Genomic DNA, 115,343 nt, shown 5'->3' with positions numbered 1-115,343 from the left:
GATCAGGAACTCATCACAGTATTCTGACAGGTGATGCAGCAGTTCCTCTGTCACTTCTTCGTCCGTGAACTTCTGCCAGCGGTCCGTCACGATATAGTATTTTCCGTCCCGCTTCCGGCAGCTTAAATCCAGTGTCAGCCGCTGCTTTCCTACCGTCGTCACCAGCTTGTCCAGATTTTCATAGAACACATGGCCGTCGCGGAACACATACGAAGTCACAATCACATGGCTTGCCCCCGCTGTCAGAAACTCGCACGCATTCTCCGCATCAATGCCGCCTCCCACCTGCAGGCCGCCCGGGTACGTCGAGAGTGCCAGCAATGCCTGGCGCTTCGTCTCCTCGTAAAACTCGGTACCTTTCTTGTTCAGCAGAATCACATGGCCGCCCGTAATGCCCTGCTCTTCGTACAGCTGCGCATAGTACGACGCATCCTGCTCCGAGACAAAATTCTCGCTCGCCTGATTTCCCTGATCTTTCAGCGATCCCCCGACAATCTGTTTTACTTTTCCGTTATGAATATCAATACATGGTCGAAATCTCATTTTCCCCGTTTCCTTTCTTTTCTCTCCCCTTAAGTTTTCCACATTATATCAAAATCCGACCATTCTGTGTATAAATTCACCAAATTTTCATGGTTCTTTCATAGAAAAGAAAGAAGAACCTGCTTTTTCCACAGATTCTTCTTTCTTTTCCGGCTTGCCGCCGTTCTTTATTTATCGATGTCCTCAAAGGCCTCTTTCACTTTATCCATAAAGCCTTTTTTCTTCTTCGGCTGCTCTGCAGTTTCGCCGTTGGCTGCTTTTTCTTCTGCTGCCGGGCGGTTTCCGCAGGCTTCGTCGAAGGCGCGGAGGGCTTCTTTTGCTTTCTCATTCAGTTTCGTCGGAGTCTGGACTACGAGTGTTACGTAGTGATCACCGCGCACATTGCTGTTGCGAAGGGACGGAACACCTTTTCCCTTCAGACGGATCTTCGTATCGGTCTGGGTTCCCGGTTTTACAGTGTAGAGAACGTCTCCGTCAACGGTGCTGATCTTCACATCGCCGCCGAGTGCTGCCTGGGCAAACGTAATCGGTGCAGTGGAGAAAATGTTCATATCCTGTCTCTGGAAGATCGGATGACGGGTTACCTGAACCTCGACAATCAGATCTCCTCTCGGTCCGCCGTTTACACCCGGCTCACCTTTTTCACGGATCCGGATGCTCTGTCCATCGTCGATTCCGGCCGGAATGTTGACCTGAATGCGTTTTCTGCTGGATGTATAGCCCGTGCCGTGGCATGCGGTACATTTATCGCGAATGATCTTTCCGGTTCCGTTACAATCCGGACACGTTGTCACGTTTCTCACAGAGCCGAACATGGTCTGCTGTGTGTACGTAATCTGACCGGTTCCGTTACATTTGGAGCATGTCTCTGGTGAAGTTCCTGGTTTTGCGCCGGTTCCGTGGCACGTTGTACAGGTATCCTTCAGGTTGATCTCGAGCTCTTTCTGGCATCCGAAAACAGCTTCCTCAAACGTAATGTGGACAACAGCGCGGAGGTTTGCTCCCTTCATCGGTCCATTGTTTGCTCTTCTTCTGCTTCCGCCGCCACCAAACAGGTCGCCGAAAATATCGCCGAAGATATCACCCATATCTCCGCCGCCAAAGTCGAAGCCGCCGAATCCGCCGGCTCCTGCGCCGCCACCGCCGTTTTCAAATGCAGCGTGGCCAAACTGATCGTACTGACGCCGTTTGTCCGGATCACTCAGCACGCCATAGGCTTCTGTCGCCTCTTTAAATTTTGCCTCGGCCTCTTTGTCGCCCGGGTTCATATCCGGATGGTATTTCTTGGCCAGTTTACGGTATGCTTTTTTTAATGTTGCATCGTCCGCTCCGCGGTCTACGCCGAGGACCTCGTAATAATCTCTTTTTTCTGCCATTTATGTTCACCTTTTCATTTCTGTTCCACAAATTTCATCTTTGCAGAAATGTTTTTCCGCACGCTCCAGTATAGCACTTTTCCGAAAGCAATACCAGCATAAATACAGGGGGCGGAATGTATTTTCCGTCCCCTGCAAACATTCGCCTCACAGGGCTTTTTGCGTTTATTTACTTATTGTTTCAACTCACAGTCGGTATTTTCACGGAGTGTGACATGCTGAAAATTAAACCTCTTTGTAGTCAGCGTCTACGACATCGTCGTCATGGCCGCCTGCTGCTCCTGCATTTCCCATATCCGGGCCTGCACCAGCTGTTCCGGCACCAGCGCCTGCTGCGCCGCCCTGCTGCTCATACAGCTTTGCGAACAGTTTCTGAGCGCTTGTCATCAGTTTTTCCTGAGCTGCTTTCAGGTCAGCTACCTGTGCATCTGTCATCTCTTCCGGATTGCATTTTGCAATGAGGTCTTTCAGTGCGTTCAGGTCAGCTTCTACTGCTGTCTTATCGTTTGCATCCAGCTTGTCGCCGACTTCCTCGATTGCTTTCTCGGTCTGGAATACCATAGAGTCTGCATCGTTTCTTGCGTCGATTGCTTCTTTGCGTTTCTTATCCTGAGCTTCGAACTCAGCAGCTTCTTTGACTGCTTTGTCGATCTCGCTGTCGGACATATTAGAGCCTGCGGTGATGGTGATGTGCTGCTCTTTTCCTGTTCCCAGGTCTTTTGCAGATACATTTACGATACCGTTGGCATCGATATCAAAGGTAACCTCGATCTGCGGAACGCCTCTTCTTGCTGGCGGAATTCCATCCAGACGGAACTGGCCGAGGGATTTGTTGTCTTTCGCGAACTGACGCTCACCCTGTACTACGTTGATATCTACTGCTGTCTGGTTATCAGCTGCGGTGGAGAAGATCTGGCTTTTCTTGGTCGGGATTGTGGTGTTACGCTCGATCAGACGAGTTGCAATACCTCCCATCGTCTCGATGGACAGAGACAGCGGAGTTACATCCAGAAGAAGGATGTCGCCTGCGCCGGCATCTCCTGCAAGTTTACCGCCCTGTACGGAAGCACCAAGTGCTACGCACTCATCCGGGTTCAGGCTCTTGCTCGGCTCGTGTCCGGTCAGCTGTCTTACTTTATCCTGTACAGCCGGGATACGGGTAGATCCGCCTACCAGAAGGACTTTGGAAAGCTCGGATGCCTGAAGGCCTGCATCAGAAAGTGCTCTCTGTACCGGCTCTGCGGTTTTCTCTACCAGGTCGTGGGTCAGCTCATCGAATTTAGCCTTTGTCAGGTTCATATCGAGATGTTTCGGGCCATCTGCGGTTGCAGTGATGAACGGCAGGTTGATGTTGGTTGTAGTTGCGCTGGAAAGCTCTTTCTTTGCTTTCTCTGCTGCTTCTCTGATTCTCTGCAGAGCCATTTTATCATTGGAAAGATCTACGCCTTCCTGTTTCTTGAACTCAGCAAGGATATAATCTGTTACTTTCTGGTCGAAGTCATCGCCGCCAAGACGGTTGTTTCCTGCTGTGGAAAGAACTTCGATAACACCGTCACCGATTTCGATGATGGAAACATCGAAGGTACCGCCTCCAAGGTCGTATACCATGATCTTCTGCTCTTTCTCGTTATCCAGTCCGTATGCCAGAGCTGCTGCGGTAGGCTCGTTGATGATACGTTTTACATCAAGACCTGCGATTTTACCGGCATCTTTGGTTGCCTGACGCTGTGCGTCATTAAAGTAAGCCGGAACTGTGATAACTGCTTCTGTTACTTTCTCACCAAGGTAGTTCTCTGCATCACCTTTCAGTTTCTGAAGGATCATAGCGGAGATCTCCTGCGGAGAGTATTTCTTTCCTTCGATGTCTACTTTATAATCAGTACCCATCTCACGTTTGATGGAACGGATGGTTCTGTCTGCGTTTGTTACAGCCTGACGTTTTGCCGGCTCGCCGACCAGACGGTCACCTGTTTTTGTGAATGCTACGATAGATGGAGTTGTTCTTTCACCCTCTGCGTTTGCGATAACGGTTGGTTTTCCACCTTCCATAACGGCTACACAGCTGTTTGTTGTTCCTAAGTCAATACCAATAATTTTGCCCATTGTTGTTTCCTCCTCAATGAATTATGCTAAAAAATGGTTTAATTTCTATTTATTTATCTTCAAGCTTAGTTAGCCACCTTGACCATACTGTGACGGACTACGGAACCTTTGTACATGTAGCCCTTCAGGAACTCTTCTACGACGATGTTCTCGCCGGCTTCCTCATCCTCCACATGCATCACTGCGTTGTGCAGGTTCGGATCGAATTCCTTTCCAACGGCCTCGATCACGGTTACACCGAGTTCATCGAGTGCTGTGGTAAACTGTTTGTATACTTTATTCATGCCGTCTGCGAACGGATCTTCCTCCGGGTTTTCCACCGTTGCAAGTCCGCGCTCGAAGCTGTCAACAACCGGAAGAATCTTCTCGATGATGTCTTTTGCTCCAATGGCATACATATTTGTTTTTTCTTTTTCGGTGCGTTTGCGGAAGTTATCGAACTCTGCCATCTGACGGGTCAGGCGGTCAGTCAGCTCTTCGATTTTCTCATCTTTTTTATCTTTTTTCTTTTTGAAGAACTTTCGTTCTTTGCCATCCTCAGCAGTTTCTTCTGCAGCTTCCGCTTCTTTTGCCTCTGCTGCTTTCTTTGCTTCTTCCTGCTCCGCAGCCGGTTCGGTTTCCGGCAGATCGGTCTCTGCTCCGGTTTCTTTTTCCATCTCGCGTGTAGGTTCTTCCATGGTTTCCTCTTTCTTTCTATTTTCTTCGCTCACTGATCATTCCACCTTTCTACTCACCTGTGTCCGGCTTTTTGAAGACGGCGTCCAGTTGAACTTTTAATGTTTTCAGGTTATCTACCACATTTTCGTAATCCATCCGCTTTGGTCCCACGATACCGATTGTTCCGCGCATACCGTTTCCCATATCGTATGTGGTGGTGACCACGCTGCAGTCCCGTAAGGGTTCCATCGAAGATTCATTTCCGATGTATACCTGAATACCGGTATTTTCCTCTCCGTCCTGCTCCTCGGCAGCTCCTTTGATCATATCGACCAGTTTCTGCCGTTCCTCGAATGTGGAGATCAGCTGGCTGGCTTTGCTGCTGTCGGAAAGCTCAGGGTACTTGAAAATGTTGGTTGCGCCGCTGGTGTACACCGGCACATCTTCTTCGCTGACTGCGATGGCTTCCGCTACGGTATCGACCACTTTGCTGATGATGCCGGAGTGGATGCCTGCCTGCTCTTTCATCTTCTTGATCATGCCAAGATTGATTTCTTCAATGGTCAGGCCATTGAGTTGTGTGTTCAGAAGCAGGTTCAGCTTTAATATCTGTTCATCGTTGATGGTCTCGTCGAGGTCGATCATCTGGTTTTTCACCAGGTTGCCTTCTACGACGATGACGGCCAGGAGCTGCTCTTCATTGACTTTTGAGAGCTGGATGAATTTCACTTTATTTCTGTGATATTCCGGTCCTGTAATCAACGTTGCATAGTTGGTAGATGAAGCGAGGACTTTGACAACCTGCTGCAGAACTTTTTCCATTCGGTCTGTTTTTTCAATGACCATGTTTTTGATGTCTGCAACTTCCTGTTCTTTTTCCCGCATCAGCTCATCTACATAGAGGCGGTAGCCTTTATCGGAAGGAATGCGTCCTGCGGAAGTGTGGGGCTGTAAGATGTAACCCATCTCTTCCAGATCGGACATTTCATTCCGGATTGTGGCGGAGCTTAAATTCAAATCCGTGTATTTGGAAATCGTTCTTGAGCCGACCGGCTCGCCCGTTTCCAGATACGTCTGGATGATCGCTTTTAATATTTTTCTTTTTCTTTCATCCAATTCTGTATCCACTAAGATAAGCTCCTTCCTGTTGTATAGTCCTGTTAGCACTCGTTTTAGTGGAGTGCTAACATCTATGCTCTTAAGATAGCACTCTGCCTTTTGTTTGTCAACACCTTTTCCCGGTTTTTCTATGAAGAAATTGTGAAAAAAGTATAAACCGTTTTCTTTCTGAAAAGGAATCTGACTTTTCTTTTTTATTGCATTCTACTGTTTCAAAGGCGCTATAGCCGTATGGTAGGATTCTGCCATTTTGATACGACCATTTAGTAGCATTTTTTTCAGAGGTGATGAATCATGAAATATCAGAGACTGGAGGATCTGCGCACGGACCACGATCTGACGATCCGCCAGGTTGCCGACTATCTCGGCTGCAACCGCGATGTGTATACCCGATATGAAAAAGGCGTCCGGCAGCTGCCGATCTCCATTGCCATCCGTCTGGCGGAGCTGTATCAGGTCAGTCTGGATTATCTGGTCGGCATCAGCGATGAGAAGCGGCCGTATGGATCCTGACTTTCCGGTGTCTCCGCCGCAGCAAAAGCAGGAGGACAGTTTTTCTTTTCCCTGTCCTCCCTGTTTTGCTTTTTCGTTTACAGATTCTGCAGATATTCCATCATCCGCGTTTCGCTGAGTTTCCATCCGTCCGGCTCCCCGCAGAGATACAGCGTAAAATGCCCGCACGGGACTCCGTTTTCCAGGTGGATGCCGGTATACAGTTCTACAATGAGGAGTTCTTCTGCTTTTTCTTCATATATATTAGTGATCTGATAGATGCGCTCTCCCTTTTCGTCCACCGGCCATTCTTTCTTCAGCACATCCCTCAGACGGCTCTCCTGCCCCTGCGCTTCGCATTCTTCCTCCCGGCTGATCATTTTTTCAAACGCTTCCGGCGTCTCCATCCGTTCCACTATATTCTGGACAAAATCTTCTATTTCTATTCTTTCTGCTTTTCCCATTCGTTCCCCCATTTCTGCCGTACATATTTTTCTGTTTTCTGCACAGGCTGTCTTCACCCGCCGTTTCTCTCTCCCGCCCCATTCTTCAATTTGCGACCATATGATCTGATTTAACTTTGTCCATCCAACCGTTTGGTAGTATGGGTTTGAATCTGAAAGGATGGTACAACGTATGAAATACCAGAGAATTGAAGATATGCGGATCGATCAGGATCTCACCATCAAAGAGATTTCTGCCCTGCTCGAATGCAACCGCGACGTCTATTCCCGCTACGAAAAAGGAATCCGCGACATCCCGATCGACTATGTGATCCGGCTTGCACGGTTCTATGACTGCTCGGTCGACTATCTGCTGAGTGTCTCCAGTAAAAAGAGAAAATTCGGCGATTAATTTTTTTATTGTTGTCTTTTTTATTTTTGTGTTTTGCGTTTTGATACGACCGTTTGGTCGTATTTTATATTATAATGGTATTCTTATTTTGCGTCAATTCTGAACAAGAAGGAAGCAAAATCGGACGCAAAAAAAGCGTGCCGGAAAGTTTTCTGTCGCTTTTCCGGCACGCTTTTTTTCATGCTCTTTTCTTCTTTTTTATTTCTGATTTTTTATTCTTCCATGTCATCCAGGCTCTTCTTCAGTGTGATCATTTTGTCACGCAGCTCGGCGGCCATTTCGAAGTTGAGTTCGGCGGCAGCGGCTTTCATCTGTTTCTGTACCTGGCCGATCAGTTTTTCCAGTTCTTCGCGGCTCATGGACTCCGGGTCTTTTTCCATCTTTTCTTCTGTCTTTGCCACTTCTTTCGAAATGCTGATGAGATCGCGGACGGCTTTTTTGATGGTGGTCGGAGTGATGCCGTGTTCTTTGTTGTAGGCTTCCTGCAGGGCACGGCGGCGCTTCGTCTCGTCGATCGCGAGGCGCATGGAATCGGTCATCACATCGGCGTACATGATAACATGGCCCTCGCTGTTTCGCGCGGCACGGCCGATGGTCTGGATCAGGGAGGTTTCGGAACGCAGAAAACCTTCTTTATCGGCATCCAGGATCGCCACGAGTGTGATTTCCGGGATGTCGAGACCCTCACGCAGAAGGTTGATGCCGACGAGCACATCGAAGACATCGAGACGCATATCACGGATGATCTCGGTCCGTTCCAGGGTGTCGATATCGGAGTGCAGGTAACGCACGCGGATGCCGGCCTCTTTCATATAGTCGGTCAGATCCTCTGCCATACGCTTCGTCAGCGTCGTCACGAGAACTTTGTTGTGTTTTTCAGTTTCTTTCTTTACTTCCGAAATCAGATCGTCGATCTGTCCCTCCACCGGGCGTACCTCGACATCCGGGTCGAGAAGGCCGGTCGGGCGGATGATCTGTTCGGCGCGCAGCAGCTCGTGGTCTGCCTCGTAGTCGCCCGGCGTGGCAGATACGAAAAGGATCTGATCGATCCGGTCCTCGAACTCGCCGAAGTTCAACGGGCGGTTGTCTTTTGCGGACGGCAGACGGAATCCATAGTCCACCAGCGTCGATTTCCGCGACTGGTCGCCGGCATACATGCTGCGGATCTGCGGAACAGTCTTATGCGACTCATCCACAATGATGAGGAAATCATCTCCGAAATAGTCCATCAGTGTGTAGGGCGGCTCGCCTGGCTTTAATCCGGAGAGGTAACGCGAATAGTTTTCGATGCCGGAACAGATGCCGGTTTCTTTGAGCATCTCAATATCGAAATTGGTCCGCTCCTCGATGCGCTGGGCCTCGATCAGTTTTCCCTCGTGCTTGAAGAACTTCACCTGCTCTTCCATATCCTTTTCAATCTCGCCTGTTGCTTTCAGGATCGTGTCCATCGGCACAACGTAGTGGGAGGCAGGAAAGATTGCGATGTGGTTCAGTTCACATAAGATTTCACCCGTCAGCGTATCGATCTGCACCAGACGGTCAATCTCATCCCCGAAGAACTCGACGCGCACCGCCTTGTCCGTCTCCTCCGCCGGAAAAATCTCCAATACATCACCGCGCACGCGGAACGTCCCGCGGTGGAAATCCATATCATTCCGGTCATACTGAATATCAATCAACTGTCGGATCACATCGTCCCGGTCCTTTTCCATTCCCGGGCGGAGCGAAATAATCATCTCCATGTAATCCTTCGGGCTTCCGATTCCATAGATACACGAAACACTGGAAACCACAATGACATCGTTCCGCTCACTCAGTGCAGAAGTCGCGGAAAGCCGCAGCTTATCAATCTCATCGTTCCGCGCAGAGTCCTTCGCAATATACGTATCCGAAGACGGCACGTAAGCCTCCGGCTGGTAGTAGTCGTAGTAGGAGACAAAATATTCCACTGCGTTTTCCGGAAAAAATTCTTTAAATTCTCCATACAGCTGCGCCGCCAACGTCTTATTATGCGCAATGATCAACGTTGGTTTATTCAGCTTCTGGATCACATTCGCCATCGTAAATGTTTTACCGGAACCCGTAACACCGAGCAGTGTCTCACACTGATTTCCTTCCTGAAATCCTTTCACCAGCTCCTCAATCGCCTGCGGCTGGTCACCGGTCGGCTGATATTCGGAATGTAATACAAAATGATCCATATATATCTCCTTCTGTATGCTCTGTCTGCAGATCCAATCTGTTCGTCTGTCCGCTTTCTGCGGTCTCTCTTATAGCTTCTCTGATTATACCAGACTTTATAACAAAAGTATAGCTATTTCGAATATTTGTTCTATTCATTTTTCATCTCCTGGACGCAAAAGTCCCCTGCATCAGACACATTTCTGACACAGGGGACTCTCCCAATTGGTTTTATTTCGTTTTCTTCTTCAAAAATCCAATCGACGTCTTGCAGATCAGTTTATCGAAGATCATAAACATCGCCGGCAGGATCAGGATAACAACGACCATACTGATGATCGCGCCTCGTGCAAGCAGGGTACAGATGGAACCGATCATCTCAACCTGAGAGTAGCAGGCTACACCGAAGGTTGCGGCAAAGAAACTCAGGCCACTGCTGATGATGGACGGCATACTGGTCTTATGCGCAATACTGATAGCTTCTTTTTTGTCTTTTCCATTCTGGCGCTCTTTCTGATAACGGGTTGTCATCAGGATCGCGTAGTCCACGGTTGCACCGAGCTGAATCGCTCCGATTACGATGCTGGCCACGAATGGAAGGCTGGTTCCCTGATAATACGGGATTGCCATATTCAGCATAATTGCAAACTCGATGACTGCTACCAGAATAATCGGCAGAGAAATCGATTTGAAGATCAGCAGAATGATGATAAAGATTGCACCAATGGAAAGCACGTTTACGTTGACAAGGTCAGCATCGGTAACATCCTGCAGGTCTTTCATCAACGGTGCTTCACCGATGACCATTCCATCTTTATCGTAGGATTTTACGATTTTGTCAATCGCTTTGACCTGTTCGTTTACTTCATCTGTTGCGGACTCATATTCAGAGCTCACAAATGCAAGCTCATACTCATCGCTCTGCAGCATGCTTCGGAGATTTTCCGGGATCATGGATTCCGGAATCGTCGGTCCAAGCAGGGAACTCATGCTGATGGTCGATTTGACACCTTTTACGTTGCCGATCTCCTCCATCATTTTCTTTTTCTGTTTGGAATCCATATCGCGATCCATCATCACAATATGCATGTTGCTTACGTCAAACTGCGCTTTTACCTCATCATTTGCCACGTTGCAGTCCAGGGTAGCCGGAAGAGAACGCGCAATGTTGTAGTAAATCTGGGTATGATTGTTTCCGTAGATCGACGGGAACAGCAGGATCAGGAAGATCACAACCCACGCCTTATAATGTTTGGTGATAAAAGCGGATGGTTTATCCAGACTCTTTACCAGCGGTCTATGTCTCGTTTTCTCAATTGCCTTGTCAAATACCAGAACCATGGCCGGCAGGACGGTGACACAGCAGACAACGCCGATCAAAACACCTTTTGCCATAACGATACCAAGGTCGCGGCCAAGGGCAAAGGTCATAACACACAGTGCCAGGAAACCGGCTACGGTGGTAACGGAGCTTCCGGCTACGGATTTGAACGTGTTGGCGATTGCATGGCCCATCGCACGCTCTTTGTCATCCGGGAAACGCTTTTTATTCTCCTCGAAGCTGTTCAGCAGGAAGATGGAGTAGTCCATCGTAACACCAAGCTGCAGCACGGCGGTCAGCGCTTTTGTGATGTAGGAAGTCTCACCAAGGAACACGTTGCTTCCCAGGTTGTAAAGGATTGCAAGTCCGATACTTAACAGGAACAGGATCGGAACAACGAAGGAAGTCGATGTCAGCTCGATGACAACGAGGCTCAAAACTGCGGCGATGACAACGTAAACCGGCAGCTCTTTTAATGCTACGTTTTTGATATCGGTAACAACACCGGTCATACCGCCGATGAAGCACTGCTCGTTCGCAATTTTACGAAGATCCTCGATTGCCTCCATGGAGTCATCGGAAGAAGTCGTATTGTCGAACAGAACGAGCATCATGGTTGCATCCCCATTGTAGAATGCTTTCCGGAGTTTTTCCGGGATCATCTCAACCGGCACGCTGATGTCTGCCACATCGTCATACCATAAAACTTCTTTTACGTGGTTTACCTGCTCGAATTTTTCTTCGAGTTTCTGTACGTCCTTCATTTCCATGTTTTCCACGACAACCATGGAGAACGCACCCATGCCGTATTCATCTACCAGAATGTCCTGTCCTTTTACAGTTTCCAGATGCTCCGGCAGATAGCTGAGCAGATCATAGTTTACTTTCGTTGCTGCCATTCCGATGACTGACGGAATAATCAGCAGAAATCCAATGATCAGCATCAGAATCCTGTGCTTGGCAATCCATTTGCCAACTTTAACCATTTTCATTCATCTCCTCTGATTCATTTTTAACTTGTTTTTCTAGTACCACATCTTACAACTTAAATGACTATTAGTCAATATTTGAAATGGCAAAAAATGAATTTTGGTCATTTTTTGTTTACTTTTACAAAAAATAACGGAAATCGGAAATGGGAATCGTTGATTTTTCTGCGCATCAAAAAAGAGTGCCTGGCTCCTTCGTCCTGACACTCTTTTTTATGCATTTTTTTATTTCACTTCAACCAGCTCAATCTCAAAATTCAGCTCTTTTCCAGCCATCTCATGGTTGGCATCAAACGTGATATTGGTCTCGTCTTTTGCGGTAACTTTTACCGGGAACGGCTGGCCGTACTGGTTCTGCAGATAAACCTGCTGTCCGACCTCTACTTCCTCTGCTCCCGGAAGCTGTGCGATCGCAACGGTAAAAATTGCGTTCGGATCCGGCATTCCGTAAGCCTCCTCCGGCATCAGATGGATGTTGACTTTTTCGCCGACTTCCATCTCTGCAACGGCTGCATCGAAGCCGCGGATCATCTGGCCCACACCGCAGATGAACTCGAGCGGTTCGCCGCGGTCGTAGGAAGAATCAAACTGGGTTCCATCGTTGAAGGTTCCTCTGTAGTGGGTACGGCAGGTTTTTCCGACATTCTTACCTTCCATAACCGGAGTCGGTGCACCGCATCCGCCGCCGCAGGTTCCGCAGGAACCGCCGCAGGAGCTCTCCTCTTCCTCATGGCTTCCGCAGTGGCCGCCGCAGGAATGGCCTTCCTCGTGATCGTGGTGATCGCAGGTTGCACCCGCAGATGTGAGCGTTCCGTTTAAGTAAGCTTCCACCGCTGCATCCACATCTCCCTCTGCTCCGGAGCAGAGCTCTACGCCTGCCTCAGCAAGAGCAGCCTGTGCACCGCCGCCGATGCCGCCGCAGATCAGAACATCCACGCCCTGCTCGGAAAGAAGGCCTGCCAGTGCGCCGTGGCCGGTTCCGTTGGATCCGATCACTTCGCTGGAAACCACCTGATTGTCTTCTACTTCGTAAACCTTGAAATTCTCTGTTTTTCCAAAATGCTGGAAAATATTCCCGTTATCGTATGTAACTGCAATTTTCATCTAACTAAATCCTCCGTAGTTTTTTTCTTACGCCTCTTTTTCCTGCATAAAGGCTTCAATCTGGTCTGGATCACGCATCAGATTCTCGGAAAGAACCTCGCATCCGTCCTCTGTAATCAGGATATCATCCTCGATCCGGATTCCGATCTCCCACTCGTCAATATAAAGACCCGGCTCATCGGTGATGATGGCGCCTGGACGCAGCTTGTCGTTCCATGCCGCGGTCACATCGTGTACATCGATGCCGAGGTGATGGGAAACGCCGTGCATGTAATAGGTTCCGACATCCTCTTTCTTCTCGATCAGGCCAAGTTTCACACAGCCCTCGCCGAGAACATCCTTTGCAATATCGTCGAGCTCTTTTAATGTCATACCCGGTTTTGCTGCTTTTGCAACGGCGCGGTTTGCTGCCAGAACAACGTCGTAAACCTGTCTCTGACGGTCCGTATATTTTCCGTTGACTGGATACGTTCTGGTGATATCTGCGCAGTAGCCCTGGAATTTTGCTCCGAGGTCCATCAGAAGCAGGGTCTCATCCTCGCACACGTCACGGTTGGTGTCGTAGTGCAGCATCGTTCCGTTTGCACCGCTTCCTGCGATCGTCGGGAATGCGGTTCCGTCTGCTCCCTCGTGGAAAATCTTGTACTCGAAATCAGCCTGTGCCTGATACTCGGTGCAGCCCGGTTTCAGATTCTTCATCACGAATTTCAGCGCGTCGTCGGTGATCTTGATTGCCTGGCGGACGAGAGCGATCTCATCCTCATCTTTCTGCATCCGCAGTGCTGCGATGACAGGAGCAATGTTTTTAATCGGTCTGCCTGGAAATTTCTTTGCGAACTCTTCTGCCTTTACCATGTTGTAATCCGGCAGATCCTCGACCTGATAGCGGTAGCAGTCGAAATACAGGGTTCCGATGTCCTCGCGTGCCATCAGACGGTTTACCATGCCCTCAAAGGAATCCAGAAAACGAACGTCATCGATTCCGGTGATCTCCTGTGCCTCGGATACGGTTACTTTTCTTCCAAACCATCTCTCCTGGTTCAGATCCGCCTCCTCGATAAACAGAATGGATTTCTCCTCTTTTGCGGTCTTTTTCATCATCAGGATCATGTGATCTCTGCGAAGGCCGGTCAGATAGAAAAAGTTGCGGTTTGCTTCAAACGGCAGATATTCGTCTGCGCTGACATGCAGCTCGATTCCGGAAAACAAAAGCAGTGCGGAATCCTGGTCCATTTTATCAAAAACCTGTTTTCTTCTTTCTGTAAAGTTCATCTGTCTTTCCTCACTTTCTTTTAGAGCCTGCCAAGATCTGTTTTCGGCTCCTCTACTAAGATAACACGTTCGTGCTTTTTTTCCTACCTTTTTCCTGCTTTTCTGTGAAAATTCTTATTTTATTCCGCACTTTCCAGTCCTTTGACAACTTCCAACGCTTTTTCGAGCTGCACATCGCTCGTCGCGTCATCCGGCAGCTCCACCTCGACATCCGGCGTAATGCCGACCTTGTGGATGTCGTTTCCGAGCGGCGTGTAATAATGGGCAATCGTCAGTTTCACCACGCTGCCGTCCGAGAGCTGGAATGTATTCTGGACAATGCCTTTTCCGAATGTCGTCGTTCCGACAATCGTTCCGATGCCGTAATCTTTGACTGCTCCCGTGAAGATTTCTGCCGCACTTGCCGTATTTTCATTGACCAGCACAACGAGTGGAATCGAGATCGGGGTATCGCCGTCGCAGGTATACTCTTCCCGTTTTCCATTTTTATCCTCGGTATACACGATGAGTCCCTCCGGCAGGATCTGGCGCAGGGTGTCACAGACTGCCGTCACGAGGCCGCCCGGATTGCCGCGCAGATCGATGATCAGGCGTTCCATGCCCTGATCCTGCAGTGACTGGTATACTTTCTGGAACTGCTCGGGGGTAAGCCCTGTAAACTCGCTGATGGCCAGATAGCCGATCTTGTCGTCCAGCATTTTACCGTCTGCCACAATCGCCGCAAGCTTCTCTTTTGTGACTTCCGTTTCAATCAGATCCGCCTCGCCTTCCCGCTCGATGGAAAGCGTCACGGTGTCGTTCTCGCTGTTTTTCAGAAGACCGACCGCATCGTTGAGGCTTAAGCCTTCGAGTGTCTGCCCGTCAATCTTCACAATGCGGTCATCCGCCTGAATACCGGCCTCGCCGCCGGGGTATCGTCCTGTACGCCGGTGACCTGCAGCTTATCGCCGTCCAGCGTCACCGTAATACCGATGCCCTGATAGTAACCCTCCTGCGCTGTCTTGATCGCTTCGTATTCCTCTTTCGTGTAATACGTAGAATACTTGTCGCCGAGGCCGCTGATCATCCCTTTATACATCGCATCCGACAGCTCTGTGTCATCCACATCGCCAGCGTAAAGCTGGCTGATCATCGCTTTGATCGCCGCCGTCTTCCGCCACGACCAGAAGCCGCCGGGGTGGTCCGCACTGCTTCCCGGCCAAAGAAACGTTGTTCCGACAAGCACGATCATTACAATCGCCAGCATGGAAATCATGCCCGCAAAGTAGCTCTTCCGCATCTCATTTTTTCGGTTTTTCTTTCTGTTTCTGCGCTTTTTCGGTTTTTCCTGCTCTGCCGCTTTTACGCCCTCTTTTTCTTCCTTCATCAGTTCTTCCAAAATATGCCTCCCAATCGAAAGATCCCGGAATCTTTTGACGGATTCCGGGACTTATTTTTACTTTATTATATTGTCTAATCCTATCAGACTTTCAAGTGTTTTCGAATCGTAAAGATACTGCCGACAAGTCCGATTCCCATACCGAGAATGAGTCCGACCGGAAGCAGAATCCGGAATACGGCCGATACCGGCATGAATGCCATAAAGTTCGACAGTACGCTGAACTCCGTCATAACGTAGCTGATGACTCTGTTGTATACAACGTACAGCAGCCCCAGCGGAATCGCTGCTCCGACAAGACCGATCAGGATACCCTCGATCAGGAACGGAGCCCTTACAAACAAGTTCGTCGCACCGATCAGCTTCATAATACCGATCTCCTCTTTCCGGACCGAAATACCGATCGTGACGGTATTGCTGATCAGGAAAACAGATACGGCAAGAAGAATCAGGATGATCGCGATGGAAACGTAGCCAATGACACGGTTCATCGTCGTCAACGTTGTTGTTGCACCCTCGGCCTGTTTAACCTCACGGACACCGTCCAGCGAGCGGATATACTCAGCCAGTGCATCCTGCGTCTCTACCTGGTATACGTAAACCTCGTAGTGAGCAGAAGTTGCGAGCGGGTTGTCGTTTGGCTTAAAGCCGTCCTTGTATTCCTCTTTTCCTTCGAAATACTGTTTTGCAAAGTTTTCCCACGTCTCATCCGCGGAAACATACTTACATTCCTTGACCACATCGGTCTTGGCCTTGATCTCCGTTCCGATCTCATCGATCGTCGCCTGATCCACATCTTCGTTGAAGAAGACGGTCATGGATACGTCTGTCTCGGCATTTTTTACGATGTAGTTAAAGTTGATGACAACCGCAAAGAAGATACCGAACAGAAAGATACAGGCTCCCATGGTTGCGATGGATGCCAGCGAGAACATCTTGTTTCTCCAGATGTTTTTGACACCCTGTTTGATGCTGTAGCCCAGTGTACTAAACCTCATGGTACTCGCCCTCCTTCTCATCGCTGACTACCACGCCTTTTCGCATGGTAATAACGCGTTTTTTCATGGAGTTGACGATCTCACGGTTGTGGGTTACCACAAGAACGGTCGTTCCTCTGTTGTTGATTTCCTCCAGGAGCTTCATAATCTCCATGGAGTTTCCCGGGTCCAGGTTTCCGGTCGGCTCGTCCGCCAGAAGAATGTCAGGCCGGTTGACAATGGCTCTTGCCACGGCAACTCGCTGCTGCTCTCCTCCGGAAAGCTCCTTCGGGAAGGATTTGTACTTCTCTGCCAGTCCGACCAGCGTCAGAACTTCCGGCACGCGCTTTTTGATGACGCGGTTCGGTTTCTCGATGACACGCTGTGCGAATGCTACGTTTTCATAAACATTCCGGTCTTTTAAAAGGCGGAAATCCTGGAATACGACGCCGACACCGCGGCGGTATTTCGGCACTCTCCAGCGTTTCATTTTATTTAAGATCTGTCCGTTTACCTTAATGGTACCGGATGTGGGCTCGAGTTCTTTCAAAAGGAGCTTGATCAGCGTCGATTTTCCAGAACCGCTGTTTCCCACGATAAAGACGAATTCCCCCTTCTCGATGTGTAAGGATACGTTGTTGACGGCCGGCTGGCCTTTCGCGTAACTCTTACTTACACTATCCAATGTTATCATGCAATTCCTCCTTCAAGGGTTCTCGCTTAATAATCGAGCGTTTCCATGTATTTCATGTACTGCACAACCATAAGCGCAATCTTGAATGTGATCGCATCTTCAAAAACTCTAAGATCGAGTCCCGTGCTCTTCTGCAGCTTATCCAGCCGATAGACAAGGGTATTTCGGTGTATATAAAGCTGTCTCGAGGTTTCCGAGACATTCAGAGAATTTTCAAAGAATTTATTGATCGTTGTCAGTGTCTCTTCATCAAAGTCATCCGGCGATTTGTTGCCGAAAATCTCTTTGATGAACATTTTGCACAGTGGGATCGGAAGCTGGTAAATCAGACGGCCGATACCCAGTGAGCTGTATGCATAGATATCATTCTCAGCGGAGAAGATTTTTCCGACGTCCATCGCCATTCTGGCTTCTTTGTAGGAACGCGATACTTCTTTGATCTCCTTGACAATGGTACCGTAAGCAACGTGGGTTTTCCCCTCCTCATCTCTTCCTGCTGCTTCCAGAATGGTGGCTGCCACTTTGTTCATCTGGGCATAATCCTCACCTGGAGCAAGTTCCTTGACGATGATAATGTTTTTCTCATCGACGGCAGTTATAAAGTCACCGGATTTGGTACCGAGCAGACTCTTGACGCTTTCCAGCGCCCCGCTGTTTTTATCCGGATTTGTCTCAAGAATAAATACAAGGCGGCGTGCTTCCACTTCAATATGTAACTTCTTCGCCCTGTTGTAGATGTCGACCAGCAGCAGGTTGTCGAGCAGCAGATTCTTGATAAAGTTGTCTTTATCGAAGCGCTCCTTGTAGGCGGTAAGGAGGCCCTGAATCTGGAAGGTAACCATTTTCCCGATCAGGTGAATGTCATCGTTTCCGCCTTTTACAACCAGAACGTACTCCAGCTGGTGTTCATCGTATACTTTAAAAAACTGATAATTTTTCATGGTCTGGGAATCTGCCTGAGACTGCGCAAACGTTACAATATCATTCTGGCTGATCTCAACCTCCGGAAACGTCGTTACCAGAACTTTTCCTTCTACATCAGTCACGCAGAGTTCGACACGCGAAATATTTTTGATTCCCTCAATGGTACTCTGTAAAATCTGATTTGAAATCATATTTTCTTCCCTCTTTCATCCTATAGTTTGTCTCCGGCTGCACCCGCTTTCATTGCCAGGCATATCCACACCCCTATGGTTCTGCGCCTGATGCAAAGTACCTCACAGATATAATTATTTTAATACAAAATAGACAAAAAAGGAAGAGAAAACACAACATTTATACCACAAAATACGTAAAAAGGTCAGGAGAAATCCGTCTGGAAGCCCTCTCCTAAGACCTCTCTTGCATCCGACACAACGACAAACGCGTCCGGATCGATCGTTCCTACGATCTGTTTGAGCTGCGGGATCTGTTTTTTGCCCACAACACAGAATACCATCATACGCTCTTCGCCCGTGTACATTCCCTTTATGTGGATGCCGGACGCGCCGCGGTCGAGTTCTTTCATGAGCTCATCGGCTACCTGCTCCGGATGCGCGGTAATGATAAACGCGGATTTCGCATAATTCATACCTTCCATCAGGGCATCCGTCATTTTCGTCGTCACGTAGATTGCCACGATCGCATAGAGCGAAGCGTGGATACCGAAGACAAAAATACCGGCGATGACGATGATTCCATCAAGCACCTGCATAACCTGTGCAACGGAATAGTGGCGCAGCTTTCTCTGGATCAGAGCCGCCATCATATCCGTTCCGCCCGTCGTTCCGTTTCCGATAAAGACAAGGCCGATGCCGGCTCCCATCAGAACGCCGCCAAAAAGTGCGGAGAGCATCCTGTCATCCGGCACCAGCTGCAGAACCGGGAGAACGGCAAACCAGAACGTGTTCATCAGGGTTCCAAAAATGGTTTTCACAAGAAAATCACGGCTCATGCGGATTCCAAAAAGAAAGAGCGGAATGTTCAGCACAAGGTTCGTCACCCAGAGCGGAACTCCTTTTCCGAACAGCATCTGGCTCAGTTGTTTGATGACGATTGCAAGACCGGAAAATCCTCCGGTAACAAGCCCCGCCGGGTCGTAAATCGAGCTGGTCGCAACCGCCATGACCGCGGTTCCCAGCGTAATCAGCAGATAATCTCTCCACTGCTGTTTGTTCCGTATCCAGTTCATGAACTTCAACCGTCCTTTTCGCTGTTATATTTTGTTACCATCCACTTGAACGTATTCTTCTTTAGCAGAGTTCCCCACCAGCTCGTTTTTATACCGGCCTCGTTCTGCAGTGTTGAGTGTTCGCCAAGGCTCAGCCAGATTTTCGCGCTGATTTTGCTGCTGTTTTCCAGAACGAAACGATCCTGCCGCGTTCCCGCAAGGCCGCTCACAATCACGTCCGTCGTCTGGCTGTTGATCTCGTTGACCAGGCTGTCAAACGCGGATTCCTCCAGCGTCTCGACGACAGCACCGCCTCCGATCTCAATGCCGGGATACGTTTCTGTCAGATATTTCTGCAGTGTCTGCAGTTCTTCCCCAGTGTCGCCCAGTACGAAAATCCGGCTTTTTTTCTGAATCAGTCCCCAGAAAAAGCGTGCGATGAACTCGTTCGTCTCCACTTCCTCATAGGACGGCGTCTCCGGGTCGATTCCTGCTGCCTCCAGCACTTCGGTTTCCCCGATGACCGTCAGATCCAGATCTTCGATATACTGTTTCCACGTCGGTTCCTTGCTCGCCTGCATCAGCATCTGCATCGTAACAATCCCGATGGTATTCAGCTTATCGTTCGAGAGGTATTCCTCTGCAATCTCCATTGCCGCATCGACGCGGTAATGTTTCAGCTTCACACCTAAAATTTCCAGTTCTGCATTCATTGTTCTGTATACTTCTGTTTTCCTTCGAAATCCAGAAGCGTTTCCTCCATGTTTTCCTGCCGTTTCTTCCGGCAGCGCTGTCCGCCCTTTTCTTCTGGCAACAGCTAATCCCCATTATACTAAAAAAAGAGGCTGTTGTCAAAAACAGCCTCTTTTTCTGCCCTGTTTTCACAGAATTTTTACAATTTAGCGGATCGTCTGCGGATTGTTTCAACTCACAGTCGGTATTTTCACGGAGTCTGACATGTCGAAAATAGTTCGACTGTGACTTGCCTCATGTCAGTGGAGGATACCGATTTCTCTCCGCCCGCCACTGCCGTTGTGTTTCTTTTAACAATTCATCCCACCGCTTTAGAAGTGGGAGACTTCTTGTCTACTAGGGTTAAACCTCAAACATCAGATCGCCGTAGGACGGCATCGGCCACATCTCTTTGTCTACGATCATTTCCAGTTTGTCAACCGGTGCACGGAGTGCCTCCATAGCCGGAGCAACTTTCTCGTAGTAGTATTTTGCTTTTGCTTCGCCATCTTCCATCTCGCATCCTGCATTCTCGATTGCGATCAGCTCGTCGAGTGCTTTCTGGGTCTCCTCAAGCAGTGCACTTGTCTCGTTCAGCAGATTCTTCTGTACACCAACTGCCGTAACACCTGCTGCGGTGATGGTGTTGATGGATCCAGCCAGGGAAGTCGCATATTTGATGACGGCCGGGATGATCTGTTTGCTTGCCATGTCGATCATGGTCTTTGCTTCGATGTTGATGGTCTTTGCATAGTTCTCGAATTTAACTTCTGCACGGGATACCAGCTCTGCCTCGGTGAATACTTTGAAATCGCCGAACAGTTTGATTGCGGTATCAGTGGTCAGTGCCGGGATTGCGTACACCATGGATTTGATGTTCGGAAGTCCTCTTCTCTCTGCCTCAGCTAACCACTCATCTGCATATCCGTCGCCATTGAAGATGATTCTCTGATGCTCACTTAAGTTCTTCTTGATCAGATCATGGACAGCGTCCTCGAAGTTTTCAGCGCCTTCCAGTACATCGCATGCATCGCGGAATGCTTCTGCAACGATGGTGTTCAGTACGATGTTCGGAGCTGCAACGGAGTCACGGGAACCAACCATACGGAACTCGAATTTGTTTCCGGTGAAGGCGAACGGTGAGGTTCTGTTACGGTCGGTAGCGTCTTTCTTGAGATCCGGAAGTGTCTTAACACCAGTCTCCAGAACGCCCTCTTTTTTACTCTTTGTTGCATTTCCGGTGCTGATCAGCTGCTCAACAACGTCCTCCAGCTGCTCGCCAAGGAATACGGAAATGATGGCCGGCGGTGCCTCGTTGGCTCCCAGTCTGTGATCGTTTCCTGGATCGGCTGCGGACTCACGGAGCAGATCTGCGTGAACATCAACAGCTTTCAGGACGCAGCTTAACACAAGCAGGAACTGAATGTTCTCGTGCGGTGTTTTGCCCGGCTCAAGAAGGTTGATGCCGTCATCTGTGGTGATGGACCAGTTGTTATGTTTTCCGGAACCGTTGACACCTGCGAACGGTTTCTCATGCAGCAGGCATTTCAGTCCGTGCTGGCATGCAACTCTCTTTAAGGTCTGCATTACGAGCTGGTTGTTGTCGACTGCTACGTTTGCCTCGGAATAGATGGAAGCCAGCTCATGCTGTGCCGGTGCAACCTCATTGTGCTGTGTCTTTGCGGTAACGCCCATCTTCCACAGCTCAATGTTGACCTCCTTCATAAAGGAAGCAATTCTCTGACGGATGGTTCCGAAATAGTGATCGTCCATCTCCTGTCCTTTTGGAGGCATTGCGCCGAACAGGGTACGGCCGGTGTAGATCAGGTCTTTTCTCTGCAGGAATTTCTCTGCATCTACCAGGAAGTATTCCTGCTCCGGTCCTACGGAAGGAGTTACTTTCTTGGAAGTGGTGTTTCCGAACAGTTTTAACAGACGCAGGGACTGTACATTCAGAGCTTCCATGGAACGAAGAAGCGGTGTTTTCTGGTCAAGCGCCTCTCCTGTGTAGGAGCAGAATGCAGTCGGAATGCAGAGGGTTGCGCCTGCTGCGTCCTGACGAACGAAAGCCGGTGAGGTGCAGTCCCATGCTGTATATCCTCTTGCCTCAAAGGTAGCACGCAGTCCACCGGACGGGAAAGAAGATGCATCCGGCTCGCCTTTGATCAGCTCTTTACCGGAGAAGCTCATCAGTACTTTGCCGTTCGGCATCGGTGCTGTAATAAAAGAATCGTGCTTTTCTGCAGTTGTACCAGTCAGCGGCTGGAACCAGTGTGTATAGTGTGTTGCTCCTTTTTCAATTGCCCATTCTTTCATCTCATGTGCAATCGTATCTGCAGTAGCAAGATCCAGCTCACCGCCTTCTTCGATGATCTTTTTCAGCTTCTTGTAAACATTTTTTGGAAGACGTTCCTGCATTACAGTGTCATTGAATACATTTTCGCCAAAGATTTTGGCCGGATTTACATATTCTCCCATTTTCTTTCTTCCTTTCCATTTGTGAATTTTGCGATGCGACCTTCCCGCCGGACTCTAAAAAGGTCCTGATACAAGAAAAAGGGGTTCTCAAAAAGCAGCTAAGGAAAGCTAAGTTTTTGTAGAACGCCCTTGTTTTACATTCGCATATGGATTTGATTTCCAACTGATACTAAAATAACTCAAAAACTTAAAAAACGCAAGTGCTTTTTTGAACTCAGTCCTTTTTTCGTATTATTTTACAAAACTTTCCTAATTCAGGCGAAAAAATTAGCGGATTCGATGAAAGCTTTCGCGGCAGTCGTCAAGGTCTCGTGCAAGCACGGACTTCGACTCGTTGCTCGCGAAAAAAAATACTGTGCGGACCCTGAGGAGGAAGTTCCCCAGGAATCCTGCACAGCATTTTCGTGCTTAAACTCAGGCTTTGTTTGCAGAACCGAACAGTTCGATTTTTTCTCTTACAGTAGCTTTGATAGCTTCTGCGCCAGGAGCAAGGAGTTTACGAGGATCGAATCCTTTACCCTGCTGATCTTTGCCCTCTTCGATGTATTTACGTGTAGCTGCTGCGAATGCAAGCTGGCACTCTGTATTTACATTGATTTTGGAAACGCCAAGGTCAATGGCTTTCTTGATCATGTCATCCGGGATACCTGTACCACCGTGAAGAACGAGCGGCATAGTTCCTGTCAGCTCCTGTACAGCTGCCAGAGTCTCAAAGCTCAGTCCCTGCCAGTTAGCCGGGTATACACCGTGGATATTGCCGATACCTGCTGCAAGCATATCTACACCGAGGTCTGCAATCATCTTGCACTCGTTCGGATCAGCGCATTCGCCCATACCTACAACACCATCTTCTTCTCCACCGATAGAACCAACTTCTGCTTCCAGAGACATTCCTTTCTCTTTGCAGACAGCTACCAGTTCTTTTGTTTTTGCAACGTTCTCTTCGATCGGATAATGAGATCCGTCAAACATGATGGATGAGAAACCTGCTTCGATGCATTTGTAGCATCCTTCGTAGGTTCCATGGTCCAGATGCAGAGCAACCGGAACAGTGATGTTCAGTTCTTCGATCATAGCCTTTACCATAGCAGCTACAGTTTTAAAACCTGTCATGTATTTTCCTGCACCCTCAGATACGCCAAGGATAACCGGAGAATTCATCTCCTGTGCGGTAAGAAGGATGGATTTTGTCCACTCCAGGTTGTTGATGTTAAACTGACCAACTGCATAGTGGCCAGCTTTTGCTTTGTCCAACATTTCTTTTGCTGATACTAACATAGCTCAAATGACCTCCTGTGTCTGTAATTGTGCCGCGTGCCCTTTTAGAACAGACCGCCGCATACTTGTTACTTTCATAACTAGTTTTATTATACAACATCTTTCTGCAAATGCCAAATGGTTTTCGTAGCGAAATCCATTTTTTTGCACTTTTTTGTGAAAAACTTATCAAAAAGCCGTGCCTACTTATTGTTCAGAACCAGTTCCATGGCATGTTTGCGCGCTTCGATGCAGACATAGCCGTGATCTCCGCCGTATTCGCCGTCCAGAGTCCAGGAAATCTCCTGGTTGGACTCGATGATGATGCGGTCGGTCTTGAACGAATCGATGAGGTCTGTGTGATCCTCCTGCATCAGCAGGGACGCAATGATCTCATTCAGTTCCAGCGGGTTTTTCGGGCGTTTGATCAGGGTTACCTCGAAGAGTCCGTCATCCAGGCGTACATCCTGTCCCGGCAGGTTTTTGAAGCCGCCGACGGACTTGGCATTCGTCACCATACCGTAGATATACTCTCCCTCAAAGGTTTCCCCGTTTGCCTCGACTTTAATCCAGTACGTCGGCACATTCCAGATCCGTTTGGATCCCTCCAGCAGGTATGCCAGATGGCCGAGAATGTTTTTCATGTGCTGGTCTGTCTCATAGGAAACATCCGTGAAAAGGCCGAATGCAGCGATGTAGACAAAGCTGTCGTTGTTGAACGCTCCCACATCACAGGAATACAGGTTTCCCTCGATGATATCCTTTGCCGCCTGTACCATATCTTTCGAAATAGAAAGACTGTTTGCAAAGTCATTGGTGCTTCCGGCCGGAATATAACCGATCGGAACGCGCTGATCCACTTCCATCAGCCGCTGACAACTTCATCCAGTGTTCCGTCGCCCCCGCTGCAGACAACGAGATCCACCTGCGGCGCAAGCTCCTTTGTCTTTTCGAAACCATCTCCGACTGCCTGCGTCGGGTGGACAATGACTTCATATCCGCCTTTTACAAAAACATCGATAATTTCAAACAGTTTACTTTTAATCTGTGCTTTTCCGGAAAACGGATTAAAAATAAACAACATTTTTTTCTTGCTCTCCATGCAAATGCTCTCCTTTGTATCCCATTTTAGCTGTTCTGTATTCTGTATTGTACCTTATTCGCAAAGCAGATGCAACCCCGTACATTGCCACAATTTCGCAATTGTGTCATATAAAATATGATATACAACAAAACAGGAGCCACCTACTAAGAGGCAGCCCCTGCGGATTTCAAAACTATTTACAGATTAAACCAGCTCGATTACAACTTCCATAGCTGCATCACCTTTACGCGGTCCGATCTTGATGATACGGGTATATCCGCCGTTACGGTCTGCATATTTCGGAGCGATCTCATCGAACATTTTCTGTGGCATATCGATGGACTTGGTGTTTTTCTTGCGTCCTGCTGCTTCGGTCGGAACCTCTGTTACAGGATAGAAGAAGCTTGCCATCTGACGTCTAGCGTGAAGTCTGGACGGAAGATCTTTTTTGATCTCTTTCTGAACTTCATCGTATACGGTAACTTTTTTGCCGTCTTTTACTTCTTTCACACGTTTGCCATCAGCATCTTTGCGAGCTACTTTAGCAGTAACGGTAACGGTCTCAAAGTTATCTTTCTCTTTTACAGCCAGTGCGATCATGCTTTCAGCGATCTTACGGATCTCTTTTGCTTTGGTCTCAGTGGTAACGATTTTTCCGTGATACAGAAGGTTGGTTACCTGGTTTCTTAATAATGCTTTTCTCTGGTCAGATGTTCTGCCAAGTTTTCTATATTTTGCCATTTTAAATTTTCCTCCATTTGTGGAACCCACAAGTCATGCTGCCTCGGACTTACTGACAGGGGGTTTTCGTCTACAAATCAAACGGAAAGATAAATCGCTGTGATTTATTCTCCGTCCCCAGGACTCAGTGACAGTCCCAGTTCTTTCAGCTTTGCAAGTACCTCTTCCAGAGACTTGCGGCCCAGGTTACGAACCTTCATCATGTCTTCGGAAGTTTTGTTGCACAGCTCTTCTACGGTATTGATACCGGCACGTTTCAAGCAGTTATAGGAACGCACGGAAAGCTCAAGCTCGTCGATGTTCATCTCCAGAACTTTCTCTTTCTCATTGTCCTCTTTCTCAATCATAACTTCTGCTGTCTTCGCATTCTCAGACAGATCGATGAAGAGTTTCAGATGCTCGCTTAAAACCTTAGCTGCCAGGCTGACTGCCTCGTCCGGATCCAGTGTTCCTCTGGTGTAAACATCCAGTGTCAGTTTATCGTAATCGGTAATCTGACCTACACGGGTGTTCTCCACTTTGAGGTTTACACGCTCAACCGGTGTATAGATAGCATCCACAGCGAGAACGCCGATCGGCATGTCATCGCTCTTGCCTTTGTCAGCACTGATATAACCGCGGCCTTTTGTGATCGTCAGCTCCATGTACAGCTTGCTGTCCGGGCCGCCGTTCAGGGTTGCGATTACCTGATCCGGATTCATGATCTCAATATCCTGATCTACCTGAATATCGGATGCTCTTACAACTCCCTCGCCCTCGAACTCAATATAAGCAACTTTTGCTTCGTTGGTTTCGCTGTTATTGCGGATTGCAAGGCTCTTCAGGTTCATGATGATTTCTGTAACGTCTTCTTTTACTCCAGGGATGGAGCTGAATTCATGAAGAACGCCCTCGATTTTAACCTGGCTTACTGCTGCTCCAGGGAGGGAAGAAAGCATAATTCTGCGAAGAGAATTACCTAATGTGATACCGTAGCCTCTTTCCAGAGGTTCAACCACAAATCTGCCGTACTTCTTGTCATCAGAAATCTCAGTAATTTCAATTTTCGGTTTGTTAAAATCAAACACTCGAAAGCCCCTCCTTTTAAATTGGTTGGCTCATTACTCATGGGAATAAAGCCTTCCGCGTATGGCGATTCTTTATTTAGAATACAGCTCGACGATCTGCACTTCGTCAACCGGAACATCGATCATCTCGCGGGTAGGACGCTCTTTTACAACACCTTTGAGTGCCTCAAGATCAGCCTCGATCCATTCCGGAGTCAGACGGCCGCCTGTAACCTCTACGATGTCTTTATATCTCTGAGAGGATTTTTTACCCTCTTTGATTTCGATGGTATCACCAGCGCTTACAAGGTAAGACGGGATATTTACCTGTTTGCCGTTAACCAGAACGTGTTTGTGGTCAACGATCTGACGTGCTTCTTTTCTGGTTCTAGCCATTCCCATACGGAACAGAACGTTGTCCAGACGGAGCTCAAGAAGGATCATCAGGTTCTCACCAGTCTGTCCTTCCATTCTGTCAGCCTTTTTGTAATAGTTAACAAAAGGTTTCTCCAGAACGCCGTAGATGAATTTTGCTTTCTGTTTTTCTCTTAACTGAAGACCATACTCAGACATTTTTCTGTTTGCTCTTTTCAGCTGTCTTGTGGACTTCTTATCAATTCCAAGATATACAGGATCCATTCCGAGGGATCTGCATCTTTTCAGGACTGGTACTCTATTTACTGCCATGTTCTTAACCTCCTAATCAGACTCTTCTACGTTTTGGTGGGCGGCATCCGTTGTGCGGAACCGGTGTTACGTCGCGGATGCTTGTAACTTCAAGACCGCATGCCTGAAGGGCACGGATTGCAGCTTCACGACCTGATCCTGGTCCTTTTACCATAACGTCAACAGTCTTTAAGCCATGAACCAGCGCTGCTTTGGTAGCAGTTTCTGCAGCCATCTGAGCTGCGTATGGAGTAGATTTTCTTGAACCTCTAAATCCCAGACCGCCGGCACTTGCCCAAGAAAGAGCATTTCCTTCTGCATCAGTCAGTGTTACGATTGTATTATTGAAGGAAGACTGGATATGTGCCTGTCCGTGTTCAACGTTTTTTCTGACACGACGTTTTGTCGTTTTCTTTGTCACTTTTGCCATTTTAAAACTAACCTACACTTTCTTAATCTTATATTGGACTACTGGTTAAATTATTTCTTCTTATTTGCAACAGTTCTCTTAGGACCTTTGCGGGTTCTTGCGTTGGTCTTTGTTTTCTGACCACGAACCGGAAGGCCTTTACGATGACGGATACCTCTGTAGCATCCGATCTCCTGCAGACGTTTGATGTTCATAGCGATTTCTCTACGAAGATCTCCTTCTACAACCTGACTCTCATCGATAACTGCGCTGAGTCTCTTTACTTCATCGTCTGTCAAATCTCTGCAGCGTGTGTCCGGATTTACTCCAGCTTCTTTTAAGATACGATCTGCACTTGTTCTACCGATTCCGTAGATATAGGTCAGACCAATCTCAACACGTTTGTCTCTTGGTAAGTCTACACCAGCTATACGAGCCATGTACTTTGTCCTCCATTTTTCTAAAACATTAATATTTTCCTAATTGGGATACAGGTATGCGTGTATCCAGCCGTGTTCGCACGACCTTTCTCCTTCTGCCACCTGACAGATCGGAGTATTAAGCAATATTATAAGGGATGTCTGCGCTCCGCGCGTCCACCCGCCGGAGGTGTCCTGGCTGCAACTTGCCAGGTGTCTCACTTTATAATATTAACAGCAGAACAACGCATTCACGCGCGTCCTCGCTGCAGCCGCACTTAAAATCTGCACAATTACGATCAAGCCTAATGACGGATTAGCCCTGGCGCTGTTTGTGCTTTGGATTCTCACAAATGATTCTGATGCTACCTTTTCTTTTGATAACTTTGCATTTCTCGCAGATCGGTTTTACAGAAGATCTAACCTTCATGATGAATCCTCCTTTCTTTGCTCCTAGCGCCCCGTGTAGGGGAATTTTCTGTTGTAAACTTTTGGAATGCGTTTTCTTTTTGTGGGTTAGAAAAAAGTCCACGCGCAAAAGTTCGTTTTATAGTATAGCATTTTGTTCCCGGAAATGCAAGAAATTTTTTACATATTTTTTCATTTTTTTTTGCTCTTTTTCTGTGCATTTTTTCATCTCTCCCACTGGTAAGAAAAAAACAGGCGGGACAGATTTCTCTTCTCTATCCCGCCTGTTTTTTACAGGTAACATTTTTTTTTGCATCATGATCCTGAGTTCAGCGGTTTGTATTTGCTTGCGCATACGGATTCTGATTTTACTACATTTCCGCTTGCATCTTTATAATCACGATACGTTACATTACTCATCTCATCGATCTGCTCTACCCTTGGCTCAATGGTATAGTCGTTTTCTTTTGTTCCGAGAATTTTTACGGTCAGTGTATCACTGCTGTCCATATTCATCACAATTTTCACCGGATACTTATGATTATTTTCAAATTTGAAATCCGGTGAATCCCAGAATACGGTTGCATCCATTCCTGACGGCACATAATGTACCGGCATCGAATGGTTGGCTCTTTCCAACACATCAAGGTCTGTATACAAAATAGCGGAAAACAGTGTGGAAGACACCTGGCATTCGCCTCCTCCAAGTACCTGGACGACTTTGCCATCCTGATAGCCTGCTGCCTCCTGGTATCCTTTTTCCGCCGTTGTATCACCTACGACACCATTAAAAGAGAAGGTTTCTCCCGGCAGAACGATCTGCCCGTTGCAGATAGATGCCGTAAGTCCGACGTTGTGAATTCTTCCGCTCGTTCCACCTGCTGCGCTGGAGCTGTAACTTCCAAGCGTGTCTTTAAACAGATTTGCGTTCATCTTCTCGGTTGTAATCTCCGGCTCGGTAAAGGTAAACGGAATCGTGATATCCGTATTTTCTTCTGCACTCTCATACTCGGCTTTCGCACTGTCCGCATCCATTGAGGTTCCGTTTTTCGATGCCACAACGGAATATCCGTTGTCCGGATCCAGCGTCGCATTGACGGGATCGGTATAAATCTGGCTTGCAATTCCGGCAAAATCCGGCTCCGTCAGCTGATTTTCTGCCGTCGGGCAGGAAATTACATCCTGGAAATTCATTGCTGTCACATTCGTCTGGATCTGCTGTTTTAAAGCATCCACATCCGGTCTGGTTCCGGAAATGCCTTTATGCACGATCAGGCCGGTATCTGTTACTTCATATGTAGTATCCTGCATGGAGTTGTAATCCTGAATGCCGGATGCCTGTACAATTCCTTCCACCTCATCTGGATGGGCCACAGTCGGCTGCACATCATAGGAAAGTTTCTCTGCCTTTCCCCGTTTCATCTCGACCCACTCCAGACCGCGAACCAGAAGATTTCCATGGCCTTTTTCATATGCTTTTTCAATTTCTGCGGAAGCATCCATCCCCAGCATTGGAAATACGTTCATCGTATACTGCTGACCATCCAGCTCAACGGTAACAGCTGTATCTTTATAATCTTCTTCAAACTTCTGTTCCACTGTCTGTGCAGCTTTTTTTTTGCTCATTCCCTGAATGTTTACTCCGTTAATAGAAGCATCTGCCAGATTTTGTCATCCTCGATGATCAGACAGAAGATTCCATATGCAGCGGCAAGTAAAACAATCACTGCAATTACGCAGAGTGCTGCAACAAGGCCTTTTTTCTTTTTCTTTCCCATTTTTGTCATTGCACATTTTCCTTTCCTGTTATCTGTAAGGAGCAGCGATGCCATTGCTGCAGATCCGAATTATTTTTCAGACTGCAGCCTGCTGTTTCATAAAATGTTTCCTTGATTTCTGCCGGTGCATGGATTTTACCACACCGCCCAGGAGACCCTTCCCGGTAAAATTTCCCCGTAAAGTTTCTCTATTGCATTGTATCACATTATTTTGAGAATTCAACCAAATATTTCAACTTCACACAGAATTCACGAACATATATTCTTCTGTCGCTTTCGAGCCCTCATCTGTCATTTTCACGGTTTTCCGGCCGCTCTTTTCTCCTGTCTTTTCACTTTTTCTTTTTTTTCTGACGGTTTAAAAATTTTGTTTCAAAAGTGCACAAATTCTCCTGGTTTTTACAAAAAGTTTTCATAAAATTTTATACTTTTTTCATTGCTTTTTCTATTAAAATATTGCATAATACATCTGGAAGGTTTCAAAAGGGACTGAAAAGAAATTCAGATGCCCGCCGCCGCGGATGCTGCAGGGTTTGCAGACTGGTGCTTGCTTTGTGGCTGTCAGAAATCTGAAGGCCGGTGATCGAAATCTTTGTTCTGTAGAACGGTTACTGTTATTGGGGATGAATACAGAGAAACACATACAGAGAAAAAGCCATCCGGCATGCCGGATGGCTTTTTTTATCGTATTTCTTATTTATCTCTCCAGATAATACGTCCCTTGTCCAGATCGTATGGGGACAGCTCGATAGTTACTTTGTCTCCCGGAAGAATACGGATAAAGTTCATACGCAGCTTTCCGCTGATATGAGCCAGTACAACGTGTTTATTTTCCAGTTCTACTTTAAACATTGCGTTTGGTAATTTCTCGAGGACAGTTCCCTCTACCTCAATTACATCTGCCTTAGACATTGATTAATCCTCCTTCAACTCTTTGCAACTTTTTTCTTTTAATGCCTTACGGATATCTTCATCACGAACCGCATCCGTCATTTCGTAATCCGGCTGTACGTGAATCAGCTTCTTCTTTTTCGGCCGGTTGGCGGTACGGATTTTTCCGTCCACCAGGAATACGTATGGCTCCTGTACATCCGAAATCACATACAGCCTTCCTTTATCGTGGCCGGCCAGGCTTCTGGCAAACATTCCTTTCACAATCGGTTTCATAAATCCTCCTCCGTATGCGAAAGTGTCAGAATTTCCGGTTCTCCCTCCGTAATCAGAATCGTGTTCTCATAATGTGCGGCAAGAGAGCCGTCTTCTGTCACAACGGTCCAGTCATCATCCAGCCATCTGACTGCATAGCCTCCGGCTGTGATCATCGGCTCGATGGCGAGCGTCATGCCAGGCTGCAGACGGACGCCGCGGCTTGGCTGTGCGAAGTTCGGCACTGCCGGATCTTCGTGCAGGTGCGTTCCGATGCCGTGGCCTACCAGGTCGCGGACAACGCCGTAGCCGAAGCTCTCTGCGTATGCACCGATCGCCGCCGAAATCTCATGAAGATGATGGCCTGCTTTTGCGTATTTGATTCCTTCAAAAAAGGCCTGGCGTGTTACTTCCACCAGTTTTCTTGCCTCCGGCGAGATCTCACCGACCGCGTGTGTGCGGGCTGCGTCGGAATGGTATCCTTCATAGATAAGTCCCGCATCCAGGCTGACAATGTCGCCCTCTTTCAGAATCCGTTTTTTACTTGGGATTCCGTGAACCACTTCTTCGTTCACAGAAACGCAGATCGAAGCCGGATACCCATTATAGTTTAAAAAGTTGGGAGTGCATCCGAAGCTGCGGATCATCTCTTCTCCGAGCTTGTTGATTTCCCAGGTTGACATTCCCGGATGGATGGCGCGGCCTAATTCATCGTGTACCTTCTCCAGCAGTTCACCGGCACGGCGCATTTTTTCAATTTCCCGGGCAGTTTTAATTGATATGGACATCCTTTACGCTCCTAAAATCTTTACTATATCCTGAAATACCACGTTGATATCCTGGGTTCCGTCAACTTCCACCAGAACATTGGCTTTCTTATAGTAGTCAATCAGAGGCTGTGTCTGAGCATGGTATACAGACAGTCTCTTCTGTACGGTCTCAGGTTTATCGTCATCACGAAGAACCAGCTCGCCGCCGCAGGTATCGCATACATCTTCTACCTTTGGTGCGTTAAATTCTACATGATACGTTGCTCCGCATCCGATGCAGGCACGGCGTCCGCCCATACGGTGAACGATATTTTCATCCGGTACTTCTACATTGATTGCGTAGTCAATTTTCTCTCCGCGTGCTTCCAGGGCTTTGGTCAGTGCCTCTGCCTGCGGAATCGTTCTTGGGAAGCCATCCAGCACGTAGCCCTTTGCTGCGTCCGGTTTGGAAATACGGTCTACAACAAGATCGCAGGTCAGCTCGTCCGGAACGAGTTCTCCCTTGTCCATGAATGCTTTCGCTTTCTTTCCAAGCTCGGTTCCCTCTTTGATATTTGCGCGGAAGATATCGCCGGTTGAAATATGAGGAATCTCATATTTTGCAGCGATCTGTTTTGCCTGTGTACCTTTTCCGGCACCAGGTGCCCCCAACATAATAATTTTCATGCGCTTTTCCTCCCATGTTTGAATTTGCAGCAATCCGCTGCGTGTAATTTACCCTATTATACCATAAAGTAAACCACAATAGCAAAAATTTTCTCTGTTAAAGCCTCTTTAAAAGCGCTTTAAACAAAAGAAAGGGCCTGTCTTATCCAGACAGTCCCTCTTATGCCTTAATCGTTTAAGAATCCTTTGTAATTGCGTACCAGCATCATGGATTCAATCTGTTTTAAGGTTTCCAGAATTACGCTGGCAATAATGATCAGAGAAGTACCTCCAAAGGATACATTCGCTTTGAAAAATCCATTAAAGAAAAATGGAATCACTGCAACAATGGTAAGACCTGCTGCACCGATAAAAATAATATAGCTGAGCAGATTGTTCAGATAATCTACCGTGGATTTACCCGGGCGGATGCCTGGGATAAAGCCGCCCTGTTTTTTCATGTTATCTGCAACTTCCATCGGGTTGAAGGTGATGGAGGTATAGAAATAAGCGAAGAAAATAACAAGGACAATGTAGAGAATCAGGCCCAGCGAAGCAACTGGATTGGTTTTATCAAACCAGTTGTTGGAATTCAGCATCTTGATCAGCGTTCCGCCGATGCCTTTGATATCCGACTTTCCGACAAACGACAGGATAATCGATGGGAAAGACATGATGGATGATGCAAAGATGATCGGGATAACGCCCGCTGTATTTACCTTCAGCGGAATATTGGATGACTGTCCGCCAACCATTTTTCTTCCGGCCATTTTCTTGGAATACTGTACCGGAATTCTTCTCTCAGCGCCATTCAGGATCAGTACCAGCACAACAACAGCGATGATCACAACAGCGATGATAATCCACATCAGCAGACCACGCGCGATGGTTTTGCCTTTTACGAAGGTTTCGTAAAGGGTTACCATATCCTGCGGGATTCTGGAAAGGATGTTGATTAACAGGACCATAGAAATACCATTTCCAACGCCCTTGTCGTTGATCTGTTCTCCCACCCACATAAGGAAGGCAGAACCGGCTGTCAGAGCTGCCACTACAACAATCACATTAACTGCGTTAAAAGTGGTGAGGAGTCCCTGGCGTCCAAAGCCTACTGCCATGGCAACAGACTCAAACAATGCAAGACCTACTGTCACATAACGAGTAATCGCAGTCATTTTCTTTCTTCCCTCTTCGCCGTCACGCTGCATTTCCTCAAGTCGTGGAATTGCAATGGTGAGCAGCTGAATAATGATGGAAGAAGTAATGTACGGTGTAATACTCAGAGCAAAGATGGAGAAACGGTCGAAACCGCCGCCCGTGAATGCATTCAGGAAACTGAATGCCTCATTCGTATTATTTGCAAAATAATTCGCAAAAAAGCTTGTATTGACACCCGGTACAGGCATCTGAGAGCCTAACCGGATGACAACAAGCATCATAAGCACATAAAATATTTTGCGACGAACATCTTTGACCTTAAATGCATTGATAAAGGTCTTAAACATTAGATCACCTCGACTGTTCCACCTGCCGCTTCAATTTTTGCCTTTGCGCTCTCGCTGAAAGCATTTGCTTTTACAGTGAGTTTTTTGGTGACTTCACCGTTTCCAAGGATTTTTACGCCATCTCTCGGATTGGAAACAAGACCAGTCTCAATCATAGTTTCTACGGTTACAACAGCTCCATCCTCATAACGATTCAGAGCATCTACATTGATTCCAACGATTTCCTTGGAGTTTCTGTTTTTGAAACCTCTCTTCGGAAGACGTCTGTATAAAGGCATCTGACCACCTTCAAAGCCCGGTCTCGGTGCTCCGGAACGTGCTTTCTGTCCTTTGTGGCCTTTACCTGCTGTTTTACCATTTCCTGAACCATGTCCACGGCCTCTGCGGAAGTTATCGTTCTGTCTGGAACCTTCAGCCGGCTGTAAATTAGATAAGTCCATTACGGTACCTCCTTATGCTTCTTCTACTTTAACCAGGTAAGAAACCTGATTAACCATGCCGCGAACTGCTGCGTTATCCGGCAGTTCTACCGTCTTGTTAACTTTTTTCAGACCCAGTGCTTCCACGGTTCTTCTGTGTTTCGGAACACATCCGATCGGGGATTTCACCAGTGTTACTTTTAATTTATCTGCCATTTTTCACATCCTCCTTAAGCAAAGATCTCGTTTGTAGATTTGCCGCGAAGTCTTGCTACTTCTTCTGGAGTCTTCAGCTCAGACAGACCAGCGATGGTAGCCAGAACTACGTTCTGCTTATTTCTGGATCCAAGGGATTTTGTACGGATGTTCTTAATACCAGCTAACTCGATTACGGCACGGGCTGGGCCACCAGCGATGACACCAGTACCTTCAGGAGCTTTCTTCAACAGAACCTCTGCGCTTCCGAATTTACCTACGTAGTCATGAGTGATACTTCCGTTCTCATTGATTGCTACGCTTACCAGTTTCTTCATAGCGTCTTCTTTACCTTTGCGGATAGCTTCCGGAATCTCGGCTGCTTTTCCAAGGCCTGCGCCTACGTGTCCATTGCCGTCGCCGACAACTACTAAAGCTGTGAAACGGAAGTTACGACCACCTTTAACAACTTTTGTAACACGCTTAATTGATACGACTTTTTCTTCCAGTTCGAACTGGCTTGCATCAATAATTGTATGCTTCATGTGTTCTTTTCCTTCCTTTCTTAGAATACCAGCCCAGCTTCTCTAGCTGCGTCTGCGAATGCCTGGATTTTTCCCTGGTAGATGAATCCGCCACGGTCAAATACAACTTCAGTAATACCTGCTTCTACAGCTTTCTTTCCAAGAACGGTTCCAAGATATGCTGCTGCATCTACATTGTTGGTTTTCTCAAGCTCTGCTTTAACATCTTTCTGAAGAGTAGAAGCAGAAACTAAAGTATTTCCAATCGTATCGTCGATAATCTGAGCATACATATGGTTATTGCTGCGGAATACACACAGACGCGGACGCTGTGCAGTACCTACGATATGATTACGTAATCTTCTATGCTTTTTCTGGCGCATCTGCGCTCTTGATACTTTACTAATCATGTTCACACTCTCCTTAATTATTTCTTACCAGTCTTACCAACTTTACGTCTGATCACTTCATCAGCATACTTGATTCCCTTGCCCTTGTATGGCTCAGGTCTTCTCTTGTCTCTGATTTCAGCGGCATACTGGCCAACTTTCTCTTTGCTGATACCGGAAACAATGATCTTGTTGCCGTCTACAGCGGAGGAGAGTCCTTCCGGATCGATCATCTCTACCGGATGAGAATATCCAAGAGACAGAACTAATTTGTTGCCCTGTTTTGCAGCTCTGTAACCTACACCGTTTACTTCCAGTGTTTTGGTATAGCCTTCGCTAACACCAATTACCATGTTGTGGATCAGAGTTCTGGTCAGACCATGAAGAGCTTTCATTTTCTTCAGATCGTTCGGTCTTGTAACTACTACGTGTCCGTCTTCCAGTTTGATGGTCATTTCAGACGGGAGAGTTCTCTCTAATGTTCCTTTTGGTCCTTTTACTACAACGTGGTTGTTTTCCTGGATGTCTACTGTTACACCTGCAGGAATTGCCACTGGCAGTCTTCCAATACGTGACATACCAATTTCCTCCTATTAACTTAGATTTTCGGAGAGAGCCTTACGCTCTCTCTGTTTTCAGTTGCTTTGTTTCGTTTCAGATTACCAAACGAATGCCAGAACCTCGCCGCCGACCTGCAGCTTACGAGCTTCTTTATCGGTGATAACACCCTGGTTTGTGGAAAGAATAGCGATTCCAAGTCCGCCAAGTACTCTCGGCAGCTCATCTTTGCCAACATAGATTCTCAGACCCGGTTTGGAGATTCTCTTCAGACCGGTGATGATCTTCTCGTTTTTGTCAGCGCCGTATTTCAGGGTGATGTGCATATTCTGGAATGCACCCTCATCGCTGAGTTCATATTTTGCAATGTATCCCTCGTTTACCAGGATATCAGCGATTGCGATTTTCATTTTGGATGCCGGAACATCTACTGTATCATGTTTTGCAGTGTTAGCGTTACGGATTCTTGTAAGCATATCTGCAATCGGATCACTCATACTCATTTGAATTTGCCTCCTTCTAAAATTTTACCAACTAGCTTTCTTAACGCCAGGAATCTGGCCTTTGTATGCTAATTCACGGAAGCAGATTCTGCAGATTCCGTATTTTCTTAAATATGCGTGTGGACGGCCACAAATTCTGCAACGATTGTATTCTCTTGTAGAGAATTTAGCTTTGCGCTGCTGTTTGATTTTCATTGCTGTTTTAGCCATGAATCAATTCCTCCTATTACTTTGCGAATGGCATGTTGAATAATGTCAGTAATTCACGAGCTTCTTCATCTGTGTTAGCAGTGGTAACGAAGATAATGTCCATACCTCTGACTTTATCAACTTTATCATACTCGATCTCTGGGAAAATCAGCTGCTCTTTGATACCAAGAGCATAGTTTCCTCTGCCATCGAAAGCGTTCGGATTTACGCCGCGGAAGTCACGTACACGAGGCAGTGCCAGGTTGATCAGGCGGTCTGCGAACTCGTACATTTTCTCGCCACGAAGGGTAACTTTGCATCCGATCGGCATACCCTCACGGATTTTAAAGTTTGCTACGGAATTTTTCGCTTTGGTGGTAACTGCTTTCTGTCCGGTGATAGCTTCCATATCACTGATTGCAGCGTCCAGAAGTTTAGCGTTCTCCTTAGCTTCACCAACACCCATGTTGATTACGATTTTGGAGAGCTTCGGCACTTCCATCACGTTTTTGTATCCAAATTTTTTGGTCATTGCATCAACGATCTGCTCGTTGTAAAGATCTTTCAGTCTACTCACGGTTTTGCCTCCTCTCTTCCTTAATCAATTACTGCGCCGTTCAGCTCTTTTGCTTTTGCAACGCGGGTTCTAACAGCTTTTGTTTTGCCGTTTTTCTCAACCATCTCAACTTTGATTCCAACGCGGGTCGGAACTCCTTTTACAACCAGCATTACGTTGGATGCATCGATAGGAGCTTCTTTGTTAACGATTCCGCCCTGCTGATTGCTCATAGACGGTTTCTCATGCTTTGTAATCATGTTTACGCCTTCAACAACAACACGGTTGTTCTTTACGTCAACGCTGACCACTTTGCCGGTTTTGTCTTTATCTTTGCCGGCGATTACCTTTACGGTATCGCCTTTTTTAATCTTCATTGACATAGCTGTCCTCCTATAATACTTCCGGAGCTAAGGAAACAATCTTCATGAACTGTTTCTCACGAAGCTCTCTGGCTACTGGTCCAAAAATACGGGTTCCTTTTGGAGTTTTGTCATCTTTGATAATAACTGCTGCGTTCTCATCAAATTTGATGTAAGAACCGTCTTTACGGCGAGCGCCTTTTACGCTTCTTACAACAACAGCTTTTACTACGTCACCTTTTTTAACAACGCCGCCTGGTGTTGCATCTTTAACCGAAGCAACGATTACATCACCAATGTTGGCATATCTTCTTGTAGAACCGCCCATAACACGAATGCATAAGATTTCTTTTGCACCGGTGTTGTCAGCGACTTTCAGTCTAGTTTCCTGCTGAATCATGCTGGTATTCCTCCTTTAGCATTCTGATCTCTTATTTATTTCGCTTTTTCAACGATCTCCACAAGTCTCCATCTCTTATCTTTGGATAAAGGTCTTGTTTCCATAACACGTACGGTATCACCTACATGGCACTCGTTGTTTGCATCGTGAGCTTTCAGCTTGTATGTGCTTTTTACAATTTTCTTGTACAGAGGATGTTTTACATGGTCTTCGATGGCAACCACGATAGTCTTATCCATCTTATCGCTGACAACTTTGCCCACGCGAGTTTTTCTAAGATTTCTTTCTTCCACGATATTTTCCTCCTAATTACTCAGCTGCGTTTGCCTTCTGGGCAATAACAGTCTGGATTCTTGCAATATTTTTGCGAACCTCTTTGATTCGGCTTGTATTGTCAAGCTGGTTGGTTGCATTCTGGAATCTTAAATTGAAGAGTTCCTTTTTAGCAGCTACTAATTCGTCATTCAGCTCAGCTGCGCTCTTTGTATTTAAATCTTTTACAAATTCGTTAGTTTTCACTGTTATCACCGCCTTCTAAGTCTGCACGAGAAACAACTTTGCATTTACATGGTAACTTATGCATGGCAAGACGTAATGCCTCGCGGGCTGTTTCTTCCGGAACACCTGCGATTTCGAACATTACACGGCCTGGTTTTACTACTGCTACCCAGTACTCCAGAGAACCTTTTCCGGAACCCATTCGGGTTTCAGCCGGCTGTGCGGTTACTGGTTTGTCCGGGAAAATTTTGATCCAAACTTTACCACCACGTTTGATGTAACGTGTCATGGCGATACGGGCTGCCTCGATCTGGTTGGATTTGATCCAGCATGGCTCAAGGGCTACGAGACCAAATTCACCGTAGTTAATTTTGTTTCCTCTGAGGGCTTTACCCTTCATGGAACCACGGAACTGTTTACGACGTTTTACTCTCTTCGGCATTAACATAATTAATTCTCGCTCCCTTCCTTTTTAGTTCTGGTTGGAAGTACTTCGCCATTGTAGATCCATGCTTTTACGCCAACTTTACCGTAAGTGGTATCTGCTTCAGCGAATCCATAATCGATATCGGCACGCAGGGTCTGCAGCGGAATAGTTCCCTCGCTGTAGAACTCGGTACGAGCCATATCAGCTCCACCAAGACGTCCGGATACAGATGTTTTGATTCCCTTAGCGCCAGCTCTCATCGTACGCTGCATGGTAGACTTCATAGCACGACGGAAGGAAATACGGTTTTCCAGCTGTAATGCAATGTTCTCAGCAACGAGCTGTGCATCGCGGTCCGGTCTTTTTACTTCTTTGATATCTACGATAAGCTTTTTGTCAGTCAGTTTCTGAACTTCAGCTTTTACTTTCTCGATCTCTGCTCCGCCTTTACCGATAACAACGCCCGGTTTTGCGGTGTAGATGATAACTTTTACTCTGTCAGATGCTCTTTCGATTTCGATCTTGGAAACACCTGCGCTGTACAGTTTCTTCTTCAGGTATGTGCGGATGTTGTAGTCCTCAACGAGGTTATCTGCGAAATCACCCTCGGCATACCATTTGGAATCCCAGTCTTTAATAACACCGACTCTCAGGCCGTGTGGATTAACTTTCTGTCCCATGACATGTCCTCCTTATTTCTCGTCTAACACAATCGTGATGTGGCTGTTTCTTTTCAGGATTCTGTAAGCTCTGCCCTGTGCTCTCGGATGAATTCTCTTCATGGTCGGAGCCTTGTTAGCGAAGCACTCAGCTACATACAGGTTCTCTCTGGAAAGACCGTTGTTGTTCTCAGCGTTTGCGATTGCGGACTCCAGCAGTTTTTTCACTACGCTGGAGGCATATCTCGGGTTATAAGTTACAATACCAAGTGCGGTTGTTACGTCTTTACCGCGGATTGCATCTAAAACAAATCCAGCTTTCTGCGCAGACATTCTAGCGTAGGATAACTTTGCAGACGGTCTGGTATCTTTGTTAGCATTTCTTGCTCTTTTAATCTGACTTCTATGTCCTTTAGCCATTGCTAAAAAACCTCCTCTCTCAAATCATTCTACTTAGCGGACGCCGGATTTCTTCTCGTCCTTGCCGTGACCTCTGTAGGTTCTGGTTGCTACGAACTCACCGAGTTTGTGTCCAACCATATCCTCTGTAACGTATACCGGCACATGTTTTCTTCCGTCATGAACAGCGATTGTGTGTCCAACGAATGACGGGAAGATTGTAGAACGACGTGACCAGGTTTTAATGACTGTTTTATCTCCTGAAGCGTTTGCAGCGTCAACTTTCTTTAACAGGCTTTCATCTGCAAATGGTCCTTTTTTTAATGAACGAGACATCGTTTACCTCCTTATTTCGATAAAGCTTTTCCATCGCGTCTTCTTACGATGTACTTGTTAGACTGCTTGTTCTTTGCTCTGGTCTTCAGGCCAAGAGCCGGTTTTCCCCAAGGAGTAGACGGGCCCGGACGTCCGATACCGGTCTTTCCTTCTCCACCACCATGTGGATGGTCATTCGGGTTCATGACAGAACCACGTACAGTCGGGCGGATACCCATGTTACGTTTCCGTCCTGCTTTACCAATGTTGATCAGGCTGTGCTCGCCATTTCCAACAACACCGATGGATGCACGGCAGTTGATCGGAACCATTCTCATCTCTCCAGACGGAAGACGAAGGGTTGCGTATTTGCCTTCTTTAGCCATCAGCTGAGCGCCATTACCAGCTGCACGAACAAGCTGTCCGCCTTTGCCTGCATGAAGCTCTACGTTGTGAACCATGGTACCAACCGGAATCTCGGACAGCGGCAGGCAGTTTCCAGGTCTTACCTCGGCAGCAGCGCCGCTCATAACCTTCATGCCAACTTTCAGTCCTTCCGGAGCCAGGATGTATGCTTTCTCGCCGTCTGCATAGCAGATCAGAGCGATGTTTGCTGTTCTGTTCGGATCGTACTCGATCGATTTAACGATTGCCGGAACATCATCTTTTCTTCTCTTGAAGTCGATGATTCTGTATTTTCTTCTGCTTCCGCCTCCGCGGTGTCTTACAGTGATTTTACCCTGGTTGTTACGACCAGCGTTTTTCTTCAGGGACACTACCAGAGATTTCTCCGGTGTGCTCTTCGTGATTTCGTTGAAATCAGAGGAGGTCATGTGTCTTCTGGAAGGTGTATATGGGTTAAAGCTTTTGATTCCCATTACTTTGTTCTCCTTTCATTTCGTATCGCACTTATGTGTGCATATTTCGAACAGCTACTAATTAAAGTCCTTCGAAGATTTCGATGTCTTTGCTGTCCTCGGTCAGAGCAACGATTGCTTTCTTGCTCTTTGCAGTTTTTCCAACTACCATTCCACGACGTTTGTTCTTTCCGTCCATGTTCATGGTGTTTACGCTTTTTACTTTTGTTCCTTCGAACATTTTCTCAACTGCTTCTTTAATCTGAGATTTGTTTGCTTCCGGGTGAACCATAAATGTGTATTTCTTCTCGCCCATAGCGTTCATGCTCTTCTCAGTTACGATTGGTTTCAGGATTACGTCGTAATATCTGATATCTGCCATTATGCGTACACCTCCTCGATAGATGCAACACTGCTCTTGGTTGCGATGATGGTGTTGTATTTCAGCATGTCGAATACGTTGATGGTATTAACAGATGCAGTCTGAACGCCAGCAATGTTTCTTGCGGACAGTGCTACGTTTTCGCTGTCATCTCCGATGATTACCAGTGCGTTGTTTACTTTGAGGTTGTCAAGCACTTTCTTCATCTCTTTTGTTTTAACTTCTGCAAGTTTCAGCTCATCAAGAACGATGAATTTGTTCTCCTGAACTTTGCTTGTCAGAACAGATTTTAATGCAGCTCTTTTCTCTTTCTTGTTCATTTTGAAAGAGTAATCTCTTGGTACTGGAGCGAATACAACTCCGCCGCCTGTCCACTGAGGAGCTCTTGTTGAACCCTGTCTTGCGTGACCTGTTCCTTTCTGTCTCCACGGTTTTCTTCCGCCACCGCTTACTTCGGAACGGGTTTTAGCTTTCTGAGTTCCCTGACGATTATTTGCAAGCTGAAGCACTACAGCCTGATGTACCAGATGCTCGTTGATTTCTACACCGAACACTGCATCATTAAGCTCCATGCTGCCAACTTCTTTGCCTTCCATATTTAATACAGATACGTTAGCCATTACGTGTGTTCCTCCTTTCAACGAACTTATTTACCGCATTTTACTGTCTCTTTGATGGTAACCATGGATTTCTTCGGTCCTGGTACAGCACCTTTGACTAACAGTAAATTGTTCTCTACGTCAACTTTTACGATTTCCAGGTTCTGTACGGTGATTTTCTTTCCACCCATCTGTCCTGGCATTCTTTTTCCTTTGAATACCTTACTCGGATCGGAGCAAGCACCATTGGAACCTGCGTGACGATGATATTTGGAACCATGAGCCATAGGTCCTCTGGACTGACCATGTCTCTTGATGGCACCCTGGAATCCTTTACCTTTGCTTGTTGCAGTAGCGTCGATTTTGTCGCCTGCGCCAAAGATATCGGCCTTGATTTCCTGTCCTAATGTATAGGTTTCAGCATCTTCAAATCTGAACTCTTTCAGATATCTCTTGCAGGAAACACCTGCTTTTGCGAACTGGCCTTTCATCGGTTTGTTCACACGGTTTTCTTTCTTCTCGCCGAAGCCTACCTGAATTGCACTGTACCCGTCGTTGTCTGCGGTTTTCACCTGTGTTACAACACACGGACCTGCCTGCAATACAGTTACCGGTACTAAAACACCGTTTTCGTCGAAGATCTGAGTCATTCCGACTTTTGTAGCTAAGATTGCTTTCTTCATTCCTTTTACCTCCTGTTTTATCTACAGCGGAACTTCCTATTATAAAGAAGTTCATTCTAGCGAACAGTTGATATAAGTGGAACACTATGACCCTTAGGGATGTTGATTCCTTCGAATGAGTGTTGCTTCTATATCATCTATTGCTTGCTTGATTGATGGCCGGGGGCTGATCCCGGACTTTTTTGCAGCTGATCTTATTTGTTTTTCATCTTGATGTCGATGTAAACACCAGCCGGCATTTCCAGTCTTGATAATGCATCCACTGTTTTCTGGGTAGGTGCGATGATATCAATCAGTCTCTTGTGGGTTCTCTGCTCGAACTGCTCACGGGAATCTTTGTACTTGTGAACCGCACGAAGGATTGTTACTACCTCTTTCTTCGTTGGAAGCGGTACTGGTCCGCTCACCGTTGCTCCGTTCTTCTTTACAGTTTCGATAATTTTCTGTGCAGATGCATCTACTAACTGATGATCATACGCTTTCAGTGTAATTCTCATTACTTGACTTGCCATAAAAAAAGTCGCCTCCTTTTCGCACTTTTACGAGTACGACAAGCGGTGACTGTACACTTACCCGTGTGTGTCCTGATGTTTGCACACGGTCGTTTCCACTCTTACAGGTGGACTTAATTGTGGGTACAGTGACTTGTCGCCAGTTTCTTTAACTTGACATTCGCTCCACGGAAAACCCGCTGTTTCTCAGCGGCAACCTCGCGCTTCAACGCTATCAATGTCACAACAGTTGTTAGTATACAAGAAAGCACGCGAAAAATCAAGGTTTTTTTTTATTTTTTTCGATTTATCCGTTTTTATGCAAAAAGAGAAATACAGGGGTGCCGTGTTGTGCACTTTTCCTATATTTCTCTCTTTTTTGACGTTTTCCAACTATTCAGAGCCCCATCTCGATTCCGCTGCGATGTATCTCGATGTGGCTTCTTGCCATATGAATAAAAAGAAAAGAACGTTCATTCATGCAAGCATGATTCGCGTTCTTTTCTTTTCGTTCGCATGGCTCTGAATAGTTACAGAATGTCGGAATAATCTAAGATTGTGATGCCGGTTGCAGGATCTTCAATGACTTTCGGGTCATCTCCGGCTGCGTGGGCCTTCTGGAGGAGTTCTTCCGCCGTGTAAACCGGCATGGCAAGTTCGATCGGCTCGGACGGTTCCGGCTCTTCTTCCGGCTCTTCGATGGTTTCTTCAAACTCTTCGATTTCTTCCACCGTTTCCGGCTCTGCAGATTCCGTTTCTTCGGTTTCTTCTGTCACTTCTTCCGCTGTTTCTTCTGCGGCAGCTTCTTCGACGATTTCCGTTTCTTCCACGGCTTCCGGAATTTCTTCGGTTTCTTCTCCTCTTACAAGGTTCTGCAGATCGGCGGTATGAAAGGACACCTGCTCCGTTCCTTCTTCTTCCAGATCCGGAATTTCAAATTCGTCCTGTTTCTCTTCTTCTGCCGTTTTCTGGTCGGCTGCTCTCAACTGTTCGGTCATTTCCTGTTCTTCCCGTTTCTTTTTTTCTACCAGGGCAGCTTTCTTTCTGCTGTGAAGCTCTTCGGACGCTTTCTCATCGTCCTCGTCTTCTTCCTCCTCATCCTCTTCTTCCTCATTCTCTTCTTCATCACGTTTCCATACCTCGGAAAGGATGAACAGAATGACCAGAAACAGAATGGCAAGTCCGATGATCATGATTCCCTCTCTGCTCTGCGCCGCCATCGACAGAAAGCCGATCACCGGAATCGTGACGATCACTTTGCTCACGGTTGCTCTCACGGTAATTTCCGTTGCGTCTCCACTAATCACATTTTTTACGGATGCGGTTCCGGCAGCGGTGTCGAGGGACTGTATCGTATAGATATACTTTCCGGAATTGTCATCAACCAGGATTTTGTCTCCCGTCGCAACCGATGACGTATCTGTCTTCTTTGCGTACGTGACAGCGCCGCGGGAAATGTTGGTATTTCCCATCCCGTCTGAGACAAGTGTCGTGATGCCGGCAAACGGCGGAATCACCAGTGCGCCTGCTGACAGGATTGCAAGCAGAAGCAGCGTATTCACAATTACCTTCAGTAATTTTGACATATTCAATTCTCCTTGTATTCTCAGTCTTTGCCCCCTATTATAACCCCTTTTCTTCGATTATGCAAGAAAACGTTACGCATCGTGTCCCGGCCGCCCGGTTCCGCGTGTCGAATTTTTCGATTTTTTCTTGAAGATCTGTCCTGTTTCTTCTATACTATATACATAACCAAAGGGGGAATACTTTCATATGAATACACTGATCAAAACCATCGAAGATCTTTCCCTGAACGCATGGCCGTCTCACCAGATCGAGCTGTACGACGGATGGATTCTTCGTTTTTCTTATTTTTATACACACCGGACCAACAGCGTCGAGCAGATCGGGCCGTCCACGATTCCGGTGGAGGAAAAAGTGCAGTACTGTGAGGAGATCTACCGTCGCTGGGGTACACCGGCAATTTTCAAGATCAGTCCGCTTGTCAATCCCGGCTTTGATGCAATGCTCGCCGACCGCGGCTATGTAGTCCAGCACACGACGCACGTCATGACAATGGATCTGGCGAACTTTGCCAAAAAGGATCCTGCCGTTGCCGTGACCGTCAGCAGCTTTATCCCGCCGAAATGGATTGACAGCCTCTTTGCTTTAAAGAGCACGACGAACGTGATGCACCGCATGGTCGTTCCTTCGATGTACCGCGCCATTCCAAAAGAAACCATCTGTACCTCCATCCAGGATGAAACCGGAACGATCGTTGCCACCGGCCTTGGCATCCGCGACCGCGATTACGTCGGTGTCTATGCCATCCATGTGCATCCTGCGTACCGCCACCGCCACTACGCTTCCTCGATCTGCCGCACAATCCTCTCCGAGGGAATCCGGCTCGGTGCAACGAAAGCGTATCTTCAGGTTGTCGAGGGAAACACGCCTGCGATCACACTGTATGAATCGCTCGGTTTTTCCTATCTCTATACCTACTGGTTCCGCGCAAAGAACGTGGTCTGATTTTCGTCTGATTTCACATAAAAAAGCATAGCAAAACGGCATGTCAAAATTTTCTGACATGCGTTTTGCTCTATGTTTATGCTATAAGTGCAGTAAGATTATTCAGCAAAAGGACTGCTTAAATATTTTTCAACGCCGTCCATGGCTTCGCTCTCGTCTTTTCCGTTTGCGGTCACGGTAACTTCCTCGCCATTGTCCAGACCAAGTGTCATCATACCCATAATGCTCTTCGCATTTACTTTTTTTCTGCCGCTCTCGACGTAGATTTCACTTTCGTACTGGCTCGCTACCTGTACCAGCATGGCAACTGGTCTCGCCTCCAGGCCGCTTGAAAGACGAATTGTGATTGGTTTCTTAATCATAATACTTCTCCTCCTTGTTTCCTTCGCAAATCTTCTGCAATCTCTTTTAGTTTCCTTAATCTATGATTAACTCCGGATTTACCAACAACCGGCGTTAACATCTTGCCCAGTTCCAGAAGCGATGCTTCCGGGTATTGTAAGCGGAGCCTTGCCATCTGCTCCAGCGGTTCCGGCAGAGAAGAAAAGCCTGTGGTTTCTTCGATATACCGGATATCTTCGATCTGGCGGATCGCCGCGCTGACCGTTTTGTTGATGTTGGCAGTTTCACAGTTCACCTTTCGGTTGACACTGCCGCGCATTTCTTTTAAGATCCGCACGTTTTCCAGATTCATAAGTGCGATGTTGGCTTCCATGATGCCAAGCATCTCCACAATCTGTGCGCCTTCTTTCATATAAACCACATGGTGGTTTTTCCGGAGAACGATCCGTGCATCAATTCCAAAGTTTTTCAGAAGTTCCTGCACCTGTTCTGCTCTCGGCGCATCGGGGCAGACAATTTCGAGATGGTAAAACCGGTTGGGATCGCTGATGGAACCGGACGCTAAAAATGCGCCCCGCAGAAATGCCCGTTTGCAGCACTGACGCTGTACCACAACAGCCGGAATCGGCATTGTTAACTGCCGGTCTGTCTCGTGTAACTTCACTGCCTGCAGAATCTGACGGGTTTCTTCCCTGTCATTTACGCGGATCAGATACGTATTTTCCTTCTGATTCAGCTTAACTGCAAGCTCTGCCTCTATATTAAATGTTTTTTTCAATAAAGTAAAGTACTTTCTTGCCACATACGCATTCTCTGTCTGAATCCGTATCGTCCCGTCCTTCTCGGAAATCTGTCCGCAGAGTGACAGGATCGCCGCTGTTTCCGCAATCTGGCAGTGGCGTGCCGTCGGAAGATGTCTCGATAATTCCTCTTTTACCTCGCTTGAGAATGACATCCTTCCACCTCTAAATTCCTTTTCGGATGGCGTCTTTTTCCAGATCCCGGTGCTCAATCCGGATTCCATAGTCCTTCGCGTTGGAAAGACGCCGGTACAGCTCGTTGGCAAGGGTTACGGAACGGTGTTTTCCACCGGTGCAGCCGATGCTGATAATGAGCTGATGCTTGCCCTCGGAAATATAATTCGGAATCAGAAAACGGATCATATCCTCTAATTTTTCCGCAAACACCTGCGCTGTCTCAAATCCCATCACATAATCCCGTACCGGAGCATCGTTGCCGGAGAGCGGGCGCATGCCTTCTACGTAGTAGGGATTCGGCAGGAACCGCACATCGAAAACAAGGTCCGAATCCGCCGGGATTCCGTATTTGAATCCAAATGAGAGCACGGTAATCATCAGATTTTTGAATTTCTGATCCTGCACGAAAATCTTATCGAGCTCCGCTTTCAGCTCTCTTGTGAGAAGCTGGCTCGTATCGAGAATGTAGTCCGCATCTTTTTTCAGGAACTCAAGTGCTTTGCGCTCTTTTCTAATTCCCTCATCCACCCGTCCAAGGCCTGCCAGCGGGTGCGTTCTTCTCGTCTCTTTGTATCGTTTGACCAGCACGTCATCGGACGCGTCCAGAAACAGGATCTCATAGCAGATTCCGTTGATGCTCATCCACTCCAGAACATTCTGCAGGTCCGGGAGCGCCTGGCCGCTTCGGATATCGATTCCGACTGCCACTTTCTGGATTTCTCCGGAAGTACCGTCGGCGGTAAGCTGTGCAAATTTTTCAACCAGCGGGATCGGAAGGTTATCGACGCAGAAATATTCCGCGTCCTCCAGCATTTTCAACGCTGTACTTTTTCCCGCACCGGACATGCCGGTCACAATTACAAAACGCATGTTTTTTCTCCTTTGGTGGATAACGAAAATCAGAATTCCCCGAGGAACTGGATTTCCGGCTCAAGCTGTACGCCAAACTGTTCTTTTACTTTTGCCTGGATCTGACGGATCAGTTCCATCACATCCGATGCGGTTGCACCGCCTGCATTGATCAGGAAGCCGCAGTGTTTTTCCGATACTTTTGCACCGCCGACTGCGTAGCCGGAAAGCCCGGCATCCATCACAAGCTTGCCTGCAAAATAGCCTTCCGGCCGCTTGAATGCGCTGCCGGCGCTCGGATACTCGAGCGGCTGTTTCTCTACCCGCTTGTTTTTCAATTCCTGCATGCGGGCAAGAATTTCTTCTTTATCTCCCGGAACAAGCATAAGTTCTGCTCCAAGTACGACGTAGCCTCTGTCTTTAATGACGCTGGCACGGTAGCCGAAGCCGAGCTCTTCTTTTTCCAGTTCCCGGATCTCACCTTCTCTTGTGAGTACAGTGACATTCTGTACAATATCCTTCATCTCTCCGCCGTAGGCTCCCGCGTTCATACGGACGCCGCCGCCCAAAGTTCCAGGGATTCCGGAGGCAAACTCCATACCGGAAAGACCGGCTTCTCTTGCCGCCTGGCTGATGGATACGAGCATGCTTCCGGCTTTCGCCCGGATTCTGTTTCCTTCCACTTCGATTCCCTGAAAGTTTTTGTAAACCGAAAGAATCACACCGTGGTAGCCCTTGTCACTTACAACGAGATTGCTGCCGTTTCCGGTGACGAACCACGGAATCTCTTTTTCTTCGCAGAGAGCCACGATTTTTCTGATTTCTTCTTCTGTATGAGGAGCGACGAAATAATCTGCCGGACCGCCCACGCGGAAGGTCGTATGATTTTTCATCGGTTCTGCGGTCTGTACCGCATCTTCCCCTGCAATTGCATAAAGTTCTCTGACAATCTCTTCTTTGATCACGATTTTTACCCTTTGCCGCATCTGCGGCCGAACATTTCATTACGAATTACTACGAATTACAGATTATACTTTTTTAGACGCGAAAGCAGCCGACATCCCTCACTTCTTCGTTCGTTCTGCCAGCCGCTGTTTTTCTTCTTCGTCTGCCCGCCTTTTTGCAGGCTCACGGGGTATTCTACCACGAACCCTCAAAAAGTGCAACGAACTTTTTCGTTCCGGCTCTTTTTTTCTATCAGATCTTCCGGATTGGTATCATTTCCTACATCAGACAGTCTTTTCCATGGATTCTCGCCGGGGTGACAAGCACCATCTGATTCATGAGATTTTCTTCTGAAAGAACGGCAACGCGCAGATATTCTCTCGTGTGTCCCGTCCAGTAACGGACGCCGTCGATCTCGACTTCTTCTTCCATGAGCACTTCCAGCTCTTTTCCGAGGAAGCCTTCCATATATTCCTGTCTCCGTCTCTTGTCCAGTTCCAGCAGAACGTGGCTGCGCTTCGTCTTCTCCTGCTCCGGAATCTGGCCTGCCATCGCTGCGGCGCGGGTGCCTTCTCTTCTCGAATACTTGAAGATGTGAGTCTCGAAGAAATGAATGTCCTCGACAAAGGCGCGCGACTCTTCAAACTCCTCCTCACTCTCCTGCGGGAAACCGACAATCACATCGGTCGTCAGCGCCGGATTTCCATATACCTTACGCAGCAGATCGCATTTGTGTTTGTATTCTTCTGCGGTATATTTCCGGTTCATCCGCTTCAGTGTTCCATTGCTTCCGCTCTGCAGCGAAAGATGGAAATGCGGGCACACCTTCGGCATTGCGACGATCGCCTCTGCAAACTCTTCGGTGATGATGCCCGGCTCCAGGGATCCGAGACGGATTCTTCTGATGCCGTCCACTGCATCAACAGCGCGGATCAGGTCGAGCAGCGTCTCTTTTTCACCCTCCGGGAAATCGAGTCCGTAGGAGGAAAGGTGGATACCGGTCAGCACGACTTCCTGGTATCCGGCCTCCACCAGACGTTTTACTTCTTCTACCACATCACTCTGGCGGCGGCTTCTGACTCTGCCGCGCGCGTACGGGATAATACAATAAGTACAGAACTGATTGCATCCATCCTGTACTTTCAGGAATGCGCGGGTGTGCTCCGCCGTTTTGCTGATCGAGAGTGTCTCGTACTCACGGTTGTGTGTCATATCTACGAGGAAGCTCTTACACTCCGCGTCGGATGGTTTTCCACCGTCCTCACGTTCTGCCAGAAAGTTTTCCAGAATATCCACAAGATCTTTCTTCTTATTATTTCCGATGATCAGATCAATCGCCGTATCCTCTTCGAGTTTTTCCCCAGCCGCCTGCACATAACAGCCGCAGGCCACGACAACCGCATCGGGATTCATCTTTTTCGCTTTGTGCAGCATCTGCCGCGATTTCCGGTCCGCAATGTTCGTCACGGTACACGTATTGATAATGTAAACATCCGCTCCCGGTGCAAAAGGCACGATCTCGTACCCTCTGTTTTCGAGGAGCTGCTGGATGGCTTCCAGCTCATATGCGTTCACTTTACATCCAAGATTATGCAAAGCTACCGTTTTTTTCATGCCATACTCCTTTCTTCTTCATCTTTATTATTAAAAATCACGAAGATTCCACTTTATCTTTGTATGTTTTCGCATTGACTTTTTCCCCTCCAGACGGTAAGATAAAGCTGTTAAATGAGGGTAATAAATAATGTTAACCAAATAACAGGGAGGATTACAAACATGAAAACAGTACAGATTTCTCTTAATTCTATCGACAAAGTAAAATCTTTCGTCAACGACATTTCCAAATTCGATTTTGATTTTGATCTGGTATCCGGAAGATACGTAATCGACGCAAAATCCATCATGGGAATCTTCAGCCTCGACCTTTCCAAACCGATCGACCTGAACGTCCATGCTGATGGAGATGCTCTTCAGACCGTACTTGATGTTCTTGCTCCGTACATTGTATAATTACGATAGAACATAAGGGCCGCGCACTCGCCGCGGCTCTTTTTTTGTCTTTGTTTATCATCAGGACCGGATCTTGTTTTTCAGAACCCCAAAAACAAGATCCGGCCTTTTTTGTTCTTTAAAGCAAGTTTTCCTTAGCAGACCTCGATCGTCTCTGCGGTAGAAACTGCGCGTTCCATCATCTCATCGATCACGTCGTCCAGATGGCGCTCGGAGCATTTGATGACATTCAGGTTCGGTTTTGTCACCGGATGCTTTGCAACGAAGATCGTGCAGCAGTCCTCATACGGCAGAACGGATGTCTCGTACGTACCGATTTTTTCGGAAATATCGACGATCTCCTGTTTGTCGAAACCGATCAGCGGACGGAAGACCGGCATGGTGCAGACTTCGTTGGTAACGGCGAGGGAATGCATCGTCTGGCTTGCCACCTGTCCGATACTCTCTCCGGTGATCAGGCCAAGGCATTTGTCCTGACGTGCAAACGCTTCTGCGATCTTCATCATATAACGGCGCATGATGATGGTCAGCTCGTCGTGCGGGCATTTTTCGTAGATTGCCAGCTGGATCTCGGTGAAGTTGACCACATGCAGACGGATCGGACCGCTGTAGCGTGCAACGAGTTTTGCAAGATCCACAACCTTCTGTTTGGCTCTCTCGCTGGTGTACGGCGGAGCGTGGAAGTAAACGGCATCAATCTTAACACCGCGTTTTGCGATCATGTATCCGGCAACCGGGCTGTCGATACCGCCGGAAAGCAGCAGCATGGCCTGTCCGTTTGTGCCGACCGGCATACCGCCAGGGCCTGCGATGCTCTCGCAGTACAGATAAATCTTCTGACGCAGCTCGACGTTCAGATAGATATCCGGCTCGTGAACGTCTACTTTGAGGTTCGGGCAGACATCGAGGATGCGGCCGCCCAGCTCGCAGTTGACTTCCATTGTGTGCATCGGATAGTTTTTGTTCGCACGGCGTGCGCATACCTTAAAGGTTTTCTCCTCGGTCGGATACAGCTCTTTCACGTAGGAAACCACTGCCTCTGCCAGATCTTCAAAGCCGGTGTCCTCTAAAATGACAACCGGGCAGATCTCGGCGATACCGAAAACTCTTGTCAGCGCATCGACAGCGCCCTCGTAATCAAAGTCTCCTTCGGTGTTGACATAGATTCGTCCCATCTCACGGGTGACCTGGAAATTTCCGTCTACCGGGGCAAGCGCGTGCTCCATCTGTACGCAGAGCGCTTTCTCGAACAGATGACGGTTCTTTCCTTTAATGCCGATCTCGGCATATTTTACCAGAAATGCTTTGTACATCATCGTTTTTTATTCTCCTTTTTTCTCAGCCAGATCGCGGAAGAACAGAGGATATTTCTCAGAAAATTTCTTCAGGATCAGGTCAGATACCTGACGCATCTGCGGATGTGCGGCGTTGGCGCTTCGAAGCCGGATAAAGTGGCGCCACTCTCTTAAGTTCATGGTCATGACGATCTCGGTTTTCAGGGAGTTCGGAAGAATGCTTCTTGCCTCCTCCGGCTTTGCTCCGAGTTCGAGCATCTGGAAGTAATACTGCTCCGCAGCTTCCATTGCTTTCTGCCATACCTCGTATTTTTTACGGTCGTTCTCGTCGTCCAGATCATAGGAAAATCCGGTTGCCAGGTCGATACAGGTGATCTGGTTTCCAAATTTATCTTTCGAATAGTTGCAGTAGCGGGTGCTCTCCTGGCTGTAGCTTGCGATACGGTGGCGGACGATCTCATGGGTCACGCCGCGGTCGCACGTTACTTTTACAGTGATGGAGCCGTGCTCAATGACGGATTCATGGCCGCGTTTGATGATGCCTGCGATGAATTTCTCTGCAGTGCCTTCTCCAATGCGCTCCTCGCTCTTGTAGCAGACTCTTCCGATTTTCTCGATCCGGCGCAGCATATCCTCGTAGGATTCGGTGCTCAGGATTTCAATTTCCGGCTGTATTGTAATCATAATTTTCCTCTTTCTATTATTTCCTGGTAAATCTGCGCAGCATCGGCAGTACCTCGCGCAGCGTATCCAGGGTGTAATCAATCTGTTCCAGTGTCGTAAATTCGCTGAAGCTGAACCGCACGGCAGACTCCATCTCGGCTTTCGATGCGCCGATGGCAGTCAGCGTCGGGCTTCCGGCTCTCTTGTGTGATGAGCAGGCGCTTCCGGCGGAAACGTAAATCTGGCGGTCCTCCAGCGTGTGCAGCAGCACTTCACTGCGCACATTTAAGAACGATGCATTGACAATCTGCGGCGCACCATCTTCTTCCGGCATGCCATGGATGACCACATCGTCCAGCTCCCGTAATCCTTCGATCAGACGATGTTTGCAGGCACACATCTGCGCGGTCTGCTCGTCAAAATGCTTGTAAACGATCTCAGCGGATTTCGCAAGGCCTGCGATGCCCGGCACATTGTCGGTTCCGGAACGCATGCCGTTCTGCTGGCCGCCGCCTAAGATCAGCGGACGGATTTTTACTTTCTCATCAATATATAAAAAGCCGCTTCCCTTCGGTCCGTGGATCTTGTGGCCGCTCACGGAGAGCATGTCGATGCCCATCCGTTTCGGATAAATCCGGTATTTGCCGAACGCCTGGATCGCATCGACATGAAAATACGTTTTCGGATTTTTCGCCTTGATTCTGCGTCCGATCTCCCCGATTGGCTCAACAGCACCGATCTCATTGTTGACATACATAATCGAAACGAGAATCGTCTCCGGCGTGATCGCTTCTTCGAGTTCGTTCACATCCACAAGGCCTTCTTTATTTACCGGCAGGCGCGTAATACGGAATCCCTGCTCCTCCAGAAATGCCAGCGGTGCCGACACGGCCGGGTGCTCGATCGCGCTTGTGATGATGTGGTTTCCCGTTCTCTTATTTGCCATTGCTGTTCCGACGAGCGCCCAGTTGTCGGACTCTGTGCCACCGGAGGTAAAGAAAATTTCTTTTTCTTTGACTTTCAGAATCTTTGCCAGCGTTTCCTGGGCGGTTCTGATATATTGTTCTGCTTCTACCCCTTTTTGATGCATCGCAGACGGATTTCCATAATGATTTACCATCAGATCACAGACGAGATCTGCGGTTTCCTGATAAACACAGGTGGTTGCGGAATTGTCCAGATATGCTTCCATTATCTTGTTCGTTCCCTTCCTTCTAAAAGATACACCAGAATGGAAAGCACGGTCATTCCGGCTGTTTCCGTGCGCAGAATGCGCTTTCCGAGCGTAATCGGCTCTACCTTTGCCTTCATGGCCATTTCCACTTCCGCTTTGTCGATGCCGCCCTCCGGTCCGATCAGGATCGCAATAGATTCACCCGGTTCAATGGATTCCAGAATTTTTCTCGTTCCTTCCATCCCCTCTGCGTTCTCATACGGCATCAGGCGAACGTCTGATTCTGCTATCATTGCAAGCGCCTGCTGAAATGTAACAGGCATGTGTACCGTCGGAATCTGCATCCGTTTGGACTGCTTTGCCGCACCAAGCGCGATCGTCTGCCAACGCTCTGCTTTCTTTTCCGCCTTTTTCCGGTCCAGCTTCACAACGCAGCGTTTCATCTCCACCGGAACAATTTCCGTCGCACCAAGTTCCACTGCTTTTTGGATGATCAGTTCCATTTTGTCACCTTTTGGCAGACCCTGAAACAGCACAATTCCGGACGGGAGTTCTCTGTCTGCTGCTGTGACTTCTTCTACTGCGGCAAGAACCTCCCCTTCCGGGAAATCCGAAACAGCACAATGATATTCCTTTTCGCCTCCGGTACTGACCAGTATTTTTTCGCCCGGCCGCATGCGGAGCACATTTTTGATGTGATTAACGTCACTGCCCGTGATGTGGACAGTGCCGTCATAAATCTGACTTTCTTCTACAAAAAAACGGTACATGAATCTGTTCTCTTTCTCTTCTGGTGTTTCGCTTTTCTTAATTTACATCGGTTTTCTTGCTGTAACAGAAACCCATTCGCCCTGATGTGTAACTTCAACTACTTCAAGTCCCGCTGCAACGACTGCCTCTTTGACAACTTCCTCTTTCACATCGAGAATGCCGGATGTGATATAAACAGCGCCCGGCTTCATCTGGTGTACGATTACCGGCGTCAGCGGAACAAGAACATCTGCAAGAATATTTGCGGTAACGATATCGTATTTCTCGTATCCGACTCTGTCCTGTACTTCTTTGTCATCAATGATATTTCCGATCATCATATCAAACGCTTCTACCGGAATTCCATTGACTTCTTTGTTTTCCTCAACTGCAGGAACCGCACACGGATCGAGGTCTGTTCCGACCGCATGACGCGCACCAAGCTTCAGTGCAATAATCGAAAGAATACCGCTTCCGGTTCCGACATCAAGCAGCTCGGTATCCTTTGTCACATATTTCTTTAACTGACGGATGCAAAGCTGTGTTGTCTCATGCATACCCGTTCCAAAGGCTGTGCCCGGATCGATATGGATGATCATTTTATCCCGGTCTTCCGGCTTTACTTCCTCCCAGGACGGGATGATCAGAATGTCGTCTACATAGAACTGTTTGAAATACTGTTTCCAGTTGTTGATCCAGTCCTTGTCCTCTGTCTCAGACTCTGTGATGGTGCACTCTCCAAGGTCCAGGAACTCCTGCATTTCTGCAAGTGCCGCGCGGACATCTGCAAGAACCTTCTCCTTGTCCTCATCCACATCGAGGTAAAAATTCAGGTAGGCAATGCCATCGTCATCCGGAATATCCGGCATGATATCCACGAACATCTGCTGTTTGTCGCTCTCGGTCAAAGGCTGTTTGTCCTGAATTTCCACGCCTTCGATTCCCACATCGGCCAGAGTGGAGATCACAATGTCTTCCACTTCCGATCTTGTTTTTAATGTAAATTTATTCCATTTCATTGTTTAAACTCCTTTTTGCGCTTCTCTTTTCCATACGTGCAAAGAAAGCCACATTTATCATACACGATATCGTTCCTGTTGTAAATGTTATTTTCGGCTTTTACGGCCCGTCTCAATCCGAAATCTTTGTCAGAAAGCCATCTTTTTTCGCCTTCTGATAACGCCATATCAGCCCGAGTGTGGATAAAATGCGAACCCCAAGATCTATCAGGTTGAACCGGTACAGTGCCGTAAGGTCTGCCCCGAGTGCCGTATACAGACGGACACCAAGCAACGGCAGAACACTGTTGGTCAGCGTCGTCATCATCGTAAAGAGGCCGATCAAAAGCGAACGGTTCTTTTCCGGTGCGGCATTTAAAAGAATCTGTACCGTGCAGAGTGCAACGGCACACTGTGGGGCGTTCAGAACCGTCATCAGAACAATAAAAGTAACCCCGCGGTACGCCAACGGTAAATGTGGAACCAAAATCATAATAACCGGGCAGAAGCAAAGACCGATCCCGGCGAAAATCAGTGCAAAATCCGGCGATTTTTTCCGGACAACCTTCGCGATCATTCCAACTGCCGCAAGCTGACCGATATTGAAAACACCGTTGCAGATGGAAAGTGTCATCTCCGACATTTTGCAATATTTGACCTGTCCTAAATACCACATGCTCCAGTCAAGCTGCCAGGTGATATAGAAAAAGACCACCGGCACGAAAAACCAGCGCAATGCTTTATTTTTCCCCACGCTTGTGATCGCCTCCAGCAGATCAGAAACAGAAAAACGTGAGGATGCCTTCCCCGCTTCTGCCGGAGCTTTGCCCTCCTCCTGCTGTTCCACCGGAATTTTTTTGATTGCAGCGGCCTGCAGCAAAACACAGACAGCACACAGATAAAAGAAGCTTCGGAGTACCAGAAGCTTTCCATCGGCCGTGTGGCATCTTCCCATCAGAATCCCGCAGATCACCGGTGCAAGAATGCCAATCACAAACATGAACTGATTCCGAAAGGCATAGACATCGTTTCGCTGCCGCAGTGAAACCGCAGCACCGAACATTGCCTGCCACTGCGCATTGTAAATAGCAAGCGCCCCCGCAGTAAATGCCAGTGATACAAAAAACAGCTCCATACATCTCTCGCCGAGTGCCGGTACACTTCCAAGAAATGCATAGCCGGCACACATCACAAGAAGCGTAAGCATCGGTATCGTCTTTGTCGACTTCAGACGATCCGCCAGAATTCCAAGCGGCAGCAGTGCTGCACACGCTACAATGTTCGGCACCATCTGGATAATACCGATCTGACTGTCGGTTGCACCCATGTTTGTCGCATACAGATTCAGGCCGAAACCGTTGATCGATGTGATATATTGCAGAAATACACCTTCGACGGCAAACAGCAGCATGATCTGCGCAGATGGCGGCATCTTTTTTGCCCGGTAAAACAGACTCTTTTTCATTGCTTCATCCCCCATGCCTTCTTTTGTCATCTTCACGTTCCTGCCCCCTGCCGGATACGTAAAGATTCTGCTTTCATAATGGCAATTTCATGTTCAAATGTCAACAGAAATACCCGGATCCAATGTGAGAATTTTAACGGCATTTTCTGTCAATATTCACAAAAGAAAAAAGGGCATTCTCCCTGTTGAATGCATGGGTTTGGCATAAGAAAAAGGAGCCCCCGTTTTACCTGGGGCTCCGCCTATTGGAAATGTTTATAGCAATCTCAGAAACTATAGCAAGACCAGAAAATAATGCAAAAAAGGCAGTGCTGCAGAGCGCGAATTACTGCGTCACTGATTTGAAGGCGTACCGGGGTACGACGAAAATCCGTGACGCAGTAATTCACGCTCTGCAGTGCTGAATTTTTTGCGTTATTTTCTGGTCTTGCTATAAATTCATCTCCCACCGCCGAACGTGTTTTCTTGCCGGAAGAGGATAAAAAAATTCAGAACTGCTTTTTTGCGTTATTTTCGGGGTTTGCTATCAGAATTCGATCTCGCGCAGATATCTGTGCAGCGCATCCTGCCAGGTCGGCAGTTTTTCGAATCCGTTCTCGGTCAGTTTCTCTTTGCTCATGCGGCTGTTGGACGGACGTTTTGCTTTTGCCGGGTACTGGTCAGAGCTTACCGGTGATACACTTACTTTTCCGTAAGCCGGATCGATCTCAGCGGCCTGTTTGAAAATCTCGCAGGCGAACTCATACCAGGAGCAGAGTCCCTCGTTTGTTGCATGGTAGCGGCCGTAGTTCTCTTTCTCCGCCATGTCGACAAGCAGGCGGGACAAGTCGTAGGTGTAGGTCGGGCTTCCTACCTGATCATCTACAACAGTCAGATGATCGTGTGTCTTTCCAAGGTTCAGCATGGTCTTGATGAAGTTCTTTCCGTTCACGCCGAATACCCATGCGATGCGGACGATGTAGAATTTTTTCACCCATTTTTCTACCGCGAGCTCTCCCTCGTATTTCGTCTGGCCGTATACGTTCAGCGGATGACGCTCATCATCCGGCTCCCACGGGCGGGTGCCCTGGCCGTCGAATACGTAGTCGGTGGAAATGTAGATCATTTTGCAGTCAAGGTCATGGCAGACTTTTGCGATGTTCTCGGTTCCGACTGCATTGACCTGATGTACTTTTTCTTTTTTGTCATCATCCTCAGCAAGGTCTACAGCGTCCATGCTGCACAGTGGATTACGACATCCGGGTTTGCTTCGGTAATGACTTTTCTTACGCTTTCTGCATCGGTGATATCCATTTCTTCAATATCAACGCCGATTCCTTCATGACCGCGTTTTGCAAGTTCATTCATGACGTCATGGCCGAGCTGGCCTTTTACACCTGTTACAAATACTCTCATAATGGTTCTCCTTTTTCTGATTTTGTTATCGTTATGTTTTGTCTGTCTCTTGTTTTTCAGTCTGATTTTCTGTTTGTACCATGAGTATAAAGGATGACGTTATGTCATGGTCAAGCACTTTTTTCAAAAACTGCCCCGGATTTTTCTTCCGGGGCAGTTTTCTTCAGCGCTGTTCGCTTTTATTTGTCGATATATTTTCCGTTCATCACATCCATCAGATACTGACCGTACTGATTTTTCTTCAGCGGCTCGATGTCGGTCAGAAGCTGGTCTTTGCCGATCCAGCCGTTCAGGTAACCGATCTCCTCGAGGCACGCAATCTTGCGGTGCTGATGGGTCTCGATGGTTTTTACGAAGTTGGTTGCCTCTACCAGGCTCTCATGTGTACCGGTATCCAGCCAGGTGAAGCCCTGTCCGAGAAGCTCAACGTTCAGGCTGCCGTCTTCCAGATAGATCCGGTTCAGGTCGGTGATCTCAAGCTCTCCGCGCGGTGACGGTTTCAGGTTCTTTGCATACTCTACGACTTTGTTGTCATAGAAGTACAGACCTGTAACACAATAGTTTGATTTCGGTTTCTCCGGTTTCTCTTCGATGGAGATGGCTTTTCCCTCGGAGTCAAATTCTACGATTCCGAAACGCTCCGGATCATCTACATAATAGCCGAATACGGTTGCGCCTTTTCCGGTCTCAGCGTTTTCTACTGCTGCTTTCAGGCGTTTGTTCAGACCGTGTCCGAAGAAGATGTTGTCGCCGAGCACCATGGCAACGGAATCATCCCCGATGAACTCCTCGCCGATGATGAAGGCCTGTGCCAGTCCGTCCGGGCTTGGCTGCACTTTGTAGGTAAGCTGTACACCGAACTGATGGCCGTCTCCGAGCAGTGCCTCAAAACGAGGGGTGTCCTGCGGTGTGGAGATGATCAGGATGTCGCGGATGCCTGCATTCATAAGAACAGACAGCGGATAATAGATCATCGGCTTGTCATAGATCGGGAGAAGCTGTTTCGATGTTACCATAGTTAACGGATAAAGACGTGTGCCGGAACCTCCGGCAAGTACGATACCTTTCATAATTCGTTACTCCTTTTTCGTATATGATACCTCTAGTATAACCTCATTCCCGGAAACGCGTCAACCCGTATCGTAACGTAACCGTTACTGTTCACTCAGCAGTGAAACACTTGCTGTTTCGCTGCGTAAGAACATGTTTCAGGTGTGAGCAACCCTCCTTTTGCGAAGCAAAACTTTAAATGAGGGTTGCGAATGTTACAGTTCGCTGGGCACCAGTGAACTGTAACACGTAACGGTGTGTGATAACTTTGTGACGTTTCTGTTATCAGCAGCTGTATTTCGTCAGTTTCTGGCGGGAATAGATCGAGCTGTTGCGGTTGAATACGTAGGCCGCGGTGCAGACAATAAAGAAATATGGCAGATAATCGTAGCCAAAAATCTCGCCGCCGATGAAAATAGCCGCCAGTAAGGTATTGGTTCCGCCACCGAAAACCGCCGCATAGCCAAGCGCCGCGGAAAGCTCCACCGGAATACCGAACAGATTGCCAAGGACTGCTCCCAGGGTTGCTCCGATGGTAAACAGCGGTGTTACCTCGCCGCCCTGAAACCCGGCGGACAGCGTCAGAATTGTCAGGATAAATTTCAGCGCCCAGTCATATGCATATACCTTTTCCCCATGAAATATCGCTTCCACCAGATTCGTTCCAAAGCCGCAATACCGTCCGCGGTACAGAACCAGGAACAGAATGCTAAGGATAACACCGATGGAGAAAACACGTACCAGCGGATTTTTGATTTTTTCGCCGAGATATTTTTTCGTGTGCTTTAAGCACCAGGCGAAGAGGCCGCCTGTGATTCCAAAAATAATACCAAGTGTAATCAGACGCACCAGCAGGAACGGTGTCAGGCTTTCGCTGATGTGGACAGCCAGATTTTCTTTGCGGATTCCAAGCAGGGAAGCTACAGCGCTCGCAGAGAAAGATGCGGTAAACGCCGGAAGCAGTGCCTCGTACCGCATTTCACCCGCAGCGAGCACCTCTACCGCAAAGATCACAGCTGCAATCGGCGTTCCGAACATGCCCGCAAAGCCGGCGGCCATACCGGTTACCAGAAAGATACCTGGCGCGTTTTTAAACGGTAATTTTTTGCCGGCAAAATAGGAAAACACAGCACCGATCTGAACGGCAACGCCCTCGCGGCCGGCACTTCCACCGAACAGATGCGTCAACGCCGTTGAGAGCATTGCCAGCGGAATCATGCGAAGCGGAAGCTCTGTCTCCTCCTCATACGCTACATCAAAAATCAGACTCATGCCTCCTTTTCCCCTGCCACCGAATTTCTGATTGACTGCCACGATCACAAGACCTGCCATAGCGAGAAACGGCAGACACCAGAAAAGATGTGCCACGCGAATAGCCGTGACTTTCAAAAGCAGACGGCAGAACAGCGCCTCAATCAGACCGACTGCCGCACCGAGCGGAACGCCGGTCACACCGAGCAGCAGCAGGGCGCCGTAGGTGCGAAGGGATTTCTTCAGTTCTTCTTTCATTCTCTTTCTCTCCTTTTCGAATTCTGCTGTTATCATATCACGAAGCGGACAGATTGTGAACTATGGATACCTTTTCCACATACAAAATGGCGGCAGATTGTCCTCTTTCGCCCAGACTTTTCCGAATAAAATATCATCGTTGAACGCTGCAAACTCCGGCGCAAATCCACCGAGGTAATCTCTTCCTGCTGTTACTTTTTCACTCATTTTCCTTCTCCTCCATACTCTTTGCCAGTGCGTCGGCAAATTTTTCCTGCATCCGGATTACTTCTGTCATCTCCTGCTCCGTAAACTGCGCCGCAGCTTCCTCCTCGGACTGAAACAGCGGAAGAATCAGCTCTCTCGCATACTGTTTTCCCGTTTCAGTCAGACTGATGATTTTTTCCCGCCGGTTTGCCGGATTGACTTCCATTTCGATATATCCTGTTTTCGTTTTTAGTCCGTTTTCGTACTTTTTGTTTTAGTGTTTTTTTCTTCCTTTGTCAAGATTTCCAAAAGCCTCTTTTTTCCGTATATTTTCCGGCATTTTTCAAATACTAGCAACTGTCCAGACACTGTTAGGGAAAGGAGATTTTGAAGATGAGAAAAATCAGAAGAGTGTGTATGACGCTGGCATTGGCGGTATTACTGGCCGGGATGACGGCCTGTGGAAACAACACCACGAATGACACCGGAAATGGCAATACCAACACGGAGAGCGACATGGGACAGACGGATAACAGAAACGACGTCAATACGACAGAGATGCCGTCAAACGACAATGTAAATGATGTGACGGAGGGCACCGATGGGAATGCCAACGGCACAAATACCGGGGATAGAAATACCCTTGGGGATGATGTCGGCGACGCCGCTGAAGATGTGACCCGTGGTGTCGGTGAGGGCGTTGAGGATGTCGGCCGCGCGGTGGACGATGTGGTAAGCGGCGGCGACAATGAGACGCAGAATCCGCAGGAAAACGGAGCAACTACACAGAATGGAGCGGGGATGGCACAGTAAATATGCACTTCTGCTGCTCCCGTATCTAAAAAACTTCCCTTGGCGAACGATACATGCAGGTTCGCCGGGAAGTTTTTTTACTGCCAGGCACATCAGCACCTGGTTTGATCCGTCAATTTTGATTTTTTCTTTTACAGACCGCATCTGAATTTTCTGCCCTTCGCGCCAAGAATGCTGGCTATCCGATCGCCCCACGCTGCACGCTCTGCATAAATATCAACCCGTTCCAGATCTCCGCTCCGGTCCACAAAGGCAGGAAACAGGAATCCACAGATAGGATTTCCCGGCTCGTATTCTCCAACCAGATGGCAGACAGCGCAGATCAGATAGGGGAACATCTCCTCGGATTCCCCCAGGCGCTCTTTATCGGAAGCCTTTGCCGGAATATCATACCGGTCATAAAACATGTAAATGGCATAAGCCCCGTGAATCTGCAATCCTTCGATCAGGATATCATAGAACGTTTCCAACAGCGCATCGTTCTTCAGTCCGCATTCCCGCAGCGCCATCAGCATCTGCCAGATACTGCCCGGCCCCTGGGATGTTTCCGGAAAACGGTATTCCCGCAGCTTCTCATTCGATTCCGCAAACGGAATTTTCTTGGCAATCGCCAGATTCCTGGCCTTTTCCGAACCGGACAGTTTCAGAAAATGAATGTTGAAACTGCCGTCATACTCCCCATCCGAATCCGTATAGCAACCCGCCATCCGCACAAACGAAGTCCGCGCCGGCGTCATCCTCCTCGTCAGCTCCAGCATGTCTTCCCGATTAATCATACATTCCCTCCGACAGTAAAGATATTCGAAACTCTCTGCCTTTGATCTTATCACAACATGCTTTTTCTGTCAGCAGGTTTTTCGGAATCAGATGGGATACTTATTGACCAGCTTCTTAAATTCCGCCACAGACACTGCCATACAGTCGGCGGCATCCTGAATGCTGATCGTTCCTTTTTTTAATAAATTTGATAACACCTCAAGTTTGCCTTTTTCAATGCCTTCCGTTTTGCTGTCTTCCATCATTTCATCAATTGCCTGGCTTATATTTTTATAAATTGCGTTCCTTCTCACCATTTGATAAAATCAAGACAGTATCTCGCATTTTATGATTTTGACATAGAAAGGAAAACACATGAAATTAGCAGTAATCAGTGATCTTCATGGGAATTATTATGCACTCTCGGAGGTGATGGAGTTTCTTCGCAGGCAGCAAATTGACGGTATCATCGGGCTGGGAGATTTTGTGACGGATGGGCCGTTTCCGCAGAGGATGATGGGGGTGCTCCGCGAAATGCAGGAGGAGTTTCCGTGCTATCTGGTGCGCGGCAACCGGGAGGAATATCTGCTTGAGAATCTCTGGCAGCCGCAGAACTGGAAGGCGGGTTCTTCGACGAGCGGGCTTCTGGATTACACGTTTCGGAATCTTACCGATCAGGATCTAAAATTTTTTGAGCAGCTGCCGACAGACGGTGTTCTGATTGGAAAAATGGATGGAGCCGGGAAACTGGTTCCCGTTTTTGTACCGCAGGAAGAAGTTACACCGGACACCTGCCGTGAATCCCTTTTCCCGGCACTTCGGCTCTGCCACGGCGCACCTGGTGAAATCCGAGGGAATTTCGGGCTGCATCCGGAGCTCCTGCTTTCTCATCTGGAAAATCTCGATGCCTCCATCCTGCTTGGCGGCCACAGCCACAAGCAGGAACAGAAAGAATACGCAGGAAAAACGTATCTGAATCCAGGATCCCTTGGGCTTGCGCTTGATGATGTCGGCGGCCATGCGCACTTCGCAATTCTGACGTTGGAAAACAGCACATGGCAGATCGAATGTTTTCAGATCCCCTATGATCTCGAGGGCTATCTCGCCGAGTTCGACCGTGCCGAACTGGAAACCCACGGCAGTGTCCTTGCCCGCTCCTTAAAGCGGACGCTGACCTGCGGTATCAATTACTTTTATCTCACGGTAAAACGGGTGCGGGAACTTGCGGATGCACTGGCGCTGACTGATCTTGACGAAGAGATCTGGGAAAAAGCGGAACGGGAACTGAAATAGATTTTTTGACAGAGGAACGTATTCCTATTACGCTGCATAAGTGAAAAAACTCATTGGCTAAAACAGAAAAGCAGCTCAAAAGAAGGCAGGCTGTGCAACTGCACACAGCCTGCCTTCTTTTTTATCTTTTCTATTTCCTGCTTCTGCCTTACTTCGCAGCAATCACATCCTGCATATCATACATACCGGCTGGCTTTCCAGCCAGGAATTTTGCGGCCTCTACAGCACCTTTTCCAAAAACCCCCTTGGAATATGCTCTGTGGGACAGGGTAACAACCTCGTCCGGGCCTGCGAAGATGACGTCGTGGTCGCCGACGATGGTGCCGCCGCGTACAGCAGAGATTCCGATTTCTTTCGGGTCACGCTGCTCGTGGCGCTGGCTTCTGTCGTATACGTAGTGGTACTGGTTGTCCATTGCCGCGTTCAGGCTGTCTGCCAGGGCGATGGCGGTTCCGCTTGGAGCGTCGCATTTCAGTTTGTGGTGTTTCTCCACGATCTCCATATCAAAGCCTGCTTCGGCAAGCACTTTTGCAGCTGCCTGTACCAGTTTCATCAGCGTATTCACACCAAGGGACATATTTGCAGAGCGGAGAACCGGGATTTCTTTGCTGGTCTCCTGCACTTTTTTGAGCTGATCCTCGGTGAGGCCTGTGGTGCAGAGGACGAGTGGAAGTTTTTTCTCCTTGCAGGCATCGAGCAGTGCGTCGGCTGCCTTGTAGGAAGAAAAGTCAACGACTACGTCTGCCGGAACATCGCATTCTGCCAGGCTTTTGAATACCGGGTAATCGTTCTGGCCGTTGTCGTTCATATCGATTCCGGCTATGATTTCTGCATTTGCATCTTCTTTTACCAGGCCGGTGATGACCTGTCCCATATGGCCGTTGCAGCCATGCATAATAATTTTAACCATTGTCTTTTTCCTTCTTTACTTCGTGTATTCTTAACTTAAGCCAGTTTGATTCCAAAATCTTTCATAGCCTTTGCCAGGCGCTCCTGGTTCTGCGGCTCCATCTCGGTCAGCGGCAGACGAAGCGGTCCAACCTCTTTGCCCATCAGGTTCAGCGCTGCTTTTACCGGAATCGGGTTTACTTCGCAGAACAGCGCATCGATGAGCGGCAGTGCTCTCAGCTGGATTTCTCTGGATCCGGCCACATCGCCGTCGAGGAATTTCTGTACCATGTCGTGGGTCTTGCGCGGTGCTACATTGGAAAGAACGGAGATTACACCGCTTCCGCCAAGGGAAAGGATCGGCACAACCTGATCGTCGTTTCCGGAGTACAGATCGATCTTTCCATCGGTCAGCTGCATAATTTTTGCGACCTGGGAAATGTTTCCGGAAGCCTCTTTGACTGCAACGATATTCTCAACGTTGTTGAACAGATAGGCGATCGTTTCCGGTGCAATGTTTACGCCGGTTCTGCCCTGAATGTTGTAAAGGATGACCGGCACTTTGACGCTGTCTGCGATTGCGGTAAAGTGTGCAATCAGGCCCTTCTGTGTTGCTTTATTGTAATACGGAGAAACGAGAAGAAGTCCGTCCACGCCGTATTTTTCTGCTTCCTGAGACAGATAAATTGCTGTCTCCGTGCTGTTGGAGCCGGTTCCTGCAATTACCGGGATTCTGTGATTTACTTTTTCCACGGTATATTTGATGGCATCCAGATGCTCCTCATGGGACAGGGTCGAAGCCTCACCGGTGGTTCCGCAGATAACGATGGCGTCGGTTCCGCCGGCGATCTGCTCCTCAATCAGTTCTCCGAGTTTTTCGTAATTCACTTCCTGTGTTTCGGTCATCGGTGTGATCATTGCAACAGCTGCACCTTTAAAAATAGACATTCTCTTTTCCTCCTGTATGTTGTGTCAGATAAAACCATAAGAAATCAGTCGCCGGAGCTTATCTCTCACGGAAAATTTCACTTTCCGTTTAAAAAAGAGGCGCCTCATCCCCGATAAGATCGCCTCCAAATTCACACATACGCAGTATCTATGATCAGATAGCTCTCCATCTCTCGATGACAGTCGCAGATTTTTTCAACCTGCGCCCAGGAGCATACCGGTTCAGCGCCGGATGTCCTTCGGCATTCTTCCCTTTTCCTCTTCTTCTTTTGCTGCTGAGGCATCCGAAAAGGTACTCTTGAAGTAATGCGACCTCTATCCACTTCAGTTCTGCTCTTACTATAGCATCATTAAATTTTCTTGTCAACAGCGGATCGCGCTTTAACTCTCACTGTATTCCAGCTTGCTCACCGAAACCTCATATGCGGTCCGCTTTTCCATTTCCGTCTCGCTCAGCCGCTTCATATATTCCCGGCTCTGGATCCGTCCCCAGATGAGAACGTGGCCGCCCACGGCAAACGCAGAGGCATACCGCGCATTCCGTCCCCAGCAGATGCACGGGATATAATCTGATTTTCCATACGGACGGTTGACCGCAATCAGAAGGTCGGCGATCTCTCTTCCCAGAGGTGTTTTCCGGTAGACCGGCGGTTTACATATGTATCCATCGAGGTAAATCTGGTTGGATTTGACGGAATCGTCCTCTTCCTCCACGAAGCTTAGTTCCCGCGCAAATACGGAGAGTACCAGACGGTTCTTCTTCTCCTCGTGGCGGTTGTAGGACCGGAACTGACCACTGATGCAGATCCACTCACCCTGGTAATCCTGTGATACGTCCACCAGCCGCTCGGAGACCATCACCGGAATGATGTCCTGCGATTCACTCAACCGCTTGACCATCACATTGACGAGGTAAAAGCCCTCTCCGAATACCTGATGGCTGAATGTAAACGGGGAGACAATCTCTCCCATGATAACCACCTGATTGTTTTCAATCATCTTGTCTGCCATAATGAAAATCCCCTTCCTTTGTCTTTTCTTTCTGAATATTGATTTCTGATCGGTACTTTGCTGATCTATAATCCTAATGTATGAACCACTTTTCTTTTTCAGAACCACTTTTTTCCAGATTTTTTTATTTCTATTCAAATCAGCATTCTGCCCAATTTTTTGTATATGTTTCTGTAAAAACCGCACCACATGCTTCGTATTTTCTACCATTGCAATACAAAAAATGTCACATCTTCCCTGTTTTTTTTCTCTGTTCTGTGCTATAATAGTTTAGATAGGCAGGCATCCAGCAGAGACAAAACGGCAAGGCACCTGCCTTTGTGCTGTGATAAACATTCCCGGCCGGCTTGAAATTTTGAAAAATTGAACCCGGCAGGGTCAACCCATAGGAAGAGGAATGAAGAAATGAAAACAACGAGAGAAGATGTAAGAAACGTTGCCATCATCGCCCATGTCGATCATGGTAAAACTACACTGGTAGACGAGCTTCTGAAACAGAGCGGCGTTTTCCGTGCCAATCAGGAGGTTCAGGAACGTGTCATGGACTCGAACGATATCGAGCGTGAGCGTGGAATCACCATTCTTTCCAAAAATACAGCAGTTTACTACAAAGGAACGAAAATCAACATCATCGACACCCCAGGCCATGCGGACTTCGGCGGCGAGGTTGAGCGAGTTCTGAAAATGGTAGACGGCGTTATTCTGGTTGTAGACGCATTCGAGGGCGCTATGCCGCAGACCAAATTCGTGCTGAAAAAAGCACTCGAGCTGGATCTGTCCGTTATCGTCTGCATCAACAAGATCGACCGCCCGGAAGCACGCCCGGATGAAGTTATCGACGAAGTGCTCGAGCTTCTGATGGACCTCGATGCATCTGACGAACAGCTTGACTGTCCGTTTCTGTACGCATCCGCAAAGATGGGTCATGCAGTACTCGATCTGAACGATACCCCGAAGGATATGACTCCTCTGTTCGAGACCATCCTGAAATACATCCCGGCTCCGACCGGCGATCCGGAAGCTGGCACACAGCTTCTGATCAGTACCATCGACTACAACGAATACGTTGGACGTATCGGTGTCGGCAAAGTTGAAAACGGAACGATCCGCGTGAACCAGGACGTTATGCTGGTCAACCACCACGATCTGACCAAGAAGAAAAAAGTAAAGGTCAGCAAACTGTATGAATTTGACGGACTGAAAAAAGTAGAGGTTACTGAGGCAGGCATCGGTTCTATCGTTGCTGTTTCCGGTATCCCGGATATCCACATCGGAGATACTCTCTGCGGCGATCTGGACAACCCGGTTTCCATCCCGTTCCAGAAAATCTCCGAGCCGACTATTTCCATGAACTTCATCGTAAACGACAGCCCGCTGGCCGGTAAAGAAGGTAAATACGTAACTTCCCGCCACCTGCGTGACCGTCTGATGCGTGAGCTGAACACTGACGTTTCTCTCCGCGTCGAGGAGACTGATTCCGCAGACTGCTTCAAGGTTTCCGGCCGTGGTGAGCTGCATCTGTCCGTCCTGATCGAAAACATGCGCCGTGAGGGATATGAGTTCGCAGTAAGTAAGGCAGAAGTTATCTACAAAGAGGACGAGCGCGGACGCAAACTCGAGCCAATGGAAATCGCATACGTTGACGTTCCGGACGAGTTCTCCGGTACTGTCATCCAGCTCCTCAGCGAGCGTAAAGGCGAGCTTCACGGCATGAGCCGCGCAAGCGATGGTTCCACCCGTCTGGAGTTCGAAATCCCGGCACGAGGCCTGATTGGTTTCCGTGGAATCTTCATGACCTCCACCAAAGGAACTGGTATCCTGAACACCGAGTTTGAAGATTACGCACCGTACAAGGGCGACATCGAATACCGCAAACAGGGTTCCCTGATCGCTTTCGAGGCAGGCGAGTCCGTTACCTACGGTCTGTACTCCGCACAGGAGCGCGGTACTCTGTTCATCGGACCTGGCGAGAAGGTTTACGCCGGTATGGTTATCGGACAGAACGGTAAGGCCGAGGATATCGAGCTGAACGTCTGCAAGACGAAACACCTGACCAACACCCGTACTTCTTCCTCCGACGAGGCACTGCGTCTGACTCCGCCGAGAATCCTTTCCCTGGAGCAGGCTCTGGACTTCATCGACAAGGACGAGCTTCTTGAGGTTACTCCGGTTTCCTTACGTATCCGTAAGAAAGAGCTGGATTCCAGACTTCGTAAGAGAGCGGCAATGAAATAAATTTTTATAAAACGACATAAGAACCGCCGGTTCACTCTTGATTTGAGAGTAAACCGGCGGTTCTTTGTCGTTTTTCTATTCTGTTTTCTATTCGTTTGTCGTTCCGCCATGGAAGCCGTAATACGTCTCTCCCGCTGCAAGATCCACGCCGTTTGCCGCTGCAAGAGTATGAATCGTGACAAGCTCATACCCGCGGTTGATCAGCTCCGGCACAATCGTTGCACACGATTCTACGGTCGTCTCGTGGATATCATGCATCAGGATAATGTCTCCCGGGCTTACACTGTCGAGAACGGCGCTGATGTTTGCCTGTACATTTTTTGTCTGCCAGTCCAGGGTATCGACATCCCACATGATGCTCGGGCGGCCGATAGATGCGAGCAGTTCATCGGTGCTGTTTCCATACGGGAAACGGACAACGGATGCGCCCTGGCCGTTGTTGTACTGGGCAATCAGATCATCCGTCATCTGGAACTGGGCGAGGCCGTCGTCGAGGCTCAGTTCTTTCATATTCGGATGAGCATAGGAATGGTTTCCAAGCTCACAGCCGATCGCCGCCATGCGCGGGATCACATCTGCACCGTATTTTTCCACATTGCTGCCGAGCATAAAGAACGTCGCCTGTGCCCCGTACTGCTCCAGCGTATCGAGAAGCGTGCTGGTATAGACGTCTGGGCCGTCATCAAAGGTCAGGGCTACCATCATCGAGCCGTTGCGGTCTGGCTGGTAAACACCCTGGTCATCAAAGTAACAGCCTTTTCCGCCGATCGGTTTCCAGCCGGTCGCCATGTAACCATTGGAATCAAAATGGTACTGGTTTCCGTCGATATCTGCCCAGCCGTTGACGTAGTACGTTGTGGCATCCGTTGCGTACCACCAGCCCGACGAGCTGTACTGCCATCCCGGCGTCTCATTCGGCGGCGTGGTCTCCGCAAGCTTCTTAATTCCCGCATTTCCCGATCCGTCCTCCGCCTCCGGCGCCGTCTCGCTCACCGTCTTTGCGGCTGTGTCATTACTCAGTACAATTCCTTTTTTCGCAAGCTGCGCTCCCGCAAATTTCCAGATAAGCGCAAGAAAAAGAAGGCCGATTACCACACACAGGGAAATCCGTGATACTTTCTGCATCATCTGTCTGCGGCGCATCTGCTTTCTTCTCTGTTTCAATGATTTTCTTTCCATATGATCTGTTTATACTCCATCGTCCCGCCCCTTTGCGGAACTTTCTTCCATCGTAACGCAAACGTTTTTCGACATTTTTCTACTTACTATCATAACGTGATCTGACCTAAGATGCAAGGCACAAATTCTTACATTTTTCCACTTCTGGTAAATTTAAGTTCATGGTTTCTTAACATCTTCATCGCAGCAAAGAAGAGTGACTCTGTTCCCGGAAAATCGGATGCAGAATCACTCTTTTTCGCGTAGTTCTTATTCAATTTCAGCCCGTCTGTTTTCCCAGATCAACGCCCTTCAGGAAGTCACTTCCCATGACCCAGGTTTCCTTCTCCAGCGTTACGGCGGATTCGATTTTCCAGGTGATCGTCTCTGTTTTGGTTTTCCGGAAGAAATGGAGGAAACGGGTTCGTCGCTCGATCGCAGCGGTCACGTTAGTTTCAATCTTCATCTGCTTGGATTCGTTGGTTACGGTTGTGGAGACGCTGCTCACGGTGATACTGGTGATTCCGGTGTTGGTGTCGCTGTTCAGGCAGGCATCGCAGAGCTGCTGGTACTGTTCTTTGGCGTTTTTCTGTACGGCGGTGTCGGCGGAAAATTCGTTTTTGATGGTGCTGAAGGATTTTCCGGCGGCTGCGGCTGTGAATACCTTGTCCAGGGACTCTTCTACACGGTCGGCGATGGTTTTGCCGGTGGAATCGTTGAGTTTTAAATCCGGCAGGAATTCCATGCTGCTGTTGTCCTGCACGAGGATGATCTCGCGGTATGGGTCTTTCTGTTTTTCGGTCAGTTCAATGGTGTGGCCGCCGTGGAAGAGATACGGGATTTTGTAGATGCTGACGTTATCTGCCGTCTCTTTTAAATACTTTTTCCCGACCTGCACGCCGTCCAGATAGAACGAGGCATCCGCCGGGACGGTGATTTCGACATCCGTCACGTAGCTGTCTTTCGGCACAACGTACCACTCTTTGAAGTTCCATTTTACGGTATCCCCGGCGGCGATCTCCAATGTTTCTTCCTGCGAGTCGCTCACGCCTTTTAACGTGTACCGCACAGTATAAATCCTGTTTTCCCCGGTCTCAGGATTCTGTTTTCTGCGCATGAAAAAGCTCTTGATCTCCGGTGTTTCCTGCCCGTCAGTGCCGTCCTGTTTTGCTTTCCAGGTCATTGCATTGACGTAGTTCTTCCGCGACAGAAACGTGCTGTCCGGGAACTGACATACATCGTATGCACTGTTCCAGTCTCCTGCCAGGCATGCTTCCACGTAATTCCGTCCTGCCGCCTGCGGTGCATACAGATACGCGCCCGCCATAAAAAATACGGCGCACAGAATCAGAAACAGACTGAGATTCACGATCAGAATCCGCAGACTCATCGGCAGATCACGAAATTTTGCCGCCCGTATTTTCACAGAAAGCTCCGTCGTTTCTTCTCCATCTTTTTCCTCATGGCGGAATTTTTTTCCTTTTCTTTTCCACTCTTGGAGCATAGTTTTCCTCATCTTTTCCTCTTTATTTGGTAATTATTCAGAGCCATGCGAAATGGAAGAAAAAATTGCGAATCATGCTTGCATGAATGAGCAGTTTTTTCTGGAATTTCATATGGCGACAAGCCACATCGAGATGCAGCGTAAGCGGAATCGAGATGGGGCTCTGAATAATTACCTTGTTTCTTCCACCGAATACGTATGCACCCGGTCGCTCGTCTGGCTGTATGCCTCGCCTTCCGCATAATACTCCTGCGACGTCGTGGAAAAACGCGTAATCGTCTCTTTCACACGCTCCCCCGTCGTTCCCTGATGAAGAAACAGCCCCACGATCATCAGAATCGCAAACACATTCAGAATCAGTACCGCCGCATTTGCCACGATGCCAGGTAATTTTTTTATCCACATAGGCTTCCCTCTTTTCTGCCTCCATTGTAACAAAATGCTCCCGAAAATACAAGGAAAGCAGAGACCCCGGCGAACCGGAAATTCTCTGCTTTCCACAAATGACATATTTATTTTTTAACCTTGAAGGGTTTACTCCTCGGTATCATCCTTTGACGGAATCATTTCCTCAAAGTCGAAGTCGAGCATCGGCTTTTCCTCTTCAGCTGACGGTTCTTCAACCGGAGCTTCTGCCATCGGAGCTGCCGGAGCATCGTCCTCAAGATCTTCGGTCAGAATCAGATCCTCGTCCTCTTCTTCCTCGATCATGCTGTCGGTATTCAGATGAATGTTGCTGTAGCACTTCATACCAGTACCAGCCGGAATCGGTTTACCGATGATAACGTTCTCTTTTAAGCCCACAAGGTGGTCAACCTTACCTTTGATAGCGGCATCGGTCAGAACCTTGGTGGTCTCCTGGAAGGATGCTGCAGACAGGAAGGAATCGGATGCCAGGGATGCTTTGGTAATACCAAGCAGAACCTGTTTTCCTTCTGCCGGCTCTTTGCCTTCTGCGATCAGCGCTTTGTTGGTCTCATCATACTCCAGGAAGTCTACCATGTCGCCCGGAAGGAATTCGGTATCTCCGTTTTCCTCGATGCGGATCTTCTTCAGCATCTGGCGAACGATAACCTCGATGTGCTTATCGTTGATTTCTACACCCTGCAGACGGTAAACTCGCTGTACCTCGCGGAGCATGTAATCCTGAACGGCACGTACGCCTTTGATCTTCAGGATATCGTGCGGGTTTACAGAACCTTCGGTCAGCTCGTCTCCAGCTTCCAGAACCGTTCCGTCAGCGATCTTGATACGGGATCCGTAAGGGATCAGGTATGTCTTGGATACGCCATCGTCCGGATTGGTAACCACGATTTCGCGTTTTTTCTTGGTGTCTTTGATCTGTGCAACACCAGGGATCTCGGTGATGATAGCAAGTCCTTTCGGCTTTCTTGCCTCGAAAAGCTCCTCGACACGAGGAAGACCCTGTGTGATATCTCCACCGGCAACACCACCGGTATGGAAGGTACGCATGGTCAGCTGTGTACCAGGCTCACCAATTGACTGTGCTGCGATGATTCCAACAGACTCACCAACCTGTACTGCTTCGCCGGTTGCCATGTTGGCGCCATAGCATTTTGCGCAGATTCCGTTACCGGAACGGCAGGTAAGAATGGTACGGATTTTTACTTTTGTATAATGCTCACCGTTCTCGTTGATGCCGTCTTTGATGACACGGGCAGCACGTTTCGGGGTGATCATATGGTTTGCTTTTACAATGACGTTGCCGTCTTTGTCTTTGATCGTCTCGCAGGAGAAACGGCCTGTGATACGATCCTGCAGACTCTCGATCTGCTCTTTTCCGTCTGTGAACTCGCTGACCCACATACCCGGAATTTCGTCCTTGCCCTCGGCACAGTCGATTTCACGGATGATCAGGTCCTGAGAAACGTCTACCAGACGACGGGTCAGGTAACCGGAGTCGGCGGTACGAAGCGCGGTATCGGACATACCTTTTCGTGCTCCGTGTGCAGACATGAAGTATTCCAGTACCTGAAGACCTTCACGGAAGTTTGACTTGATCGGCAGCTCGATGGTGTGTCCGGTTGTATCGGCCATCAGTCCTCGCATACCGGCCAGCTGTTTGATCTGCTTATCGGAACCACGGGCTCCGGAGTCAGCCATCATGAAGATGTTATTGTATTTATCCAGTCCGTCGAGCAGTGCTTTTGTAAGCGCATCGTCGGTCTTCTTCCAGGTATCTACAACCTCTTTGTAACGCTCTTCGTCTGTAATCAGACCACGTTTGAAGTTTCTTGTAATCCTGTCTACCGTTGCCTGTGCTTCGGCGAGCATCTCCGGCTTCTGCGGCGGCACGGTCATATCGGAAATGGATACGGTCATGGCTGCACGGGTGGAGTATTTATATCCGGTTGCCTTGATATAGTCCAGAACCTCTGCGGTTTTGGTAGCTCCGTGTGTATTGATAACTTTTTCCAGAATCTGTTTCAGCTGTTTCTTTGCAACGAGGAAATCAACCTCAAGCGCAAGCTCGTTACCCGGAACCGTACGGTCTACGTATCCCAGATCCTGCGGCAGAATCTCATTGAAGAGGAATCTTCCGAGTGTGGAGCTTACGTTCTGCTGCATTACAGTACCATCTTCCATCTCTTTTTCGCAGCGGATGGTAATCTTGGTCTGCAGGGTAATGTATCCGTTCTCGTATGCCAGGATAGCTTCGTTCATATCGCGGAAGAAGCTTCCTTCGCCCTTCTCGCCCGGACGCTCCTGTGTCAGATAGTAGATACCAAGAACCATATCCTGTGAAGGAACGGCTACCGGACCACCATCGGACGGTTTCAGAAGGTTGTTCGGAGAAAGAAGCATGAAACGGCACTCTGCCTGTGCTTCTACGGACAGCGGCAGATGGACAGCCATCTGGTCACCGTCGAAGTCGGCGTTGAATGCGGTACAAACCAGCGGGTGCAGCTTAATCGCTTTACCTTCTACCAGAATCGGCTCGAACGCCTGGATACCCAGACGATGCAGCGTAGGGGCACGGTTCAGCATAACCGGATGCTCTTTGATGACGTCCTCGAGAACGTCCCATACCTGCGGCTCGAGTTTCTCGACCATTTTCTTTGCGTTTTTGATGTTGTGTGCAGTACCGTTGGAAACCAGCTCTTTCATAACGAACGGTTTGAACAGCTCGATTGCCATTTCTTTCGGCAGACCGCACTGGTAAATCTTCAGTTCCGGTCCTACGACGATAACGGAACGGCCGGAGTAGTCAACACGTTTACCAAGAAGGTTCTGACGGAAACGGCCGGATTTACCTTTCAGCATGTCGGACAGAGATTTCAGCGGACGGTTTCCAGGACCGGTTACCGGGCGGCCGCGGCGGCCGTTGTCGATCAGGGCATCAACTGCCTCCTGGAGCATACGTTTCTCGTTGCGCACGATGATATCCGGCGCACCGAGCTCCAGCAGTCTCTTCAGACGGTTGTTACGGTTGATGATACGGCGGTACAGGTCATTCAGGTCGGATGTTGCAAAACGTCCTCCGTCAAGCTGTACCATAGGACGCAGATCCGGCGGAATAACCGGAACCGCATCAAGAATCATCCACTCCGGACGGTTTCCGGACTCACGGAATGCCTCAACAACCTCAAGTCTCTTGATGATGCGGGCTCTCTTCTGTCCGGTAGAATCTTTAAGACCTGCCTTTAATTCAGCAGACTCTTTTTCCAGATCGATTGCCATCAGAAGCTCTTTGATGGATTCCGCACCCATACCTGCACGGAAGCTGTTTCCGAACTCCTCTCTGGCATCCTGGTATTCTTTCTCGGTCAGAACCTGTTTGTACTGTAATTTGGTATCGCCTGCATCAAGAACGATGTAGTTTGCGAAATACAGAACCTTTTCCAGAGTTCTCGGAGACAGATCCAGGATCAGTCCCATACGGGACGGAATTCCTTTGAAATACCAGATGTGGGATACCGGAGCTGCCAGCTCAATGTGTCCCATACGCTCACGGCGCACACTGGATTTTGTTACTTCTACGCCGCATCGGTCGCAGATTACGCCTTTGTAGCGAATTTTCTTATATTTACCGCAATGGCACTCCCAGTCTTTGCTTGGTCCGAAGATTCTTTCACAGAACAGACCGTCTTTTTCCGGTTTCAGCGTTCTGTAGTTGATGGTCTCCGGTTTTTTTACCTCGCCATGGGACCACTCCCGGATTTTCTCCGGGGAGGCAAGTCCTATTTTGATGGCATCAAAGCTCATCTGGTAATTTTCTTTTTTTGCTGTTTCTGGCATTTGATTACCCCTTTCCTCGCAAAGCGAAGATCTACAAGTTACATGTCATCATCTGAACTTTCATCCAGATCAAGATAAGAGTCTTCTTCTTCATCCTCTTCCACATCTACCATTTCTTCTCCGTCAAACTCTTTCTTGGAGAATCCATAGTCACCAAATCTCTCGTCCTCTCTGTCAGAGTAACGGTCTCCCTCGATGATGTGGTTCAGATTGGTATCACCGTAATCAACTGATTCCATAATTTTAACTTCGGTATTGTCATCACGCAGTACGCGGACATCGAGTGCCAGGGACTGCAGCTCTTTCAACAATACTTTGAAGGATTCCGGAATACCAGGCTCCGGAATATTGTCGCCCTTGATGATGGCTTCGTATGTCTTCACACGGCCAACCACATCGTCAGACTTCACAGTCAGGATCTCCTGCAGCGTGTAGGATGCACCGTACGCCTCAAGAGCCCAAACCTCCATCTCTCCGAAACGCTGTCCACCGAACTGAGCTTTACCACCCAGAGGCTGCTGTGTAACGAGGGAGTATGGGCCGGTAGAACGTGCATGGATCTTATCGTCTACCAGGTGATGCAGTTTCAGGTAATGCATGTGTCCGATTGTCGTTCTTCCATCGAACGGCTCACCGGTACGTCCGTCGCGGAGCTGTACCTTACCGTCTCTTGCGATATCAACACCCTTCCACAGTTCTCTGTGATCCAGATGCTCTTCCAGATACTGATATACTTCCGGAAGCAGAATATCTTTATATTTCTCGGAGAATGCATCCCATTCCATGTTTACATAATCGTTTGCCAGTTCCAGGGTATCCTGAATATCTTTCTCGTTTGCGCCGTCGAAAATCGGGGTGGATACGTTAAATCCAAGCGCTGCTGCTGCAAGGCTCAGGTGGATCTCCAGCACCTGTCCGATGTTCATACGGGACGGCACACCCAGAGGGTTCAGCACGATGTCCAGCGGACGTCCGTTCGGCAGGAACGGCATATCCTCTACAGGAAGTACACGGGAAACGACACCCTTGTTTCCGTGACGACCAGCCATCTTATCGCCGACAGAGATTTTTCTCTTCTGTGCGATGTAGATGCGGACTGCCTGGTTTACTCCAGGAGAAAGTTCGTCGCCGTTTTCACGGGTAAATACTTTGGCGTCCACGATGATACCATACTCACCGTGCGGTACTTTCAGGGAAGTATCACGTACTTCTCTTGCTTTCTCGCCAAAGATGGCACGGAGCAGACGCTCCTCTGCGGTCAGCTCGGTTTCTCCCTTCGGAGTTACTTTTCCGACCAGAATATCACCGGCACGTACCTCTGCACCGATGCGGATGATTCCACGCTCGTCCAGGTCTTTTAAGGCTTCATCGCCGACGCCCGGAACGTCTTTTGTGATCTCTTCCGGTCCAAGCTTGGTGTCACGGGCCTCTGCCTCGTACTCCTCGATGTGGATGGAAGTGTAAACATCATCCTGTACCAGACGCTCGCTAAGAAGAACGGCGTCCTCGTAGTTATATCCTTCCCAGGTCATAAATCCGATCAGCGGGTTTTTACCAAGTGCAAGCTCGCCCTGGTAAGTAGACGGACCGTCTGCGATTACTTCGCCGGCCTCTACATGGTCACCTTTAAATACGATCGGTTTCTGGTTGTAGCAGTTGCTCTGGTTGCTTCGCATGAATTTGGTCAGATGGTAAACATCTTTTGTTCCGTCATCATTGTTCATGCGGATCTCGTTGGAGCAGGAGTAGGAAATGGTTCCTGCTTTCTTTGCAACGACGCAGACACCGGAGTCTACGGCTGCTTTTGCTTCGATACCGGTTCCTACTACAGGAGCATCGGTGATCATCAGCGGTACGGCCTGACGCTGCATGTTGGATCCCATCAGCGCACGGTTCGCATCGTCGTTCTGAAGGAACGGGATCAGCGCCGTAGCAACGGAGAATACCATCTTCGGAGACACGTCCATGTAATCAAACATGTGCGGCTCGTAGGACTGGGTCTCATCCAGATAACGTCCGGAAACGTTCTTGTTGATGAAGTGTCCTTCTGCATCCAGCGGCTCATTTGCCTGTGCTACATGGTAATTATCCTCTTCATCTGCGGTCATGTAGACTACTTCGTCTGTAACACGCGGATTTTTCGGATCTGATTTGTCAATTCTTCTGTATGGAGCCTCAACGAAGCCATACTCGTTGATGCGCGCATACGATGCCAGAGAGTTGATAAGACCGATGTTCGGTCCCTCAGGAGTCTCGATCGGGCACATTCTTCCGTAATGGGAGTAGTGAACGTCTCGAACCTCGAATCCGGCACGGTCACGGGACAGACCGCCAGGTCCAAGGGCGGAAAGACGTCTCTTGTGCGTCAGCTCTCCAAGCGGGTTGTTCTGATCCATGAACTGGGACAGCTGGGAAGATCCGAAGAACTCTTTGATTGCAGCTGTAACCGGTTTGATATTGATCAGGGACTGCGGAGAAATTCCGTCGATGTCCTGTGTTGTCATACGCTCACGTACCACACGCTCCATACGGGACAGACCGATGCGGTACTGGTTCTGAAGCAGCTCACCTACGGCACGGATTCTACGGTTGCCAGGTGGTCGATATCATCGGCATTTCCTGCGCCGTATTCCAGATGCATGTTGTAGTTGATGGAAGCGAAAATATCTTCCTTTGTGATATGTTTCGGAATCAGGTCGTGGATGTCACGTTTGATCGCCTGTTTGATCTCTTCGATATCGGTATTCTCCTCCAGGATCTTTTCCAGAACCGGATAGTATACTTTCTCGTTGATGCCAAGCTCTTCCTCGTCAACATCTACCCATGCTTTCAGATCTACCATTAAGTTGGAAAGAACTTTTACGTTTCTCTCCTCGGTCTGGATCCATACATACGGTACTGCTGCGTTCTGAATCTTGTCTGCGAGTTCCAGAGTAACAGTGGTGCCTTTTTCTGCAAGGATTTCACCGGTGGACGGATCTACAACATCCTCAGCGAGGATCTGGTTGCGGATACGGCTGCGCAGCGCAAGTTTCTTGTTGAATTTATAACGGCCTACCTTTGCCAGGTCATAGCGACGCGGGTCAAAGAACATGCTCATGATGAGGCTCTCTGCATTTTCTACTGCGAGAGGCTCGCCCGGACGAATTTTCTTGTACAGCTCGAGAAGACCTTCCTGATAGTTGGTGGAAGTATCTTTGGTGAAGCTTGCAAGAATCTTCGGCTCTTCACCGAACAGCTCTACGATCTCTGCATTGGAGCTTACTCCAAGTGCACGGATGAGGACTGTGATCGGAACTTTTCTGGTACGGTCTACGCGGACATAGAAGACGTCGTTGGAATCGGTCTCGTACTCCAGCCATGCTCCACGGTTCGGGATTACGGTACAGGAGAACAGTCTCTTTCCGAGCTTATCATGTGCGATGCCGTAATAAATACCAGGGGAACGTACCAGCTGGCTGACGATTACTCGCTCTGCACCATTGATAACGAATGTTCCTGTTGCTGTCATCAACGGCAGATCACCCATGAAAATTTCGTGCTCTGTGATCTCGTCTTTTTCCTTATTATATAATCTTACTTTTACCTTTAACGGTGCCGCATAAGTAGCGTCACGCTGTTTACACTCTTCGATTGAGTATTTTACGTCATCTTCACACAGTGTAAAGTCTACGAATTCAAGGCTCAGCCGTCCGCCGTAGTCGGAGATTGGTGAAATGTCATCAAAGACTTCCTTGAGTCCGCTTCTCAGGAACCAGTCATAGGAATCCTTCTGGACTTCAATCAAGTTGGGCATTTCCAATACTTCTTTTTGTCTCTGGTAACTCATTCGCATACTTTTTCCGGTAGGTATCGGACGTATTCTGTTTTTCTCCATTGACGTTGTCACCCCTTGTGTTATAATATATTTATTACCGCTCATGCCTGAACAAAAGGTTTTAGGCATATCTTGCCATAATAGTGCATTTTCTAGATTATCATGTTTTTTCAAGTGTGTCAACAAAACAGATTGTATTTTTTTCAGTACAATCTGTTTTTTACTGGTTTTTCCGCCAGGACCCTGTTAGAATAGTACTTTAGATGTGATTGAAAACACTGAATTTTCAGAAAAAAGCCGCCTGTTTGATTTTATTTGTCAAATCAAACAGGCGGCTTTTTTATTTTATTTGTCAAAGCGGATATTCGCAATCCGATCCAGATTCCGCTTATGCCGCATTGAACCGTTTCTTTTAATGCTGAATGTTATCAGACATCAGTTCCATAAAGCTCCACGGCTTCAGAACTTTGTTGATCTCTGCAAAGACTTTATCGTCGTAGTTGTGTTTTACTTCGGTCTTTTTATCAAATACCATGGTATCCGCATCCTCTGCTTCTGTTTCCGGCCAGTGCGGGAGTCCCTCGTGATCCGGGGTTCCGTTCTTTGCAAAGGCGAGCAGGGCGCCAAAGATTTCGCTTTCCAGTTTATCACTGACATCCGGGATTCCGCAGATTTCTACGAGATCGCTATTGCCGAAGAAATACGGGATGTCGGAGCAGTGCCATGCCGGTTTGCCGTTCTGGAACGGGAATTCCAGGGCGAAGTTGTAGAGATATGCTTTGCCGCCGCCTTTTGCGAACAGTTTGGCAAGTTTTACGGTAGGCTCACGCATTGCGCGGTCGATCGCAAGAACATCTACACCGTTCTTCTCCGGATATGCTTCTTTGAAAGCGTCCAGAACCTTTTCGGCATTGTCTCCATAAACCTTTTTGAGGATTTCCAGAATCTCTTCCGCTGTCAGTTTGTTCTTATCATAAGCTGCCGGTGCAAACGTTGCGAACTCGCCGTATACGGTTCCGATCATCATCGGAATCTGATGTGCATGCTCACGGAAGCCTGCGTCGAATGGATTTCCGCAGAAGTAATCGCCCTTTTTCGGACCGCCGCCGATGTAGCCGCCATTCTGTGCGATAGCCGGGGATACCTTTGCATATGCTGCGGCAAGCTGCGGATACGGTACGGTTTCCAGCTGCGCCACATCATCAAAGCCAAGCTCTTTCATCATTGCCGTGACAATCTCTGTTCCATCTTTTTCTCCTGCGCCGAGCGGATCCCCTTCCATCACACCGCTCATGACAAGGCCTTTCTGGAACAGGCCGTCTGCTGATGGAATCTGCATCAGGTCAATCACCTTCATTCCGCCGCCGGACTGGCCGAAAATGGTTACATTCTCCGGATCGCCGCCGAACAGGGCAATATTGTCATGTACCCACTGCAGGGCTGCCACCATATCGGCGTGGCCTGCGTTTGCGGAGTTTTTGTATTTTTCCCCAAATGGAGACAGATCCAGATATCCTAAAATATTCAGTCTGTGATTGACGGAAACAAGAATCGAATCACCTTTCTTTGCGATGCTGACGCCGTCATACGCAACCTGCTCAATGGAAGATCCTGCTGCATATCCGCCGCCGTGGAACCATACGAGTACCGGCTTTTTTGCTTCCGGATCGAGTTTGTTTGTCCAGATATTTAAAGACTGGCAGTGCTCATCCTGCGGCCAGTAGCGGTGCGGAACCATAAGCTCGCCGTTCGGTGTATCTTGGTTCTGAAGCGGGCATACAAAGCCGTAGTTTGTCGCATCCTTCACGCCATCCCATTTGGACGGAACCGGCATCTGGAAACGGTCTGCGTATGCATACGGAATTCCTTTGTAAATGTAAACACCGTCATAAAAATAACCTTTTAAATCGCCGGATGTGGTATGCAGCACCGGCACGCCATCGTAATCAAATATTTTCCCCATTTTGAAATACCTCTTTTCTGTAGAATTTAGCATTTATGTTGTTTTCAGTATAAACAATATTTTCGTCCTTTTCTACTCGAATTGTCGCAAGATCTTCTTATATTGTTGCTTTTTTTCCACTCTTTCTCTGTATTCTCCCACCGCGAGTGCAATTTTTTGAAGATTTTACAGAATCTGCTCCACCTCAATCAGCGCCGTCTCGTGCGGCTCCAGGCGTTCCTGCACCGTGAGGCTGCCTTCCGGGTCGGTTTCCTGCTCCCAGACACGGTATTCCGGGTCCGCACTGTGGCACAGCATCGCGCGCTCCATCCGGTTCATCCGCTCCGGAGCTCCCATCCGCACCCACGCATCGTAGCTGCTGCCGTGCTCTTTTGTCACTTTATACAGCCGCAGGCAATATTTTCCCGGTTCCAGTCCGGTCAGTTTCACTGAAAAGGTCCGGATTTCCCCCATATTGAATACGCGGTAACGGTCCGTGCGGGAAATATTCACGGCATGGCGGTAGCGGTACAGCATATCGTAGTGAACATAGTTGTACAGGTAAATCTGGCTTTGGTTTTTCTCCGGCTCCGTGCTGATAAAATAGCCGTCCCCACGCTTCACCAGACGAGATCCCATTCTGCCGAGCAGCCGCAGCGCAGTGCAGACCGCCTTTGGAATGCCGTTCATCGTGAACAGCCCAAAACCTCCATGATACGTTTCCCGCGCCGGAAATACTTCATCCAAACGGTCATTGACCGAGAAATACGCAATTCCCTGCAGCGCCTCTTCATTTTCCAGAAGATTTTTAAACAGCCATGCCGCTTTATAACAGGTATCGTTGCACAGATCCCTCTGCCAGATGTTGCTGCTGCACTCATCCACCAGAACCGGCAGTGCACCAAGCCCAGCCTTCTGCAGCAGACCTTTTACCTTCTCCCCGCGGTTCCGCAGAAAATCCGGGTCGCGGCTCACAATCATATTGACGCTCTCGTTGTTCTGGATCAGATTCATTTTCTCCTCTTCCTCTCCATAGATCACCGTGCCAAACGAGCGGAATGCAAAAATTTCCGGCACACATTCCTTTTCCTTCATAGTTTCGATAAAGGCTTTGAGATGTTCCTCCGGTCCAAGACCAAAGGAAAGACATGTTACAAGATCCGGGCTCACACGTTTCATCTCCTCGTACGATGCTTTCCACGTCTCAAAGAACTCATCTCCTCCATCAATCGTGATCACGTCTCCGCTGATCCACGGGTTGAAAATCCAGCGCCGCATCTGGTTGATTCCATACCGTTCCCTTAGATGTTCCATCAGGTTTTTGATCAGCATGCGCCACTCAGCCAGATCTCGCGGAGAGCTGCTTAGCGCCGGACGCATCGTTCTTCCCGGGTCTGTTTTTGCCAGCAGCAACGGCATATGGCCGAATTCCAGCAACGGCTTCGCTCCCGTGGAAAGGATGAAATCGATCACCTCATCAATATAGTTCCAGCAGAACTGAATCTCGCCCCACATATTCCGCCGAAGTACGCACATATCATCATCAAGAATTCCTTTTACGCGGATCAGCTCATAGCCGAGCTCCTGCACCAGCTGTTCCAGCTCATCCTGCACCTCGCGGTTCAGCACACTTGCCGCATAGCCAGCATTGATCACGCGCTTCCAGTGGCCTGCCACTCTTGGTTTCCGTCCGTTTACTGCCGCTGTCACGGAAACGGCACTCTCATTTATCGTCTCAATCTCCTGCTCCGTGACCGCTGCATACTGCAGGAGACTCTGGAAAATATCATGGTCTCCCGCCGCCTCTTCCCGCTCTTTTCCTTTCTTTTCACGCTGTTTTACTGTATATTCCATCTGCTTCCGGTATTCGCTCGGTGTCATACCGCGGTATTTGCGGAATGCGCGGATCATCGCCGTCTCATTGACAAATCCATTGTGATAGGCAATCTCCGTCAGCGTTGCGCCGCTGTGCATTTCCTGTACGGCATGCGCCAGGCGCACCTGCGTCACGTACTCCCGAAATGATACACCGAAATACTGCGGAAAGCTCCGTGAAATATAGGCACGGCTCAGATAAAGATGATCCGCCAGATCCTCCAGCGTAATCTCTTCCCGGCAATGCTGCAGAATATAGTCTGATGCCCGCTGAATGCGTTCCCTTCCGCCCCGGCCCTGTTCCACCTTTTCCCCGGATGTAAAGTAAAAAAGCAGATCCTCCAGAAGCGCCGTCACACGGCTTTTCATATAGATCGGTTGTTCCTCATTATTCTTGTACATCTCAAGAAAGATCCGTGCCATATCCCGCCGGATCAAATCAAATTTTTCCTGCTGATCTTCCATATAAAAAAACGACTGACATTTGACTTCACATTTCAGCAGCTTAATGTGAAATGAATCAATCGTCTCCGCTGAAACGCAGAGCGACAGAGCAAGTCCGTCTTCGTCCAGATCCAGGTCACAGATCTGAAACCGGTTGATCGCAAAGACAGATCCCACCGGGAGACTGTGAACTTCTCCGTCCTCGTAGCTGACTCTTCCCGTCCCACGAAGCAGAAATAAAAGTTCAAAATCCGGATTCCACAGTTCCCGTTTCTCCTCCGACCGGAGTAGCCGAAAATAGAATCCCGGCATTTCCTGTTTTGTTCCTTTCAGCATCATGTCTTCGTCTCTGTTGTCTCTTTCCATTTCACACCTCATGATAGATTTTTTTTGTTGTATTGTACCACAAAAAAGGTCCCGCAAAAAGATCTTCTCCTTTTGTGGGACCGATTTTTCGGTTTTTGTTTTAGTTTTTGCAATTATTCCTTCACCTTCAGCACCAGACACTGATACGGCTGCAGACGGATCGTTTCCTCGCCTGCCTCGCAGGTGTCATAGTTATTCAGAAGTACTTCTTCGATTGTATCTGTAAATGGCAATGTAATGCCATCCGCAAGAGAAGTAGTAAGGATCAGAATATTATTCTTCTCATCCTTCCTGCGGTACGCCAGAACGCCGCTTACCGTCTCGTATTCCGGAATCAGCGTTCCGTAGAGGAAGGTTTCTTCCAGATCTTCACGTCGTCTTACTGCCACCATTTTGCGGTAAAACCACAGCAGGGAATCAGGATCTTTTTCCTCGGCCTCATAGTTCAGTTCCGTATAGTTTTTATTCACCGGGAACCACGGCGTACCTGTTGTGAATCCCGCCTCAGCAGATGCATCCCACTGCATCGGAGTTCTGCTGTGCTCGCGGCTCTCGCGGTTGATCTGCTCGAGCGCTTCCGCATCCGTTTTTCCTTCAGCAATCAGGCGGTCGTAAATAGCAAAGGTCGGTTTATCGACGAATCCCTGAATGGACTGTTTCGGGTCGTCGCGCATGCCGATTTCCTGTCCCTGATACAGGAACACAATACCCGGCAGGAAGAAATTAGTGACCGGAAGCATTTTTTCGCTGTAGAGGTTCTGATCCTCCGGCATCAGGAACCGGTCGATGCTGCGCGGTTTGTCATGATTTTCAAGGAAATTACAGAGCATGCCGCGGCCATCCACGATTTTCTGTGCCGCAAAAAGCTGATCGCGATAATCGTCAAACAGCGCCACGGTATTGCCCCATTTCGGGTTACGCACATTGTCGAGGGTGTGACAAAAATCGAAAACGGACGAGAAACTGCCGTTTTCCCCAATCACATCCTCCACATCCTCCGGTCCCATGTGATCGTACTCTCCGATCGTCAGCGCATCGGTCGGTGCAAAGGTGCGCTCCTTCATTTCACACAAGATATCGGCAAGACCGTCTACATTGTTGAAATACTCGAACGCCATATTGTACTCGTCCGGTCCATCCGGCGGAAGGTTGGTGTACTGATAATTCTTTTTCAGATGGCTGATCGCATCAAGACGGAATCCGCCAAGTCCCAGATCCATCCATTTTAAAATCATCTCATAAATTTCTTCCCGCAATTTGGGATTCTCCCAATTGAGATCCGGCTGCTCTTTTGTGAAGATGTGGAGGTAATACAGATTATCATATCCCGGTACTTTCTCCCATGCGCTGCCGCCGAAAATCGACCGCCAGTTGTTCGGCTCTTTGCCGTCTTTTCCTTCCCGGAACACATAATACTTTCCGTACTTTCCAAACGGATCTTTGAGTGCCGCCTGAAACCACGCATGCCGGTCAGAGGAATGATTCACGACGAGATCCATCAGGATGCGGATGCCGCGCTTTTTTGCCTCCGCGATCAGCTCCTTCATGTCCTCCATCGTTCCAAACGACGGGTCGATATCCATGTAATCGGAAATATCGTATCCGTTATCTACCATCGGGGATGCAAACACCGGGCAGAGCCAGATGACATTGGCTCCCAGCTTTTCTATTTTGTCAAGATGACGGATCACGCCTTTCAGATCTCCGATGCCGTCCCCGTTGGTATCCTGAAAACTCTTCGGGTAAATCTGATATCCGACCGTTTTGTGCCACCACTTTTTCTCCATTACTCTTCTCCTGTTCTTTTGTTTTCGTGATGCGGACTGCTCTTTAGGTTTACCGCAAAACCTATAGTGTTTTCACTATATCACAAAAGAATGGATTGTGCTACTTTTTTTCTTTTTGTTTTTTCCTATGTTCGCTTTACCGTTACGGCTCACTGTTTTTTCATCAGCGGCAAAATCACGCAGGAAGCAGCTTTTCTGCCCATATGAATGGTCTGGTGGGCAATTTTATTTTCCGTTTTTTCCGACCACAGCCCTTTCTGATTGCTGTGAACATGATACTGTGGGAAGTCGGAGGAGGAAACATCTACACGAATGCGGGAACCCTTTGGAATCGTGTATACAATATTCCACATAGTAATCTGTACCTCTGCCACGCTGCCCGGTTCATAGGCTCCGGCCTCCGTTTTTCCCTGCTCCAATGTTGCAATCGAGGAACGAATGTTGTACGCTTTTCCTTCCGGCGTTACCTCCATGATTTTAGCGGTAAATGCCGTATCCTCGCAGTCACTTTCCACAAACAGACGGACGGAAGCTTTTCCGTTCAGCGTGAAAGTTTCTTCCAGCGGTTCTGATACAAAACTCAGGACATCCTCACGATAGTCCGGTTCCGGCTGAAGATGGCTGCCGATCTGCGGCATCGTATGCAGAAGGGCTTCTCCGCCGATACTCTCGACCGGAGTGGCCGGGTCAAACGTGTAGTTTCTCGTTTTTTCCCGTTCCGGCGCGTCTGCCCGCAATGCTTTTTCATCCAGATACAGCGTCATGTTTCCCGCAGTTCCTTCTTCTCCCAGTCGGTCGGATACGATGTCAATCCACCGGTCCGCTCCGATTTCATAGGCACGGATCCGCTGCGTCGGGATTTCTTTTTGTTTCAGCGTCAGCTCAAACCATTCCAGCATCTTTGGAATTTCTTCATTCTGCGGGTGCAGCACCTCTTTGCCCTCGAGGCAGATCTGGAAAAAGTGGTTCCAGGCGCCGATTTCGAGCCAGCTGTGCTGTTTTGTTTCCTCGTTCAGCCGCTCCCACGTTTTCATACTGCTGCCGTGGTGATGATCGTACCAGCCGCTTAAAAGATAAATCGGAACCTTCGTTTTTGATGGAATTTCCCGCAACTGTTTCCACCAGCCCGTCTGCCAGAGTTCCGCATCCGGGCTCAGGCTTGTGATGTATTCGCGGTAGGACGGAACACGCTGTCCCCACAGCGCCTCGTCCACTTCAATCTGCGGCAGATAACGGCAGCTTTCGCGATAGTCAGCATTCACTGGTTTTTCCGCATTTTCCATCGACCATGCGGTCAGGATATCGTGGCGGAAGCAGCCCTTCTCGTAGGCTGATACAAAACGATCCGTTCCATAGTCCTCCAGAAACATTGCGGCAACTTTCCCCTCCGCGGCATCAGCGAACGCCCAGCCGGTCATGCTTGTGTAGGAATGGCCCCAGTAGCCTAAGATTTCGCACCATGGCTGCTCCACAAGGTAATCCATGGTGTCAATGCCATCGTTCCGCTCATTAATGTTTGGCTCCCATTTTCCTTCCGACTGCTCTCTGCCGCGGCAATACTGGTAGACATACACATAACCCCTGCGCGCCAGTCCCTCGCCGTAGGCACGGTGAATACGGTCGTTGCCCGGATAGCAGGTACGAGTCAGGATGACGGGATATTTCTTGTTTTCTCCTGATCCGCCTTCCCTTGGAAAATAATAGATTGTATGCAGCTTCACACCATCGCGCATCTCGATCTGGCTGTCTTTTCTTTCAAATGCTGCACAGCTTTCGGAAACGCCGCTTTTCGCAAATTGTGCTTCTACGCGTTTTACCGCAGCCGCCATAAAATCTTCTGCCATTGCCCTAAACCTCCATTTCCAGCAGTGCCATACCGAGTGTCTTTCCATGTTTGTCCAGCGCCAGCGATCTTGTGACACCGCCGCCGAGTGTCTTGTCGAGGACAAAGTTCAGCGCATGGATTCCGTTCAGTTCGTAGCGGGTTACTTTTCCGTGACAGATTTCGCGGAAGTATTCTGCTACGCGTGCTTCTGTTACTTTTTCTTTCAGCATTTCATAATTGTTCTCATCATATGGGATCACCGAAATATTGGAGATCTCGCCTTTATCGCCTGTTCTTGCATGTGCAATCTCTTTTAATTTCATCGCCTTATACCTCCCGGAATGTAACTTTTGCTTCTACTGCATCGCGCGGCACAAAAATTGAGCAGACCGAGACAATCTCGGACACCCGTTTCACTGCTCCGCCGCCTCCTGCGGGACCGTTGGTATAGAGAGCCTCCACCTCGTTTGCCAGCAGAACGGCATTTTTCCGGTCTTTCGTTCTGCCTGCGGCGCGGAGACGCACTTCACACGGAGTTCCACTTCCGATCTCCTTGGAAATTGCATCACGATACAGGGAATTGCATCCGATAAAATCAGTACGGTACTCTTCCAGCTCGATGTCTGTCAGTTCAATCCGCTTCTCCAGAATCTCCGCCGCCAGCTCCGCCCGTGCCATACAGTTGCTTCCGCCGTAGGAAATTTCACCCTCACCGATGAAGCAGTCCTTGTAGCCGACACTCACTTTCAAAGTTTCCGGTCTTCCATGCGTTGTCGCATGCTCGGCGCGAACCTGGTTTTCCCCGATCTGCCGGAACGTCACCTTTGAAAAGTCCGCTGTTGCATCCGGGGTCAGGTAAGCCTTGGGGTTGTGGATTTCGTAGATCATCTGCTCTTTACAGGTATCCACACTCACCAGTCCGCCACTTCCCTCGACTTTTGTCACGGTAAATGCGCCTGTCTCGTCGATCTCAATGAGCGGGAATCCAAGTTTCCACAGATCCGGCACATCCTTGTAGCCCGGATCCGCAAAATAGCCGCCTGTCACCTGTCCGGCACACTCCAGCAGATGGCCTGCCAGAACCGCCTGTCCCATCTGATCCGGGTTGTCGTCAATGTTCCATCCGAACTCATATACCAGCGGTCCGATCGTCAGTGCAGGATCGGAAACGCGACCGGTAATGACAAGATTGGCACCCTCTTCCAACGCTTTTGTGATGCCCTCCGCACCCATATAGACGTTCGCAGAAATCAGAACATCTTTTTTCTTTTTTAACAGCGTGCCATCCTCCAGCACTTTTTCATTTTCATACTTATCCAGTTCGTCTGTAATATCATCGCCGGTCACACAGGCAATCTTCAATCCACTGACACCCAGTTTTCTGGCAATTTCACACGTCCGTTCTGCAGCAGATACCGGGTTGGCAGCTCCCATATTGGTAATAACTTTTACTTTGTTTTTCGCCATCAGCGGGAGAATTTTTTCCATTCGGTAGTCGAGTAGCTGGTTGTATCCCTTCGACGGATCTTTCTCTTTGTCCTGCTGCCCGATCGCAACGGTGCGTTCCGCCAGACACTCGAAAATAATGTAGTCCAGATTTCCTTTTTCCATCAGCTCCACTGCCGGCTCAATGCGGTCTCCCGCATAGCCTGCTCCGCTTCCGATTCTGATTTTTTTCATGTTCTATGGCCTCGCTTTCTTTGATCTGAGATCATTGTAATGCGATATCCGGGCAGATACTACAAAAGGGATCGTAATTTCTAAAATTTTAGAAATCATGATCCCTCTTTTATGTGAGTTCTGTTACAGCAAAGACAGAAAATACCACAAAGCCCCAAAGCTGCAGAAATTCCGGCATTTCATTCTCCTTCTGTCTTATTCTTTGATTTTATTGTATAACGTTGCCAGCGAAATTCCGAGTTCCTTTGCCGCTTTTTGCTTCCCCTCCATATCCCGTCCGTACAGCAACAACGTATTTTGGATCTCCTGCCGTTCAAAGCGGCGCACCCGCTCTTCCAGCGTCATGTGAGCCTCTGATTCCCGTTTTTCAAACTGTACGAGACTCGTCACAATTGAGATGCTTCCGCGGATCTGATGCTCTTCCCAGATCGGATAAACACTTGCAAAGTATTCCTGCGTTCCCTCTCTCCGCACCATTCCCTCGACCGGGATGCCGCTCCAAATGACTTCCGGAGCAATGGCAGATTTGCGGTAATCCGTGATTTTATGACCTTTCGCGGTTTCAAGCGGAACGCCGATGAAATCGCTGTAGACTTGATTGAAGAACACAATCCTGCTGTGCTGATCGCAGATCAGGATTCCCTGCTGTAAAGATTCCAGAACGGAATGTACCTGCATTTTTCGTTCCTCCCGTTTTCTCTTTCTGTACTCTCGGAGTCTTTCTGTCATGAGGATATTTAGCCCTTATACTCCTCCGTAAATGTCTTGTATGAATAGATCACATTCTCAATTTTATCTCCACGGTCGCAATTACATTTTGATACCACATGGCATCACCATACCTTCCGGCAATTTTTAACTTTATTGCCACAAAGTATGGACTCAGTTCAAAAAACGCACGGCAGGAAATCCCGCCGTGCGTCCATAGATTCTGATTTACGCTTAAATTATTTAAGAGTAACTTTAGCGCCTTCAGCCTCAAGTTTAGTTTTGAGCTCTTCAGCTTCTGCTTTGGAAGCACCCTCTTTGAGGACTTTCGGAGCACCGTCAACTACTTCTTTAGCTTCTTTCAGGCCAAGTCCTGTAGCTTCACGTACAACTTTGATAACTTTAACTTTGTTCGGGCCAACCTCTGTCAGCTCTACGTCGAACTCGTCTTTCTCCTCAGCTGCTGCTGCATCGCCTGCTGCTGCTGCAACTACAACGCCTGCTGCTGCGGATACGCCGAACTCTTCCTCACATGCTTTTACAAGATCGTTTAACTCTAATACAGATAACTCTTTGATAGCGTCAATAAACTCTGCGGTTGTTAACTTTGCCATTTTATTTTCCTCCTTGGATATTTTCTGAATAATGTTCTCAGGCTGCGTATTTCACGCTGCCCGCTTGAGGCTTAGGCCTCTGCTGCGCCGCCTTTGGACTCTGCGATCTGGTTGAGGACGCGAGCCAGGTTTGCGATCGGGGACTGGATGCTTCCAAGCAGTTTGCCAAGAAGTTCTTCTCTTGACGGAACGTTTGCCAGTGCTTCCATTCCAGCTTTGTCGTAGTAGTTTCCTTCTACAACACCAGAAACCATCTCCAGCTTCGGAGCGGTTTTTGCAAATTTAGCGATGATTCTTGCCGGAGCTGTTGCATCGTCCTTGCTGATTGCGATAGCGTTTGTGCCATCCAGGTCTTTGGTAAGAGACTCGAAAGCAGTACCAGCGAATGCACGTTTCATCATTGTATTTTTGTATACTTTGTAATGAACGCCTGCTTCTCTTAACTCTTTACGCAGCTGAGTATCCTGAGCAACGGTTAATCCGCTGTAGTTTACCAGCAGCACGCACTGTGCGCCTTCTACCTGTGCGCTGATCTCTTCCAGGACCGGCTTCTTCAGATCGATTTTTGCATTGATTGCCATGATTGCACCTCCTTGTAGTATTTCGTACCTACGCTTTGGAAGTATAAAAAAAGCTCTTCGCGAAGATTGGCGAAGAGATCTCAAAATTCCATAACATGAACCTTGTGTAACTTCTCCTCGGCAGGCGTTTGAAACTTACGCCTTGCGGCACCTGCTGTCTTCGGCGTGATACAGGTGGTATGATAGCATATGTGAGGCGAGTTGTCAAGATCAAAATAGACTTTTTTCATATTTGTGCAACTTCATCAAAATATGCGTTCTATTTTTTCAAACCGTTTCTTCCTATACCATGTTATACTTACGTTGTTGTCGCCTCCCAAACTGGCAACAGGAAGGGGGTGAGCGCATGTCTATACTTATTTCTCTTATCGTTTCCGTTGTAGCAGGTGTAATCAGCTACTATATCTGCAAGTGGCTAGACGGAAAACATGGTGACAATTAGCCCAGGCGGATGCCCTTCCGTAAAATAGGGAAGAACCCCCAGCAGTTGCCGCTGCTGGGGGTTCGCTTTGTGAACACATGTCACTTATTTCTCTTATCAACTACATATACTATATCATATGCAGAACCGAATTTCAAGATTCCTCTCCCACATTTTTATTTCACTTTCACCAGTCGCACAGCCATATACGGTCTTGACGGCATGTCGATCGTGAATTCTCCGCTGTGGCGGCCTGCCGGGGTGATGGTCATGTTCCAGGTGTCGATGACTTCCACATCAAACTCCTGGCCTTCCGGCATGTGGAACGGGCGACGGCATGGGCGGTTGGCTCCGAAATAGTACATGATACAGTCTTTTCTCGGATGGCTTGCGCCGTTCGTGCAGCAAGTCTCATCAAAGAATGCCGGAAGCGGCTCCATATAGCCCCCGTTTTCTTCCATAATATCCAGCAGGAACTGGATTCGCGCCGGGCTTCCGCCCTTCAGCTCTCCGCCGTGTGACCACCAGATCACACCGTTTTCATTTTCATACGTCTCTCCATGCTGGCCATATCCACCTCTGGTGTATGCCTCCCAGAACCGGCGTGTCATCTCCTCGCCGCTGATATTGCCCCAGCCGAACGGAAGATTTCCTTCATATGCAATCTCATCGAGTACGCACGGTTTTCCATACTGCGGGCGCCAGATTTCCACATTCTCTGCGGTACGGTACAGATCGATTCTCTGCAGACTGCAGTGCGTGATCCATCCCCTGGAATGATCGTACATGGTCATACAGTTGTGAATGGAGCGCAGATGGCGGTACGGATCCTGACGGCAGACGGTTTCTGCATTGGACTCCCACTCGGATACCGGTTTCCAGCGGAACAGGTCAAATTCATTTGCCATAGCCCACCAGACATTGTGGTATGCGCTGAAACGGTTGACAACGTATCTTAAATAAAAGTTCTGCTGCTCCAGATTCATGCGGGAATAGCCCCAGCGGTCGTACGGATGGAACAAAATCAGATCTGCCTGGATTCCCATGGTGCCAAGGCGTGCGATCGTGTTTTCAATATGCTCAAAATAAGAAGGATTCGGGCGGGTGTAATCCCATACTTCATCCGGGTTTTCAATCATGGCATCAATGCCGCCGAACATATTGCGCGGCGCTTTTTCCAGCTTCTCTGTCTCAAAGTCAGACGGAGACCACGGAGAATTTTCACGAATTTCAAACGGATACTGTGCCGGCTCTTTTAAATTGTAGACATAGTGCTTCGGAAAAACGCAGAAACGGATCTTGTTAAACGGAGAGGACGCAAGACTCTCATACGTTTTCTCCTGTGTCTCCTTACTCTGCAGCTCCCACACATAACAGGTCGTACCGCACGGGTAGTATTCCTTTCCGTCATCGTAAGCAAAATGATAGGTGTTTGCTACCCGGACCGGACCGTGGCAGTTTTCATCGGCTGCGCTGACCTCCACCGTCACCTTTGCCTCATCGCCCCAGCTTGTTACTGCGGTAATCTCATACGTTCCTTCGCAGGATGGCATAAAGCGAAGCTTGTATACGCCGTTTCCGTCATAAAAGCCCTCGGCATGCTTTTCCTCTGCCTGACCTGCCATCGTTCCTTTCACCCACTGCTCCGCAAACGGATTTCCCTCGGACGGTCCCCGGAAAACCAGTTCTGCAATTCCATATCGTTTTACATATTCGGTATAAGACTGTAACATACGTTCCACCTTTCTAAAATAAGTATCGTTTCGTATTTCGATAATTTAATTTTACTAAATCTATCTTAAATAGTCAATCTATTTAAATTTAATTTTTAAACAATAATTCAGTTGTTTTTTTATTACTTTTGCCGGTATCCGTTTCTTTTTTCCCTGTATTTATTGACGTTTTTTCACTTTTATTGTAAACTTCCCAATAGAGTCTGCCGGAGCTTTTGCTGAACAGTTCCGGCCTTTTCTTTTTATCCGGCTCAAAATTCAGCATGACCCTAATATGTACCGGAGAGGAGATGTTTCTTTGAAAAAACGGTTTTCCAAAATTTCCATACACTCACTTGGTTTTCGCATTTTTGTTCTGCTTGCAGTCATGATCGTCCTTTTTTGTGCTCTTGTCGTGTACAATAACACAGCCGCTTTTGGTCTGATGCTGGATCGAATCCATGAGAACTCGGAAAATACACTGGTTCTGTACCAGAAAAGCCTGGATGAAAATCTTTCCCGCACGGAAACCTATCTCTATGTTTTCGCCTTAAATGATGCCGATCTTCTTTCGCTTCGCGCAGCGGAACCACAGACAACCGGCTGGTATGTCACGTTGAATCGGATCAAAAAAAGCTTTGAAAGCGCAACGCCGAACTACACGGTCGATGGCTTTTTCTGCTATCAGGAAGCCACCGATGCCCTGGTTCTCTACGATCAGACCAGCAACCCTACACCGCTCCTCTGGAACTATATCCGTAAAATCGCCAATACAGAGGATCCATTCTCTGTTTGGAACCTCAATGAAATCAACGGGAAATACTATCTTGTCCGTATCCTGAACCTGAACGGATATCTGCTCGGCGCGTACATTTCTACGGATACACTCCTTGGCACTCTGGTCGATACCAAAACGCAGGACAGCCTTCTGTATTTTTCCGATGGCTCCCTTCTTCTGCGCACCCCGTCAAGCAATGTCCGCATGGAGGCTCCCCGCTTGAAATGGCGGCGGTATCCTTCCTACGACATTGATGGAACCTCCTGGATGGCTGTTTCACATGAACTGAAGGAAACACCGTTGTCGCTGACCCTGCTTTTGAAGGCTTCGGAATACACCAAATATCAGAGCAGCTTTTATCTTCTCGCCCTGATCGTTTCGCTCGGTCTGTTCGTAATCTGGCTGCTCCTGTCTGCTTCCCTGCACCGCTGGGTTCTTCACCCGGTTCACATGCTGACGCATGCGCTGGAACAGCTCCGCGGCGGTGATCTCAAGGTGCGGATTCCGGATGACGCTATGCTCGACGAATTCCGGAAAATGACGACCGCTTTCAACGATATGGTCGAAGAGATCGATGATCTGAAAATCGCGAATTACGAAAAACAGCTCGCCCGTCAGAAGCTGGAAGCGCTTTACCTGAAGCAGCAGATCACGCCGCATTTTATGATCAACTGCCTGAACACCATTTATCAGCTGACTGAAAATAACCATGCGGACCTGGCACGGCAGATGCTTCAGAACCTGAGTGTACATCTGCGCTATACGCTTTCCTCCGGCCAGACCGTCTCGCTTTTAGAAGAGCTAAACCTTGTAAAAAACTACGTGGAGCTTTCCTCCATCCGCTATCCCGGCGCGCTGCGCCTGCTCCCTTCCTGCGAAGAATCGCTGCACAATGCAACGGTTGTGCCGCTGATGCTCCTGAACTTTGTGGAAAACACGATCAAATATGAGGTCGTTATGGGGAAAGTGCTGGACATGCATATCGATATCACCGCGCAGGAAGAAAATCAGTGCACCCGTCTTCATATCTGTATCTGGGATACCGGATGCGGTTTTTCCGAGGATATACTTGCCGTGCTGCAAAAGCTTGATACCTATGTAAACTCCGAGCAGGAACACATCGGCATCACAAACGTGGTGCTCCGCCTCCGCCAGATTTTTCCCGACGCAGCTTTTGCTTTTGGCAACCGCCCCGGCGCAGGCGCTCAGATTACCATTGATTTTCCTTACGTTCCCTTTTTCCGCATCGACGGATAACCGGAACAGCTAAAAATATGTTTTGGGAGGTTATTATGAACCTGTTAATTGTAGACGATGAATATTATACCGTCGAAAGCATTTCCAACAAAATCCGCACACTACGCCCGGACTTTTTTGAGATTTTCTGTGCCTACAATCTGACACAGGCATTGGAAGCCTTTTCCGCGCATCCGATTGATCTGATGATTTGTGATATCGAGATGCCCGGCGGTTCCGGCCTCGAACTGCTTGACCAGATCCGCCAGGCACACTACGAAACCGTCTGCATTTTTCTGACCGCCTATGCAAAATTTGAATATATTTCCCGCGCTATGAAGCTTTCCAGCAGTGACTATCTGTTGAAGCCGCTGGACGACCATGCTCTTCTGGAAGCTCTTGACAAAGCCTGTGCGCAATGTGAAAAGCAGCAGAAGGACCACGTCAACACCCTTCATGCCAATTACTGGAAGGAAAGTGAGCTCCCGCTTGCGGAACAGTTTTTCCTCGACCTGTTAAATGGCAGTATTTCCTCTGCTCCTTCCGAAGTGTGGATGAAATCCGCTATCGCCGTCTGAATGTCGAACTGATTCATCAGCCCCTCTGTCCGCTTCTGATCCAGACCGGACAGACGAACTCCTTTTCTCCGACCGACAACCGTACCCTGTATGAATTTGCCTTAAAAAATATTGCCCGGGAATATTTTTTTGAACCCGGCGAGCTGCCGCTGACGATCCGTGTGCTTGATGGTTTTTATCTTCTGCTTCTCCCGGCCTCCACACACTCTCGGGACGCCGTGATTGGCCGATGCCGTCAGGCCCTGACCGACTTTGTGACACACTTTCCGTTCTCGATCAACTTTTTCGTTGATCAGAAGGTCTGTCTCCCGGAAGACCTGCGAAAAGCTTTTCTTTCCATGAAAGCCTTCGCCGGAAAGAACGTCACCTACGAAAATCACGTTTTCGATCTTGCCGCTGAAACCGAAGCTCCTGTTCAGACGCCTTTTCAGCCGATTCCATCTGACCGCTGGTCCGATCTTCTCACATCCGGAAGAACGGAACAGCTTCAGATTGAGGTTTTCGCTTTCTTAAATCAGACGAAAAGCTCCGGCACTGCTACACGGGAATTTCTGACCGGCTTTTACTATCAGTTCCTGCAGCTGCTGTTTCGCCAGATGGATCATCCGGGCAGCGAAGACGAAGCCTTCCGCCGCCAGATTACCGTTGCTTCCCCGGAGCAGACCTTCTCCTCGTTTGGTGCTTTACGAGAATGGATTTCCAACAGTCTTCTGCTGTTCACACAAAGCCGTCAGGCAGCCGCTTCCCAGGACACGGCTGTTGCCACCGTGAAGGCATATATCGAATCGCACCTCTCCGACGAGCTGGATCGCGATACGCTTGCGGCCATGGTATACCTGAACGCCGATTATCTGTCCCATCTCTTCAAAAAAGACACGGGAAGTTCTCTCATCAACTACATCATCGACCGCCGGATTGCTCGCTCCAAGGAGCTTCTCGCAAAGGGCGAAATGAGCATCCGCGACATTGCCATCACCTGCGGCTTCCAGAATATTTCGTACTTCTCCCGCCAGTTTAAAAAATCGACGGGCATGACACCACGGCAGTTTAGAAATTAAAAAAATCCGGCCTTCCTTTTGCATATCGGAAAGCCGGATTTTTTGGATTCACTTACTTTTTTATCAGCCTTCACGCCGCCAAGGGTAATACCTTTTACAAAGTTTTTCTGGATGAACGGATAAATGATCATGATCGGCAGAATACCAAGTGCTGCCATCGCCATACGAACCGTTCCGGATGGGATCTGGGAGAGGCCTTCGCCTGCCTGCGCCATGTTGTTGGCGTTCTGCGTCAGCGCCTGAATATTCTGCATCAGACGGTTCAGCAGGTTCTGGATACTGTAGAGATCCGTTCTCTTTGTCAGATAGATATAACCATTGTTCCAGTCATTCCAGTAAGCGATACCGGAGAACATGGCAACGGTGGTAATAATCGGTTTGGACAGCGGAATGGCGATCTTCCACATAGTCTGGAATTCGTTTGCACCGTCAATATAGGCAGCCTCAAGAATTTCATCCGGCACACCGGTGACAAAGTAGCTCTTCATCAGGAGAACGTTGAATGCGCTCATCATCAGAGACGGAACCAGTAGCCCGAAGAACGTATCTTTCACATGGAATACGGTCGTGTAATTGATATAAGTCGGTACAAGGCCTCCATTAAACAGCATGGTAAAGAATACCAGGAAGGTCAGGACATTTCGTCCCGGCAGACCCTTTTTCGAAAGGCCGTAGGCCAGACAGGTTGTCAGTGCAAGGCTGCATACAACGCCGGTTGCGGTCAGGATAAAGGACATTCCATAGGCTTTGATTACCATGGAACTGCTGGATGTGAATACCCACTCATAAGCATAGGTACTCCACTTTTTCGGCAGAAAAGAGTATCCATTCTGTAACAGAGTTGCATTGTCAGTCAATGAGGAAATGAACATCAACAGAATCGGAATGATCGCGAGCAGTGTCAGGATTGTCATGATCAGATGGCCGAAAAAGCTATAAATTTTATCTTCTCTTGTTTTCATACCGTTCCTCCTAGATCAGCGCGCTGTCGCGGTCAATTTTACGTACCAGCAGGTTGGCGCCAAGCACCAGAATAAATCCTACGATCGACTGGTAAACACCGGCTGCGGCAGACATCGAAACATTGCCCATCTGAAGCAGTCCGCGATATACGTAGGTATCAATTGTGTTTGTTGTGGAATACAGAGCTCCCTGGTTCATCGGCACCTGGTAAAAGAGACCGAAGTCAGAGTAGAAAATTCTTCCGATTGCCATCATGGTCAGCATGATAATGGTCGGACGCAGAAGCGGCAGGGTAATATATTTGATCTGCTGCCATCTCGTTGCACCATCGATCTTGGCTGACTCATAGAAGGATTTATCAAATCCCATCAGTGTTGCCAGATACACAATACAGTTGTAGCCAACCGACTTCCATGCACTGACAAAAACCAGGATAAACGGCCAGTATTTCGGTTCCGAATACCAGGAAACCGGATCTTTTCCCAGCGCCTTTAAAATCGTGTTGTTAATGAATCCGTTTTCTACACTGAAGAATGCAAAAACAAGATATCCGATGATAACGGTGGAGAGGAGGTTCGGAAGAAGGATTGCACTCTGGTAAACTTTCTTCCGTTTTCCTTCCAGTTCACTCAAGACAATAGCTACTGCGATTGCCAGTGTTGTGTTGATTACGATAAATGCCACATTGTAGAGAATGGTATTTCGTGTAATAACAAAGGCATCGCTTGTCGTAAACAGATATTCAAAGTTTTTCAGTCCTACCCATGGACTTCCGTAGATGCCTTTTCCGGCATTGTACTGTTTGAATGCAATCACAAGACCCGGCAGAGGCATGTAATTGTTGATAAACAGATAAATGAGACCCGGCAGCATCAGAATATAGATCGGCAGAAAACGTACAAATGTTTTTCGTCTTTTCTGGCTCTTCTGACTTTTCACTCTTGCCATGTTTTTCCTTCTCCTTTTTTTTCTTATCCGCAGCCGGTCCCAAAGCGTTCCGGTTTTGACAGATTTTTCTCTTCTTACAACCTGCGCCGTCCTGTTTTTGGGACGGCGCAGTCATTTTTTGATCTAAATTCTTAAACTTTATTTGTTTGCTTCCTGCCACGCTGCAAGCTGTGCCTTTTTCTCGTCGATAATCTTCTGAATGCCTGCAGTCATCATCTTATCGTTCATCTCAGCAATTCCGGTCTCCGGGTCTACAAAGCCGTACTCTACGCTGGTCTGATACTCGTTGTATACGTTCTGTACTGCTGTGAGCTCGTTTGCCACATTTGTGCTGTCAAAGGAGAAACCGCTTGCTTTGGAAACCTTTGCATTGGTGTTAAACTCTTTCATCTCTGTCCACAGATCCGGATCATTTCCTTCCCATACATGGGTCAGGAACTGGTTCGGCATCATCCATCCCATGGAATGATTCCATCCGGAGTTGGATGCATCTACACCGTCTGCATAAGTAGCAAGTCCGTCATCGCCAATTTTATAATGTGTTCCCTCGATGCCCCATGCCAGAAGGTTTGCGATATCGGCATTTGTGTAGCACTCATTCAGGAATTTCATGGCTGCTTCTTTATGCTGTGCAGAGATCGGAATGGTCCAAGGCATACTAGCCACAGATGTGGAACTGATATAGTCATCCAGTGTCTGGAAGATGGTCATATCGCGACCGGTCAGTGTAGTCTCCTGCGCTTTGATGCCAGGCTTTCCGCCTGTGGTATAGCTCATCAGAGTTCCGGCTTTTACAAGCTCTCCGACTGCTGTTGTATCGGTCGATGCATCGGCACTGATATAGCCTTTCTGATTGTAGTCATACAGTCTTGCACAATAATCCTTGTAGAAATCGCTCTCAAAGAGATTTACAACATCAAGGTTCTGGCCATAGTCAAGCAGAACACCGAACACATTTCCTCCAAGGGAGTCTACGTTAGAGAACTGCGACATAGAACCTGTTGTCGGACGATAAACCTCTTTGTCCGGATACTTCTCATGCAGCTGTGCATAAATGTCATTTAATTCATCCAGACTGATTTTTACGATCTCATCGTCTGTGTTTGCTTCGTAGCCAATACCATCGAGATACTCGGTTGCGATCGCTGCGCATCCACGTCCCTGTGCAATGTCTCGGTTACTTGGAAGTCCATATAAAACTCCGTTTACACGGCAGGCATCTACATTTTCCTGTCCAACCGCATCAATAATTCCCTGTCCGTAAGTCTGAATCAGATCATTTTCTTCCAGGTCGGAGAGGTATCCCTGCTGAATTCCGGTTGCATATGGGAAACCTACACATGCAAGTACATCAATTTCCTCATTTGCGGAAAGAGCCAGCGTCGTATTCTGATTAAAGGACCCAAAATCGGTAATAGAAAGCTCAATTTCAACGCCAATCTTATCTCTTGTGATATCATTGATGGCTTCCTGTACTTTCTCCGTATCTGCCGGAGCACCCGTCCAGGTCGGGAAGCTTACGATGATTTTTTCCACTTCTCCGCTTCCGTTCTCTGCTGTACTGGATGCGGTACTCTTATCCTTAGAATCTGTCTTTCCGGAATCTGAACTTCCGCCGCTGCTTCCGCATGCAGCCATGGAGCATGCCATAATGGATGCCATGAAAATCGCTGCTACTTTCTTTTTCATTCTTTCGTCCTCGCTTTTTATCTTTTTGTCTTGCTGCTTTATTTCGTTTCTGAGTTTCGGCCGTGACTCATTTGATGATCTTATTATATCTGCTTTCTTACCTCCAAAAAAGAACAATCCTGCGATGAATTTGCACTTTTCTGCGGTTTCTTTCCGCATTTTGTATAGTTTATGATCACTTTTCAGTTTTTTCTATGCATTCTGCTATCAGCATCCAGTCTCCCGCCGCCGGTTTCTTTGGCATAATGCACGACTTTCCACGCACTTCCACCTGGATTTCTGCTTTTTCTGTCTGTCCCGTTCTCGGATCAAACCAGGAAATTGCATAGATTCCGTCGCAAAGGCCTGCGAGCGGTGTACTCGTGCCATCCATCTCTCCGTAATAAATCAGTGCTCTTGTTTTATCCCGGCTGATCGTGGCAGTCGCAAGCTTATTGACAAACGGCTGATACTCTCCTCTGCTTCTGCCGGATCGTAAGGCACCATCTCCTCAAAATGATGTTCCTCATAGAAACGTTTCAGATATCCCATCTGTGCGCCTCCGGGGCCGTCAATGGCTTTCGCCAGGTGATGCCAAATTTGTTGAATGCATTAAAATCCGGGTTGATGTCACTTACCTCCCAGATATTATCCCAGATTCCCTGCGCACCGTACGTATAGCCGCAGCCGCCGGTCTGGACTGCCATATATGCCACGCGGCGCAGCATTGCATCGGTGCAGAGCCGGGTTCCGTTTTCTTCCAGTGTGGAACAGTATTCATACAGAGACTCTCCTTCAATGAACGGTTTTGTTCCGTGTTCCTTCCAATAGGTACGGTACCAGGACGGATTGATCGGAAAATCGCCGTGTCCGGCCTGATTCAGCACAAAATCAAACCACGATTCGTCATAATAGTAATCTGCAAACGGACGCTCATTCGTATAATGTGCGGTCTGCAGTGTTCCATATCCGTCCATTTTTTCCACATACTTTGCGACCTCGCGCCAGCCTTTGATGGCTGTTTCCCGCGGCTTTCCCGGGAAGTAGCCTGCCACTTCGCCTGCCAGCGTCCACACAACCGGAAGGGCACCATAGCGGGCAATGATATAGCGCGCCAGATGTTTCTGGTGCTCCACACCCTGCTCGATCGAGCCGGACCAGGCAAAACCGAGCGCGTTGATAAAGCCGAGGTCAGCGAGATACTGCATGCGGCGGTCGAGTTCGTTCTGGTAAAATGCCACATCCGGCACATCATCTGCGGCATCCGTTTTCCAGTAACGGCTCTTGTGCTCCTTCCAGCTGTCGCTTCGAAGGTTTGTCTGATAAACGTTATAACCCTGCTCCTTCCTGCGGTCCGCCATGCCGCGGAACATGCTCGTCATCTGCGGATGGTTCGACTCGTCCCACCGCTCACCAAAGGCAAATGCCCAGTGCGTATCACCGAGCCAGAAAAACGGTGTTCCGTCTGCATACGTCAGATATCTTCCTGATGGATGCACTTTCAGGAATCCGTGCCGATAAATGGCAAGATCTCCTTCGTATGGAATACATTCGATCGTTCCCTGCACTCCGGAAAGTCCCGTCTCCTCCGGTGCTTCCAGCCTATAACTCCACATTCCGGTTTCGGTCGGCGCAAAGGCAATCCGATAGGTATTTCCGCCGTCCCAGTATGCTTCTCTTCTGATCCTTCTTCCCGACGGTCCCGTAAAAATACTCCAAATGGAAACATCGAGGAATGGATTGTCGTATGTTTTCTTGCTCTCAAATGATAAAATAATTTGTCGCCACTGTTCTGCTTTCATCCCCATTTTATTTTCTCCTTTATCTGCGCAGAGCGCGCCCGGTTTTTTTCGGGCACGCTCCTCGAATCTGATTTTACCGTAACTGTTTATTGTTTATTGTTTTTTATTCCAGTCCGCGTTTCTTTGCAAGCTGCACGGCAATCTCAACCAGCTCCGCCGCATCCTCGCGGCAGACAAAGCCTTTCGTTACCTGCTCTTTCGTGTTTTTCTCCGCCATTTCCCGGTAATGTGCCAATGTTCCGTACAGCTCTTTTATCATTTCTTTCGAAAACGCCTGCTGATAACCGAACAATCCTTCCTTTTCCGATTCCGGATCCAGGAAATTCTGGCCTTTTTCAATGTCGCTGGTATTGCTGTATCTTCCGGTTGGGTAGTCAAGGAGGCAGGTACGCAGTCCACCGATCGTATTTCCGAACGCATCCTTTTTGTTTTCTCCGTCGCTGTCAACCGCAATCCGGTCACAGTGCGCCGGAGCTGCGCCTGTCCGTACCCAGGTAAAGAGATTCCGAAATGCTGCCGCAAAAAGAATCTGGGACGGATAGTCGTTTCCTTCCTCATTTTTTCCCATATAGAATGGCAGATGGTTGATCCGCACCAGATCCGGATCGTTCTGATAGTAATTCACGTAGCTATAGGAAGTGTCATGGCTTGCACCCGTCACATCATACTGGCGGAACAGGAACTCCGGATCATCGCTGTCCTGCTGGGCAATGCGCCATGCTTCCATTCTTCCGTTTTCACTCTCCGTCTGTACAGCGATAAACGGCTCGCGCGCCTTTTCCACACGTGTCAGACTGTAATGGTACGGAGTCATGGTTTCATACTGGTTGACCGGAATACCAAGGGAATGGACTCCTCCTCCGGAAAGGTAACCATTAAATACACACGCACCGCGTGCCACCTCCGGACGATACGCAAAGCTGTTCAGATAGCGGAACAGATACGAACCCGACTGTGACCAGCCCGTCAAATAGACGTATTCTCTCTTATATTCCCGAATCGGATTCTGCTCCTCATCGCCGCGCAGCAGCCACGCCAGGTCTGTCAGCATATCCCAGAAAAGACCCGTTTCGTAATCATGATTCAGATCGCCGAGTCCGCCTGTGACCTGCAGTCGCTCCGAGAACGGCACATCCGGCGTCGGGTTAGCCCAGGAAAGACAGCCGTAACGCTTTTCATCAAACTCTACCATTTTTGCGATCGTATTCGGTTTGCTTGTGATTCCCACATAGATATCTCCGTCCCGCACAAATTTCTTCCAGCCGAGAATCCACATGCGGTCAATCTCCATAAAACTCGTTGGATTGATGATCTCCACTACAACGTTTCCGCTGCATTTTGCAGTGTCCTGCGGTGCGCGGACAATGATGCGGTTTGTATACGGCGCATCCGCAGTGCGCACACGGACGCCGCCGCGCTCGTCGGCTGTCTCGTAGACATTTGCCGTTCCATACATATAATATTCCTTCTCCACATAGCCGCGCTCCGACAGCTTCAGGTAACGCTCCGCACTGGCAAACGGATAGCTTTCTTTCGTTACCGGAATCTCCTCTAGTCTTGTAATCATCTCGTAAAACCTCCCTTTTTCCTTGTATGATTTTATTATTCCATACGGCTCCAATACGAAAAACAACGATTCTGCTGTTTTTTGACACTTTTCTGCTGTTTCTGTTTCGATCAGACTTTTTCCGTTCCGGAAACAAAAACACAGAAAAAGCATCTCCGTGCAAATTTATCTCTGATTTGTACTTTTTCTTTCGGAATGTCTGTAGTAGACTGGTATTGTAGGGCAGAAAAAATCTATCATTCCCAATACCGTCTTTTCTGCCCATGCAAACAACTGTACTCTCAAGCTTTTTCTGTACCTGATTTTGTGAGATGATTTTTGTCAGTCGCAAAAGCAAGTGCAGAAAGACTCTGAGCGTACATTCCGTACCAAAGGAGGGTTTTTACAAATGAACGGAACTTATTATACCATTACCGAAGTTTTTGATTTCGGTCCGCATATTTCGAAAGTAATTCTGGATTATGGCAAAAGCATGAAGGGTGCGGTCCCATCTCCGGAGCAGTTTACGGTACACGTTACCCGCACTTCCACCGAGGGTGAGGACTTTGTCTGGCCGAATTTTATGGGCGACAAACCGGATGACTCGATGGACGGAACCCGCCGCGTTTCGAACGTTTACGTTTCTGACAAAACCGGTGCACCGTGCGAGGACGGCACCTGCCTGACGCTGGAGCTGCCGTGTTTTATCATGGAAGGAATCGGCTCGATCATCAAATTCAATGGTAATTTTAATGTATTTGTCAAAGTCGCTTACGATGTGACACAAGTCTCTGAAATTGCAACAGACGATGGTGCCATTTCTCCGCAGATGTTCGACGTAGACGGCGGAAACCGCGTCATCTACGGTGAATGGCTCAAAGAAGACCGCTACGAGGATCCGCAGATTCCGCTCTCTTACGTTTACTACGAGCCGGAAATGGATGCGGATGAGAAAATCCCGCTGATCATCTGGCTGCACGGCGCAGGTGAGGGCGGACAGGAACCGCCGATTGCAGCAATCGGAAATAAAGTTGTAAACCTAATTTCCCCAAAGGTTCAGAAAATTTTCGGCGGCAAGACCTACCTGCTCGCTCCACAGGCGCCAACCATGTGGATGGATGACGGAAGCGGAGAATATACCAAAGACGGTTCTTCCAAATATACCGAAGTTCTCGATGCCCTGATCGGTGCTTTCGTGGATGCCCATCCGCAGATCGACCGCTCCCGCATCTACATCGGCGGCTGCTCCAACGGCGGCTTTATGACCATGAAACAGATCATTTTCAACCCGTCCCGCTACGCTGCCGCATATCCGGTCTGCGAGGCTCTGGCGGATGCATTTATCTCCGATGAAGATATTCTGAAGCTCAAAGATCTGCCGATCTGGTTTACACACGCAAAAACCGACCCGGTTGTCGTTCCGGATGACTTTGTCGTTCCGACCTATGAGCGTCTGGCAAAGGTCAATCCGAATGCACACTTCACCTACTGGGACAAGGTACTCGATCACACTGGAACACAGAAAAACGCGGATGGCACCCCATTCGAATACATCGGCCACTGGTCCTGGATCCCGATGCTGAACGATGAGTGTGTCCTCGATTATGACGGCAAACCGGTTATGACGGACGGAAAAGAGACTCCGATTCTGGAGTGGATAGCTGCACAGAAAAAAGCATAACACAGCACTTGCCGGATTCTCCGCCTACGGCGGATTGTTGCAGTGAAAAAAACAGATGGTATGAAATCGGACTTCAAAGCTGATTTCATACCATCTGTTTTTGTCTGTTCTTGTCTTTTTTTCTCTGTTCCGTTTGATATCGTCAACCGTGCAAGTCGGCTGTTCTTTTTGAAAAGCTCTTGCCCCTACTGTTCTTTTCTTTTCAGCTCTTCATAAAATTTCTGCAGCACATAAAATGCCGGTTTGCGGTACTTTTTGTCCTCAGAGAGCAGCCCCTTCCGGTTATAATATTTCTGGATCAGGCTTGTTCTGCGCGGGCAGCGGAAGTCGTAGAGAATCCAGGGGGTCATGCCCTTGATGTAGTCAATGTTCCGCAGCGTTGCAATCTGTTTTTCGTACACATCCGCCTGGCACTCCTCGGTTCCTTTGTCAGAGATGGTTCCATGGTGATGCGGCAGCGCGTCTGCGCCGAACTCCGTTACGATAACCGGCTTGTCCGGCTGGCTGTTTTCCATCAGTGCCGGCAGCATCGCAAAATCCGGGGTGTACCAGCCGCAGTACTCGTTGATGCCGATGATGTCAAGGTATTCCATCAGACGGTCCTCAATCTTATTTTTCGCAGCATTAACCAGGCAGGCCGCAGACACCATTCGCGTCTCATCCTCCCGATGCGCGCATTCTGCCAGTACGCTCATGAATTTCAGCCGTTCATCCGTATCGGCATTCTCATTTCCGACAGACCAGATGATCACGCTCGCGCGGTTCCAGTCACGGTTGATGAGTTCGCGGAGCTGATTCTGGGCATCCTCATATGTTTTTTCACGTTCAAAACGAATTGCCCAGTAAACCGGAATTTCCTCCCACAAAAGAAGCCCAAGCTCGTCGGCGAGTTTTGCCATTTCTTCGTTATGCGGGTAATGTGCAAGGCGCATGAAGTTGCATCCCAGTTCTTTCGCAATGCGGATATTTTCGATCCGTTCCTCTCTTGTCAGGCCTTTTCCGTTTTCCACGCTGTCTTCGTGGCAACTGATACCACGCAGGAAAACGGGCTCTCCGTTCAGCAGAATGTCTCTGCCGTTCACGCGAATTTCACGAAAGCCGACCCGGTCGCTGACGGTATCGGTTCCACAGGTTACTTTTACATCATACAGCTTCGGTTTTTCCGGTGTCCAAAGCTCCGGTTTTGCATCAAAAACAACTTCTCCAGCTCCGTTTTCCAGCTGGATTTTCCGGCTCACGCCAAGCTCCTCGATGACAAGCTCTGCCTTGGCTGTGATTTTTTCCGACAGTGTCACTTTCGCCATAACATGTCCAAATGTTCCGTCCGGCACAAGCGCAATTTTAAAAGTTTTGATATGGCATTTCGGAACACGGATCAGTGCGATATCGCGGTATACGCCGCAGTAGTTGAACCAGTCGGTATTCTCGGTCGGCACCTGCTCCGGCCGTCTCGTTCCGTCAACAGCAAGCACGATGCGGTTCTCCGCTTTCAGGTATTCTGTGATATTCCAGAACGCCGGTGTCGATCCGCCGCGATGCATACCGACGTATTTTCCGTTTAAGAAAACGCGGCACAGATAATTGGCTGCGCCCACCTTCAGAAAAACTGTTTCCTCTCTTTCTGCGATATAGGAAATTTTTCTCGTAAAGATCATGCTTCCCTCATACAGGAGATACATCGGATCGATGGTATTCCAGCTGCACGGAAGCTGCATCACCGGCCACTCGTCAAAGGAATAGTCGATTGGCACAGTGAAGCCTTTTTCGTCGCGGTATCTCTCTTTGTACCATTTCTGGCGCAGACAGGTATCGTACTGATCGACTGCATAATGCCAGCCGCCGTTCAGCAGCTCCTCTCTTCTTCCCCCTTCAAATATCATCGTGTCCACTGTGGCAAATCCCGTTTCGTACTGTTCGGTATAATCCTCGAGATGGATATCCGACATATACTTTTTCTCTTTTTTTGCTTCCATAAACTTTTCCCTCACTTCTCCAAACGATCCGAAACACGCTCTGCGAGTTTCTCAGGGTATCGCGGCAGTCGCCGGGTCTCGTGCAGACACGGACTTTGGCGCGGCACTACCCATTCCTTGTTTTTATTATAACGCTTTCACAGGAAAAATCTATGGTCAAAACTGTTGAGGATATTGCAAAAATTGCGGTACCGCTTATTTTTCTTCGTTTTCGTTCTTTCCTTCCGCCGCCATCTGCCGCTTCCTCCGTGTCACAAGGCCACCGATCCGTCCCGTTTCTTTTGCCGTGAGTGATCGCCAGCCGTCATTCAGCACGCGTTCTAAAAGCCCCAGCTCACCTGCGATTTCGTATTTCATTTTCTCCTTCTCCGTCATATGTTCCAGATCAATTTTCTTCTGCCTTGCCATTTTTTCTACACTCCTTTTCTCTGCATTTTTGCTTTATCCAGAGTGTAGACACTTTTTTCCGGCCTTATACCTCCTGTTGTCAAACGGATATTCGCAATCCGCTTCGCTGCTTGCTCATAGCCGAAGAGCTGCTTCGCAGCTTATCTTTTCATCCCTGCTTTCGAAATCCCCCCCGAAGGCAGGAATCTTTTATCTGCCGCCACACAAAAACCTCGCTTTTTGAAATACGGTCCGGTTTCCCATTCCGTTTTTTCAAAAAGCGAGGTCCTTTTCTTTATTTCTATTCTATGTTCCTATCTCCTCACTCCGGCGTCTCTCCGAGCCCGCTTTTAATTGCGGCAACAGCCGCCCGAAGTGCCTCCTCTTCATCCTCCCCGCTGCTGCAGATCTCAATGGTTTCTCCCTGCTTGATTCCTGCAGCTACGATACTCAAAATACTCTTTAAATTAACCGTTCCCTGCATCCCGTTGTTTTCATAGGTAAACGACATGGAAGATTTGTACCGGCTTACACTGTTTGACAAATTTACCGCGTTTAAAAGATGCAGACCTGACGGATTGACAATCGTTACTTTTTCACTTACCATCTTACGTTCCACCTGTCTTTCCTTTGTAATCCGCTCATTTTTCTTTGAAAAATGGCTACTTACTCATTTTTTGCCGTGTCCCGAGTTCAAAAATCCTCCTGCATCGGTTTTTTGACCTTTTGACACTGATATTTTCATGATAGCACAGTTTTGTTAATACAGTTTGAACATTCTGTTAGATACTCCTCAATTCTTTCCTCTTACTCAGCTGACTGAAGAACAGGTAATAAATAAAGTATGCAATCGTTGTGATTACCCACGACAGCGGATAGCAGAAGGCAGCTCCTTTTAAGGAGTGGAAATGCGGCAGAACCGCCGTCATCCACACGATACGTACTCCACAGATTCCTATTCCGGTGATAAACATCGGAATCCATGCATCTCCGACACCGCGGAGTGCACCGGAAAGGATTTCGATGGAAATGTAGGTAAAGAAGGTCGGAACCAGGAAATGGATCAGTCCGTGACAGATTTCACGCACCGCCGTATCTGTGGTAAACAGAGAAATCAGTGTATCACCGATAAACCACATAAACACAACCATCAGACCCGTCATCAGGAATGCCATGATCATGCTGGTGCGCACACCGCGGTGTACACGATCCATCTTTTTCGCACCGTAGTTCTGACCGACAAAGGTTGTCGCCGCAATACCGAGCGCATTGATCATCATCCAGAAAAGACCGTCCACCTTTCCGTAAGCCGCCCACGCAGCCACATTGTTGGTTCCCAGCGAGTTGACAGCAGACTGAATAATCACGTTCGATACCGAGTACAGAATTGACTGTACGCCTGCCGGAAAACCAATGCGGATAATCCGTTTGAGCATAATCCAGTCAATGCTGATTTTCCGCAGATGAAGCCGGTAAATGTCTCTGGTCCGCATCAGAGAGCCCATAACAAGAACCGCACTGATGATCTGAGACAGAATGGTCGCAAGCGCCGCGCCCATAACACCCATCTGCAAACCGACAACAAATAAAAAGTCAAGCGCGATATTGGTCATACAGCAGATGATCAGATACAGCAGCGGACGTTTCGAATCGCCGACCGCACGCAGAATACCGGAACCCATGTTGTAAATCAGGTTTCCGATGGTTCCAAGAAAATAAACACGCATATAAATCAGCGCATGATTTACAACATCATCCGGCGTGTTCATCAGATCGAGCATCCATCTCGAACAGCCAATGCCGACTACCGTCAGCACAATACCTCCGAGAATGGAAAAGGCAATGGACGTGTGCACTGCCCACTGCACCTTGTCCTCTTTATTGGCTCCGTAATGCTGTGAAATAACAACCGTCGCACCACTCGAAAGGCCGACAAAAAATCCGACCAGCAGATTGATCAGCGTACCTGTCGTTCCGCCGACCGCCGCAAGTGCCTGTTTTCCGAGAAAGTGTCCGACAATCATGGCATCTGCCGTGTTGTAAAGCTGTTGGAAAAACGTTCCGAACAGAATCGGCAGGAAAAAGATCAGAATCTGCTGCCAGATAACACCTTCCGTAATCTGATTTACCTTTACTACTTCTTTCTTCTCTTTGTTCATACCCAAATACCTTCTAAAACTGCCGCCGGATCTCATGGCTGATTCCGACGGCAGTCCCCCTTTAAAATTTTCTTCTGCTCCTCTGCAGATACTCTTCTTCTGTTTTATATTTTCAGCTGCTTCATCCCTCTTGGCAAGCGGATATTTGCAATCCGCTTCGCTACTTGCTTGATTCGGTTAAGTAATCTTTCAAAAAATCAAACAGCGTCTGCATTTCTTCCCGCGTGCCAATCGTAATACGCAAATAATTGTCAATGCGGGGTTTCTCAAAATACCGCACATAAATATGGCGTTCCCGGAGTGCCTGAAAAATCTTCCCGGCCGGTACGCTTTTGTGCGTTGCGAAAATAAAGTTCGATTTCGAATCTTCGAAAGAAAATCCCAGCTTTTTCAGCTCCTCCTTCGACCACTCTCTCGTTTCTATCACTTTTTTCACCGTCTTGCGGAAATATTCCACATCGCGGATCGCTGCGGCTCCGGCTGCGATCGTGGTCTGATTCATGGTATACGAATTGAAGGAATATTTCACATCATTCAGATACGAAATCATCTTCTCATTTCCGATTGCATAGCCGATGCGCATGCCGGCAAGCGAACGAGATTTTGATGTTGTCTGCACAACCAGCAGGTTTTCATATTTTTCCAGCAGCGGCTGCGCAGTGGCTGCTCCGAAATCCACATATGCCTCATCCACAATTACAACCACATCCGGGTTGTTCTGTAATATCGATTCGATCGCAGAAAGCGAAAGCTCCACACCCGTCGGTGCATTCGGGTTCGGGAACACGATTCCGCCATTTGGATGATTCTCTGCAAAATACTGCTCCGGCACAATGCAGAAATTTTCATCGAGCGGGATCTGCTCGTACGGAATACGGAATTCCTCCGCCCAGACATCGTAGAAGGAATAGGTAATGTCCGGGAAAAGAATCGGTTTGTCAGAGTTAAAATACGTCATAAACGCCATCGCCAGAACATCATCCGAACCAACGCCGACAAAAACCTGCTTTGTGCTTACGTGGTAGACATCCGCAATCGCCTGCACCAGTTCTGCCGCGGTCGGATCCGGATAGAGACGGAGGGTATCCTCTTCTGCTACCCGTCTGATCGCCTCTGCGGCTTTTGGTGACGGCGGATACGGATTCTCATTCGTATTCAGCTTAATCATGCCAGCCTCATGCGGCTGCTCGCCCGGTACATACGGCACAACTTTTCTTACATTCTTTTCCCAGTTACTCATAAGTTCCTTCCTTTCTGCCTGTGGTCAGGAAATGCACCCTGACTTTATTCCGTCTTTCTGTTTTTTTGGAAACCCCTGTGAATCGTAACCATTTTTTCTTTTCCTTCTGCTCCCGGCAGTTTCCCGCCGACGCAAAGTCCCTTTTCTTCCCGGTGAACCGCTTTATCCTCTCTTCTTCCAGGTAGACGGATAGAAAAGAATCAGCATCGGAAACAGTTCCAGACGGCCTGCCAGCATATCAAAAATCAGAATCAGCTTGGAAACCGGACCGTATCCAAAGAAGTTACTGGTCGGTCCTACCAGGTCAAGACCCGGTCCGATGTTGTTCAGTGTTGCGGCAACTGCCGTGAAGTTTGTCTCGAAGGAAAATCCATCCACACTGATGATCAGCATGGAAAAGCTGTAGATCACCAGATAAACAATCAAAAATACGTTGATCGCCCGCAGAACCTCATGCTCTACCGGGTGATCGTCGAAACGGATGCGTTTGATACTGCGCGGATGTACGATCGAACCAAGCTCTTTTTTCACGGTTTTTAAGAGGATCAGGATTCGCGAAACCTTGATTCCGCCTCCCGTTGAACCGGCGCAGGCTCCGATGAACATCAGCATCACCAGAATACATTTTGACAGCTCCGGCCAGAGGTCAAAGTCCGTCGTGGAATAACCCGTTGTCGTGATAATCGATCCGACCTGGAAAAAGGCGGTCCGTACTGTCTCACCGATGGAATGGTACATCGGATAGGTATTCCAGGAAATCACGCCTCCTGCCAGAAGGATAATCAGGAAATACGCTCTTACCTCCTGGGACGAAATGGCGGCCTTTCCCTTTTTGCAAAGCATCAGATAATAAAAGTTAAAATTCACACCGAACGCAATCATGGCGATTGTCAGAATCCACTGCTGCAGTGGTGTGTACACTGCACAACCGCTGTTCAACACGGCAAAGCTCCTGTTCCGGCAGCTCCCATGGCGAGTGTGACAGAATCAAATGTCTTCATGCCGGAAAGCAGCAGAGCAGCAATGGTAAAAAGTGTCATGCCAAGATAAATCTGATACAGAATTTTAGCGGTTCCGCGCACTCTCGGAACAAATTTGGAAACGGTCGGTCCCGGGCTCTCTGCCTTCATCAGGTTCATGACGGAACCGCCCTTCATCGGAAGCAATGCAAGAATGAACACAAGAACGCCCATACCGCCAATCCAGTGAGAAAAGCTTCTCCAGAACAGGCTGGCGTGTGAAAGGGCTTCCACATCACTCAAAATGCTGGCTCCTGTCGTTGTAAAACCGGAAACGATCTCAAACAGCGCATTGATATAAAACGGAATTTCCCCCGTAATTACAAACGGCACCGCTCCGAAAACACCAAGGACAACCCAGCTTAACGAAACGCAGACAAATCCGTCGCGGGAATAGATTTCCATATTGGACGGTTTTCTGAAGCAGAGGATCAGACCGGCCGCAATGCAGAGCAGTCCCCAGATAAGATACGCAAAGCCTGTCTTTTCCTGATACATGGCTCCGACCAGCGCCGGAAACAGCATCAGCATACCTTCCACTTTCAGCACCCAGCTGATGACAAAACGAATCATTTTATAGTTCATAATCCGCTTCCCCCGTTACTCTGCCAGAATCTCATGGATATCCTGAAGACCGGTTTCCGTTGTTACGATAATGACGGAATCTCCTGCCTCAAAGGAATCCTGTCCACCCGGAATGATGACCTTTCCCCGTCTGTTAATCGCTGCTACCAGAAGGTTTGGCCGTGTTTTCATATCCTGCAGACGGATGCCGATCATACGGCAATTCTGGTTCACGATAAACTCAAGAGCCTCCACACGGTCTTCCATCAGCTTATACAGCGTCTCAACGTTGCTTCCGATGGAGTTTTTCATTGCCCGGACATACTGCAGAATGTACTCTGCGGTGATGTGTTTCGGGTAGATCAGGCTGTCCAGGTTCAGGCTGTGGATAACATCATTAAATTCCAGATGGTTGATTTTCGTTACAACCTTTGAGGATACCTTCTCTTTCGCATACAGCGACAGAATGATGTTTTCCTCATCCATATCGGTGCAGGCCACAAAGGAATCCATATTCTGGATGCGCTCCTCTTTTAAGAGCTCCTGGTCACTTCCGTCACCGTAAATAACGGTTGCATCCGGCAGTGCTTCGCTTAAAACCTCACAGCGATCCTTATTTTTCTCGATAATCTTGACATCGACGTTCATATTTGCCAGTGATTTTGCGAGATAATACGTAATTTCACCGCCGCCGACGATCATCGTACTGTGTACCTTGTTTGTATGAACACCAATTTTCTTAAACAGGCTCTCTGCGTTCTGCGGTGTGGTAATGATGGAAAGGCTGTCTTTTGCCTGGATCACAAAATTTCCATCCGGTATGTAAACCTCGCCGTTTCGCTCAACAGCACAGACCAGCAGACTGTACTGAAGCGCTCCGGCCAGCTCACGCAGCGACATATGGACAATTTTCGATGTTTCCGGCACTTTAAAGCGCAGCATTTCGATTCTTCCGCGGGAAAAGCTGTCGATCTCAATCGCAGATGGGAACCGCAGCAGTCTTGCCATTTCCATGGCGGCCGCGTGCTCCGGGTTGATGATCATGGACAGACCCAGCTTTTTACGAATAAATTCTCTCTCCTCCCGATACATCGGATTTCGAACTCTGGCGATGGTGTGACAGTCTGCTGCCTGTTTGGCGATGACACAGCAAAGCAGGTTCATTTCATCACTTTTGGTTACGGCAATCATCAGATCCGCATGCTCAATATCCGCCTCCTGAAGCACCTGATAGCTTGCTCCGTTTCCTACAATTCCCATAACGTCGTA

113 protein-coding genes, 4 pseudogenes, 1 riboswitch and 1 other annotated feature (2 of these 119 cut by a window edge) are annotated in these 115,343 nt (G+C 48.3%); of the genes and pseudogenes, 11 read left to right on the top strand and 106 right to left on the bottom strand.

The window, feature by feature from the left end:
* From hisA to hrcA, 5 genes are all read right to left on the bottom strand, one after another.
* Positions 1 to 543 carry the 5' portion of a phosphoribosylformimino-5-aminoimidazole carboxamide ribotide isomerase gene (hisA, locus tag DXA55_RS03430; RefSeq protein ID WP_117813030.1) on the bottom strand. 234 nt of this gene lie to the left of the window's left edge, so the window shows 543 of its 777 coding nt (coding positions 1–543); the start codon lies at positions 541 to 543; the stop codon falls past the left edge of the window.
* Between the two features lie 167 nt (positions 544 to 710).
* Positions 711 to 1,919, bottom strand: coding sequence for a molecular chaperone DnaJ (gene dnaJ / locus DXA55_RS03425; protein ID WP_117813029.1), 1,209 nt, complete (start codon positions 1,917 to 1,919; stop codon positions 711 to 713).
* A 225-nt stretch (positions 1,920 to 2,144) separates the two neighbouring features.
* Entirely contained in the window at positions 2,145 to 4,022 is a 1,878-nt protein-coding gene (gene dnaK / locus DXA55_RS03420; protein ID WP_055228293.1) for a molecular chaperone DnaK, read from the bottom strand.
* A 65-nt stretch (positions 4,023 to 4,087) separates the two neighbouring features.
* The gene (grpE, locus tag DXA55_RS03415; RefSeq protein WP_442857656.1) at positions 4,088 to 4,699 is read right to left on the bottom strand and encodes a nucleotide exchange factor GrpE; all 612 of its coding nucleotides are present in this window, start codon (positions 4,697 to 4,699) and stop codon (positions 4,088 to 4,090) included.
* Between the two features lie 49 nt (positions 4,700 to 4,748).
* On the bottom strand, positions 4,749 to 5,807 hold the full coding sequence (gene hrcA, locus DXA55_RS03410; protein WP_022461073.1) for a heat-inducible transcriptional repressor HrcA: 1,059 nt from the start codon (positions 5,805 to 5,807) through the stop codon (positions 4,749 to 4,751).
* 285 nt (positions 5,808 to 6,092) lie between these two features.
* On the opposite strand from hrcA, the gene DXA55_RS03405 reads away from it, so the two are divergent.
* Positions 6,093 to 6,311 (top strand): helix-turn-helix domain-containing protein, encoded by a 219-nt coding sequence (locus DXA55_RS03405; RefSeq protein WP_055218403.1) that lies wholly within the window; start codon positions 6,093 to 6,095, stop codon positions 6,309 to 6,311.
* 77 nt (positions 6,312 to 6,388) lie between these two features.
* Here DXA55_RS03405 and DXA55_RS03400 read toward each other — a convergent pair whose 3' ends face one another.
* Positions 6,389 to 6,754 carry a hypothetical protein gene (locus DXA55_RS03400; protein ID WP_022461735.1) on the bottom strand — a complete coding sequence of 122 codons (366 nt, stop codon included), beginning with the start codon at positions 6,752 to 6,754 and terminating at the stop codon, positions 6,389 to 6,391.
* A 172-nt stretch (positions 6,755 to 6,926) separates the two neighbouring features.
* Between DXA55_RS03400 and DXA55_RS03395 the strand changes: the two genes are divergently transcribed.
* Positions 6,927 to 7,145, top strand: coding sequence for a helix-turn-helix domain-containing protein (locus tag DXA55_RS03395; RefSeq protein WP_055228291.1), 219 nt, complete (start codon positions 6,927 to 6,929; stop codon positions 7,143 to 7,145).
* A 212-nt stretch (positions 7,146 to 7,357) separates the two neighbouring features.
* On the opposite strand, the gene uvrB is transcribed toward DXA55_RS03395, so the two are convergent.
* The 50 genes and pseudogenes from uvrB to DXA55_RS03150 form a co-directional block, all read right to left on the bottom strand.
* Complete coding sequence (gene uvrB / locus DXA55_RS03390; RefSeq protein ID WP_117813028.1) at positions 7,358 to 9,346, bottom strand: excinuclease ABC subunit UvrB; 1,989 nt, start codon at positions 9,344 to 9,346, stop codon at positions 7,358 to 7,360.
* A gap of 211 nt (positions 9,347 to 9,557) precedes the next feature.
* A complete protein-coding gene (locus DXA55_RS03385; protein WP_055220731.1) occupies positions 9,558 to 11,633 on the bottom strand; it encodes an efflux RND transporter permease subunit in 2,076 nt (691 codons plus the stop codon).
* A gap of 228 nt (positions 11,634 to 11,861) precedes the next feature.
* The gene (locus DXA55_RS03380) at positions 11,862 to 12,740 is read right to left on the bottom strand and encodes a NifB/NifX family molybdenum-iron cluster-binding protein (RefSeq protein ID WP_055220733.1); all 879 of its coding nucleotides are present in this window, start codon (positions 12,738 to 12,740) and stop codon (positions 11,862 to 11,864) included.
* A 27-nt stretch (positions 12,741 to 12,767) separates the two neighbouring features.
* Entirely contained in the window at positions 12,768 to 14,012 is a 1,245-nt protein-coding gene (locus tag DXA55_RS03375) for an aminopeptidase P N-terminal domain-containing protein (RefSeq protein ID WP_055220735.1), read from the bottom strand.
* A 119-nt stretch (positions 14,013 to 14,131) separates the two neighbouring features.
* The gene (locus DXA55_RS03370) at positions 14,132 to 14,884 is read right to left on the bottom strand and encodes a S41 family peptidase (protein WP_158565024.1); all 753 of its coding nucleotides are present in this window, start codon (positions 14,882 to 14,884) and stop codon (positions 14,132 to 14,134) included.
* Positions 14,881 to 15,390 carry a S41 family peptidase gene (locus DXA55_RS03365; protein WP_117813026.1) on the bottom strand — a complete coding sequence of 170 codons (510 nt, stop codon included), beginning with the start codon at positions 15,388 to 15,390 and terminating at the stop codon, positions 14,881 to 14,883. Before DXA55_RS03365 ends, DXA55_RS03370 begins: the two co-directional genes overlap by 4 nt.
* 83 nt (positions 15,391 to 15,473) lie before the next feature.
* On the bottom strand, positions 15,474 to 16,388 hold the full coding sequence (gene ftsX, locus DXA55_RS03360; protein ID WP_022461639.1) for a permease-like cell division protein FtsX: 915 nt from the start codon (positions 16,386 to 16,388) through the stop codon (positions 15,474 to 15,476).
* Positions 16,378 to 17,061, bottom strand: a complete 684-nt coding sequence (gene ftsE / locus DXA55_RS03355; RefSeq protein ID WP_022461638.1) for a cell division ATP-binding protein FtsE — start codon at positions 17,059 to 17,061, stop codon at positions 16,378 to 16,380. The genes ftsX and ftsE overlap by 11 nt, the downstream gene beginning before the upstream one ends.
* A gap of 26 nt (positions 17,062 to 17,087) precedes the next feature.
* Positions 17,088 to 18,176, bottom strand: a complete 1,089-nt coding sequence (locus DXA55_RS03350) for a PucR family transcriptional regulator (RefSeq protein ID WP_022461637.1) — start codon at positions 18,174 to 18,176, stop codon at positions 17,088 to 17,090.
* 185 nt (positions 18,177 to 18,361) lie between these two features.
* The gene (locus tag DXA55_RS03345) at positions 18,362 to 19,231 is read right to left on the bottom strand and encodes a YitT family protein (protein ID WP_117761413.1); all 870 of its coding nucleotides are present in this window, start codon (positions 19,229 to 19,231) and stop codon (positions 18,362 to 18,364) included.
* Positions 19,232 to 19,236: 5 nt separating this feature from the next.
* Positions 19,237 to 19,923 carry a WecB/TagA/CpsF family glycosyltransferase gene (locus DXA55_RS03340; protein WP_117510477.1) on the bottom strand — a complete coding sequence of 229 codons (687 nt, stop codon included), beginning with the start codon at positions 19,921 to 19,923 and terminating at the stop codon, positions 19,237 to 19,239.
* 382 nt (positions 19,924 to 20,305) lie between these two features.
* Complete coding sequence (locus DXA55_RS03335; protein WP_117813025.1) at positions 20,306 to 22,420, bottom strand: glutamine synthetase III family protein; 2,115 nt, start codon at positions 22,418 to 22,420, stop codon at positions 20,306 to 20,308.
* Between the two features lie 414 nt (positions 22,421 to 22,834).
* Complete coding sequence (gene fba, locus DXA55_RS03330; RefSeq protein WP_022461579.1) at positions 22,835 to 23,698, bottom strand: class II fructose-1,6-bisphosphate aldolase; 864 nt, start codon at positions 23,696 to 23,698, stop codon at positions 22,835 to 22,837.
* Between the two features lie 182 nt (positions 23,699 to 23,880).
* Positions 23,881 to 24,779, bottom strand: a pseudogene (locus DXA55_RS03325) (diacylglycerol/lipid kinase family protein).
* A 186-nt stretch (positions 24,780 to 24,965) separates the two neighbouring features.
* Positions 24,966 to 25,502, bottom strand: coding sequence for a bL17 family ribosomal protein (locus tag DXA55_RS03320; protein ID WP_022461577.1), 537 nt, complete (start codon positions 25,500 to 25,502; stop codon positions 24,966 to 24,968).
* A gap of 104 nt (positions 25,503 to 25,606) precedes the next feature.
* Complete coding sequence (locus tag DXA55_RS03315; RefSeq protein ID WP_022461576.1) at positions 25,607 to 26,569, bottom strand: DNA-directed RNA polymerase subunit alpha; 963 nt, start codon at positions 26,567 to 26,569, stop codon at positions 25,607 to 25,609.
* A gap of 72 nt (positions 26,570 to 26,641) precedes the next feature.
* On the bottom strand, positions 26,642 to 27,235 hold the full coding sequence (gene rpsD, locus DXA55_RS03310) for a 30S ribosomal protein S4 (protein ID WP_022461575.1): 594 nt from the start codon (positions 27,233 to 27,235) through the stop codon (positions 26,642 to 26,644).
* A gap of 16 nt (positions 27,236 to 27,251) precedes the next feature.
* Positions 27,252 to 27,644, bottom strand: a complete 393-nt coding sequence (gene rpsK, locus DXA55_RS03305; RefSeq protein WP_022461574.1) for a 30S ribosomal protein S11 — start codon at positions 27,642 to 27,644, stop codon at positions 27,252 to 27,254.
* Between the two features lie 50 nt (positions 27,645 to 27,694).
* Positions 27,695 to 28,063: a 30S ribosomal protein S13 gene (gene rpsM / locus DXA55_RS03300; RefSeq protein WP_022461573.1), complete on the bottom strand. Its 369-nt coding sequence runs from the start codon at positions 28,061 to 28,063 to the stop codon at positions 27,695 to 27,697.
* 295 nt (positions 28,064 to 28,358) lie between these two features.
* A complete protein-coding gene (gene rpmJ, locus DXA55_RS03295) occupies positions 28,359 to 28,472 on the bottom strand; it encodes a 50S ribosomal protein L36 (protein ID WP_003022746.1) in 114 nt (37 codons plus the stop codon).
* Positions 28,462 to 28,671, bottom strand: coding sequence for a hypothetical protein (locus DXA55_RS16955; RefSeq protein ID WP_055266982.1), 210 nt, complete (start codon positions 28,669 to 28,671; stop codon positions 28,462 to 28,464). The genes rpmJ and DXA55_RS16955 overlap by 11 nt, the downstream gene beginning before the upstream one ends.
* Positions 28,672 to 28,765: 94 nt before the next feature.
* On the bottom strand, positions 28,766 to 30,076 hold the full coding sequence (locus tag DXA55_RS03290; RefSeq protein ID WP_117813024.1) for a VanW family protein: 1,311 nt from the start codon (positions 30,074 to 30,076) through the stop codon (positions 28,766 to 28,768).
* Positions 30,077 to 30,087: 11 nt separating this feature from the next.
* Positions 30,088 to 30,237, bottom strand: a complete 150-nt coding sequence (locus DXA55_RS17010) for a hypothetical protein (RefSeq protein WP_158565023.1) — start codon at positions 30,235 to 30,237, stop codon at positions 30,088 to 30,090.
* Between the two features lie 684 nt (positions 30,238 to 30,921).
* Positions 30,922 to 31,140, bottom strand: coding sequence for a translation initiation factor IF-1 (gene infA / locus DXA55_RS03280; RefSeq protein ID WP_022461642.1), 219 nt, complete (start codon positions 31,138 to 31,140; stop codon positions 30,922 to 30,924).
* 3 nt (positions 31,141 to 31,143) lie between these two features.
* The gene (locus DXA55_RS03275) at positions 31,144 to 31,395 is read right to left on the bottom strand and encodes a KOW domain-containing RNA-binding protein (protein WP_055220745.1); all 252 of its coding nucleotides are present in this window, start codon (positions 31,393 to 31,395) and stop codon (positions 31,144 to 31,146) included.
* On the bottom strand, positions 31,392 to 32,162 hold the full coding sequence (gene map, locus DXA55_RS03270) for a type I methionyl aminopeptidase (protein WP_022461644.1): 771 nt from the start codon (positions 32,160 to 32,162) through the stop codon (positions 31,392 to 31,394). Before map ends, DXA55_RS03275 begins: the two co-directional genes overlap by 4 nt.
* A gap of 3 nt (positions 32,163 to 32,165) precedes the next feature.
* Entirely contained in the window at positions 32,166 to 32,810 is a 645-nt protein-coding gene (locus DXA55_RS03265) for an adenylate kinase (RefSeq protein WP_022461645.1), read from the bottom strand.
* A 167-nt stretch (positions 32,811 to 32,977) separates the two neighbouring features.
* A complete protein-coding gene (gene secY / locus DXA55_RS03260; RefSeq protein WP_022461646.1) occupies positions 32,978 to 34,294 on the bottom strand; it encodes a preprotein translocase subunit SecY in 1,317 nt (438 codons plus the stop codon).
* Entirely contained in the window at positions 34,294 to 34,734 is a 441-nt protein-coding gene (gene rplO, locus DXA55_RS03255; protein ID WP_022461647.1) for a 50S ribosomal protein L15, read from the bottom strand. The genes secY and rplO overlap by 1 nt, the downstream gene beginning before the upstream one ends.
* 12 nt (positions 34,735 to 34,746) lie before the next feature.
* Entirely contained in the window at positions 34,747 to 34,929 is a 183-nt protein-coding gene (gene rpmD / locus DXA55_RS03250) for a 50S ribosomal protein L30 (protein WP_022461648.1), read from the bottom strand.
* A gap of 14 nt (positions 34,930 to 34,943) precedes the next feature.
* Positions 34,944 to 35,453 (bottom strand): 30S ribosomal protein S5, encoded by a 510-nt coding sequence (gene rpsE, locus DXA55_RS03245; protein ID WP_022461649.1) that lies wholly within the window; start codon positions 35,451 to 35,453, stop codon positions 34,944 to 34,946.
* A 20-nt stretch (positions 35,454 to 35,473) separates the two neighbouring features.
* On the bottom strand, positions 35,474 to 35,842 hold the full coding sequence (gene rplR, locus DXA55_RS03240; RefSeq protein WP_022461650.1) for a 50S ribosomal protein L18: 369 nt from the start codon (positions 35,840 to 35,842) through the stop codon (positions 35,474 to 35,476).
* A gap of 17 nt (positions 35,843 to 35,859) precedes the next feature.
* Positions 35,860 to 36,399 (bottom strand): 50S ribosomal protein L6, encoded by a 540-nt coding sequence (rplF, locus tag DXA55_RS03235; RefSeq protein ID WP_022461651.1) that lies wholly within the window; start codon positions 36,397 to 36,399, stop codon positions 35,860 to 35,862.
* Positions 36,400 to 36,480: 81 nt separating this feature from the next.
* Positions 36,481 to 36,882, bottom strand: a complete 402-nt coding sequence (gene rpsH / locus DXA55_RS03230) for a 30S ribosomal protein S8 (RefSeq protein WP_022461652.1) — start codon at positions 36,880 to 36,882, stop codon at positions 36,481 to 36,483.
* 24 nt (positions 36,883 to 36,906) lie between these two features.
* Positions 36,907 to 37,092 (bottom strand): type Z 30S ribosomal protein S14, encoded by a 186-nt coding sequence (locus tag DXA55_RS03225; RefSeq protein WP_022461653.1) that lies wholly within the window; start codon positions 37,090 to 37,092, stop codon positions 36,907 to 36,909.
* Positions 37,093 to 37,108: 16 nt separating this feature from the next.
* Positions 37,109 to 37,648 carry a 50S ribosomal protein L5 gene (gene rplE / locus DXA55_RS03220; RefSeq protein ID WP_022461654.1) on the bottom strand — a complete coding sequence of 180 codons (540 nt, stop codon included), beginning with the start codon at positions 37,646 to 37,648 and terminating at the stop codon, positions 37,109 to 37,111.
* 20 nt (positions 37,649 to 37,668) lie between these two features.
* Positions 37,669 to 38,010, bottom strand: coding sequence for a 50S ribosomal protein L24 (gene rplX, locus DXA55_RS03215; RefSeq protein ID WP_022461655.1), 342 nt, complete (start codon positions 38,008 to 38,010; stop codon positions 37,669 to 37,671).
* A gap of 10 nt (positions 38,011 to 38,020) precedes the next feature.
* Positions 38,021 to 38,389, bottom strand: a complete 369-nt coding sequence (rplN, locus tag DXA55_RS03210) for a 50S ribosomal protein L14 (protein ID WP_022461656.1) — start codon at positions 38,387 to 38,389, stop codon at positions 38,021 to 38,023.
* A gap of 35 nt (positions 38,390 to 38,424) precedes the next feature.
* Positions 38,425 to 38,682: a 30S ribosomal protein S17 gene (gene rpsQ, locus DXA55_RS03205; RefSeq protein WP_022461657.1), complete on the bottom strand. Its 258-nt coding sequence runs from the start codon at positions 38,680 to 38,682 to the stop codon at positions 38,425 to 38,427.
* Between the two features lie 16 nt (positions 38,683 to 38,698).
* Positions 38,699 to 38,908 (bottom strand): 50S ribosomal protein L29, encoded by a 210-nt coding sequence (gene rpmC, locus DXA55_RS03200; protein WP_022461658.1) that lies wholly within the window; start codon positions 38,906 to 38,908, stop codon positions 38,699 to 38,701.
* Positions 38,898 to 39,335, bottom strand: coding sequence for a 50S ribosomal protein L16 (gene rplP / locus DXA55_RS03195; RefSeq protein WP_022461659.1), 438 nt, complete (start codon positions 39,333 to 39,335; stop codon positions 38,898 to 38,900). Before rplP ends, rpmC begins: the two co-directional genes overlap by 11 nt.
* 2 nt (positions 39,336 to 39,337) lie before the next feature.
* Positions 39,338 to 39,994: a 30S ribosomal protein S3 gene (gene rpsC / locus DXA55_RS03190; protein WP_022461660.1), complete on the bottom strand. Its 657-nt coding sequence runs from the start codon at positions 39,992 to 39,994 to the stop codon at positions 39,338 to 39,340.
* A gap of 12 nt (positions 39,995 to 40,006) precedes the next feature.
* Positions 40,007 to 40,393, bottom strand: coding sequence for a 50S ribosomal protein L22 (gene rplV / locus DXA55_RS03185; protein ID WP_022461661.1), 387 nt, complete (start codon positions 40,391 to 40,393; stop codon positions 40,007 to 40,009).
* Between the two features lie 33 nt (positions 40,394 to 40,426).
* The gene (gene rpsS, locus DXA55_RS03180; RefSeq protein WP_022461662.1) at positions 40,427 to 40,708 is read right to left on the bottom strand and encodes a 30S ribosomal protein S19; all 282 of its coding nucleotides are present in this window, start codon (positions 40,706 to 40,708) and stop codon (positions 40,427 to 40,429) included.
* A gap of 11 nt (positions 40,709 to 40,719) precedes the next feature.
* A complete protein-coding gene (gene rplB, locus DXA55_RS03175) occupies positions 40,720 to 41,565 on the bottom strand; it encodes a 50S ribosomal protein L2 (RefSeq protein WP_055266980.1) in 846 nt (281 codons plus the stop codon).
* 61 nt (positions 41,566 to 41,626) lie between these two features.
* Positions 41,627 to 41,926, bottom strand: a complete 300-nt coding sequence (gene rplW, locus DXA55_RS03170; protein WP_022461664.1) for a 50S ribosomal protein L23 — start codon at positions 41,924 to 41,926, stop codon at positions 41,627 to 41,629.
* Positions 41,926 to 42,546 (bottom strand): 50S ribosomal protein L4, encoded by a 621-nt coding sequence (rplD, locus tag DXA55_RS03165; RefSeq protein WP_022461665.1) that lies wholly within the window; start codon positions 42,544 to 42,546, stop codon positions 41,926 to 41,928. The genes rplW and rplD overlap by 1 nt, the downstream gene beginning before the upstream one ends.
* 26 nt (positions 42,547 to 42,572) lie before the next feature.
* Positions 42,573 to 43,208, bottom strand: a complete 636-nt coding sequence (gene rplC, locus DXA55_RS03160; protein ID WP_022461666.1) for a 50S ribosomal protein L3 — start codon at positions 43,206 to 43,208, stop codon at positions 42,573 to 42,575.
* Between the two features lie 194 nt (positions 43,209 to 43,402).
* Positions 43,403 to 43,720, bottom strand: a complete 318-nt coding sequence (gene rpsJ, locus DXA55_RS03155) for a 30S ribosomal protein S10 (RefSeq protein ID WP_117510469.1) — start codon at positions 43,718 to 43,720, stop codon at positions 43,403 to 43,405.
* 509 nt (positions 43,721 to 44,229) lie between these two features.
* A complete protein-coding gene (locus DXA55_RS03150) occupies positions 44,230 to 45,285 on the bottom strand; it encodes a hypothetical protein (protein WP_117813022.1) in 1,056 nt (351 codons plus the stop codon).
* A gap of 187 nt (positions 45,286 to 45,472) precedes the next feature.
* On the opposite strand from DXA55_RS03150, the gene DXA55_RS03145 reads away from it, so the two are divergent.
* On the top strand, positions 45,473 to 46,228 hold the full coding sequence (locus DXA55_RS03145) for a GNAT family N-acetyltransferase (RefSeq protein WP_055220765.1): 756 nt from the start codon (positions 45,473 to 45,475) through the stop codon (positions 46,226 to 46,228).
* Positions 46,229 to 46,326: 98 nt separating this feature from the next.
* Here DXA55_RS03145 and DXA55_RS03140 read toward each other — a convergent pair whose 3' ends face one another.
* The 5 genes from DXA55_RS03140 to mtaB form a co-directional block, all read right to left on the bottom strand.
* Positions 46,327 to 46,590 (bottom strand): HPr family phosphocarrier protein, encoded by a 264-nt coding sequence (locus DXA55_RS03140; RefSeq protein WP_022461839.1) that lies wholly within the window; start codon positions 46,588 to 46,590, stop codon positions 46,327 to 46,329.
* Positions 46,587 to 47,525: a DNA-binding protein WhiA gene (gene whiA, locus DXA55_RS03135; RefSeq protein ID WP_055266975.1), complete on the bottom strand. Its 939-nt coding sequence runs from the start codon at positions 47,523 to 47,525 to the stop codon at positions 46,587 to 46,589. Before whiA ends, DXA55_RS03140 begins: the two co-directional genes overlap by 4 nt.
* Before the next feature lie 10 nt (positions 47,526 to 47,535).
* Positions 47,536 to 48,417: an RNase adapter RapZ gene (gene rapZ, locus DXA55_RS03130; RefSeq protein WP_022461841.1), complete on the bottom strand. Its 882-nt coding sequence runs from the start codon at positions 48,415 to 48,417 to the stop codon at positions 47,536 to 47,538.
* A gap of 29 nt (positions 48,418 to 48,446) precedes the next feature.
* Positions 48,447 to 49,358 carry a UDP-N-acetylmuramate dehydrogenase gene (murB, locus tag DXA55_RS03125; RefSeq protein ID WP_442857655.1) on the bottom strand — a complete coding sequence of 304 codons (912 nt, stop codon included), beginning with the start codon at positions 49,356 to 49,358 and terminating at the stop codon, positions 48,447 to 48,449.
* Positions 49,359 to 49,620: 262 nt separating this feature from the next.
* A complete protein-coding gene (gene mtaB, locus DXA55_RS03120; protein WP_117813020.1) occupies positions 49,621 to 50,955 on the bottom strand; it encodes a tRNA (N(6)-L-threonylcarbamoyladenosine(37)-C(2))-methylthiotransferase MtaB in 1,335 nt (444 codons plus the stop codon).
* Positions 50,956 to 51,117: 162 nt separating this feature from the next.
* On the opposite strand from mtaB, the gene DXA55_RS03115 reads away from it, so the two are divergent.
* Positions 51,118 to 51,351 carry an HPr family phosphocarrier protein gene (locus DXA55_RS03115; RefSeq protein ID WP_022461844.1) on the top strand — a complete coding sequence of 78 codons (234 nt, stop codon included), beginning with the start codon at positions 51,118 to 51,120 and terminating at the stop codon, positions 51,349 to 51,351.
* Between the two features lie 134 nt (positions 51,352 to 51,485).
* Here the strand turns inward: DXA55_RS03115 and thiI are convergent, their stop codons facing one another.
* The 11 genes and pseudogenes from thiI to DXA55_RS03055 all read right to left on the bottom strand — a co-directional run bounded on the left by thiI (position 51,486) and on the right by DXA55_RS03055 (position 62,062).
* Positions 51,486 to 52,664: a tRNA uracil 4-sulfurtransferase ThiI gene (thiI, locus tag DXA55_RS03110; protein WP_082424694.1), complete on the bottom strand. Its 1,179-nt coding sequence runs from the start codon at positions 52,662 to 52,664 to the stop codon at positions 51,486 to 51,488.
* A 9-nt stretch (positions 52,665 to 52,673) separates the two neighbouring features.
* Entirely contained in the window at positions 52,674 to 53,330 is a 657-nt protein-coding gene (thyX, locus tag DXA55_RS03105) for an FAD-dependent thymidylate synthase (RefSeq protein ID WP_117813019.1), read from the bottom strand.
* Positions 53,331 to 53,346: 16 nt separating this feature from the next.
* Positions 53,347 to 54,501, bottom strand: coding sequence for a cysteine desulfurase family protein (locus tag DXA55_RS03100; protein ID WP_117813018.1), 1,155 nt, complete (start codon positions 54,499 to 54,501; stop codon positions 53,347 to 53,349).
* On the bottom strand, positions 54,501 to 55,253 hold the full coding sequence (locus DXA55_RS03095) for a 16S rRNA (uracil(1498)-N(3))-methyltransferase (protein ID WP_117813017.1): 753 nt from the start codon (positions 55,251 to 55,253) through the stop codon (positions 54,501 to 54,503). The genes DXA55_RS03100 and DXA55_RS03095 overlap by 1 nt, the downstream gene beginning before the upstream one ends.
* A 42-nt stretch (positions 55,254 to 55,295) precedes the next feature.
* Complete coding sequence (prmA, locus tag DXA55_RS03090; protein ID WP_022461849.1) at positions 55,296 to 56,252, bottom strand: 50S ribosomal protein L11 methyltransferase; 957 nt, start codon at positions 56,250 to 56,252, stop codon at positions 55,296 to 55,298.
* 112 nt (positions 56,253 to 56,364) lie between these two features.
* A complete protein-coding gene (locus tag DXA55_RS03085; RefSeq protein ID WP_117813016.1) occupies positions 56,365 to 57,726 on the bottom strand; it encodes an MFS transporter in 1,362 nt (453 codons plus the stop codon).
* Positions 57,727 to 58,222: 496 nt separating this feature from the next.
* Positions 58,223 to 59,091, bottom strand: a pseudogene (gene rfbD, locus DXA55_RS03075) (dTDP-4-dehydrorhamnose reductase).
* Between the two features lie 179 nt (positions 59,092 to 59,270).
* Complete coding sequence (rfbA, locus tag DXA55_RS03070) at positions 59,271 to 60,161, bottom strand: glucose-1-phosphate thymidylyltransferase RfbA (RefSeq protein ID WP_117813014.1); 891 nt, start codon at positions 60,159 to 60,161, stop codon at positions 59,271 to 59,273.
* Positions 60,162 to 60,426: 265 nt separating this feature from the next.
* Positions 60,427 to 61,650 (bottom strand): chloride channel protein, encoded by a 1,224-nt coding sequence (locus tag DXA55_RS03065; RefSeq protein ID WP_117813013.1) that lies wholly within the window; start codon positions 61,648 to 61,650, stop codon positions 60,427 to 60,429.
* Positions 61,651 to 61,710: 60 nt separating this feature from the next.
* A complete protein-coding gene (locus DXA55_RS03060) occupies positions 61,711 to 61,857 on the bottom strand; it encodes a hypothetical protein (RefSeq protein WP_330415090.1) in 147 nt (48 codons plus the stop codon).
* A complete protein-coding gene (locus DXA55_RS03055; RefSeq protein ID WP_117813012.1) occupies positions 61,850 to 62,062 on the bottom strand; it encodes a hypothetical protein in 213 nt (70 codons plus the stop codon). The genes DXA55_RS03060 and DXA55_RS03055 overlap by 8 nt, the downstream gene beginning before the upstream one ends.
* A gap of 167 nt (positions 62,063 to 62,229) precedes the next feature.
* Here DXA55_RS03055 and DXA55_RS03050 point away from each other — a divergent pair, with 167 nt between their 5' ends.
* Entirely contained in the window at positions 62,230 to 62,649 is a 420-nt protein-coding gene (locus DXA55_RS03050) for a hypothetical protein (RefSeq protein WP_117813011.1), read from the top strand.
* A gap of 131 nt (positions 62,650 to 62,780) precedes the next feature.
* Here DXA55_RS03050 and DXA55_RS03045 read toward each other — a convergent pair whose 3' ends face one another.
* Entirely contained in the window at positions 62,781 to 63,425 is a 645-nt protein-coding gene (locus DXA55_RS03045; protein WP_117813010.1) for a DUF4317 family protein, read from the bottom strand.
* A gap of 87 nt (positions 63,426 to 63,512) precedes the next feature.
* Positions 63,513 to 63,671 carry a hypothetical protein gene (locus tag DXA55_RS17005; RefSeq protein WP_158565022.1) on the bottom strand — a complete coding sequence of 53 codons (159 nt, stop codon included), beginning with the start codon at positions 63,669 to 63,671 and terminating at the stop codon, positions 63,513 to 63,515.
* A 109-nt stretch (positions 63,672 to 63,780) separates the two neighbouring features.
* Here DXA55_RS17005 and DXA55_RS03035 point away from each other — a divergent pair, with 109 nt between their 5' ends.
* Complete coding sequence (locus tag DXA55_RS03035) at positions 63,781 to 64,698, top strand: metallophosphoesterase family protein (RefSeq protein ID WP_117813009.1); 918 nt, start codon at positions 63,781 to 63,783, stop codon at positions 64,696 to 64,698.
* A 148-nt stretch (positions 64,699 to 64,846) separates the two neighbouring features.
* Here DXA55_RS03035 and dapB read toward each other — a convergent pair whose 3' ends face one another.
* From dapB to DXA55_RS03020, 3 genes are all read right to left on the bottom strand, one after another.
* Positions 64,847 to 65,608: a 4-hydroxy-tetrahydrodipicolinate reductase gene (gene dapB / locus DXA55_RS03030; protein WP_117510456.1), complete on the bottom strand. Its 762-nt coding sequence runs from the start codon at positions 65,606 to 65,608 to the stop codon at positions 64,847 to 64,849.
* 35 nt (positions 65,609 to 65,643) lie between these two features.
* Positions 65,644 to 66,534, bottom strand: coding sequence for a 4-hydroxy-tetrahydrodipicolinate synthase (dapA, locus tag DXA55_RS03025; protein WP_117813008.1), 891 nt, complete (start codon positions 66,532 to 66,534; stop codon positions 65,644 to 65,646).
* A 151-nt stretch (positions 66,535 to 66,685) separates the two neighbouring features.
* A riboswitch (Lysine riboswitch) is annotated at positions 66,686 to 66,860 on the bottom strand.
* Between the two features lie 55 nt (positions 66,861 to 66,915).
* Entirely contained in the window at positions 66,916 to 67,545 is a 630-nt protein-coding gene (locus tag DXA55_RS03020; RefSeq protein ID WP_022461867.1) for a single-stranded DNA-binding protein, read from the bottom strand.
* Between the two features lie 405 nt (positions 67,546 to 67,950).
* Here DXA55_RS03020 and typA point away from each other — a divergent pair, with 405 nt between their 5' ends.
* Entirely contained in the window at positions 67,951 to 69,780 is a 1,830-nt protein-coding gene (gene typA, locus DXA55_RS03015; RefSeq protein ID WP_055220803.1) for a translational GTPase TypA, read from the top strand.
* Positions 69,781 to 69,867: 87 nt separating this feature from the next.
* Here the strand turns inward: typA and DXA55_RS03010 are convergent, their stop codons facing one another.
* The 15 genes and pseudogenes from DXA55_RS03010 to DXA55_RS02940 all read right to left on the bottom strand — a co-directional run bounded on the left by DXA55_RS03010 (position 69,868) and on the right by DXA55_RS02940 (position 94,495).
* The gene (locus DXA55_RS03010; RefSeq protein WP_117813007.1) at positions 69,868 to 70,959 is read right to left on the bottom strand and encodes a polysaccharide deacetylase family protein; all 1,092 of its coding nucleotides are present in this window, start codon (positions 70,957 to 70,959) and stop codon (positions 69,868 to 69,870) included.
* 259 nt (positions 70,960 to 71,218) lie between these two features.
* Positions 71,219 to 72,454, bottom strand: coding sequence for a hypothetical protein (locus DXA55_RS03005; RefSeq protein ID WP_158565021.1), 1,236 nt, complete (start codon positions 72,452 to 72,454; stop codon positions 71,219 to 71,221).
* A gap of 159 nt (positions 72,455 to 72,613) precedes the next feature.
* Positions 72,614 to 72,847, bottom strand: coding sequence for a hypothetical protein (locus tag DXA55_RS03000; RefSeq protein ID WP_117804634.1), 234 nt, complete (start codon positions 72,845 to 72,847; stop codon positions 72,614 to 72,616).
* Positions 72,848 to 72,976: 129 nt separating this feature from the next.
* The gene (gene rpoC, locus DXA55_RS02995; protein ID WP_117813005.1) at positions 72,977 to 76,702 is read right to left on the bottom strand and encodes a DNA-directed RNA polymerase subunit beta'; all 3,726 of its coding nucleotides are present in this window, start codon (positions 76,700 to 76,702) and stop codon (positions 72,977 to 72,979) included.
* Positions 76,703 to 76,740: 38 nt separating this feature from the next.
* Positions 76,741 to 80,579: pseudogene (rpoB, locus tag DXA55_RS02990) on the bottom strand (DNA-directed RNA polymerase subunit beta).
* A gap of 352 nt (positions 80,580 to 80,931) precedes the next feature.
* On the bottom strand, positions 80,932 to 82,482 hold the full coding sequence (locus DXA55_RS02985; protein WP_117813004.1) for a carboxylesterase/lipase family protein: 1,551 nt from the start codon (positions 82,480 to 82,482) through the stop codon (positions 80,932 to 80,934).
* Positions 82,483 to 82,647: 165 nt separating this feature from the next.
* The gene (locus DXA55_RS02980) at positions 82,648 to 85,146 is read right to left on the bottom strand and encodes a GH39 family glycosyl hydrolase (RefSeq protein WP_158565020.1); all 2,499 of its coding nucleotides are present in this window, start codon (positions 85,144 to 85,146) and stop codon (positions 82,648 to 82,650) included.
* 113 nt (positions 85,147 to 85,259) lie between these two features.
* Positions 85,260 to 86,933 carry an alpha-glucosidase gene (locus tag DXA55_RS02975; protein ID WP_117813002.1) on the bottom strand — a complete coding sequence of 558 codons (1,674 nt, stop codon included), beginning with the start codon at positions 86,931 to 86,933 and terminating at the stop codon, positions 85,260 to 85,262.
* Between the two features lie 149 nt (positions 86,934 to 87,082).
* The gene (locus tag DXA55_RS02970; RefSeq protein WP_158565019.1) at positions 87,083 to 88,777 is read right to left on the bottom strand and encodes a CocE/NonD family hydrolase; all 1,695 of its coding nucleotides are present in this window, start codon (positions 88,775 to 88,777) and stop codon (positions 87,083 to 87,085) included.
* Between the two features lie 4 nt (positions 88,778 to 88,781).
* Positions 88,782 to 89,081, bottom strand: coding sequence for an AtuA-related protein (locus DXA55_RS02965; protein WP_117510446.1), 300 nt, complete (start codon positions 89,079 to 89,081; stop codon positions 88,782 to 88,784).
* A 4-nt stretch (positions 89,082 to 89,085) separates the two neighbouring features.
* Entirely contained in the window at positions 89,086 to 90,438 is a 1,353-nt protein-coding gene (locus DXA55_RS02960) for an acyclic terpene utilization AtuA family protein (RefSeq protein WP_117813000.1), read from the bottom strand.
* A gap of 195 nt (positions 90,439 to 90,633) precedes the next feature.
* Complete coding sequence (locus DXA55_RS02955; protein WP_055220827.1) at positions 90,634 to 91,116, bottom strand: helix-turn-helix domain-containing protein; 483 nt, start codon at positions 91,114 to 91,116, stop codon at positions 90,634 to 90,636.
* A 269-nt stretch (positions 91,117 to 91,385) separates the two neighbouring features.
* Positions 91,386 to 91,760, bottom strand: a complete 375-nt coding sequence (rplL, locus tag DXA55_RS02950; protein WP_022462823.1) for a 50S ribosomal protein L7/L12 — start codon at positions 91,758 to 91,760, stop codon at positions 91,386 to 91,388.
* Positions 91,761 to 91,831: 71 nt separating this feature from the next.
* Entirely contained in the window at positions 91,832 to 92,341 is a 510-nt protein-coding gene (rplJ, locus tag DXA55_RS02945; RefSeq protein WP_055227784.1) for a 50S ribosomal protein L10, read from the bottom strand.
* Between the two features lie 37 nt (positions 92,342 to 92,378).
* Positions 92,379 to 92,523 (bottom strand) — a sequence feature (ribosomal protein L10 leader region).
* Positions 92,524 to 92,938: 415 nt separating this feature from the next.
* Positions 92,939 to 94,495, bottom strand: coding sequence for a DUF5605 domain-containing protein (locus DXA55_RS02940; RefSeq protein WP_117812999.1), 1,557 nt, complete (start codon positions 94,493 to 94,495; stop codon positions 92,939 to 92,941).
* A 298-nt stretch (positions 94,496 to 94,793) separates the two neighbouring features.
* On the opposite strand from DXA55_RS02940, the gene DXA55_RS02935 reads away from it, so the two are divergent.
* Genes DXA55_RS02935 through DXA55_RS02925 form a run of 3 tightly spaced genes read left to right on the top strand, consistent with a single transcriptional unit; the run spans position 94,794 to position 98,124 of the window.
* On the top strand, positions 94,794 to 96,509 hold the full coding sequence (locus tag DXA55_RS02935) for a sensor histidine kinase (RefSeq protein ID WP_158565018.1): 1,716 nt from the start codon (positions 94,794 to 94,796) through the stop codon (positions 96,507 to 96,509).
* Positions 96,510 to 96,544: 35 nt separating this feature from the next.
* Positions 96,545 to 97,066 carry a response regulator gene (locus tag DXA55_RS02930; protein WP_158565017.1) on the top strand — a complete coding sequence of 174 codons (522 nt, stop codon included), beginning with the start codon at positions 96,545 to 96,547 and terminating at the stop codon, positions 97,064 to 97,066.
* A complete protein-coding gene (locus tag DXA55_RS02925; RefSeq protein WP_117812996.1) occupies positions 97,039 to 98,124 on the top strand; it encodes a helix-turn-helix domain-containing protein in 1,086 nt (361 codons plus the stop codon). The genes DXA55_RS02930 and DXA55_RS02925 overlap by 28 nt, the downstream gene beginning before the upstream one ends.
* On the opposite strand, the gene DXA55_RS02920 is transcribed toward DXA55_RS02925, so the two are convergent.
* The 7 genes from DXA55_RS02920 to DXA55_RS02900 all read right to left on the bottom strand — a co-directional run bounded on the left by DXA55_RS02920 (position 98,121) and on the right by DXA55_RS02900 (position 105,072).
* Positions 98,121 to 99,086, bottom strand: a complete 966-nt coding sequence (locus DXA55_RS02920) for a carbohydrate ABC transporter permease (protein WP_117812995.1) — start codon at positions 99,084 to 99,086, stop codon at positions 98,121 to 98,123. The genes DXA55_RS02925 and DXA55_RS02920 overlap by 4 nt on opposite strands.
* A gap of 10 nt (positions 99,087 to 99,096) precedes the next feature.
* A complete protein-coding gene (locus tag DXA55_RS02915) occupies positions 99,097 to 100,035 on the bottom strand; it encodes an ABC transporter permease (RefSeq protein ID WP_117510352.1) in 939 nt (312 codons plus the stop codon).
* Positions 100,036 to 100,173: 138 nt separating this feature from the next.
* Positions 100,174 to 101,724: an ABC transporter substrate-binding protein gene (locus tag DXA55_RS02910; protein ID WP_158565016.1), complete on the bottom strand. Its 1,551-nt coding sequence runs from the start codon at positions 101,722 to 101,724 to the stop codon at positions 100,174 to 100,176.
* Positions 101,725 to 101,899: 175 nt separating this feature from the next.
* Positions 101,900 to 102,097 (bottom strand): putative collagen-binding domain-containing protein, encoded by a 198-nt coding sequence (locus DXA55_RS17510; protein ID WP_242998346.1) that lies wholly within the window; start codon positions 102,095 to 102,097, stop codon positions 101,900 to 101,902.
* A 14-nt stretch (positions 102,098 to 102,111) separates the two neighbouring features.
* The gene (locus DXA55_RS17505; RefSeq protein WP_242998345.1) at positions 102,112 to 102,255 is read right to left on the bottom strand and encodes a hypothetical protein; all 144 of its coding nucleotides are present in this window, start codon (positions 102,253 to 102,255) and stop codon (positions 102,112 to 102,114) included.
* A complete protein-coding gene (locus DXA55_RS02905; protein WP_242998344.1) occupies positions 102,243 to 103,511 on the bottom strand; it encodes an apiosidase-like domain-containing protein in 1,269 nt (422 codons plus the stop codon). Before DXA55_RS02905 ends, DXA55_RS17505 begins: the two co-directional genes overlap by 13 nt.
* A gap of 97 nt (positions 103,512 to 103,608) precedes the next feature.
* Complete coding sequence (locus DXA55_RS02900) at positions 103,609 to 105,072, bottom strand: alpha/beta hydrolase domain-containing protein (protein ID WP_055266997.1); 1,464 nt, start codon at positions 105,070 to 105,072, stop codon at positions 103,609 to 103,611.
* Positions 105,073 to 105,460: 388 nt separating this feature from the next.
* On the opposite strand from DXA55_RS02900, the gene DXA55_RS02895 reads away from it, so the two are divergent.
* Positions 105,461 to 106,732 carry a prolyl oligopeptidase family serine peptidase gene (locus DXA55_RS02895; RefSeq protein WP_117812993.1) on the top strand — a complete coding sequence of 424 codons (1,272 nt, stop codon included), beginning with the start codon at positions 105,461 to 105,463 and terminating at the stop codon, positions 106,730 to 106,732.
* Positions 106,733 to 106,917: 185 nt separating this feature from the next.
* On the opposite strand, the gene DXA55_RS02890 is transcribed toward DXA55_RS02895, so the two are convergent.
* From DXA55_RS02890 to trkA, 7 genes and pseudogenes are all read right to left on the bottom strand, one after another.
* Entirely contained in the window at positions 106,918 to 108,705 is a 1,788-nt protein-coding gene (locus DXA55_RS02890) for a glycoside hydrolase family 2 protein (protein WP_117812992.1), read from the bottom strand.
* Between the two features lie 195 nt (positions 108,706 to 108,900).
* The gene (locus tag DXA55_RS02885) at positions 108,901 to 109,113 is read right to left on the bottom strand and encodes a small, acid-soluble spore protein, alpha/beta type (RefSeq protein ID WP_055220834.1); all 213 of its coding nucleotides are present in this window, start codon (positions 109,111 to 109,113) and stop codon (positions 108,901 to 108,903) included.
* 301 nt (positions 109,114 to 109,414) lie between these two features.
* Positions 109,415 to 109,699 carry an HPr family phosphocarrier protein gene (locus DXA55_RS02880; RefSeq protein WP_055227790.1) on the bottom strand — a complete coding sequence of 95 codons (285 nt, stop codon included), beginning with the start codon at positions 109,697 to 109,699 and terminating at the stop codon, positions 109,415 to 109,417.
* Between the two features lie 175 nt (positions 109,700 to 109,874).
* Positions 109,875 to 111,251, bottom strand: coding sequence for an MATE family efflux transporter (locus tag DXA55_RS02875; RefSeq protein ID WP_117812991.1), 1,377 nt, complete (start codon positions 111,249 to 111,251; stop codon positions 109,875 to 109,877).
* Positions 111,252 to 111,411: 160 nt separating this feature from the next.
* Positions 111,412 to 112,491 carry a histidinol-phosphate transaminase gene (gene hisC, locus DXA55_RS02870; RefSeq protein WP_117812990.1) on the bottom strand — a complete coding sequence of 360 codons (1,080 nt, stop codon included), beginning with the start codon at positions 112,489 to 112,491 and terminating at the stop codon, positions 111,412 to 111,414.
* A 162-nt stretch (positions 112,492 to 112,653) separates the two neighbouring features.
* Positions 112,654 to 114,095: pseudogene (locus tag DXA55_RS19140) on the bottom strand (TrkH family potassium uptake protein).
* Between the two features lie 15 nt (positions 114,096 to 114,110).
* Positions 114,111 to 115,343: the 3' portion of a Trk system potassium transporter TrkA gene (gene trkA, locus DXA55_RS02860; protein WP_334291864.1), read on the bottom strand. 141 nt of this gene lie beyond the right edge of the window; the window shows 1,233 of its 1,374 coding nt (coding positions 142–1,374); its start codon lies beyond the right edge, outside the window; its stop codon occupies positions 114,111 to 114,113.

Origin of the sequence: Blautia sp. OF03-13 (genome assembly GCF_003460685.1) — a bacterium.
Classification (GTDB): domain Bacteria; phylum Bacillota; class Clostridia; order Lachnospirales; family Lachnospiraceae; genus Fusicatenibacter; species Fusicatenibacter saccharivorans.
Note: the sequence above shows the minus strand (reverse complement) of the source record. Positions and strands in the feature narration are given on the sequence as shown.

Bases quoted from the DNA above. Each gene is read 5' to 3' on its own strand.
- typA (WP_055220803.1), top strand. From the start codon at position 67,951: ATGAAAACAACGAGAGAAGATGTAAGAAACGTTGCCATCATCGCCCAT.
- DXA55_RS03275 (WP_055220745.1), bottom strand. From the start codon at position 31,395: ATGAAACCGATTGTGAAAGGAATGTTTGCCAGAAGCCTGGCCGGCCAC.
- DXA55_RS03340 (WP_117510477.1), bottom strand. From the start codon at position 19,923: ATGAATGCAGAACTGGAAATTTTAGGTGTGAAGCTGAAACATTACCGC.
- rpmJ (WP_003022746.1), bottom strand. From the start codon at position 28,472: ATGAAGGTTAGATCTTCTGTAAAACCGATCTGCGAGAAATGCAAAGTT.
- DXA55_RS02915 (WP_117510352.1), bottom strand. From the start codon at position 100,035: ATGGCAAGAGTGAAAAGTCAGAAGAGCCAGAAAAGACGAAAAACATTT.
- DXA55_RS17010 (WP_158565023.1), bottom strand. From the start codon at position 30,237: ATGACAAAAATGGGAAAGAAAAAGAAAAAAGGCCTTGTTGCAGCACTC.
- rplF (WP_022461651.1), bottom strand. From the start codon at position 36,399: ATGTCACGTATTGGAAGACTGCCAGTGGCAATTCCTGCAGGTGTAACA.
- DXA55_RS03045 (WP_117813010.1), bottom strand. From the start codon at position 63,425: ATGATTAATCGGGAAGACATGCTGGAGCTGACGAGGAGGATGACGCCG.
- rplO (WP_022461647.1), bottom strand. From the start codon at position 34,734: ATGGACTTATCTAATTTACAGCCGGCTGAAGGTTCCAGACAGAACGAT.
- rpsC (WP_022461660.1), bottom strand. From the start codon at position 39,994: ATGGGACAGAAAGTTAATCCACACGGCCTGAGAGTCGGTGTTATTAAA.
- dnaJ (WP_117813029.1), bottom strand. From the start codon at position 1,919: ATGGCAGAAAAAAGAGATTATTACGAGGTCCTCGGCGTAGACCGCGGA.
- rfbA (WP_117813014.1), bottom strand. From the start codon at position 60,161: ATGAAAGGTATCGTACTTGCCGGAGGTTCCGGCACACGTCTTTATCCG.
- DXA55_RS03060 (WP_330415090.1), bottom strand. From the start codon at position 61,857: ATGAGTGAAAAAGTAACAGCAGGAAGAGATTACCTCGGTGGATTTGCG.
- DXA55_RS03345 (WP_117761413.1), bottom strand. From the start codon at position 19,231: ATGAACTGGATACGGAACAAACAGCAGTGGAGAGATTATCTGCTGATT.
- DXA55_RS03055 (WP_117813012.1), bottom strand. From the start codon at position 62,062: ATGGAAGTCAATCCGGCAAACCGGCGGGAAAAAATCATCAGTCTGACT.
- map (WP_022461644.1), bottom strand. From the start codon at position 32,162: ATGTCCATATCAATTAAAACTGCCCGGGAAATTGAAAAAATGCGCCGT.
- DXA55_RS03225 (WP_022461653.1), bottom strand. From the start codon at position 37,092: ATGGCTAAAACAGCAATGAAAATCAAACAGCAGCGCAAAGCTAAATTC.
- rpoC (WP_117813005.1), bottom strand. From the start codon at position 76,702: ATGCCAGAAACAGCAAAAAAAGAAAATTACCAGATGAGCTTTGATGCC.
- dapB (WP_117510456.1), bottom strand. From the start codon at position 65,608: ATGGTTAAAATTATTATGCATGGCTGCAACGGCCATATGGGACAGGTC.
- DXA55_RS17005 (WP_158565022.1), bottom strand. From the start codon at position 63,671: ATGATGGAAGACAGCAAAACGGAAGGCATTGAAAAAGGCAAACTTGAG.
- thyX (WP_117813019.1), bottom strand. From the start codon at position 53,330: ATGATTACAATACAGCCGGAAATTGAAATCCTGAGCACCGAATCCTAC.
- DXA55_RS02955 (WP_055220827.1), bottom strand. From the start codon at position 91,116: ATGCAGGTACATTCCGTTCTGGAATCTTTACAGCAGGGAATCCTGATC.
- rpsD (WP_022461575.1), bottom strand. From the start codon at position 27,235: ATGGCAGTAAATAGAGTACCAGTCCTGAAAAGATGCAGATCCCTCGGA.
- ftsX (WP_022461639.1), bottom strand. From the start codon at position 16,388: ATGAGGTTTAGTACACTGGGCTACAGCATCAAACAGGGTGTCAAAAAC.
- rplP (WP_022461659.1), bottom strand. From the start codon at position 39,335: ATGTTAATGCCGAAGAGAGTAAAACGTCGTAAACAGTTCCGTGGTTCC.
- rpsM (WP_022461573.1), bottom strand. From the start codon at position 28,063: ATGGCTCGTATAGCTGGTGTAGACTTACCAAGAGACAAACGTGTTGAG.
- DXA55_RS02975 (WP_117813002.1), bottom strand. From the start codon at position 86,933: ATGGAGAAAAAGTGGTGGCACAAAACGGTCGGATATCAGATTTACCCG.
- DXA55_RS02890 (WP_117812992.1), bottom strand. From the start codon at position 108,705: ATGGAAGCAAAAAAAGAGAAAAAGTATATGTCGGATATCCATCTCGAG.
- rpsJ (WP_117510469.1), bottom strand. From the start codon at position 43,720: ATGGCAAGTCAAGTAATGAGAATTACACTGAAAGCGTATGATCATCAG.
- uvrB (WP_117813028.1), bottom strand. From the start codon at position 9,346: ATGGATCATTTTGTATTACATTCCGAATATCAGCCGACCGGTGACCAG.
- rplW (WP_022461664.1), bottom strand. From the start codon at position 41,926: ATGGCAGATATCAGATATTACGACGTAATCCTGAAACCAATCGTAACT.
- DXA55_RS03050 (WP_117813011.1), top strand. From the start codon at position 62,230: ATGAGAAAAATCAGAAGAGTGTGTATGACGCTGGCATTGGCGGTATTA.
- DXA55_RS03065 (WP_117813013.1), bottom strand. From the start codon at position 61,650: ATGAAAGAAGAACTGAAGAAATCCCTTCGCACCTACGGCGCCCTGCTG.
- DXA55_RS03085 (WP_117813016.1), bottom strand. From the start codon at position 57,726: ATGACAAAAGAAGGCATGGGGGATGAAGCAATGAAAAAGAGTCTGTTT.
- dapA (WP_117813008.1), bottom strand. From the start codon at position 66,534: ATGTCTATTTTTAAAGGTGCAGCTGTTGCAATGATCACACCGATGACC.
- rplR (WP_022461650.1), bottom strand. From the start codon at position 35,842: ATGATTAGTAAAGTATCAAGAGCGCAGATGCGCCAGAAAAAGCATAGA.
- DXA55_RS16955 (WP_055266982.1), bottom strand. From the start codon at position 28,671: ATGCACAGAAAAAGAGCAAAAAAAAATGAAAAAATATGTAAAAAATTT.
- DXA55_RS03400 (WP_022461735.1), bottom strand. From the start codon at position 6,754: ATGGGAAAAGCAGAAAGAATAGAAATAGAAGATTTTGTCCAGAATATA.
- rplB (WP_055266980.1), bottom strand. From the start codon at position 41,565: ATGGGAATCAAAAGCTTTAACCCATATACACCTTCCAGAAGACACATG.
- rplD (WP_022461665.1), bottom strand. From the start codon at position 42,546: ATGGCTAACGTATCTGTATTAAATATGGAAGGCAAAGAAGTTGGCAGC.
- DXA55_RS03265 (WP_022461645.1), bottom strand. From the start codon at position 32,810: ATGAAAATTATTATGTTGGGGGCACCTGGTGCCGGAAAAGGTACACAG.
- DXA55_RS02880 (WP_055227790.1), bottom strand. From the start codon at position 109,699: ATGGTAAGTGAAAAAGTAACGATTGTCAATCCGTCAGGTCTGCATCTT.
- DXA55_RS02875 (WP_117812991.1), bottom strand. From the start codon at position 111,251: ATGAACAAAGAGAAGAAAGAAGTAGTAAAGGTAAATCAGATTACGGAA.
- DXA55_RS02980 (WP_158565020.1), bottom strand. From the start codon at position 85,146: ATGGAAAGAGACAACAGAGACGAAGACATGATGCTGAAAGGAACAAAA.
- rpmD (WP_022461648.1), bottom strand. From the start codon at position 34,929: ATGGCAGATAAATTAAAAGTAACACTGGTGAAATCCCCGATCGGATGT.
- DXA55_RS17505 (WP_242998345.1), bottom strand. From the start codon at position 102,255: ATGGGATATCTGAAACGTTTCTATGAGGAACATCATTTTGAGGAGATG.
- ftsE (WP_022461638.1), bottom strand. From the start codon at position 17,061: ATGATAACATTGGATAGTGTAAGTAAGAGTTACGCGAAAGGCCAGCCG.
- DXA55_RS03350 (WP_022461637.1), bottom strand. From the start codon at position 18,176: ATGATTTCAAATCAGATTTTACAGAGTACCATTGAGGGAATCAAAAAT.
- DXA55_RS02960 (WP_117813000.1), bottom strand. From the start codon at position 90,438: ATGAAAAAAATCAGAATCGGAAGCGGAGCAGGCTATGCGGGAGACCGC.
- DXA55_RS03150 (WP_117813022.1), bottom strand. From the start codon at position 45,285: ATGTCAAAATTACTGAAGGTAATTGTGAATACGCTGCTTCTGCTTGCA.
- DXA55_RS03035 (WP_117813009.1), top strand. From the start codon at position 63,781: ATGAAATTAGCAGTAATCAGTGATCTTCATGGGAATTATTATGCACTC.
- rplC (WP_022461666.1), bottom strand. From the start codon at position 43,208: ATGAAGAAAGCAATCTTAGCTACAAAAGTCGGAATGACTCAGATCTTC.
- rplN (WP_022461656.1), bottom strand. From the start codon at position 38,389: ATGATTCAGCAGGAAACTAGACTGAAAGTCGCTGACAACACCGGTGCA.
- DXA55_RS03375 (WP_055220735.1), bottom strand. From the start codon at position 14,012: ATGAACTTTACAGAAAGAAGAAAACAGGTTTTTGATAAAATGGACCAG.
- DXA55_RS02920 (WP_117812995.1), bottom strand. From the start codon at position 99,086: ATGAAAACAAGAGAAGATAAAATTTATAGCTTTTTCGGCCATCTGATC.
- rpsK (WP_022461574.1), bottom strand. From the start codon at position 27,644: ATGGCAAAAGTGACAAAGAAAACGACAAAACGTCGTGTCAGAAAAAAC.
- DXA55_RS03380 (WP_055220733.1), bottom strand. From the start codon at position 12,740: ATGAAAATTGCAGTTACATACGATAACGGGAATATTTTCCAGCATTTT.
- DXA55_RS02895 (WP_117812993.1), top strand. From the start codon at position 105,461: ATGAACGGAACTTATTATACCATTACCGAAGTTTTTGATTTCGGTCCG.
- DXA55_RS03095 (WP_117813017.1), bottom strand. From the start codon at position 55,253: ATGTACCGTTTTTTTGTAGAAGAAAGTCAGATTTATGACGGCACTGTC.
- DXA55_RS03020 (WP_022461867.1), bottom strand. From the start codon at position 67,545: ATGGCAGACAAGATGATTGAAAACAATCAGGTGGTTATCATGGGAGAG.
- DXA55_RS02930 (WP_158565017.1), top strand. From the start codon at position 96,545: ATGAACCTGTTAATTGTAGACGATGAATATTATACCGTCGAAAGCATT.
- DXA55_RS03405 (WP_055218403.1), top strand. From the start codon at position 6,093: ATGAAATATCAGAGACTGGAGGATCTGCGCACGGACCACGATCTGACG.
- DXA55_RS02985 (WP_117813004.1), bottom strand. From the start codon at position 82,482: ATGGGGAAAATATTTGATTACGATGGCGTGCCGGTGCTGCATACCACA.
- DXA55_RS03140 (WP_022461839.1), bottom strand. From the start codon at position 46,590: ATGATTAAGAAACCAATCACAATTCGTCTTTCAAGCGGCCTGGAGGCG.
- DXA55_RS03385 (WP_055220731.1), bottom strand. From the start codon at position 11,633: ATGGTTAAAGTTGGCAAATGGATTGCCAAGCACAGGATTCTGATGCTG.
- grpE (WP_442857656.1), bottom strand. From the start codon at position 4,699: ATGGAAGAACCTACACGCGAGATGGAAAAAGAAACCGGAGCAGAGACC.
- rplX (WP_022461655.1), bottom strand. From the start codon at position 38,010: ATGTCAATGAAGATTAAAAAAGGCGATACCGTAAAGGTAATCGCCGGC.
- DXA55_RS03000 (WP_117804634.1), bottom strand. From the start codon at position 72,847: ATGTGGATAAAAAAATTACCTGGCATCGTGGCAAATGCGGCGGTACTG.
- DXA55_RS03010 (WP_117813007.1), bottom strand. From the start codon at position 70,959: ATGGAAAGAAAATCATTGAAACAGAGAAGAAAGCAGATGCGCCGCAGA.
- DXA55_RS03005 (WP_158565021.1), bottom strand. From the start codon at position 72,454: ATGAGGAAAACTATGCTCCAAGAGTGGAAAAGAAAAGGAAAAAAATTC.
- DXA55_RS03320 (WP_022461577.1), bottom strand. From the start codon at position 25,502: ATGGCAAAATATAGAAAACTTGGCAGAACATCTGACCAGAGAAAAGCA.
- rplL (WP_022462823.1), bottom strand. From the start codon at position 91,760: ATGGCAAAGTTAACAACCGCAGAGTTTATTGACGCTATCAAAGAGTTA.
- DXA55_RS02900 (WP_055266997.1), bottom strand. From the start codon at position 105,072: ATGATTACAAGACTAGAGGAGATTCCGGTAACGAAAGAAAGCTATCCG.
- secY (WP_022461646.1), bottom strand. From the start codon at position 34,294: ATGTTTAAGACCTTTATCAATGCATTTAAGGTCAAAGATGTTCGTCGC.
- dnaK (WP_055228293.1), bottom strand. From the start codon at position 4,022: ATGGGCAAAATTATTGGTATTGACTTAGGAACAACAAACAGCTGTGTA.
- DXA55_RS03115 (WP_022461844.1), top strand. From the start codon at position 51,118: ATGAAAACAGTACAGATTTCTCTTAATTCTATCGACAAAGTAAAATCT.
- rpsE (WP_022461649.1), bottom strand. From the start codon at position 35,453: ATGAAGCATACAATTATTGATGCAAGCCAGTTCGAACTGGAAGAAAAA.
- DXA55_RS03100 (WP_117813018.1), bottom strand. From the start codon at position 54,501: ATGGAAGCATATCTGGACAATTCCGCAACCACCTGTGTTTATCAGGAA.
- DXA55_RS02885 (WP_055220834.1), bottom strand. From the start codon at position 109,113: ATGGCAAGGCAGAAGAAAATTGATCTGGAACATATGACGGAGAAGGAG.
- prmA (WP_022461849.1), bottom strand. From the start codon at position 56,252: ATGAAATGGAATAAATTTACATTAAAAACAAGATCGGAAGTGGAAGAC.
- DXA55_RS17510 (WP_242998346.1), bottom strand. From the start codon at position 102,097: ATGGATGGCACGAGTACACCGCTCGCAGGCCTTTGCGACGGAATCTAT.
- rapZ (WP_022461841.1), bottom strand. From the start codon at position 48,417: ATGCGTTTTGTAATTGTGACCGGCATGTCCGGTGCGGGAAAAAGTACA.
- rpsS (WP_022461662.1), bottom strand. From the start codon at position 40,708: ATGTCTCGTTCATTAAAAAAAGGACCATTTGCAGATGAAAGCCTGTTA.
- DXA55_RS02905 (WP_242998344.1), bottom strand. From the start codon at position 103,511: ATGGGGATGAAAGCAGAACAGTGGCGACAAATTATTTTATCATTTGAG.
- fba (WP_022461579.1), bottom strand. From the start codon at position 23,698: ATGTTAGTATCAGCAAAAGAAATGTTGGACAAAGCAAAAGCTGGCCAC.
- DXA55_RS02970 (WP_158565019.1), bottom strand. From the start codon at position 88,777: ATGGCAGAAGATTTTATGGCGGCTGCGGTAAAACGCGTAGAAGCACAA.
- DXA55_RS02940 (WP_117812999.1), bottom strand. From the start codon at position 94,495: ATGTTACAGTCTTATACCGAATATGTAAAACGATATGGAATTGCAGAA.
- mtaB (WP_117813020.1), bottom strand. From the start codon at position 50,955: ATGAAAAAAACGGTAGCTTTGCATAATCTTGGATGTAAAGTGAACGCA.
- whiA (WP_055266975.1), bottom strand. From the start codon at position 47,525: ATGTCATTCTCAAGCGAGGTAAAAGAGGAATTATCGAGACATCTTCCG.
- DXA55_RS03290 (WP_117813024.1), bottom strand. From the start codon at position 30,076: ATGAGCAAAAAAAAAGCTGCACAGACAGTGGAACAGAAGTTTGAAGAA.
- DXA55_RS02910 (WP_158565016.1), bottom strand. From the start codon at position 101,724: ATGAAAAAGAAAGTAGCAGCGATTTTCATGGCATCCATTATGGCATGC.
- DXA55_RS03395 (WP_055228291.1), top strand. From the start codon at position 6,927: ATGAAATACCAGAGAATTGAAGATATGCGGATCGATCAGGATCTCACC.
- DXA55_RS03335 (WP_117813025.1), bottom strand. From the start codon at position 22,420: ATGGGAGAATATGTAAATCCGGCCAAAATCTTTGGCGAAAATGTATTC.
- DXA55_RS03145 (WP_055220765.1), top strand. From the start codon at position 45,473: ATGAATACACTGATCAAAACCATCGAAGATCTTTCCCTGAACGCATGG.
- infA (WP_022461642.1), bottom strand. From the start codon at position 31,140: ATGTCTAAGGCAGATGTAATTGAGGTAGAGGGAACTGTCCTCGAGAAA.
- rplJ (WP_055227784.1), bottom strand. From the start codon at position 92,341: ATGGCAATCAATGCAAAAATCGATCTGAAGAAGCCGGTCCTGGAAGAG.
- thiI (WP_082424694.1), bottom strand. From the start codon at position 52,664: ATGTACAAAGCATTTCTGGTAAAATATGCCGAGATCGGCATTAAAGGA.
- hisC (WP_117812990.1), bottom strand. From the start codon at position 112,491: ATGAGTAACTGGGAAAAGAATGTAAGAAAAGTTGTGCCGTATGTACCG.
- DXA55_RS02965 (WP_117510446.1), bottom strand. From the start codon at position 89,081: ATGAAATTAAAAGAGATTGCACATGCAAGAACAGGCGATAAAGGCGAG.
- rplV (WP_022461661.1), bottom strand. From the start codon at position 40,393: ATGGCTAAAGGACATAGAAGTCAGATTAAAAGAGCAAGAAATGCTAAC.
- rpsH (WP_022461652.1), bottom strand. From the start codon at position 36,882: ATGAGTATGAGTGATCCGATTGCAGATATGCTTACAAGAATCCGTAAC.